The organism is Agrilactobacillus fermenti (assembly GCF_021030645.1).
Lineage (GTDB): Bacteria > Bacillota > Bacilli > Lactobacillales > Lactobacillaceae > Agrilactobacillus > Agrilactobacillus fermenti.
The window spans coordinates 1-104,088 of record NZ_JACGCJ010000006.1; the positions used below are offsets into that span (position 1 = coordinate 1).

Below are 104,088 nucleotides of genomic sequence, written 5' to 3' on the forward strand. Positions count from 1 at the left end.
GCACCCTTGTTGCTTCTGACTTTAAGGTAAGCTTGATTCAAATTATCTCGGGACAAAACTAAATCTTGAAATGAAACGCCATTCCACATCTTATCTTCACCGGAAATCACACTACGCGCCCCGGGTTGCTCTTGACCTTCCAGGTCTACCATCCGCCGGTGACCAGAACATGGTTCTGTTTTCTGCGATTGTTGCATGATTTCTACCTCCAATTTTGACGAGAATTGTTAAAGTTCGGCCCTTCGTTGTCCAAAGGACAACTATTATGGCCTCGGCTGACTTCTGTATCATTCAGCTAGACATCACTGCCTAGTTTGTACCTGTGAAACTTTCCGTTTCTCTTGTCGGGAACGTATGATACAGACCTCCCCGGGTAAGAACGCTAACTTTCGTGCCATGTAACCATTGGCTTTACTGCGTACAGTTTCGAGTAGTATGGGACTTCAGTTTGTTTAGCAACCTTATCCACTGCAAACAGCCTTATAGCCACTTCTTGTTCATTGGTTCAGCACTTTGCTTTAGACTTCCTTCAGATTCCACCTCACGGTGGACACCCTTGTCCTCAACTAATAGTTCCGACTACTACGGTCTATAGTGGACTTTCACCACCAAGTTAGCGCCCATGCCGGGCGCACTACCAAAAAGATCCTGCTAATTTTTACAACTAGCAGGATCTTGTATGAGAATAATTTCATATTCTAAATACATAAAAACCGCATAGTTGAATTTTTAACTTCATCTATGCGGTACCGTGAGTCAATTAAATGAACAACTCCAATTTAGCCGGCATAGATATGTCCCGAAGGCCATATCTATCTTGATAAGACCTTACTGGGTAAACCCGCTAAATTGATAGTATCGATTCAAAATATTGATTGCTTGTTTCATTTAAGATCGACTCCTTAATTTATTGTATCTAAATATACACGGCTAAATTTGAAAAGTCAAATCTTTTATTAATCATTATTTAATTTATTCTTAACCAATTCAATTGGCATCGCTTGGCTGGTCCAAATCTCAAAGGCAGCGGCGCCTTGCTGAATCAACATTGGTAACCCATTAAAACTCTGCTGCACCCCAGCTTGTCGCGCTTGTTGTAAAAATTTAGATTCTGCAGGCGCATAAATCATCTCGAAGGCAATCATTTGCGCTGTAAAATAACTTTTATCTGGGACCGGACTTTCGCCTAAATGGGCGCCCATCCCTAAGCCAGTTGCATTGACAACGATATCTGCGGTAGCCATCGCTGCTTTTAGTCGGCTTAAGTCGGCTAAAGCCAATAGTTCAACCGCCACACCTGAGACCTGCTGCAAAGTTGTAACCAATTGTTGCCCTCGACTGTTCGGTCCAGTATGTCGATTCACAATCGTAATTTGCCTTACCCCATTCAAGGCAGCTTCAACGGCAGCTGCTTTAGCCGCACCACCAGCACCAAATATTAGGAGTTGTTTTCCTTCGAGCCCACTCGTCTGCGGCAACGCCTGCAGCAGGCCTAAGCCATCGGTATTATAGCCTCTTAAAAAACCATGATCATTTTTGATCGTATTCACGGCACCAATTAATTGGGCATTCTCAGCAACCCAGTCCAACTGTGGCAGCACGCGTTCTTTTAAGGGCATTGACAAATTGACTCCGCCAAGATCAAGTGTCCGAATAGCGCTAAGCGCAGCGGTTACAGCCTCAGGCGCCACGTCAAATGCCATATATCGAGCATCGATGCCATGATATTTAAAAGCTAAGTTATGCATCATTGGTGATAAACTATGCTGAGCCGGATGTGCAAATAAGCCATATAACTTGGTTTTACCTGTAATCATTACTTTTCTCCTGCTTGGTTATCCTGGTCGCGTGAGCGTATTTGACTAAATATGTTAAACCCAATCAAGAAAATCAGCAAGCCTAAAATTGAACTCACGAACAGGGCGTGATAAGACGTACGTTCAATGATCTGTGCCCCGATCAACGGCCCAACCGCACGGCCAAAAGAAGCGCCGGCGTTGACGATGCCTTGATATTTACCACGTTGATCTTCTAACACGGCACTGTCCACATAGGTGGAAACCCCTGGAAAAGCTAAGATTTCACCTAACGTTAAAATACCCATGGCTAATAAGAACTGCCAATAATCATGGGCAAAAATTAGAACAACAAAGGACAAACCGAATAACAAAAATCCAGCGTTTAATCGGGTGCGAATGTGCTGAAATAACCAATTATCAAAAATAGTCAATACCGGTTGGAAGACCACGATCACGATGGCATTAAAAGTCCAAACAAAGGTATAATCCTGTACCGTCATCCCATGATGAACCATGAAAGTAGAAATATTACTCTGCCACTGCTCATAAGCAATCCAAGAAACGATAAACACGGCTAGTAACGACAAAATTCGATTTCGTGTCGCCGCATTTAACCGGGTCACGTTTTGCTTGTTCTTTCGCCGTTTCTTATCGGTTGCCACATTAAAGCGGAAGAAAGCCACGAACCAAAAAATAACAAATAATAAACTGGCAAAAGCAAAAATATATTCAATCCCAAATGGGAGAATCACCCCAACGACTAAAGTCCCAATGACCAAACCTAGGTTACTCATAAAATAAAGCACATTAAATACAAAACTAGTGCGCCGACTGGTTACTAAAGTTGCAAAGGCATTAATGCTAGTCCCCACGATCCCATTTCCAAAACTAAGAATGATCAATAAAATAGCATAACTCGGCCACCCGTGGAAAAATGTTAAGGCAATCGCCGAAACAACGTTAATGGATATCCCCAATAAAATCGTACGATAAGGCTGCCAGCGATCGAATAACGTACCGCCAACATAATTACCAAAAATCATGACTACGGAGTTAATGAATAAAACAATCCCGGCCGCTGTCAGTGTCTCATGTAAATATTCATGCATGTAAATCGTGGTCAAAGGCCAAATAAAACTGATCCCCGTGTTGGTGATCAATGAACCAACCAATAACCAGCGTAATCCCAATCCTTGTTTTTGCACACTTCCAGCTCCCTTCATTCATTTTTTGCGCAAAAGCAAAGAGCAATTGCGTGGCTGGCACCAACGTAAATTGCCCTTTGTCTAAGTTATGATTCAATTATAGGCTATTAAGGCAAACTTTTGAACTGTTATGCCCATTGCTTTCTGAAATTCTTGTTAGTGCTCCAAAGCTGACCCGCTTCACTCACGCTCTTTTACTTAATACCAAAGTCTAGAATAGCGGCAATGATTTTTTCATTGATTGGTAAAAAGATGCGATCAAACAAGGCTGCCACGTCAGGACTCACATTTGCTTTAGGCTCTTCGGCCATCTTTTGTGAATAGTTTAAGGCGGATTGCCGCATCTGGTGCAAAAGCTGCTCTTCGCGATGCTTTAAAAACTTGGCGAGTTTCTCATGTTTCGGGGTATATTTTTGAATGTAATAATAGAGTGTCTGATAAAAAGTATTGTCCAGCACCCAGTAATAAGTTGTTCGATACCGGGCATCGTTAAAGACTTGGGCGAAAGGCTGCGCCCGTACGAGTTCAGACTTCACAAAGTCAGCGGCCGAACGCACGATATTCATCACTTCATGAGAATCACTCATATAATTGGAAAATTGACCAATTTCAGTTTTCGGCAAATCAAAACCCACTTTTTCTTGTCGTTGGTCATCGCTAAGTTCTTGCAGTCCTTGCATGAAATCGGTTTCGATCTGGTCACTATCGGCAATCAGCTTAGCTAATGTAGCCGTCATAGTCGCTTGGTTTTTTGCTAAATATTTGGCAACCACTGCCCACACTTGCTCAAATGTAGCTGCAAAGTCACTTTTCAATTCTAAAGGTGAGCTGACAAGTGTTTGTTCAGGATTTTCATCTTTTGTATGGGGAATATACTTCACCGCCAATGGCCACTGCAATTGATCGGTGTCTTGTAGATGATCGAAATCTAGGTTGGCATTCGTGTCGAATTGTTTCACAGCTTCAATATCGATCACACCCAGCGGTGCCACAACAACTTCTGACATTGTCGCCATCAATGACAGCGCAAAAAAGCTGTCTGCTTGTTCTTGTTTAAAAAAGGCCTGCAAGGTTTCAAATAATTTTTGCCGGGTATTCTGATCATTTCCCGGTGCTGCATATAAACCTGACGTTGAGATCATGACTTCATCATAATCAATTGCTAAAAACTTCTTGGCATTTACTTTTAACATGTACTGGCTCCTTAAGATTTTGGTTGTTTCCCTGCTAAAATCTGTTCAGCTTGGGTTTTAGATAACTGATAATGGTAATATTTTTGATAAAATTTTTGTGTTTCCTGCCGCATATTTAAGGTTTTAAAATCTTGGGGATGTAATAATTTACCAGCCCAGAGTACTTGCAAGGCGGCCTCAGCGGAGTAACGATCCCAAGGAAAAGTACCTTGCGGATTGCCGTAAACTTTCTTATTTCTAACAGCCTTTAAATTTGCAAAACGAGGGTCTTTTTGAAAAACAGCTAAAGCCTGCTTACTTGTAGTTTGGCCCACAATGATCACATCAGGATCACTTTTGGCGATTTCTTCAGGCGTGGTCGTGATCATGTTGCCTGACTTACGAATTGCATTAGTCCCACCAGCAATCTTGAGCCATTCATCGATCATCGAATGCGTACCATCAACTTTAAGTAGATTATTGGCAGCGACTACGTGAAGCACTTTAATTTTTTTACTGCCTTTGACCCGATCTTTGACGTAATGAATGTTATGGTTCAAATCTTTCAGATAGGTTTTGGCAATTTTAGGCGCTTGCCCACCTAAGATCTGACCCGTAACCGTGACGGATTGCTTCAAACCCGCAAAGTCTTGAAACATGATATTGGCTACCGGTAACTTAGCCGCTTTCGCCTTTTGCACCGTACCGGGGTCAGCTGCCAAAACAATATCTGGTTTTTGTTTTAACAATTCTTCCACTTGTAAATCAGTGCCATTATAAGGCGCCGTAACTTTGTTGATTTTAGGGTAAACCGTTTGATACCAGGGCATCTTTTGAATCATTGGTGTCGTTGCAACCAATTTTTTTGGGCCGCCTAACAATAAAACCACTTGATTGTTAGCATGCCATAAGTCAGCTACCCGTGTCACTTTGGTGGGCACAGCCACCTTGGCCCCAGTTAGGTCAGTTACTTGATGGGTAGCTGCTTGAACTGACTGTTTGCCAGATGCTCCTAAAACCAATCCCATCAGCAATGTAACGAACACAAAGAATTTTGTCTGCTGCTTCATTTTTTCCTCCATAAACAGTTCTCATCTAAATTTCACGCGGACATCGTACAGACAAGGCGTTGACAACTTGGCAGATAATCAACCTGCAGCGCTGTCTCGTAGATCTGCTGCAGCTTATCAGTGGTGATCATTTCGATCATTTGGCCACTGGTCAATCGCCCGCTGCCATCGATCAAAGCAACTTGATCATCTAGAAGAATCGCCTGATTTGGATCATGGGTCGTGAGAATGATCCCCAAACCTTGTTTAGCCAGCCGCTGCAATAATTGAATGATCTGGCGTTGATTTTTATAATCTAAAGCTGCGGTGGGCTCGTCTAAAAGTAAAATTTTAGGCTGCTGCATCAATGCTTTAGCAATTGTTACCAGCTGCAATTGACCGCCACTGAGCTGTTGACAATTCAAATCACACAACGCTTGACACCCAAGCTCTGTCAGTAACGCCAAGGCACGCTGACGATCAGCTGGTCGTGGTTGGCTGAATAAACCCATATTTGCGGCACAACCAAGCAATAAATAATCCAACACATTGTATGGCAATGTTTGGACACTGCCCATCTGTGGCACTAACGCAAGATAAGTCGCCCGCTGCTTTGGCGATAAATTGGTCACAGCTTGACCATCAACCAATACCTGCCCACTTTTAGGGGTTAATAGTCCTAATAGTAGCCGTAATAAAGTTGATTTGCCAATCCCATTACGCCCTAATATAGCCAAAATCTGACTCGACTGGATTTGAAGATCAACTGCCTGTAATCCCGTTTTATTTCCCGGGAAATTATAAAATAATTGTTGTGTCTTTAGGGTCGTCATGTTAAATGCCCCCTCTGCTTTGCTAAAATACCGATAAAAAATGGAGTGCCGATCAAGCCGGTTAAGATACCAATCGGAATCTCGCCCGCACTAATTGTTCGTGCTAATGTATCTACCAATAATAAAAACATTGCCCCTAGAATAGCCATTAATGGTAAAGCACGTTGATTATTTTGCTTTGTCAATAGCTTGGCAATATGTGGCATGATCAGACCAATCCAACCAATGGTCCCACTAATCGCCACTGCTGCGGCTGTCAATAGGGTTGCACATAAGATAACCAACAACCGTTCCCACTTAACATTAATCCCTGTTGTTTGGGCTTCCATATCACTTAAAGATAATACATTAAGCCTAAAACGCAGCGCTAAAAGCAAGCCCCCAGCAACTACAAAAATTGGCAGCATCATCGCTAACGTGTGGTAATTCAACTTTTCTAAACTACCTAATTGCCAATAAACAATGTCCTGTAATTGGCTCTCTGGATCAGCTATGTACTTCAGTAAACCCAAAATTGCAGTCATAAAACCACCCACGACAACACCAGCCAATACCAAAGTTAAATTGCTATGGCTGTGGATAAATCTTGGTACACTCACTGTAATCAGGACCGTCAATAATCCCGTCACAAAGGCACAGATCATGACTAGCCAAGTATTTTGATGCCAGATGATGGCACTAGCTGCGCCCACCGCTGCCCCAGTTGTGACACCTAATAAATCAGGTGAAACGAGTGGGTTTTGAAAAATGCTTTGGTAGGCACCGCCGCTCAAGCTCAAACTTGCGCCAATCAAGCAAGCGCCAAGAATACGTGGTAATCGTAATTGCCAAACAATCGTATTATTAGCAGGATTAATGGGCTGGGCTACATGTACCAAACTTTGCCAAACTGCCGTCAGTGGTAAAAAATAGCGGCCCACACAAAGTGCCGCCGCTATCATGATGACCAGTAAAGCCAAGGCGACAACAACTAGTATTCGATAGAATCTTTGTTGTGACCGATAATTCGTCATCGGGTGCCGCCTCCAATCTCATCAATATCTAATTCTAATTAAAATCCGAATTACCTGATTTAATAAAGGCCTTATATAAAACGCCCCAACAAATCAAAACGACAGTTACCAACAAGAAAAAGCCAATTTGATAACTCCCCGTCTGCTGCTTGATAACGCCCATAACTAATGGTGGAAAATAGCCGCCTAAACCGCCGATTGCGCCTACAAAGCCCGTTACAGTACCAGTATTACCTTTGGAAACAAACGGTACCATCTTAAAGACGATGCCGTTACCTAAACCAGCCAAAACAGCCACAACGATAATTCCGGTCATGAATAAGCCCAAACTATCTAAGGCAAAGGCCATCAATAAACCGGTTAGTGCCATTAAAGTAAAAAGAACTTGTAACAACTTCATCGGATTGACCTTATCTGCGATCGACCCACCGATTGGCCGTACTAACGTGGCTACCGCAGCAAAAACTGCTGCCCATAAACCAGCATTGATCTGATTCACTTGAAATTGGTCTGACAGTAAAGCTGGCAATAGATTACTCAAAGAAACAAATAAGCCGAAGGTCAAGAAATAAAATAATGACAAATACCAAGTATTGGCTTCTTTGGCGACGACAAAGGCTTGCCCTAAAGTCTTATCTTTATTCGTCGGCATTTCTTTACAAAAGATGAAGAATAATACAATCATAATGACCAACAAAACCATTAAGAAATAATAAACGGTTGATAAATTATAGCTTTGCGAAATTTTTGGTAATGTCAAAGCTGCGACGGCGTTACCAATATTACCCACACTAGCGATACCTAAAACTAGGCCTTGCTTTTCTGGTGGATACCAAACAGAAACATAAGAAATGGCCACTGCAAAAGAAGTCCCGCTCATACCCAAGAGAAAGGCTAAGAAGATCAATAGGCCAAAAGAACCACTGTTTAAAGCCATCGGGATCAAAAACAACGGGATCAATACAAAAATCATCAAAGCAATGTAAATCTTTTTGCCGCCAAAACGATCACTTAAGTAGCCCATGGGAATTCGCATAATTGATCCCAATAAAACGGGTGTCGCGATCATAAAGGTCTTTTGTGACACACTCAATGATAACATCTTAGTAATTTGGTTGGCTAACGGCGCTAATGATGACCAAGCCATAAATGAAACTAGCATGGCTAATGTTCCCATCACTAACGCCATTATAGCGGCTGTTTTGTTGCTTTTCTCCATACAATTATCCTCCAATTTGACTCATATGACGCCAAGTAGGCTTGTTATCTATAATTCGATCCGTTTGAGCTAACGCCATCTCATGATTCTCCGGCTTATTATTTAATGCCTTTTGGATCAAGGCATCGAAAGCCTGTTCATCATAGATCACGTCACGGATATTGATTTCTTCATCCCAATACAAGCAAGCTTTGATATAACCATCTGCAGTGATGCGCAAGCGATTACAGCTTTCACAAAAACGGCAACTAATTGGATGGATCAACCCAAAACTGCCAAGGGCACCCTTGATCTGATAATTTTCTGAAGGGCCATTACCTTGCAACGACTCGATCGGTGCGTAGTCATAGCCGGCCGTTTTACAAACTTCAAAAACCCGACTTAAACTCAGATATTCACTCTGCCAAGTCTTGCGGTCATTTCCGATCGGCATAAATTCAATAAATCGCACATTCACTTTATGATCCAATGTGTAATCTAAAAAATCTTTGACCTCATCATCATTTTGGCCCTTGATCACCACAACGTTCAACTTAATTGCCGTAAAGTCCAGTTCAGAAGCAACTCGGATGCCTTCTAAAACTTGTTTGATGTTACCACCGCGGGTAATGGTCTTATAGCGATCCTTATGGAAGGTATCTAAGCTGATATTTAAGCGATCTAAGCCGGCTTCTTTGAGTGCTTGTGCTTTTCTTGGCAAATAAAGGCCATTAGTCGTCATCGCAACATCATCAATACCATCAATAGCTTTGATACGGCGGATAATATCCACAATATCTGTTCTTGTCAAAGGCTCCCCACCCGTTAACCGTACGCTATGAACGCCATGACGCGCAAAATTTTTGACAACCTGAACGATCTCATCTTGGGATAAGACTCGGTCACTAGGAAAGAATGGTAACCCTTCTTTGGGCATACAATACACGCACCGAAGCGGGCAGCGGTCAGTGACAGAAATACGGATGTAGTCGTGGACACGGCCAAATTTATCTTTTAACAATTCCATGGAAAAACTTCCTTTCCCAAGTTGGGACAATCTATGTAAATTAATCATGATTTGAAGTGGCTTTACTTTAATGAATCCTTTTTATAGGCGTATATAATCTCGCTTTAGCCGCCACTGACAGGCGGTATCAATGCAAATTCATGTCTTGCGGTCAGGTCGATAGTCTGTGCATCGTTGATGAAAACTTGATCGACCGCCAAACGCGTATTGGGCAGATAACTCGCAATTTTGGGATAGGCTTGAGCAATCAGCTGTTTGATTTGCGCTGCCGTCAAGGTTTTTTCAGTTACGGCGACTGAAATCTCATCTGCTGCAAGCATCTCTTGCAAATAAGCAAATAATTTAATTTGCAGCATCTTCCAAACCTCCCCAACGCGTCTTATCGGCGTCAAATTCTTCTTTCCAAATGGGCACGGTTTGCTTTAATTCATCAATCAAAGCCTCACATTGCTGAAAAGCTGCTTTCCGATGGGGTGCGGCGACACCGATAAAGACAGCTGCTTCAGTTAGTTCCAAATGGCCTATGCGATGGACCATGACCACGCGACTACCAGTAGCTTCAACCTTTGCGGCCATTTGAGCCATTTGCTTCACGGCCATCTCTTGATAAGCCGTATAAGTGATGGACTTGGTTTGAATGGCATCCGTCCATTCGCGGACAATACCCACGAATGTGACAATACCACCAAACTTAGGATCGACTAATTTATGATAAAGCTCAGTCACGTCAATGGGTGTGTCAGTTATAGCGACATAGGCCATCTCCAAGCCTCCTTAATTATAATAGCGAATCTATTCACAATTCTTTAACCATCCTTATTATCCAAAAACCAAATGAGAATTACTATCAGTTATTTCCCTAATATTTATAGCATGCTAAAAAGTATTTAACGGCTGAACACTAAGAGGGATGCCGTTAAACACTTTATTTTCTATTTTAATTATTTGTGATTAAGTGAGGTATTTCCCTTTTGAAACACCCTGAATAAAAACGCCTATCAATCGAAAAATAGCGATATTAAAGAATAGGCCAACATCATTGACTGGGGAACTCTCGCTCGGAAATACTCAGAAAATAAGGCTGGATCGGTGAGTTCAATAAATACATGATCAACCCAACCAACATGACGCGCTTGTCCTTAAAAAGTACTAATTGACTGCGAATACTATGGGCACTGGACTGCTGCAAGTCTTTCGGCAATGCTAAAACCCGAAAAAACCCAAGAAACCAGCAAGCCCGTTTTTGTAACGGGGCAATATAATTAGCAAAAGTCAGGGTAACCGATATCGCTGTACCGGAACCCAAAGCTGTTAAAACCCGAGAAAAAGCTAAGACATCATAAGTAAGAGCCAGTGTCGTCAGTAGATTGCCCGCAACAAAGCATCAACGACTTATCCGGATGAATTTATTCACTTGCGCATTTTGGCATTAAAGAACTGAATAATGGTATTCAAACTGTTTAGGGTTGTTTGATAATCTTGATCTAGAATTTCGTGCAGTATTTGATCATCCTCAGCATAAATTTTTTTGATCTGCGGTAAAAGCTCTCGGGTTTTGGGTGTTAATATGATCCGTTTGAATCGATTATCTTTGGGCGCAGCCACTCTAACGATCAGTTCTCTTTTTTCCATCAGTTTCAGTAAAGCCGTTGCCGATGATTTTTGAATATTAAATTCCTGTTCCACATCGAGTTGAAAAATATCCCGTTGATTTTCTTCCCGAGAAATAAAATCGATGATACTCATCTGAACACCGGTTAAACCCAGTTTTTTAGCTTGATGTTCTGTGAATCGTTGCATTGAATTACTGGCACGTTTGATAGCGATACCAATTGTTCTAGGCATAACTACGACCTCATTTCAAAATTTAAGTTCTATGTTGTACTAATTTTATTTTTTGTAAATTAATTAATATAATACCAAACCTTACCCTTACATAAAAATGAATTATATGCTAGCATGACTAATAGTTCTATTTAGAACTATATAGGAGGCTTTATGCAAAAAATCAGTAACAAAAAATTATATCTCGCTATTCTTGCCACTGGACTCATGTCTTTTTGTGGTATCGTTGTCGAAACAGCTATGAACATCACATTTCCAACATTGATGAAAGAATTCGGTGTGGGCACCACTGCTGTTCAATGGACGACAACGGCTTATCTTCTCGTTGTTTCAATTTTTGTGCCGATCTCATCATTCCTTAAACGGCGCTTTAGCAACCGGACACTCTTCATCTTCGCCAATTTATGCTTTATCGTTGGTTTATTAATTGATGCTTTCGCAATGAACATTATTATGTTAATTGCTGGCCGTATCGTTCAGGGGATGGCGGCTGGTATCGCCTTACCATTAATGTTTAATATCATCATTGAGTATGCCCCTCTACAGAAAATCGGTTTCTTAATGGGCATCGGCACACTTGTCACAGCCATCGCTCCTGCTTTAGGCCCAACTTATGGTGGCCTGATCGTCAGCACATTGACTTGGCATTACATTTTTATCTTCCTATTACCTGTTATGCTGATTTCACTGATAGCTGGGCTTTATGCGATCCAAGCTGATGCTTTCAACAAGGAAACTAAGTTAGACATCATCAGCTGGCTGCTGATCGCCATCTTCTTTTTCGGTGTGATCAATGCTGCCACTAAGCTAAACAGTTTACAAACACAGCTCCCTGTTTTCTTAATTTATCTAGTGGCTGGCATTCTTGCCATAACTGCTTTTGTGATACGTAGTCGGCGCGTCACTCAACCAATCATCAATTTATCGATCACCCAGTTTAAACGGTTCGATCTCCACTTATTGAGTTACTTCTTGATGCAATTAACTAACTTAGGGATTTCATTTATTTTACCGAACTATCTACAAATCGTGAACCATCGAACGGCGTTGATTGCGGGTTTACTCATGTTACCTGGCGCCGCATTAGGTGCTGTTTTTGCACCGATTGGCGGCCGTATTATGGATCGTTTTGGAGCACGTAAACCTATTTTGACCGGTATTTTATCCCAGCTAGTGGCTTTATTTTTACTAATGCTTTTCGCACGTCACATTCAGCCAATGGCGCTTTCGATAATCTATATTCTTTTCATGTTAGGTATGGGTTTACAAGCAGGAAACATCATGACCAATGGCTTAAAACAAGTGCCCAAACAATTAAGCGCCGATGGCAACGCACTTTTCAATACGGCCATGCAATTTGCCGGTGCGCTAGGTACGTCGATTATTTCAGCAATTGTTGCCTTTTCCCAACAAGGCCACGCTGGTTCTTTTGCGAGCCGCACCGCTCTTGGCGCTCAAAACGCTTTGATTCTTTTGGTTATTTTGGCAGCCATCAATACGGTTTCACTGATTATCGCCCTGCGAACAACTAAGTCTAAAACCACTAAAGCAACGCAAAATGTTATGCAAGAATCAACGGAGCGCTCATAAGTTGGTTTCTATCTGGTTTTGACTATGTACATGATAAAAATAAAGTGCCCCATAATTGTTAGGCAAATACACTAACGATTTTGGGGTATTTTTATGCATCATGTTGCTAAACACCATTGTCTTATAGACTACAATCCGCTATCGTGGAATAATTAATTTTATCGAATATCAAAGAGATAGGGGCAATGTCATGAATCAACTAAAATCAAACAAAATCATTGGGATGCTTTATGCTATCAGCGGTGCCGTACTTTGGGGTGTTTCGGGAACGATTGCTCAATATCTGTTTGCCACGTATCATCCGTCACCTGTTTGGTTGGTGGGTATTCGGCTCCTTTTTGGCGGTTTGGTCCTGTTACTTTGGTCTTTGATTACTGAAGGGCGCGAAACATTTGCTATTTTTCGGCATAAAAAAGACACCCTTGCCCTGATCCTCTTCGGTCTACTGGGCATGATGCCTTCACAACTCTGTTATTTTAGTGCGGTCAATGCCAGCAATGCGCCCACAGCTACCGTACTGCAAAACCTAGGTCCGCTTTTCATTATTATCTTTGTCGCCCTTGCCAATCACAGTCTGCCCCGACAAATCGACACGATCTCTATCATTATCGCCCTCTTTGGTACCTTTATGTTAGCCACCAATGGGCAATTTACCCATCTTGCGCTCACGCCTAAGGGTATGTTCTGGGGCATACTTGCTGGTGTCGCAACTGCGGTCTATACTTTGATGCCACGCCGTCTTTTGCGTACTTACGATGCTAAGTTTGTCATCGGTTGGGCTATGTTGATCGGCAGCTTACCTTTCACTTATAATACTTTCACCAATAAAAGTGTGCCTTTGACACCAGCGTTATTGGGTTGGATCAGCATCGTCGTCGTGGTTGGTACAGCGTTAACTTACCTATTATATCTAAAAAGTTTACAATATTTGGCGCCGACAACGACTGGCATGCTGGGTGCTTTCGAACCTTTGACGGCTACTGTTCTAGCGGTGACTATTTTAGGTACGCCCTTAACCTTACCCAAGGCTGTCGGTGGTATCTTAATTTTATTGACTACTTTCTTACAGGCTCTGGGTACGCGGCGCAGTCGTATGCAATCGAAAAACTAATGTCTATTCCAAAAGACGTTCAGCGTCTGGATCTAGTTGAAAGCGTTGTTTTTTAACCCAAATAATCCCAGCGCTGCTAAACTACCGATACTCAAATACAGCAGCGTTGGCAAAAATAAATGCGCCTGATCAAACGGCAGCAATGGTGCTCCGTTAAGATATAGGTAGAAAAATACGACTAAGATCACTTGAAATGGCCTTTGACTCTTGGTTAAGCACCTGATTAATTGCGCTACCAGTGGCAACTGCAAAGCCCAAATCAATAATGCCAAATAGACCATAACAGTAGTTTGTTGAACGACCGGTAAAATTAAACCCAGCGCTAAAAGCCAACCGCTAATACTGGCCCACCATTTTTGCCGTCGCTGCCCGTCAGGAACGGTTTGCAACCATTGGGCAACCCCGGTTTGAACCGCTGTGGCACCTAAATTTGCAAATAGTGGGGTCGCAAGAAGGAAAAGTAAGGGTAAGGCTAGGTGCCCCATTTGGTGAGTTGTCGTTGTCCAGCTCCATAGCCAGGTTATCAATAGCAGCCATAGCCAATAGCGCGAAACATCACCAGTTAGTAAGCGAAAGGCAAGATATAGCCGAGACTGTTTGAAGCTAGTGACCCATGGTTTTGTGACCTTAATCGGGTCACGTCGCTTTGCTGGCTTAAATACCAGCGGTCGATGTTCTAAAAATAACGTCGCTAGTAAAACCAGTAAACAGCTTAAACTGAGCAGTACGCTTATATTCACCCAGTCTGTGGTAGTTAACCGGATCATTGGAAAAACGAGTGATTGCTGACCGGTATAGTGTGTGCCAGTGCTACCGATCACCCGCAGCACATGCAGTGACCCACCACCACTGGCGGTCAACGCCTGTTTGATGTTTTCAATCAAATAATGACTACCAGAAAGATTAAAAATATTTACCAATCGGCTAGGTGTCGTCTGATAATCCGTACCAGCTGCATACAAAAAAATTAAAGAAGCACTTAACAATACAGTCCCCAAACGGCCACGTAACCCGGGCAGCACCTCAATCACCAAAGTTAGCGCCGCCACAAAACATAACCCGGGTAATAATATTAAAAATACCATCAGAAATTGCCCTAAATTCACCGTTCGATACTTCATCAGCGTCGCGATTAATGTGAAAGCTACGGTTATACCCCAGAAAATCAGCATGAAACAACAATTACTCAAGAATTTCCCAAATATGTAGCGCCGACGCGTGAATGAGCTCGTCAGAAATAAAGCCATTGTTCCATTCTCTCGATCTAGCTGAATGCTATTGCTTAAAAAGATGGCACCGAGCACAGGTAAAATAAAGCCGATAATAAAACCAACACTAATGGCCGTCCAAGTCGCATTATCGGCCTGAGTATAACGGCTGGGCTCAATAATCAATGGCCGCATTACCCCCCGCCTGTTTTGGTAACATCAATGTCACTGAAAACATTAAACAAAGACATAATGCTAGAAAAGAACGGCGCCGCACTTTTTCTCGAAAAGTAGCCCGAAAACTTGTAATCATAGTGGTACCACACCCTTTAACATGCCAAGATAAGCTTCTTCTAAGGTCGGCAAAACTTGCTGGGCCTCTTTTTGCCGCGGCTTTTGCGTAATTTCACGGATTTGAATACCTTCAGGTTTTTGTACCAATGTACTTGTATCTTGGGTTAAATATTGAGACATCGCTGGAAGTTCCGATGTAACTGGATAAGCCCAGACAAATCCCTGTGCTTTTTGAATCAAGGTATTGGGCGCCCCTTGGTAAAGAAAGCGGTCTTTATGTAAAATTAAAATTTGACTGGCGATGGCTTCGACATCCAATACGATGTGGGTCGAAAGCAGCACCAAGTGATCACGAGCAAGCTCGGCCAACAAATTTCTTAATGTGACGCGCTCTTCAGGATCCAGCCCCGTGGTTGGTTCATCAGCGATCACCACGGCTGGCTCATTCAATAAAGCCGCCGCAATACCAACCCTCTGGCGCATACCACCAGAAAAATCTTGCAAGCGTTTCTGTCCCACTTGACTCAAATGAACTCGTTGTAATAATTGCGCAATTTGCTTTTGTGCTACTTGTTTGGTCATGCCTTTCATACTGGCAAGATAGGTCAGATATTCCTGAGCGGTTAAATTGGGGAAATACGGAACTTTCTGTGGCAAATAACCTAGTACGGCCTGCATCGTTTTAGGGTGCGTGATGATATTTGTACCATTCAAGTAGACGGCGCCATGAGTGGGTTTTTGTAAAGTGGTCAATATTTTTAATAATGTTGTTTTGCCCGCGCCATTTGGTCCTAAAAGGCCAATCGCCCTGCCTGAATGAAGCTCCGCTTGTAAGTCTGCAAAAATCTTTGTGCCATCGTAGTGCTTACTTAGCTGCTTTATTATTAGATCCATAAAACCCCCACCTTCCAAATAATGGCTAATTCTAAATTACCGCTATCTCGAGCAAGTGCCTATCAGACTTAAGTATTAAAATGCACACCTATTTTGGCCTTAGAAAAAGAGAGTGAAAACAAAATTAACACTTTGCTTTCACTCTCTATCTGTTTACAAACACTTCTATATTTAAACTTGTGGTTTTCGGCGATAAACCAAATAGCGCCGGTAAATATACTGCCACGGCAATGCTAAAGCATGAACCAGTCGTGTGTAAGGGAAGAACCCAAAAATCGCTAAACCACAAACAACATGGATCTTATATAACATTGGTGTTGACACCATCAATAAATAATTTGGCCGGAAATAGAACAATTGCCGCGCCCAAACGGATAACGTTTCTCGATAGTTAAAAGCTGGATGACTAGGCCCAGCGATAAATGAAGCAGCTAGACCTAAGATAATTGTCACCAACAAAGCCACATTGACGATCAAATCACTGGTAGAGCTTGCAAGATGCACCCGGGCATCACTAAAGCGCCGATAAGTCAGGATCAGCATGCCAATCAATGCTAAGCCGCCACCAACACCGCCACCGCCTAAAGCAAATAGGTGATAGATATGATCCGGGATGCCTAATGCATCTGTCCATAATTTCGGTACTAAGATACCAACCACATGACCAAAAAATACTAGGATGATGCCAATATGAAAGAGAATACTGCCGACCATTAATTTCTTTTTCTCTAGTAATTCACTGGACTTAGCGGTTACTGAAGCGGGATAAAAGGCAAACCGAATGATGGTGCCAAAGAAAAATGAAAGTAACATCAAATACGGATAGACGGTCCAAAAGAACCAATCCACTGGATGTGCCATCATTTCACCTCCTGTTGTGCGTTGATCTGGTGCTGCGCCACACATTTACCAAGTTCTTGACGAATCACACGGATCAGCTTGAAGTAAGGTTTGTCCGCATAGATCATTCCATTTTGCAATAATTGATAGGTACCGTCTTCAACTACTGAAAACAGTAATTGTAGATCTTTTAAACGTTCGGCCACTTCATTTTCCCAGTCACCGTAGGCTAAGAATTCTAACATCAATGGTAAATAATCCGTCAATTCTTGATCCACGGCGGAAACACCAAACATCTCGTAAAGCATCTTTAGTTTGGCTAAGACACCGCCGCGTTCCCGAGAATCTTCAAAGCGATAAAATGTTAAGTAGAGGGTAAAACGCTTATTCATGTCAAAAAGACTGGCATATTCTTGTTGCAGCTGGGTTAACGGTTGTTGTTGAAACGCCGAGATGATGTCACGTACTTGGGCTTTCTCAGCCGAATTGGCATCATACTCACGTTCAAAATTAGCCATAAAATCTGAACCTTGAATTTCAGCTTGTGGATAGTCGATCAAATGGGACAGCGTATAGAAATCACCCCGGCTTTGATCCAATTGGGCTAGATTAATCACGCCAAATCCCCCCATAAAAGCTCTCAGCATAGATCTCTTCTGAGGATTTACCTGCTTTAGACTGTTCAAACATACCGGCATGCATATTGGCTAAAGAACAACCTTTACATTCTTCATAACCTAAACCGCCCTGTTCCGCGCTAGCATTTTCCACTTGTTCTTTATGAGCTTTAGGAATGACAAACCGATCTTCGTATTTCGCAATGGCTAATAAGCGGTAAAGTGCTGTCGCTGAATCTTCAGTCAAGCCAACCCGATCGAGTTTATCAGTATCAAACGCTTTACCAGAAGTCCGAGCCCGCATATACAGCCGCATCATAGCGAGCTTATATAGTGCGTTCTTGATCACTTCAGTATTGCCGCCAGACAAAATACTTGCTAAATAATCTACTGGGATCCGCATTTCATCAATACCAGGGAAAATCATTTCTGGATTATGAATCGAGTCTTTACCTTCAAAGTAATTCATGATTGGTGACAGCGGTGGTACGTACCAAACCATTGGCATTGTGCGATATTCTGGATGCAATGGAAAGGCGATCCGCTCTTCAACGGCCATCTTATAGATCGGACTATTTTGGGCGGCTTCAATCATATCATCAGCGATACCAGCTGCTTGAGCAGCAGCAATGATTTCTGGATCATTAGGATCTAAGAACAAATCTAATTGACGTTCGTAAAGTTTCTTTTCATCTGGTTCTTCAGCTGCTTCTTGAACACGGTCCGCATCATATAAAATTGCGCCGATATAACGGATCCGACCCACACAAGTTTCCGCACAAACCGTTGGTAAGCCTTCTTCAATTCTTGGATAGCAGAAAGTACATTTTTCAGCTTTATTCGTTTTCCAGTTGAAATAGACTTTTTTATAAGGGCAACCAGTCATGCAAAAACGCCAGCCGCGGCACTTTTCTTGATCAACCAAAACGATACCGTCTTCATCACGTTTATACATGGCACCACTCGGACAAGAAGACACACAAGGGGCATTTAAGCAGTGTTCACATAAACGCGGTAAATACATCATAAAGGCATTTTCAAAATTAGTCTTGATCTCAGTCTGGATCTTCTTCACATTCGGATCTTCTTGCGTGTGTTGGGAACCAGCTAGATCATCATCCCAGTTGGGGCCCCATTGAAGGTCCATCGTTTGGCCAGTGATCTGTGATTTTGCCCGTGCTACCGGTTGATGTTTCTTTTCTGGGTTAAATAGCGTTTGGTAATCATAGGTCCAAGGTTCATAGTAATCATCTAACTCAGGCATATCAGGATTGTAAAAGATCTTACCTAGCGCAATCTTATTCAATTTGTTCCCGGCCACTAATTCTAACTTACCTTTTTTGTTGAGCTGCCAGCCGCCCTTATAGTGGTCTTCATCTTCCCAACCGCGAGGATAACCCACACCAGGTTTGGTTTCCACGTTGTTGAACCACATATATTCTGCCCCCGGGCGATTGGTCCAGGTGTTTTTACACGTGACCGAACAGGTATGGCAGCCAATACACTTATCCAGGTTCAAAACCATTCCGATTTGTGCTTTAATCTTCATTCCAGTTCACCTTCTTTAATTTCCGGACATTAACATATAAGTCTCTTTGATTGCCGATGGGACCATAATAGTTAAAGCCGTAGCTTAGTTGCGCATAGCCGCCGACCATTTGGGTAGGCTTAATATGGATCTGTGTTGGTGCATTATGACTCCCGCCACGATTACCCGTAATATTAGAGAGTGGTTCTTGAATATCCATATCTTGCGCATGATACATATACATGGAACCTTTTGGCATGCGGTGACTGACAACCGCTCGGGCTGTCACGACCCCATTACGGTTATAAAGCTCGACCCAATCGTTGTCTTTGATACCTAATTCAAGCGCATCTTCATTAGCTAACCAAACATTAGGTCCACCACGGAATAACGTCAGCATCTCTAAATTATCTTGATAAGTCGTATGGATATTCCACTTACCGTGCGGTGTCATATAACGCAGTGTAATTTCTTTGGCATCAGCAATCTCGGTATCTTTAGGTCCCATGACTTGTGGTGGCAAAGTTGGCTTATAAGTAGTCAATTGTTCACCATATTCTTGGAAAATCTCGTGATCAATATAAAACTGCTGCCGACCGGTCAACGTACGGAATGGCACGAGATATTCAATGTTGACCGTAAATGGTGAGTAACGTTCACCGTCATGCTTGGAGCTGGAGAAGATCGGCGTTGGAATAGCCTCCCGTGGTTGCACGGTAATACTCTTGAAGGTCATTTTATCCTCAGCGCGACCGGCCGCAATATGGTTCAAGTCTAGGCCCGTATGTTCTGATTCCACTGCCCAAGCTTTTTGCGCCACTGCGCCATTAGAAGCACTGGATAAAATCAAAATAGCGTCAGCGACTTTTTTGGCTTGGTCGATCTTAGGACAGCCCTGATTCACACCGGGTGTTAAGTAAGTATGATTGCGCGTCTTTAATTCTTCATACTGCTCAGCAACAGAATAGCTGATACCATCTGCCCCAACTTTACCGCCAGCATTTGGACCTAAAGCCACGTACTTATCATAAACTTGGGTATAGTCTCTTGGAATCAATTGCAAGATCGGCATAGTCTTACCTGGGACAGGTTCGATCTCACCTTTCTTCCAATCTTTGATCTGTCCTAGTGGCTGGGCTAATTCAGCTGGCGAATCATGGCCTAGCGGTTGCGTCTTCAAATCATATTGTGTTTCTGGTAATTCTGTTTTAGCTAATTCAGTGAACTTCTTAGCCAAATTCTTGAAAATATCCCAATCGCTCTTCGACTCCCATAGTGGTGTAATCGCCGCATTGAAAGGATGAATGAAAGGATGCATATCGGTACTAGAGAGATCTTCTTTTTCATACCAAGTAGCAGCTGGTAGGACGATATCTGAATACATTGGTGTGGAAACCATCCGGAAGTCCAAGTCGACGACTAGATCTAACTTACCTTCCACAGGATCTTCATGCCACACCATATCTTCAGGCTTAAATTGATCATTAGTCTTAGCTAACAGACCATTTTCCGCACCCAGCAAATGTTTCATAAAGTATTCTTGCCCTTTGCCAGAGGAGGTAAAGAGGTTGGAGCGCCAGACAAATAACCCTTTCGGGGCATTTTGGGGGGCATCCGGATCTTCAATGGCAAATTTCAGCGCGCCAGCTTTTAATTCTGAAACAACTTTAGCTTTGATCTCATCCAAATTATTGGTTTGATAATCCTGTGCAAAACTTAAAGAGTTGCGGTCAAATTGTGGGTAACTTGGCAGCCAACCCAAGCGGGCCGCCAATTGATTATAATCAGCGGGATGATCATAAGCGTGCTGAATTTTTTTGACCGGCGACTTCAAAGCCTTATTATCTAACTCATCATATTTCCATTGGTCACTAGCAAAGTAGAAGAAAGAAGTCCCATTTTGTTGACGTGCACCACCAGCTTGCCAATCATTGGCAAAAGCCACAGTTGCCCAGCCTTCTTGAGGCCGTAATTTTTCTTGACCAACGTAATGGGCCCAGCCACCGCCAGAAACCCCTTCACAGCCAGTTAATAAGACCAAGTTGAAAATAGCTCGGTAAGTCATATCACTATTGAACCAGTGATTGATGCCGGCACCCATGATCACCATGGATTTACCGCCACTATCAATGGCATTTTGGGCGAATTCTTCAGCAATTTGCACACAAATACTTTGTTTGACACCAGTCACCTTTTCTTGCCAAGCAGGGGTATAAGGACTGGCAGCATCCGTAGCGCCTTTAGCAGCCAAGTCATCTTCAGCCATTTGCGGCAACCCATATTGGGAAAGCATCAAATCATAAACTGTTGTGACTAAGTGACGACTGCCGTCAGCAAAAGTCACCCAGCGCGCTTTTAGATGCCGCGGTAGCACATCATTGCCTTGGGCGGAGAAGTAAGGAAAATCAGCGACTACGGTTTGGTCCGCATCGATGCCTAACTTAGGATCGATCTCGTGGCCCTCTTTGTCCTTCAAAACCAGATTCCAATCGGTATGATCTTCCCAGCGTTGGCCGATGGTCCCATTAGGTACAACGATCTCACCAGAATGACTGTCAACGACACAAGTTTTCCAATCCGCATTGGCAATCGTTTCATCAGAAATATCGCTGACCCGTAAGAACCGGCCAGAAGTGTAGTGATCACGATTGGCATCACTTTGATCCAGCAAGACTAAGAATGGCAGATCAGTGTACTGCTTCGCATAATGTACAAACTCTGGCACTTGTTTTTGTTGATAAAATTCATTCAAGATCGTATAAGTCATGCCTTGGGCTAAAGCAGCATCAGAGCCAGGGTGTGGTGCCAACCAGTTATCAGCGAACTTAACATTTTCAGCGTAATCTGGACTTACGGCAACCACCTTAGTCCCCTTATAGCGCGCTTCGGTCATAAAATGGGCATCTGGTGTCCGCGTCAAAGGTACATTTGAGCCCCACATAATAATGTATTGACTGTTATACCAGTCACTGGATTCAGGAACATCCGTTTGTTCACCCCAAACTTGTGGGGATGCAGGGGGCAGATCGGCGTACCAATCATAGAAACTCAGCATTTCGCCGCCTAGTAGCGAAAGAAAACGCGCACCAGACGCATAACTGATCATGGACATGGCTGGAATTGGGGTAAAGCCAGCTAATCGATCTGGCCCGTATTTTTTGATCGTATAGACTAACATTGCTGAGATCAGCTCTAAAGCTTCATCCCAGTGCACTCGAACTAAGCCCCCATGACCCCGGGCCGATTTATAAGTTTTTGTTTTATTAGGATCTTCGACAATACTACGCCAAGCTTGAACCAAATTATCTTGGTGCTCAGCTTTAGCTTGAACCCATAGTTGCCACAATTTGCCTCTAATATAAGGATATTTGATCCTTACCGGACTATATTCATACCATGAAAAACTGGCACCACGTGGACACCCGCGAGGTTCAAATTCTGGAAAATCTGGGCCACAAGATGGATAATCAGTGGCTTGGTGTTCCCAGGTAATAATGCCCTCTTTTACATAAACATTCCAACTGCAAGAGCCAGTACAGTTTACCCCGTGTGTCGTCCGAATCACTTTATCGTGACTCCAACGCCGCCGGTATAATTTTTCCCAGCGTCTAGAGTTCTCTTCTAATTGGGTGAAATTCCCATTGAACTTCTCCACACGCTTGAAAAAGCGGGACTGTTTCATGACCTCAACTCCTTTTCCTTCAGTAAGGTAACCAAAATGCTTGTTAGTCATTTCCCTAATACTAAGATAGCACCGACAATGCTATACTTCGATTAGGGAAAAACCTAATTCAGTTACTAGTGAGGTGAGTCACATGTCCGTCGTGAATGGTTTCACTGTTAATCGTTATGATCGCCAAGAACGTGTCCGCCAAATCGGTCCCGCTGGCCAACATCAGCTTAACCAAGCGCATGTCTTAATTGTTGGTGCTGGTGCGCTGGGCAGTTACTGTGCAGAGCTCTTAACTCGCGCCGGCGTTGGTCGCTTAGATATTTTCGATCCTGATACAGTCAGCCTAACGAATTTACAGCGCCAAACCATCTTTACGGAGCAAGATGCTCAGCAAGATACATTCAAAGTTGACGCGCTCCAAAAAAATTTGATCAAGATCAATCATCATGTGATCGTTCACGGACATCCTTATGAATTATCGGAAAGCCGCCTACGAACGCTAGATAAATTCGACTTAGCCATTGATTGTACCGATAACTTTGCGGCCCGAGAGCTGTTGAATCAATTGGCTTTAAAATACAAATTCAATTACATCTTTGGTTCTTGTGCTGGGGTCAGTGGTCAAGTGATGGCGATCGACCCCCAAACTGGACCTTGCTTAGCTTGTTTATTCCCAAACCTGCAAGCTCTAAAACAAACTGACTGTGATTTGCTAGGTGTCAATACAGCATTGATTCCGATTGTCAGCGGCTTACAGGTATCCTTGGCGATAAAGCTACTCATAGCGCCTGATCAAATGGCTTTTAACCAGCTAATCACCATTAATAATTGGACGTTAAAACAAGACACTTTTACGATTCTTAAAAATCCTCAGTGCCCTGTTTGCCAACGACCCGTTACTGAAGTGGCGGCTGATTTTAAAAATGAACTTCACGTTTTATGCGGCACTAATGTTTACGCTATTTACTTGCCTGAAACCATTAGCGTATCGGTGCTAAAACAGTATTTAACCGCACAAAAAATCCCACAACAGGCTAATCCTTTAGGCGTTCAATTTAAATGGCAGGCCTTGGCAATGACTTTTTTTAAAAATCATAAATTAATGATCTACGATGCCCCCACCAAAACCGTTGCCCAAACGGCCTATCAACAATTAACACAGGTCTTAGACCAACCTCAACTCAAACTGGAGACTCAATCATGATCAAAGCTAGTATTTTAACGATAAGTGATACCCGCAACCTCACTAGTGATCAAACCGGCCAGACCATTGCCAATTACTTAACCAAAAACGAAACCGCTGTAATTCAGCAACGACTGGTTGTTAAAGATGATATTTTAGAAATTCAACACGCTTTTACAGCTTTGGCATTGGCCGACAACGACCTGCTAATCACTAACGGCGGCACCGGCATTGCTCAACGAGATGTCACCTTTACCGCGCTAAAACCATTGTTACAAGATACGATTCCTGGTTTCGGTGAATTATTCCGACAATTGAGCTACGCCGATGTCGGCACGCATGCTATTGCCTCACGAGCTGAAGCGGGTTTTACGGTACGCAACCAATTGTGCTTTATCTTGCCTGGTTCAACTAAAGCAAATAGCTTAGCACTAGAACAAATTATTTTACCTGAACTGACACATTTATTACGTGAACGTCACAAATAAAGGAAGTTAACTTATGTTAGATAGACGTCAACCTATTACCATCACCGCTGCCCAAGCCAAAATCGCAGCGTTAACTTTAGAACCTAAGGTAGAAGCCGTAGCCACAACGGCTGCTGATCGACGCGTGTTGGCTGAGCCCGTGACTGCACCCTATGATTTTCCTAATTTCCGGCGCTCTGGTTATGATGGCTATGCCATTCGCGCTGAAGATGATCATGACTTTCCTAAAACATTTAAAGTTGTCGCTGAAGTTCAGGCAGGTGCCACTTATGATCAGCCGCTAAAAGCAAATGAAACGGTGCGGATCATGACTGGTGCTGCTGTGCCGACTAACGCCGGTAAAGTTATCATGTTGGAACAAAGCCGACCAGTTCCAGATCATAAAGACCAAGTCAAATTAATGGTAACTGCTAAAAATACCAATATTACGGAAACTGGTACTGAATTTCGACGTGGTGATGTATTGATCCCACAAAATACACGGTTAAATCCTGGTCACCTTAGCCTGCTTTCGGCTTTTGGCATCACTGAAGTTTCGGTTTATCAAACGCCCAAGGTTGGTATCATCACCACCGGCACTGAAGTAACAACACCAGGGGACCCGCTCAAGCCCGGCCGCATCTATAACAGTAATGGCCCTTTACTACAAGGCCTTGTCACTGAATGCGGCGGTGAAGTTGTGGCCTATACTCAAATTGAAGATGATTATGACTTGCTACGGCAGAAACTGAATGCACTAGTCACGACCTGTGATCTGATTTTGACCACAGGTGGTGTCTCAGTTGGCGATTTCGATTTCTTGGCTACGGTGGCTAAATCATCACAAAACCTACTTTTTAATAAATTAAAAATGCGGCCTGGGAGCGTGACCACTGCTTTCGTTTACCAAGAAACACCCATCGTCGCTTTATCTGGCAATCCTGGCGCTTGTTTTACCGGCTTTTATCTGTTTGCGGAACCCCTATTGCAGCAGTTTACTAAGCAGGCTTCACAAGTTCGCCGCGTGACAGCTATTTTAGATAAACCTTATCAAAAAACGAATGGTTATGACCGCATCCTTCGAGGCACTTTCCGCATAAGCCATGACCACTATTATGTCCAGCTAGTCGGCAGTGATAAGTCGGGTGCTTTAGGTAATTTAGGACAAACGACCTGCTTGTTCAAGATTCCTAGTAGCAATCGTCCCATTAAACCCTTTAGCGAGGTCGAAACATGGCTCTTACCTTACAGATAGTTGGCTACAAAAAAAGCGGCAAAACCACGGTGCTTAAAGACTTTTTAGCTGTTGCCCAAGCAAAAAAGTACACCGTTGCTGTTTTAAAACATGATGCCCATGAAGCCAGCTTGGATCAAGCGGCAACTGATACCGGGCAATTTCATCAGCTAGGGGCGCAGCAAATTATTTTGCAGTCCCGTTCTGAAATATTCATCCGCCAACAAAAGCCAGCACTAGTCACCCAATCCGCTGAAAGCTTGGTTCAACAATACGTTGCCCCAGACACAGATTTAATTCTCATTGAGGGCTATAAATCCGCTGCCTATCCAAAAATTGTCTTGAATAAAACGGCTATTGATTTTGAGCCCTCTGCTTTACAGCAGGTGATCGCCCAAGCTAGTATTTTCCCAGAAATTGTAGCTGCAAACCCAAAACTAAAAGATTTTAGCAATCCCCAAGCACGCCAAGCTTGGTTTCAAGCCTGGTTAAAAAAGAGTGTGACAAAAGGCGATTAACGGCCAAGCACTAACAAGGATCATGATAAATGGTGATCTTTCCATTTGAATGATCCGTGGTTAGGTGAGGACGTTGCCTTTTGGAACACGTTTAAGAAATAGCTGACAAAAGGCGGTTAACGGCCAAGCACTAACAAGGATCATGATAAATGGTGATCTTTCCGTTTGAATGATCCGTGGTTAGGCGAGGACGTTGCCTTTTGGAACACGTTTAAGAAATAGATGACAAAAGGCGGTTAACGCCTGTACACACGTTTCAATCAAAACAACTGTACTAAAATTTAAAGGAGGCTAAGTCGATGTCTGAATCCCAACCCAATGACCAATTAACCCATTTCAATGATCAAGATCGGGCAAGAATGGTTGATGTGACAGCTAAAGCCGTTACGTTTCGCCAAGCGACTGCTGTTGGTGAGATCAAGATGCAGCCCGAAACTTTACAACGTATCCAACAAGGACAAATCAAAAAGGGCGACGTTTTAGCCGTCGCTCAAGTGGCGGGAATCATGGCTGCAAAAAAGACAAGTGAATTGATTCCCATGTGTCATCTAATTCCTTTGACAGGTGTTGACATCCACTTCTCTGACAATCAGAAAGATACGATTTATGCAACCGTGCAAGTCAAAACTAAAAATGTGACTGGGGTCGAAATGGAGGCATTAATTGCTTGTCAAACCGCCCTACTTACGATCTACGATATGTGTAAGGCTATGGATCGCGGCATGATCCTAAATAATTGCCATTTACAGGAAAAATCAGGCGGTAAAAGTGGGCATTTCGTTTATGGCACCGAAGCATGAAGACCGCTCCAATTGGTCTGATCCTAGCTGGTGGCCATTCTAGACGCTTTGGCACCGATAAAGCCCTGTTTCAACCCCGAGGACAGTTACCTCAAGTTCAACAAGTCTACCAAGTCTTGGCACCACTGGTTTCTAAAGTTGTTATCAGTGCGAATGCTCAAAACGCCACCGCTTTAAGCCAACTATTTAAGTCAATGCCTGAAGTCCAAATCATTCAAGACCGGGTGCCCTATATTGACCAGGGCCCTCTAAGTGGTATCTATGCCACTGCAAAACAAAACAACCTATGGATGGATATTTTATTGGCGGCTACTGATTATCGAGCGCTGACCACTGATTTATTAAGGCATTTGAAAGCTCAGAAAAATGTCTATGCCCAAGTTTCAGGTCAAGCGCACTATACAGTTAGCCATTTTGAAACCAATGCTACTCAAGTCCACCACTTCTTACAAACGGGCAATCGGCGCTTACAGGATTTTCTAAAACAGACCTGCCACTGCCAGCCCCTGATTCTACCAGCACATTATCGATCACAGTTACAGAATAATAATCAAAGGAGTCTCCATGATGACCACAAAGAAAGCCCAAGCTGAGATGTCTTCAGGCGATTTTCAAAGGCTATTGCAAATTGCTTTAAGCGACTTGCGTATTCGCCGAACCCTACTTGAAAATCATATGGCAGATGTCCAAGCAGAACCTCGCTCCTTAGAGCAAGACGATGAAATCGACCGCACAGAACAACAAATTCAACGTATTGCTGCCGATTATCGGCACTACCAGACATTTGTAGATGAAGCCATTGCCAAAACGATCGATGTCAGTTACGAACAGCCCTGAAAAAACTTTGACAGAAAGAAGTTGAAAAGAGGTATGACCATGGCCGATTTAGCCGAACAGTCTCAATATGATTCACTTGTCCAAAAAATTTATCAAGATGCTGATTTTGACTTCGTCGGTGTGGCGATTCAAGACCGTTTGAACGGCGGTCAGATTCGCTGGCGCCATGTCATCGGTAACATTAGTCAACGCTATCGACGCATCATATTACGAACCGGCTTAGGTATTGCTGGTTTAGTCATTCGTACAGGTGAACCTTACTTTGATAATCATCTGGACCAACAGCCCCAAGAATTTATGTACACGCCCATTACCGTAGTAGAAAAACTCACTGCGGCCGCAGCCATCCCTATCGTGGACCCCACTACCCAACTGGTGACTGGTGTTTTATTAGCAGGTTACCGTGACAATCGAAACGTTACCCATGCAACAATTGCAAAATTGGGGTATTATTTAAAGCATAGCGAACACCATCAATCTTCCTAATTTAAGGAGGCTAAGTTATGCTTGAAATGTCTAATTGGGTCATGGAGAACTTTACCCGGGCCAGTGATGCCATGTTTATTTTTCAAGATGATCAAGTTTTATTAATGAACGATTTAGCTAAAGACTTAATTGATCAATCCCAAATTGATCTCGATTACCTCAAGGCAATCGTTTTAACATACATTAAGCGGGACCATTCCGAAAGTGATGACTGCTTTGGTTGCGCCATCAAAGGACAATTAAGTAACATTACGATTCCCGTCACTTTAAATAAGGACAGCGATACACCGCTATCCTTCTCTTTGGTGTATCAACAATTATCAGAAACACAAAATGTTTATACGATCACGCTGAAAAGCCTGGTTGCCAAACAACGAGTGGACCAGCTGGCGATGCAAAAATCGTTGATCCAATACATCAACCGTGCCCACGAAGATGAACGTAAACATATTTCTGAAGATCTACATGATTCGATCGCTCAGGGTATTTTTACAGCCATCATGGGTATCGGCCGCCTAGTTTCAGAACAAGCCACAACTTCTAAAGCAGAGTTTGCCAATCAAGGTGAATTGATTCAAAATCAACTACGAGAAGTGCTCAATGAAGTAAAAGGGATGGCTTTAGATCTGCGGCCTTCTGCCTTAGACGACCTTGGCTTAGTTCCAGCTCTAAAAACGTTGATTCAGCGGCTGCAGGAGAACACCGGTATTAAGATTACGTTCATCAACCGACTGCAAGCTATTACGGTCCCCAATGATATTGCCATCGTCCTCTATCGGATTGCCCAAGAAGCTATGAGTAATGCGATCAAACATGCGGACACTGATGAGATCACGCTTTTATTGTTAGCCCATGATAAACGAGTATCTTTAGAAGTTATTGACACTGGTACCGGGTTTGACACTCAAAAGATGACCCAACCCAATGGCCGTTCATTAGGTTTACTAAATATGAATGAGCGGGTAAAAGCCTTAAATGGTGTCTTTACCATTGACTCCAAAGTCGGCGAAGGAACCTCTGTCAAAGTCGAGTTCCCTGTTCGTTCCGCACATTTGGAGGCGTAAATTTGCATAAAATCTTAATCGCAGATGACCATGCCATCGTGCGTAACGGCTTGTCTTTTTTGATCAACCAACAGGCAAATTTTCAAGTGGTCGATCAAGCAGCAGATGGTAACCAGATTTACATGAAAGTCGAGCAAAATCCCATCGACATACTCGTGATGGATCTCTCCATGCCGCCAGGCGAAAGTGGGCTGATCACGGCAAAACGGATCCATGAACATTTCCCTGATGTTAAAATCGTGATCTTGTCCATGCATGAAGAAGAAGAGTATATTCGCCAAGCCTTACAAAATGGCGCCAGTGCTTATATTCTCAAGAGTTCACCCGATTCAGAATTACTTAATGCGCTGAATAAAGTCATTACAAACGAGACTTATTTAGATGCTAATATTCGACTTTCTGAAGAGTCGGCTGAAGCAATCAACGCCGGTGGTGCCAATGAATTAGACCTTAAAGAATACAATAACTTATCCAACCGTGAGAAAGAAGTCTTGCCTTTAGTTGCCTTAGGTTATAGCAATAAAGAGATTGCCCAACAGCTTTTCATCTCCGTGAAAACCGTTGAAGCTCATAAAGCCAACATCATGAAAAAATTAAAAACAAAAAATCGCGCTGAATTAATTCAGTACGCGATTCATCATCATCTGATTGAATTATGAGAACATTTGCTGCTGAAGCCAGTTAGCAATATAGGTTTCTACTTGTGTTCGGTCAGGTTGCCTTTCAAAGAATAGTTCGTGTCGTAACTCGGGCCATTCTTTTTTTGTAACTTTTTTTAACCGATTATTGGCAACCATCTGTGCCAGCCACTTTTGTTGTTTGCCAAAATCACCCACAGGATCTTTGCGACCACTGATGGCTAATAACGGAAAGTCCTTAGGCAGCTGTGCAAGCCAGTCGCCCTTTGCCTGCATTTGCAGCAGTGTAAATAATGTTAAAAAGCCATTTGTCGTAAAAGTAAAGCCTAGCAATGGATCTTGTTTGTATTTTTCAATTTCAGCTGGATCATTACTCAGCCACGAAAAAAATTCAAGGCGGTCAAAGTACCAACTATACAACCCAAAGGCCAGTATATTCAGCCCATGGTCTGGCCGCTTAGCTGTTAGTTTAGCTTTCCATCGAATCATGGGCATTACCGGTGCTAAAATCTTTGGCAAATAAACGTTGCCCATCAAAATGCCACCCGTATAATCTGCAGCGTAACGCCCTAAAACTAGGCTTGTAATGATTGAACCCATGGAATGGCCGAGAATAAATAATGGCTTTGTGGGCCAAATCTGATGTAGGCGTTGTGTCCAAAGATGACTATCCTCAATCAAGTTTTCTTGCCCATTAGGTCCAAAGTAGCCTAACTCTTGACGACTCCGGATACTTTTGCCGTGACCTAAATGATCGTGAATTGCCACTGCAAGGCCTTGTTTTGTAAAAAAACGAGCCACTGGTTCATAGCGTTCGGCGTATTCTGCCATCCCATAAACGATTTGCAGCACTGCCTTCGGTCCTTGCGCGGGCAGCCAGATAACCGTATGAATCCGATGCTGCCCATCACTAGACAAGAAAGACCCACTCTGTTTCTGCAAAGTGCAACACCCCCTAGTAATATATGTGTGATTTAGTGCTATCTTAACGGACTTCAGTTAATTTTACCAGTCCAGTGATTGCTGAAAATCTAAAAATCAACTATGATAAAATAGTTAATATTTTTTTACATCTAATTTATCATTAGGCGGCTATTATGAAAAAAATTAGTATAACTATTACACATCTCATTCGTAATATTTTTGTCTTTTTTCTGGCAATTTCATTACCCATGGCCTTTATGACACCAAACTTTAAGGCGATTCACATTGACGGCCACTATTGGCTGCGTGTCTTGGGTGTCCTCGCTAGTATTGCTCTCCTTTACTGGCTCTCCCAACTTCACACCTACCGACGCCTCAAACGATTCAAATTATCGACTCGTCCAGTAATTGGCTTACTTATTCTATTGTTTATTTGGCAGTTGATCATTTACTTACCCCTTACTCTCGAACCGGTATGGGATCCAGGGGTGATTATGCAAAACGTCACTAATCCCATCGGTTTTTTTTATTTTTCTTGGAACTACAATAATACATTGCTTTTAACAATTGAACGGCTGCTCTATCACTTACTCGTTCCTGGTCTCTTTACATCACTCCCCCATGCCCTTTTATTCGCCAATGCGATCATCATTGATCTAGCCGTATTCAATATGTATCTTATTGGTAACCGTCTCAAAGACCGGCAGCTTGGAACGATTCTATTTTCATTGGGATTGCTGTTTTTTGGCCTTTCTCCTTGGGTACTGGTTTTTTATTCTGATACATTAGGCTTGTATATGCTGACATTATTAATTTTAATCGTCTGCCAACTCCGGCGCGCCCATATGTATTGGCAGAAGTTAAGCTTACTGTTGCTATACACGATTATGGCTTTGATTGCCTACCTATTAAAGCCTACCACCCTCATTTTCTCAATTGCCGTTATTTTGAGCATGCTCATTCAAGCTGGTCGTACCAATAATCTTAAACAGAACTTCTCACGACTCTTCATCGGCCTGCTATTATTTCTAACGGTTTTTGCTGTAGGTGCAAAATATTATCACCACTATATTTACCAAGATGAAAAATTCTATGTGTCTGGTCAATGGCGTAACCTTGATCCTGAGTTGCGCTTGCCGCCCACTCATTTCATCGCTATGGGTTTAAAGGGGATTGGTGGCTTTAACGGCAGGGATGCTGCTGAAAGTTATCAAGCCAAAACTTATCAAGCACGCGATCAGCTGAATCGTCGGAAAATCAAACAGCGCCTGCAACAATACGGCATCGTTGGTTACTTTAACTTTTTGTTTGTTAAACATCATAATAACGTGGCGAATGGTAACTTTGTTTGGGACGGCGACCGGTCTTTCACCTTTAAAAATAATCCTGCCCATCAGTCAAAGTTAGCGCAGTTCAGTATGAGCTTCAATTACAGCAAAGGGCATGCCCGTCCCATTATGCGCTTTCTAAACCAAGTCACTTGGATCGTTTTATTAGTGTTAACATTGCTTAGTGCTTTTACTGGCCGAGTGAAGCATTCCCTCGTACTGCAAAGCGCGCAATTAGCTATCGTGGGACAAATGATTTATTTATTGATTTTCGAAGGGGGTACGACTCGGTACTTATTCATGTGGTTGCCTTGTTTCATTATTTGCGGCTATTATGGCGCCCTAGTCTTAAAGAATTGTGCCAAGCTCAATTTATTTCCTAAAAAAGAAAAAGTCGCCAAATTACATATATCTTCATAAGACCAATGCTAAAAAACGGATTATAGTGGCTGAAAACAAAACGTTAGTTTTGCCCCAGCTACTATAATCCGTTTTTGATTGTGCTTATTCTTCATCAGTCGAATGATTTGAAAGTTGTACTTTTGCCCGTTCAAGTTCTTTTTTAATTTCATCAAAGCCAGTGCCGCCTAAAGAATCACGGTTGGCTACGGCGGTCATTGGATCTAAAGCCGTGTAAACATCGGCTTCGATCAATGGCGAGATTTTTTGGTATTCCTCTAAAGTGAGATCCTTCAAGAATTTACCAGCTTTGATACACTTCAAGACAGTTTCACCAACGATCTCATGGGCTTGCCGAAAAGGCAGACCTTTTTTAGCCAAATAATCGGCTAACTCCGTGGCATTAGAGAAATCATGAACAGTAGCATGTTTCATCCGATCCGTTTTAACTTGTAGTGTGTCCACCATGCCTTGCATTACTTTTAAGGACATGATCACTGTATTGACCGCATCAAACATGCCTTCTTTGTCCTCTTGTAAGTCTTTATTATAGGCCAAAGGCAGCCCCTTCATGACTGTTAACAAGCCAAACAAGTCACCATAGATTCGTCCAGTCTTGCCCCGGATCAGTTCTGCCATATCGGGGTTTTTCTTTTGTGGCATAATCGAACTGCCAGTTGAGTAAGTATCAGACAATTCAATATAGCTGAATTCTTGGCTTGACCAGAGAACTAACTCTTCACACATTCGTGACAGGTGCATCATTAGGATCGCTGTATTGCTGAGAAACTCCAGAATAAAGTCCCGATCTGACACGGCATCTAAACTATTATGATAAACCGCTGGAAAATCCAGTAATTCAGCGGTCCGCTCTCGATCAATTGGGAAAGTTGTCCCCGCTAAGGCTGCCGCGCCCAGCGGTGAGATATCGGTATGTTTCAAATTAAAAGTCAAGCGTTCATAATCTCGCTGGAACATATTCTCATAGGCCAGCAAATAGTGCGCGTAGGAAATGGGTTGAGCATGTTGTAAATGGGTATACCCCGGCATGACCGTCGTCACATGACTTTCAGCTTTGGCAACCAACGTTTTTTGCAGTGCCACGATCAACGGCAGAATCTCGTGCAGACGATTACGTAAATACAAGTGCATATCTAATGCCACTTGATCATTACGACTGCGGGCCGTGTGCAACTTTCCGGCAACGGGCCCAATCAAATCGGTCAGTGCTTTTTCTAAGTTTAAATGAATGTCTTCATTCGCAATAGAAAAATGTAGTTTACCTGCTTCAAGCTGTTGTTGTAATTGCTTAAGCCCAGCTTCGATCTGCTTGGCTTCAGACACTGCAATAATGCCTTGTTCGCCCAACATTTGTACATGGGCTAAAGAACCCTGGATATCTTCTTCAGCTAATAGCTGGTCAAACTCAATGGACGCGCCAAACCGTTGCACATATTCACTTGGTTCTGCCGTAAACCGGCCACCCCACAATTTTGTTGTTGCCATTTGACAATTACCCCCTTTACTTAGAAGTGACTTCCGCGTCGCCTTTCTTTTGTACCTGTGCAGCGACTTGAGTTGGCAAGCCCCAAAGTTTGATAAAGCCTACAGAAGCCGCTTGGTCAAACGTATCTGATGCGGTATAAGTAGCTAAGTCCTTATCATACAAAGAATAAGGTGACTTCCGGCCTTCAACAACAACATTGCCTTTGAACAATTTTACCCGGATCTGTCCTGTAACGACGACTTGGGTTTGCTTAATGAAGGCAATCATGGCTTGCATCAAAGGTGAGAACCATAAGCCGTTATAAATGGTATTACTCATTTGATTGGTGATCTGTGGTTTGAAATGGGCAAGATCTCGTTCAAAAGTCAGATCTTCCAAAGCTTGATGCGCTGTCATTAAGACTTCTGCCCCAGGTACTTCATAAACTTCCCGAGATTTGATACCGACCAACCGATTTTCAATGTGGTCGATCCGGCCAATTCCATGCTTACCAGCCACTTGATTCAAATGTAAAATTAAGTCAGCTAAATTATAGTTTTGCCCGTCTAAAGCAATGGGAACGCCCTTTTCAAAATCGATCGTAACGATATCTGGTTCATCAGGCGTATCTTCTAAATTACTCGTCCATTCAAAGGCATCCGTCGGCGGTGTGACCCAAGGATCTTCCAAAACACCAGCTTCATTAGCTCGACCCCATAGATTTTGATCAATGGAATAAGGACTATCTAAGTCAATTGGCACGGGAATATTATGTTCTTTGGCATAGTTGATCTCTTCTTCCCGGGACCAGTGCCAATCTCGAACTGGTGCTAAAATCTTCATGTCTGGCGCTAGAGCATGAATGGCTACTTCAAACCGCACTTGGTCATTGCCTTTTCCGGTACAACCATGCGCGATCGCACTGGCGTTAGTTTGCTGAGCCACTTGGACCAACTTTTTGGCAATCAGCGGCCGTGACAATGCCGAGACCAATGGGTAAGTTTCTTCATATTTAGCGTTAGCTTGTAAGGCAATCAGAGCATATTCATCCGCAAACTCAGCTTTACAATCTAATGTATAGGATTCAACTGCCCCGACTTTCAGGGCTTTTTCTTTGATGAATTCTAAGTCTTTACCTTCGCCTACATCAATACAGCAAGCAATGACATCATAATCTTTGTCTTTTAACCATTGAATCGCCACAGAAGTATCTAGTCCGCCTGAATAAGCTAAAACAACTTTTTGATTTGCCATTAGAAAAACCCCTTTTGTTTTTAATGTTTCCTTAATCGTTGTAAAGAATATACACCTTAACGTAATTTAATGCAAGTAAATTCATAAATATTCACATTTAATGTAAAAAATGTGTATATTCCCAATCTCAACTACAGTTGACCAATCCCCCGACTGCCCGGTATGATAGGAGTAATCTTTTGGAAAGTAGGCACGAATTTGGCTTTTTTAACTAATAAACAGCTGATAGATACACTGCTGACGAGTGGCATTGTGCTCATTTTGATTTTGGCCTTTATCCTTTTACGCACTTTAGCCCATTATTATACGAGTTATGAAAAAAAGATTGAGCGGGCGTTGCAGCTGTTCTCACTTTTGGGCTTCTCCCAATTAGCCGTTAATCTGATTATTCTATTTTTTGGCTTTCGTTCATCTGAAGATCATCAAACTTTTCAAGCAAATGTTTGGCTTCTAATTGCCAACGCCACGCTCATAATTTCCATCGTTTATAGCCTTTATGCGCGTTATAAATTTTTCCATATCTACCAACCGCAGCCCAAGCATCGACGAAAAAAAGATTAAGCAAATGATTACCATCCTATTGATAAGTTCCTTTATACTTGCTTCGTAAACGTTTACAAAAGCAAAAGGGGGTTATCTCATGAAATTCGATTTTAAACACAAAGTTGCTTTGATAACTGGTGGCGCGTCAGGGATCGGTTTGGCTGTTGTTAGCAATTATATTGATGCAGGTGGTCAAGTGGTCGTCGCTGATCTTAATCAGCAACGGTTGGCCGAACTGACGGAAAAATATGGTACCGATACTTTTTTAGGTGTTCCCACCGACGTTAGTAATGAAGCCCAAGTCAACCATGCTGTTGAAGCCGGTGTTCAAAAATTTGGCCATTTAGATAATGCTTTTCTAGTGGCTGGGGCTAACAAATTAGGGCCACTCCTAGATCAATCTATGGCTGACTATGACTTTGTTCTAAATATCGATCTACGCGGTGTCGTCATGTTTATTAAAGCTTTTGGCCGTCAGATTCGAACACAAGCAACGCCTGGTACGATTGTCAATATTGCTTCAATCAATGCACTCGTCCCTGAACCACTTGGCTCTGCTTATTCCATTGCCAAAGCTGGCGTCCAAATGGCTACTCAAAGTGCCTCCTTAGAGCTGGCACCTTTTAATATTCGGACAAATGCCATTCTGCCAGGCCTTGTGAATACACCATTGACAGAATCGATGCGTGAGAACCCTGAAATCAACGCTGAAATGATGAAAAACATTCCCTTCAAACGCGGTGCTGATCCTAGCGAAATTGCCCAAGTGGCACTCTTCCTTTCGGATGACGCTTCTAGTTATGTTAATGGCGCCAGTATTGTAGTTGATGCTGGTGCAACGAGCGCAACTTATCCAGACTTAAGTCAGTTGTTCAAGTAATGCCCCAGTTAAAATTTTTTAACGCCATAAATATTTGATATTTTTATTGCACTTTCTTCACCATTTTGTCACAGATCAACGTTATGCTGTATTCATCAAGTAAATCATTCCTCCCCCCAAGGAAGTTACTTGATACCCAAACTTAAAATGTATTTTCTTCATTATCTTCCTCCCAAAATAAAATGAGCTATGGCTTTGGTAACCGGATATTTATCTGAAGTGGGTTCGATTCCCACTAGCTCGATTGCCTAGAGATAGGCTATTTCATCCTTCCCAATCCCAATATAAAAACTGGTTCAAGACAAAATTAGTGTTTTGTTTTGAACTGGTTTTTTATTTTGTACTCAATTCTGCTAGCACGCCAAATCTATCCAGCTTCACGCTCACTCTGATTTTTTATTTTAAAAAAGTTCGTTATAATTAAAGCAATTGAATTATGCCACTTACTTAAGGAGGGTCCATCATGAAGTTAAAACACTATGTATACTTTATTCTGTCACTACTAATCGGATTAAGTGTTAGTGGTTTATCAGTTGATCATGCCGTTCAAGCCAAGACAACACAGGTATCTAGCGGTAAAATAGCCACTTTCAACCAAGGTGCGGTAACTTACACCAATGGCCGTTTCACATTGTACAAATATACCAATTTAACCAAAAAGCAACGCCAACAATTACCCCAATCTGAATACCGACAACTCACTAGTAAAGATACGGCTTACTATTTAAAATTGAAATTTGATTTGAAAAATACGACTAATGAAACCGTCTATACTACTGGTTTTTTCAATGACGAATATGAACAACCTGACCGCAAGGACGTTGAGATCATTCCAAGCATAACAGCCGATAAAACGCGCTTACGCTTAAAGGCCAACGAAACTAAAAAGCAGCAAACAGATCTGCTCTACCTGGGTGCCACTAAAAAATCAGCTAAGAAACTAATTCAAAATGGCTTTTATGAATTTGAAATGGGTGAATTGCGTAACCAAGACAAACACGAAATTGCTGACTCGGTCAAATACAGAATCGATTTTACCCAAAAGAAAGCCAGTGCAACCTCCGTTAAAGCTGAAGCACCCGAGGCAGACGATTGAGCTATTGTATGCGTTAATGAGAAGTCTACAGTTTGTTGTCATTCTTATTAGTACTCAAGTACTGAGCCCCTTTTATCTCGACTTTTTCACTTCACAAAAAAGCTCTATAACCGTTAGCTTGTTTTGGCTAACAGTTATCGGGCTTTTTATCTTGGCTTCAATTCTACGACAGCTTATTTATCTCCAACTGTGAACCGATCTCGACTAACTTGTGGGTGTTCGATTTCATCTAAAATAGCCACGGCCATATTGCCAGTTGTCACTTGTGATTTGCCAGCAGCATTATACATGACTTTATCCGTCCCGCGAACATAGCCGCTGCGTGCCCCAGGTACAAAATCACGTTGTGGCGAAACACCCACCCAATTGACATTCTGAACAGAATTCAAAAAATTTAGCTCGTGGAATTGACTTTCAGGTACATCGATCCATTGTTCATGATTCGGTAAGGTTTGAAGTTTCTTTAACAGCCGTTGATCGCCATCTAATAGACTGGCTGCACCTAAAATAAAGACAATTCTAGGCTTGTCGGTTTCTCGCAATTCATGGATCAAATGCGTGGCTAAATCTAAATGTAAATAACCCTTTTGTGTCCCTAGAGGCACACCAAACGCATCAATGATCACGTCAAAATTCAGCAATTCTTCACGCGTCAACGTAAAGGCATCTTTTTCTAACAAAGTAACGTCAGCGCCAAAAAGATCCCGGGCTTTAGCACCATTGCGCACAATAGCTGTCACTTCATGGCCGCGTTTTTGCGCTTCTAAAAATAATTCCACGCCAGCTTTGCCGGTTGCGCCGATAATACCAATTTTCATAATCATGTACCTCCTAAACCACTATTATAAAATAAGCATAACATATAAAATTCGAAAATCGCACCCGTAAAGTTTAAAATGAATCATAATACTATCATAATTGGGGGATATCTATGACTGTTTTAGATGTGACTGCGCTCACCAAATATTATCCGACTTTTCAACTGGACAACATTTCTTTTCAGTTAGCTGCTGGAACGATCACTGGCTTTGTTGGTGCCAATGGTGCTGGTAAATCCACGACTCTAAAAGCGATTCTGGGTTTATTAAATATAGATCACGGCCAAATTACCTATTTTGGCAAGAATTTTTTTCATAACCAAACCGCGATCAAGCAAGATTTAGCCTTTGTGGATGGTGGTATCACGTACTTTCCCAGAAAAAAGCTACGTACCTTAACAGATACAACAGCCCGGTTTTATGCCAATTGGGATGCCCAACGTTATCAAACTTATCTGGAGAAATTCCAATTAGATGACCGCAAAACGCCCCATGAATTATCTACAGGGATGCGCATCAAATATGCTTTAGCTGTTGCTTTATCTCATCATGCCAAACTATTGATTCTTGACGAACCGACCAGTGGTCTAGATCCAGTTTCTCGCGATGAACTCCTGACCATCTTTTTGGATTTAAGGGCTCAAGGTGTGACGATTTTATTTTCAACGCACATCATTAATGATTTACAACAATGTGCTGATAATATTTTATACCTACACCAAGGTCAGTTATTATTTGATGCGCCGTTAACTGAATTACTGGCACGCTACCAATTGATTACCATTACTGATCCGACCGACCTATCGCAAGCTCAAAAGCAAGCCTTTCAATACGCTAAAGCCGAACAGGTCAATGGTCAAAAACTGTGGCGCGGCCTCACGCAGCAACCAGATTTATTTCTAGACAGCCAACGTTCCGCTGTAGACCTTGAAACTTTGATGGTTCATATTGAAAGAGGTGTCGCTCTTGTTAACTAATTTACGCAAAGAATTCAAACTAAGCTTACATCCTACTGTGCCCATTTTCTGGTTACTGAGTGCTTTAGTTTTAGTCCCTAATTACCCTTATTTAGTCATCTTCTTTTACACCACACTGGGACTCTTCTTTATTGAACTGAATTCTCGGGAAAACAATGACTTACGTTACAGCCTGCTATTACCACGCAGTAAAGCTGATATTGTCAAAACCCGGCTCTTCTTCATCATGATCATCGAACTGATTCAAGTTATTTTGATCCTGCCCTTTGCCTATCTACGCACACTTTGGTTGTCTGACCTCAATGTGATTCCTGGTCAAGCCAACTTAGCACTATTAGGTTTAGGTCTGACGCTATTAGGTCTGTTTAATCTCACCTTTTATCCCATTTTATTTAAAGACCCCACCCGGATCGGCCGTGCTTACATTTGGGGTACCATTGTTTTAACTATTGGCATTATTTTAGTTGAAACTTTATTCTTTATTAGTCCCTTTTTTCAAACCAATCTAAATGATCTAGCGCCGAAACACTTTATGGCTCAATTTTTAACTGGCTTTGTCGGCTTAGTACTCTTCTTTGGCTGCAGTCATTTTGCCAATTACTTCGCCACCCGCCATTTTGAACATTATGACGCCTGATTCGATTCGCCAACAGGTGTTTTTTTAATTTTAATAAACGTCGGAAATAAATTTAACTATTTAACGCCATTATAATAATGATTTAGGCATACGATTTTATTTTATAAGCCTAACTTTCGCCTAATTTTTGGGAAGCCTTTATGCTTAATAGGTAACATCAAATTCCTAGAGGAGGCCCAAATAAAGATGGCAAAAATTATTGTTCCAATGACAAATCTATTCGAAGATGTTGAATATACTGAACCAAAGAAAGCTTTAGAACAAGCAGGCCATGAGGTTACCTTAGTCGGTGAAACCGCTGGTGAAACGATCACAGGTAAGAAAGGTCTAGAAGTCACCGTAGATAAGGGTATCGATGATATTCAAGCAGCTGATTATGATGCTTTATTAATTCCTGGTGGCTTTTCCCCAGACCAGCTGCGCGCTGATCAGCGTATGGTTGATCTTGTCCAGCACTTCCTAGAAAATGACAAACCTGTCTTTGCCATTTGTCATGGCCCACAGCTCTTCATTCAAACCGGCCTCACGGAAGGTCGCAAAATGACTGCCTACCAAACCGTACAACCCGATCTGAAATATGCCGGTGCCCAAGTCAGTGACGATGCTGTCGTTATCGATAATAACTTGGTCACCAGCCGCAATCCCGATGACATCCCTCAATTTAATGAAGCCATCATAGCCCATCTGGAACACTTATAACAGAGCGCGAGTGAAGCTGGTCAGCTTCGGAGCACGAACTTAAAAACCACCTCGTATACAATGACGATCGTATACGAGGTGGTTTTTATTAGAGCAAAAAATTCAGATCGGTGTTTTTAATATAACTCAAATCCTGGTTTAAATTGCATGAGGTTGGCTTTGACATCTTTCAAGAAGCCCCCTGCAGCAACGCCGTCCAATAAACGATGATCCACAGACAGAGATAAATTGACCATATCGGCAATTTTGAAGCCTAAACCATCTGGTGTGGGTTTTAATTCCTTACGGATCGATTCAATCTGGATAATCGCTGCTTGCGGATAATTAATGATACCCATAGAAGCAACCGAACCAAAAGAACCCGTATTATTGACGGTAAAGGTTCCACCTTGCATGTCATCTGCCGTAATTTTACCCGTTCGTACAGCATTAGCTAACCGGGTAATTTCACTGGCAATGCCTTTAACAGATAAATTATCCGCATGTTTAATGACTGGCACGTATAATTCGTCACCCTTAGCTACGGCAATCGAAATATTGATCTCATGATGCGTCAAAATTTGATTATTTTGCCAAGAACTATTGATCCGTGGATGTTTGACCAGTGCTTGAGCTACCGCTTTTACAAAGAATGGGAAGTAAGTTAACTTGTATCCTTCCAACTGCTGGAATTTTGCCTTTTCAGATTGCCGTAATTTAACTAAATCTGAAACATCTTGCTCTACCATCATCCAACCATGTGGAATCTCAGCTTTACTTTGGACCATATGATCTGCAATGGCTTTACGGATGCTACTAGCTGGCTGCACGGTATCCGTCGCTAACCGCCCCATCAAACCAGACTGAACTGGTTTTGCTTGCGCCACTGTTTTAGCAGGTGTCGATTGAGGTGCTTGGGGCTGAGATCGTTGTGCCACAAAGTTTTCAACATCTTTACGTGTCAAACGACCTTGATGACCAGTGCCGGTAATTTGGTTAGGATCTAGTTGATATTTAGACAATAGTGTCGCCACAGCAGGTGAAAATCTTGGTCCAGCCGTTGTTGTTTCCGCAGCTGGCGTAGATTCTGCTGCTGTCGTGGCTGCTGTTGCCGGTGTTTGCGTCGTAGTCGGTGCGGGTGTGGTCGTTGTTTGATCATCATCTGAAGCATCGGCATCGGCATCGGCTTCAGTTTCCATCACAACGATTGGCGTGCCCACTGAAACGGTTTCGTCTACTGGCACCAAAATTTCTTTAACGGTGCCAGAGAAACTAGCTGGCACTTCAGCGACCACTTTAACCGTTTGAACTTCACAAATAGGATCGTACTCTGCAACCTGATCGCCAACTTTGACCAACCACTCCACGATCGTACCCTCAGTGACACTTTCGCCTAAGCGGGGCATGGTCATTTCTTTTTGCATTGCCATTCACTTCTTTCTGACAGACTAAAACTGTGCCAATTTTTCCATTACTGCTTGAACGTCGTCGGGTTGAACTAAGAATGCTTTTTCTAGGTTCTTCGCATAAGGCATAGCTGGTGTATCAGGACCGGCCAAGCGTTGGATCGGAGCATCTAAGTCAAACAGAGCTGATTCGTTAATAATGGCTGAAATTTCGCCTAATATACCACCTTGTTGATTATCCTCATTAACAAGCAGCACTTTACCTGTCTTTTTCGCTGCTGCAACGATGGTTGCCTTATCGAGTGGATACAAGCTGCGAATATCGACAACTTCAGTGGAAATGCCTTTTTTTGCTAAGGCTTCAGCGGCTTGTAACACGTATTGTAAGGTCATCCCATAACTCATGACCGTAAGATCGTCACCTTCACGTAACACTTGAGCCTTATCGATTGGTGTCAAAATCTCTTCATCTGGATCAATATCTGCTTTGATACTATGATATAACCGTTTATGTTCATAGAACAAAACTGGATCTTCACAGCGGATTGCACTTTTAAGTAGCCCCTTGGCATCCCGTACGGTTGAAGGCGTCACAATGCGTAACCCTGGTTGGCCCATAAATACTTTCTCAGTAGATTGAGAATGATAAAAGCCGCCACCAACGCCACCACCATAAGGTGCCCGAAAGACAACGGGTGCTGTCCAATCGCCTTGGGTGCGGTAACGCATCCGCGAAGCTTCAGAAATGATCTGATTCGTTGCCGGCAAAATATAGTCTGCAAATTGAAATTCAGCAACGGCGTGATGTCCAGTAACGCCAAGGCCAATGGCTAAACCAGCAATTTCGGCTTCACTTAGAGGCGAATTAAAGACGCGTTCATCGCCGTATTTTTGAGCCAAGCCTTGCGTGGCGTTGAAGACACCACCCTTAACACCACCGACATCTTCACCAAAAATCGTCAATGTTTCATCCCGAGCCAGTTCCTCATCCATCGCCTGGTTCAATGCCTGTAAATAATCGATCTCAGCCATAAATACCATTCCCCTTTTCTTTCGGTGCGTAGACTTGTTCTGTTAATGAAGCCACATCTGGGAGTGGTGCAGCTTCCGCTTGGTCAGTAGCGACATTGATCTGTTTTTTGATAGCTGCTTCTAAATCATCTAATTCAGCTTGTGTATAAATATCTTCGGTCAAAACTTGTTGTGTCATGGTCTTCAAAGGATCCTTAGCTTTTAAAGCAGCCAATTCAGCTTTAGAACGATAAATCCGCTGATTATCATCACTTGTATGATCCAACAAACGAATCACATTCATATTGATCAAAGTTGCGCCAGCACCAGTCCGCGCCCGGGCTACAGCATCTTTGAAAGCCAAATAAGTCGCTGTAAAATCTAAGCCATCGACATCGACACCTTTAATACCATAGGCGGCCCCACGGTCAGCCAGACTTTTGGCAGCATATTCTTCATCACTTGGAGTAGAAATCGCATAATGATTATTTTCGATAACAAAAATAGCCGGTAATTTCGCCACACCAGCAAAGTTCAAAGCTTCATGAAACTCACCCTCAGCCGTAGAACCTTCCCCGGTCGTTACCAGCGTCACCCGATCACTATGTTCTAACCGAGCACTATAAGCCACCCCCGTTGCTAGTGGAAATTGACTGGCAACCGTTGAAGCCTGTGAGACCACATTTAAATGTTTGGCACCATAATGATTCGGCATTTGGCGGCCATGAGACGAAGGCCCTTCAGCGCGGCCAAATGAGTCTAATAAAATATCTTTCATCGTAGCGCCCCACAGCATAAAAGCAGTCATATCACGATAATAAGGTAGAAAATAATCTTTTTTGATATCAAAAGCAGCGACCATAGCGGCCTGACCAATTTCTTGACCTTGGCCGGAAACATTGAAAGAGGTCTTCCCCGTACGTTGTAATTGAATCAATCGTTCATCGAGCCGTCTAGCACTTAAAATTTGCTTATAAATTGTCTGTAAAGTGGTCTTGGATAAACCACTATCCAATAATTGAGCTGTCATATTACACACTCCTTTAGACATTCTGTGCCTGGTTTTGAATCTTACTAAATATCCGTTGCCAAATCTTTCGTCATCAATGTTGCTTGCCGAACGGCTTCTGATAACGTTGGGTGGGGATGAATGGCGGCACCGATTTCTGTGGCTGAGGCATTCAAATATAAGCCCAAGCCGCCTTCCATGACCATGTCCGTTGCATGTGGGCCGATGATCATCAGTTGTAGCAGATCATCAGTGGTCGTATCCACGGTGACCTGTACTTGGCCCTCTGCTTCTCCTTCAATCAAGGCCTTGCCATTAGCTTGCAGTGGGAAAGTTCCCGTTTTGACTTGATCCTGTTTTTGTTGCGCAATCATAGTCGGCCCCACAACAGCCAATTCGGGATAAGTATAGATACATCTCGGAACTTGATCATAATCAATCGGCTCCACCGACTGCCCACTGATGAAATCAATGGCATGAATGCCCTCTGCCATAGCAACATGAGCCAGTTGAAGCGTATCAATACAATCACCAATTGCAAAGATATGGGGGAGACTCGTTTGATAATGGTTATCCACTTGAACCGTCCCTTTGGCTGTTAACTGTACTCCTGCTTCGGCAAGACCCATGCCTTCCGTTTGCGCCTGACGCCCAACGGCAACTAAAACTTGATCAGCCGTCAATTCTTGTGCCTTGCCTTGAGCATCTTCATAACCTACAACCACTTGCTCAGCAACAATTTTTGCAGACTGCACTTTGGCAGTGGTCGTGATTTTAAGCCCATGGCGTTTAAGAATTGGCAACAAGGCTCTTCCAGCAGCTACCGTCTCGGTAGGCAGAATATGGTCAGCATATTCTAAAACATTGACATCAACGCCCAAATCATTTAGTAAAGAGGCCCATTCCAAACCAATTGCACCGGCACCAATGATCACCATAGACTTAGGTAAATCCGTTTGCTCAAGCAATTCTTTAGAAGTCACAATCTTATGTCCATCAATTTCAATGCCAGGCAGTGTTTTGGGCTGAGCGCCAGTTGCTAAAATCAAGTTTTTAAAATGCAGCGTTTGGGTTGTTTTCTCGGTTGTTACCTGTATGGTCCGGCCATCTTGTAATTTACCAAAGCCAGAAATAACTGTAATTTTGTTCTTTTGCATCAAATAGGTCACCCCTTGGCGTAGCTGGGTAACCACCTTTTCCTTGCGTTGATGGATCTCATCAAACTGGAAAGATGCCTGTTCGTTATGTATACCAAAGTCGGCACTTTTTTGTACTGTACGTAATACTTCAGCACTCTTTAAGTATGTTTTTGTTGGAATACAGCCTTGATTCAAACAAACACCACCCAAAAGTTGTGCCTCGATCAAAGCAACTTTTAAGTGGTGTTTGGCCGCTTGAATGGCAGCTGTGTAGCCACCAACACCGCCGCCTAATACGACAACATCATAATTCGTATCCATAAATCTACCTTCATTTCTTAGAACTGACGGAATCTTGCCACTCGTTTTTCAATCAAGTCATCAGGTTCAAGCTCGCTTAAATCAGCTAACTTTAACATTAATTTCTTTTTCAATGTTTTAACCAAACGATCTTGATTCGTGGGCTCAGAGATAATTTGATCCACTATTTTCATGTCTAATAAGTCATTGGGGGTCAGCTTCATTAAATCAGCTGCTTCATCAGCTTTTTGGCTGTCTTTCCAAAGAATCGATGCAAACCCTTCCGGTGATAGCACCGAATAGATGGCATTTTCAAACATCCAAACTTCATCAGCACAAGCCAAGGCTAAAGCACCACCGCTACCACCTTCACCAAAGATAACCGCGATGAAGGGCACTTTTAAATCATAAGACGCCTCTAGCAGCGCAGCAATTGCTTCTCCTTGACCATGTGCTTCAGCGTCCGCACCCGGATAGGCACCTGCTGTATTGATCAACGTCACGATGGGGCGCCCAAACTTATTCGCTTGCCGCATTAAGCGTAGCGCTTTGCGATAACCTTCTGGCTCGGGATCACCATAGTGGGTGGCAATTTTATCTTCTACAGTTTCACCCTTTTGTGTCGCAATTATCGTGACGGGCCGTGCACCCAATAGACCAACACCACCAATAATTGCCGGATCATCGCCAGAACCGCGATCACCATGGAGTTCGACGAAATCTGTCAGCAGACCATCAATCAACTTCTGCGTTGTGATTTTGTCAGCGCTACGGGCAGCTTTCACAACTTCTGCTGCCGGTCGATTTTTTTGTGCCATCGTTATTTCGTCAACTCCCTTTTGTTTAGTCGCACCATTTGAGCAATAAACGCCCCTAAAGTCTCGCGCTTAATAATTGTATCCACGAAACCGTTATGTAATAGATTCTCGGCACTTTGAAAATCCTTAGGTAATTTTTTATTAATTGTTTGTTCGATCACTCGGCGTCCAGCAAAGCCGACTAATGTATGCGGTTCTGCCGCAATAATATCGCCTTGCATTGCAAAACTAGCTGTGACACCACCGGTCGTTGGATCAGTCAAAATGGTTAAATAAAACAAGCCTGCTTCATTATGCTTGGCAATTGCTTGCGAAATTTTTGCCATCTGCATTAAAGCTGGCATACCCTCTTGCATTCGTGCTCCACCAGAGGCTGTAAATAAAACCACCGGTAACTTTTGCTCAGTTGCTCGTTCAAACAGACGGGTAATCTTTTCGCCGGTAATCGTCCCTAAACTACCCATAATAAAGAATGGGTCCATGATCCCCAAAGCAATATCTGCCCCAGAAATCCGAGCACGACCTGTCCAAACCGAATCATTCAAATTCGTTTGTGCCTGAGCTTTTTGAAGTTTAGCGTCATACCCAGGAAATGCCAAAGGATCTTTTGTTTGTAGATCTTCATCCCAAGAAGCATAATCGGCAGTCAACATTTCTAAGCGTTCTAACGCCTTTAAGCGCAACCCATAACCACAGCTTGGACAAACGCGAAAGGCGCCATAGCTTTTATAATAAAACCCCTGTTTGCAGTGAGGACATTGGATAAACAAATTATCTGGCACTTTTTGCATATTTTGTTTTTCCGGCTGGCGGTGGGGATGCGTTTCAACGTACGGCTTTTTCTTGAAGAGATGCACGGCTTGGCGCCTCCTTTGCATGATCCTTGAGGTAGTTTTTGAGGAAATATTGTTCAATGTAGCTATTATTGGTCTTCCCAGCTAAGAAATTGGCATCATCCAATAACTTACGTTGAAAGTGTCGATTAGACTTAATGCCTTCAATATCCAACTCATCTAAGATTCGGCGCATCCGACCAATCGCTTCATCTCGAGTATCACCATGGGTAATAAACTTGGCGATCATCGAATCATAATAAGGCGACACTTCACCGCCAGAATAAACGCCACTATCGATCCGAACACCCATCCCGCCAGTTGGCAAATAAAGGTAATCAATATGTCCCGCAGAAGGCATAAAATTCCGTTTAGGGTCCTCCGCATTGATTCGGCATTCCAGTGCATAGCCATTGAGTTGAATATCATTTTGCGCAAATGGCAATTTTTCACCAGCGGCTACTAAAATCTGGGTTTTTACAAGATCCACTCCTGTAACCATCTCAGTGATAGGGTGTTCCACCTGAATTCGAGTATTCATTTCCATGAAATAAAAATGATGTTCTTGGTCCATCAAAAACTCAACTGTTCCAGTATTGATATAGTCAATGACCGTCGCCGCTTGTAATGCGACCTCACCTAAATGCTGCCGTTCTTCAGCGGATAATACAGGACACGGTGTTTCTTCCAAAACCTTTTGATGATTCCGTTGCAATGAACAATCGCGCTCTGGAAAATAAACCCCTTGCCCATGCTGATCACGAAAAATTTGAACTTCGACATGTTTCGCTGGTGAAATAATTTTTTCCAGATACATCGCACTATCGTTAAACGCACCTTTCGCTTCTCGCCGGGCATCTTGAAAGGCAGCTGCAAGTTCATCAGCGGAATTGACGCGCCGAATCCCCTTACCGCCACCACCAGCAGCTGCTTTGAGTAAAACTGGATAGCCCACAGAATCAGCTATTTTCCGAGCTTCAGCTAAGGAATCAACGGTACCAATACTACCAGGAATCACTGGTATGCCGTGGGTATGCATTGTGTGTCGTGCTTTAGCTTTATCGCCCATCAAATCGATTGTTTCAGGACGTGGTCCAATAAAGTCGATCTGACATTCAGCACACATTTGGGCAAATTCACTGCTTTCGGATAAAAAACCAAATCCAGGGTGAATGGCCTCTGAACCCGTTAAGATTGCGGCTGAGAGAATGTTTCGTTCATTTAAGTAAGAGGATACCGGCATGGCACCCCCCACACAAATAGCTTCATCCGCTAACTTGACATGCAAACTATTCACGTCTGCTTCTGAATAAATTGCTACGGAACGAATATTCAATTCTTTCAAAACCCTAATAATACGAACGGCAATTTCACCACGGTTTGCCACCAAGACCTTGTGATACATATAATTGCTCCTTTAAGAAACTAAGAAAGTTAGCGTTGCGGTACAAATTTCCTTACCAGCAACCATAACCCTACCTTCACCAATACCTGCATTTTGCTTAAGCTTTGTTAACTCAACCGCTAATTCCAACGTATCCCCTGGATAAGCCCAACCGTTAAAACTAGCCTTTTCAATGCCACCAAAAAAGGCAATTCGCCCTTTAAATTCTGGCAAAGACAATAAAGCCACTGCCCCTGCCTGTGCCATGGATTCCACCATTAACATCTGTGGATAACGCGCAATCCCATCAGCGTAGTCTTGTACCACAGCCTCATTATTAGTGATGTTCTTAATGGCTTGACAACTTTTGCCAGGCTGCACGTCAATTACTTTATCAATTAGCAGCATGGGGTAACGATGAGGCAAGATTTTTTTAATATCAAGTTCTACTTCAGCCATAAAAAGCTCCTTAATCTGGTTGGATCGTCATGAGTGGTTGATCATAATCAACCATTTCTTCATTATTCACATCAATGCTGACGATTGTGCCACTATAATCACTTTTCACTTCTGTTAACATCTTCATAGCCTCAACAACACAAACGGTTTGCCCTTTTTTAACGTGATCACCAACATGAACATAATTATCCTTATCTGGTGCGGGTTGTAGATATACCACTCCGACCAACTGTGCCTTGAGCACTTTAAAATTAGCCGAATCGTCTTTTTTTGAGGCTGGGGCCGCCGCAGCTGTGGCATTACCTTGCGTTTCAGAACTAGCCGCTGCTGTTGCTACTGGTACTGCTGCCGAGGTTGGAGCGGCCGCACGGGTTGCAACTTCATTTTTATTCAAATAAATATGTGCCCCGTCAAAATTTAAGTCCATCTCACGAACAGAAGAATCATCAAATGTTTTTAGTAGTTTAAATAATGTCTCTTGGTCCATCTTTTACACCCCACGCCATTTCTTCATTGCTAACACGGCATCATGACCGCCAAAACCAAAGGAATTGCTGATGGCGTAATCCACATCTTGTGTTTGATTTGCTTCCGTTACAAGATTAACTGGGCACGCTTCATCTTGCGTTTCTAAGCCAACATTCACTGGCAGCTTGCCCTTTTGTAAAGCAGCCAAAGTCGCAATTGCTTCAATTGCACCCGCTGCCCCTAACAAATGGCCCGTCATACTTTTAGTGGAGCTAACCAAGGCCTGTGATTTTTCACCAAATAACTGATGGATTGCTTGCGCTTCCATCGAGTCATTGGCTTTGGTGCTGGTCCCATGGGCATTAATGTAGCCAATTTGATCTGGTAAAATATCGGCTTCATCGATTGCTTGCTTCATCGCATTGATCGCACTTTGGCCACTTGGATCTGGCGAAGTCATATGATATGCATCGCACATACTGCCGTAACCAACGATCTCACCATAGATTTTGGCATGGCGTGCTAGCGCATGTTCTAAGTCTTCCAGAACTAAAGTCCCAGAACCCTCAGATAATAAGAAGCCAGCTCGATCTTTATCAAATGGAATCGACGCACGTTTTGGATCGGTTGCTTTGGTAATTGCCGTTAATGCTGCAAATCCAGCAACACCCATCACGTTGTTAGCCGCTTCAGCACCGCCAGAAATCATCATATCTGCTCGTCCTGATTGGATATGGTGAAATGCCTGACCAATTGCATCTGTGGAAGAAGAACAAGCAGTCACGATACACTGACACATATTTTTGGCATTAAAACGCATCGCAATATTGCCAGCTGCCATGTTGGCAATCGCTTCTGGAATAAACATTGGCGATACGCGATCAGCACCCTTATTGTTCATCTTAACAACTTGCTCAGTCATGGTTGTAATACCACCAATACCCGAACCAAAAATAACCCCTAGTCGTTCATCTGCCACTGTATTCTCGTCAAAGTCAGCATCTGTCATCGCTTCAATTGCTGAATAAACGGCATATTGGGAAAATAGATCCATTCGTTTTGTATCTTTTTTATGTAATCGGACGACTGGATCAAAATCCTTTACTTCTCCTGTCAAAGTGACATTCAAATCTGAGGCATCAAATTTCGTGATTGGTCCGGCACCAACTTTTTCGGCAAAAATATTATCAATAAAAGTCGGCGCGTCGTTTCCGATCGGTGTCACAGCACCAACGCCAGTAACAACAACTCTACGCAAAGTAACTCCTCCGCTTCTTTATCTTAAAAACAATGGCTGCGACTAGCATCAACCTTGCTGTCTGATTTCTAGCCACTTGCTTGTTACAAATCATTCGGTTCAAACGTGTTCCAAAAGGCAACGCCCTCTCCTAACGTCGAATTGCTCAACTGGCAAGCCCACCATTTTTCGCAATTCTCGTTAGTGCTCGGTCGCTGACCGCTTTTTGTCTTCTGCTCCTTAAACGTGTTCCAAAAAGCAACGCCCTCTCCTAACGTCGAATTGCTTAAATGGCAAGCCCACCATTTTTCGCAATTCTCGTTAGTGCTCGGTCGCTGACCGCTTTTTGTCACACTCTATTTTATTGCATGACCATACCGCCATCAACGGTAATCGTCTGACCAGTGATGTATTCATTTTCAGCTAAGAAAATAGCGGTGTGTGCGATTTCTTCAGGCTTTGCTGCTCGTTTCAATGGTATTTTAGCGACTAATTCTGCTTGGACTTTTTCGCTAAGGGCATCTGTCATATCGGTGGCCACCATACCCGGAGCAATAGCATTACAGCGAATACCGCGTAAAGCCCCTTCTAAAGCCGTTGTTTTAGTTAAACCCAAAATACCAGCTTTAGCGGCAGCATAGTTTGCTTGGCCAATATTGCCCGTCAAACCGACAACGCTGGCAATATTAATGATTGTCCCTGCTTTTTGCTTATACATTAGTTTCAAAGCTGGTTGCAAAACATTAAACGTGCCTACCAGATTGGTTTGTAATACTTGTTCAAAATCAGCACTTGTCATCCGCAACAACATTTTGTCATTGGTAATGCCAGCATTATTGATCAAAACATCTAATTGTCCATAGGTTTGTTTGATCGTTTTGATCATATTTTGGGCTTGTTCTGGGTCACTGATATCCCCAAGTACCTGTCCTGGCTGATGCGTTGCTTTTTCAAACAACTGCAATACCTCTGGTTTGAGCTCGTGACGACTATTTAGGATAACTTGCGCATCTTTTTGAGCAAAAGCTTGCGCCATCGCTAACCCGATGCCTCGAGAACTACCAGTAATAAATACAATTTTATCTGTCAAATTCACGTTTACATCGCTCCTTGGATCGCCGTGATCGTCTGCTCTAAACTTGCCTGGTTTTCAACATGATAAGTTTTAACACCTTTCAACGTCTTTTTGGTAAAACCAGTCAACGTGTGCCCCGGACCGACTTCAACTAGTGTATCAATACCCAACGCCCCTAATTGCACTAAACATTGGGCAAAGTGTGTCGGGTTGGTGATCTGGTCAATCAATGTCTCAGCCAAGTTCACATGATCAAACGGTTTTACTGTCGTATTACTGATTGTTGGTACCTGTGGGTCTTGAAAAGCCGTTTGCCGTAAATCGGCTGCTAAATTGGCTGCCGCATAAGTCATCAAAGGTGTATGAAATGCACCAGCCACCTTTAATGGAATTGTTTTGAATCCGTCAGCATCCAATAGACCTTGAGCTAGGTCAACAGCTTCAGCATCTCCACCAATTACAACTTGTTTCGCTGTATTATAATTGGCGATACTTACAAACCCATGATCGGTAATGCCCGCACAGATCGACGCCACGCGCTCATGATCTTTGGTCATTACGGCAACCATTTTGCCAGCTGTTTTTTCACTGGCTGCTTGCATCAATTGACCACGCTTCGTAACTAGCTGAATGCCAGACTGTAACGTCATCGCGTCGGCTGCGATCAAGGCACTATATTCCCCTAAACTCAAGCCTAAGTGCGCTTGTGCTACAGGTAACTGTGGTGCCAGTAATTGATGAACGCCTAGACTCATTGCTACAACCATCGGCTGTAACGTCGCCGTATTGGCTAAAGCTGCCGGATCTTGCACTTTAGCTTGAATGTCAAACCCACAAGCTTGACTAGCAGCATCGATCACCGTTCGATATTCGGGATAGTTATCATAAAGATCTTGGCCCATACCTTCATATTGAGACCCTTGACCTGAAAAAAGATAAGCTAATTTCATGATTAAACAAATCTCCCTGCATCAGATAAAAGTTGATCTGCTTGACCAACTACTTCTTGAATGATTTCTGCAGCTGGTTGTACTTTTTTGACCATACCGGCAATTTCACCAGCCATAAATGAGCCGGTTTCTTTGTCGCCTTCTTGGACAGCACGGCGCAAACTACCATTGCCTAATTCGTCTAATTTAGCAAAATCAGGTTCCGGTTTTTGAGCTTCTGCTTTTTCTAACTTCAGGAATTTCTTACTCATTTTATTCTTCAAAACGCGTACCGGTGAGCCTGCAAAACGTCCAGTTACTTGCGTATCAATATCTTTAGCCTTGATGACAGCTTTTTTATAATTCTCATGAATATTGGTTTCGCTGGCTGCTAAAAAGCGTGTGCCCATTTGAACACCAGCTGCACCTAGCATAAAGGCAGCAGCCACACCACGACCGTCGCCAATCCCACCAGCAGCAAAAACTGGAATGTCCACAGCGTCAACAACTTGTGGTACTAACGGCAATGTCGCCAATTGACCAATATGACCACCAGACTCGCCGCCTTCAGCGACAACGCCGTCCACACCGATGCGAGCCATCATTCGGGCTAAAGCAACAGAGGGCACAACTGGGACAACTTTACTGCCTGCCGCCTTAAAATCATCTATGTATTTCCCCGGATTACCAGCACCCGTCGTCACAACTGGGACATGAGCTTTGAGAACAACTTCAATAACTTCTTCAACAAAGGGCGACATGAGCATGACATTGACACCAAACGGCTTGTCCGTTAATGAACGTGCCACTTTGATCTGTTCAGCCACAACGGCTCCTGGTGCATTTCCAGCGCCGATAATGCCTAACCCACCGCCATTTGAAACAGCAGCAGCTAATTGACCATCAGCGACCCAGGCCATGCCACCTTGGATGATAGGATACTTAATGCCAAGTTCTTGAAAAAATGGCGTAGCTTTCATTACTTCAGGCTCCTTAATTAAGCTTGTTTTTCGACAAATTCAACGAGATCTTTAACCGTATCGATGCCCTCTTCAGCTTCGATTTTAACGTCAAATTCATCTTCGATTTCGTTGATAATTTCAAAGATATCTAAGCTGTCAGCATCAAAGTCGTTTTTAAAATTAGATTCCATCTTAACTTCTTCAGGTTCTTTATCTAATTGATCTGCAATGATTTCTTGAATTTTTTTGAATGTTTCTTCGTTGTTAGCCATGTTTAATTACCATCCTTAATTTAATTTGTTTGTTAAAATTTAATAATTTCAGTACCCAATGTTAGGCCACCACCAAAGCCACTTAAAGCAATGGTGTCACCGCGTTTGATCTTACCAGCAGCATTTAATTCATCTAATAAGATTGGCACACTGGCAGCAGATGTATTCCCATAATTAGCAATATTCATAGGAAACTTCTCGATTGGTTGTCCTAATCGTTTGGCGATACTCTCAACAATTCGATAGTTGGCTTGATGCAAGACGAATAAGTCAATCTGATCTAAAGTTAAATCCGCTTGTGCTAAAGCACGTTCGATTGACTTCGGAACATTACGTGTTGCAAAGGCATAGACGGCACGACCATCCATCGTGACCCATTTTCCAGGATTATCAGCGGTTGCCCCATCATTAAATGGCGACTCGTTAGTCGTTCCGGCCATAGTGATCTTATCACCAAGGTCACCCATACTTAACAGATCTTCACCTAGGAACATATTGCCAGCGGCAGCATCCTTTTCTACCAAAACACCACCAGCGCCATCGCCAAACAGCACAGCAGTCGTCCGATCAGACCAGTCTGTATATTTGGATAATACCTCAGCGCCAATTAAAATGCCCTTCTTATATGTAGGATTTGTAAATAGGCCACGCAATACGCTCATCCCATAAATAAAGCCGGAACAAGCGGCATTAAGGTCAAATACAAAAGCTTTACTGGCACCAATTGCCTTTTGTACTTCAGCAGCAGCGGTTGGCACAGCTTCAGAAGCACTGGCAGTCGCAACGATAATAAAATCAATATCTGCACCAGAAATGCCACCTTTTTGGATCAATTCATTGGCAACATTGACTACCAAATCCGTGGTATCTTCATCAGTGACAACGTGGCGCTGCCGAATACCGGTTCTCGTTCGGATCCATTCATCGTTTGTATCCATCATTTTAGACAAGTCATCATTCGTGACGACTTTGCTTGGTACATAATGTGCTGTTTGGGTGATTTTTAGCAAGATTGTCCCTTCCTTTATCTGCAATGTTTAGTTGGCAACTAAGCGCCGATCACGCTCTAAAAACTCGATCAAATTATCAACTGCTCGCTCGATCAAACTGACTTCTGAAGTTGAGAAACCGTTTAAAAACGAAGTAACCATTTTATTGTGAAACTCAGCGTGTAGGCGGTAAACACAGCGGCCCTTACGCGTCAAACCAAGACGAACGATGCGCCGATCTGTACTGCCTTGTGCACGTTGTACATAACCTTTACGGACCAAATTATGAATCGTAGCCGTCAGTGTTCCCGGACGTACGGATAATTCTCGGGAAACTTCTGAGCTGGTCTTATGCTGATGCAAAGAAATCGCATTGATCGTATGGATTTCCTTGATTGACAGGTCACTAAAGGGCCCCGTTTTTAGTGCTTGTTCCTCAATCGTCAAAATATCTCGATAAGCTTTTACCAGTTTATCGTTGATCCGCTTCTCAATTTCATTGGACACTAGGGTGACCACCTTTGACTGCAAAAATAATCTTTGCTTGACATGCTTTTTGATCTGCCAAAAAGACAATGCCTTTGAAAGTCAATGTCTGTGTCGTACGCTCGACCAACTGCACATCATAGGTAAGTTCACTTCCGGGCGCAACCGTTTTGCGGAATTTCACTCGACTCAAAGCCTGCAGTGTGACATCTAAATCAGGTGCCTCGAGTTTTAAAAATAACCGCGTTGACTGCTGTAGGCCTTCGACCAGTAACACACCTGGCACAACTGGCTCACTAGGAAAATGGCCTTGAAAATAAGGCGCATCTTCTGAAATGAATTGATGTGCCACAATATGTTGTGCATCCGTCTCCAGAACCTGATCTACCATCAACTGCTCATGTTGCTCTGGAATCAGCTTCGTGATCTCCGTTGTTGAGAGTTTAGCCACAGATAAACCTCCTAAAATTATTTCAATCATCAAAATAATTGACTAGCAAATAGTACCCTTATCAATAAAAGTTGTCAAATTTCACTGTATTCAAACGATCATTTTCACGGCCATTTCCAAAGCTGGTTCATTCTTTCGATGGGGAAAAATAACGCGGTAGCCTTGTGACTTAATAACTTGTGCGCTGCGGTGATTTAAGGTGACAAAGATGGCAGTAATATCTGGTTCCAGAGCAATAATTTTTTCAAAAGCCGGCAGATCAGATATCAAAATATGTGTGTAGTGCTTGGTTCGCAACAGACGTCTTAAATTCGTACTCGTTTCATAACTTATATGATAGAAATAAGTTGTTAAGGCTTGCCAGTTCGGCTTATTTAAATTCAGCGGGTGATATTTCCTTGAAATATCTGACCGCAACCATAAAACGGCCTCATCCGCAAACATGCGAGCGCGCAACATAGTCGCTAATGAATCTTGTTGCTCACTGCGGCTTAAGATCACTGTATTGAATCCTTGTTTACGTGCAAAGGTTTCAATTATTGGACTGGTGGTCGCGATCTTAGGTTTGACCGACCGTTTTTGAAAAAATGGCGCAACCGCTTCTAAAGCATAACGGTTCGTGACTGCCAACATGTCTGCTTGGTAAAGTTGATTGATAGCCTTCTGGTGTAAATGCACCGGCTTTAATTCATGTAAATTCACAAAATCTGCCTGTGCTAATAACAGCTCTGTCAGCAATTTTGGCGGCAGACTCATTTGGGGACGCGTCACTAGAATTCTTGGTGCCATATCTACTCCTTAATTATCAAACCAGATTTCAAACCGAATATCATAGGAATAATAATAGCATAATTTTCATGTAAACACCGCAAAGCCGAGGTATATTTGACTTTAAATGCAAATGGGCGGACAATATCACTTTAATTGTTCGTATGCGAACCATTTGAAAAAGGAGGCCGTATGACTCAAAAACAAATTGAATTGCTTCAAAAAGTGCTATCACAAAATCGCCAGCTTCGCCGCGTGACCCGTCAGCTATCAGCTCAAGTTGCTAATAAGCGGCAAGTCACTTACACCCAGCTATTGACCTTAGAGATTCTCAAGACACATCCCGGCTTAAATTTGAATGAATTAGCCGCCCAGCTGCATCTGTCAAAAAGTTCGGTTTCCGGAATTGTTGATCGACTGCTGAAAAATAAGCTGATTTATAAGCAAAAAAAAATTGCCGATCAACGACAACTGACCTTGCATCTAACCCAAACAGGCTCCAAACTCGCCATTTCAGCTTACGCCGAATTTTATGAGCAATTAACAGCTTTATTAGACTTAGATACGGAAGAATTAGAACAGTACTTAACGATTCAATTAAAAATTATAAAAAAACTGGAGGCGGTTTATCAATGAACATCACACGTCGTGACCGCAACATTTTGTTGATCGTCATGATCGGAAACTTCTTAGGTTTCTTGAACCAAACTTTAATGAACGTCGCACTACCTAGTATTATGCGCGAATTTAGCATCTCTGCCAGCCAAGGTCAGTGGTTAGCTAACGGTTATATGTTGATCAATGGGGTCATGATCCCTTTGACAGCTTTTCTAATGAATCGCTTCAAAACTAAGCATCTTTATTTGACCGCTATGACTATGTTTACTGTGGGTACTATTTTAGGCGGCCTAGCACCTCAATTCTGGATTTTAATTATGGGGCGCATGTTCCAAGCAGCTGGTACAGGCATTTTAATTCCTTTAATGAATGTTATTACGATGCGTATCTTTCCAATTGACCGTCGCGGTCGCGCCATGGGCTTTATCGGGTTAGCCATGAACTTTGCGCCCGCCATTGGCCCTACCTTATCAGGCTATATTGTCACAAATTTCTCTTGGCGGTACTTGTTCTACATGGTCACACCTTTAGCTATTCTCGACGTGATTTTAGCCGCCTTTCTGTTACAAAACTACGGTGAAACTACTAAGCAACGGTTCGATATAGTTAGTATCAGCTTGTCTATTCTTGGTATGGGAAGCTTATTAGCCGGACTGAGCAACGCTGGTGATGGCGACTGGCTCACTTGGTCGGTCATCGGCTTGATCTTCATTGGTGCAGCAATTATCTTTGCTTTCATCCGTTTGCAGTTGAAGCGGCCAGTGCCATTATTAAACTTCGACGTTTTCAAATATCGAAATTTCACACTAGGTGTGGTCACCAATATTTTTGTCATGATGGCATTATATGGCGGCACTTTATTATTACCATTATTTATTCAAAATGTTCAGAATCAGTCGGCTCAGATTTCTGGGCTCGTGCTTTTACCAGGTGCCATTATTACGGCAATCATGTCGCCGATTTCTGGTAATCTCTATGATCGGTATGGCGCCAAATATCTTAGTTTTAGTGGTTTGCTTGTCTTAGCAGTCAGTACTTTCCTATTCGCAAACTTAAAACAAAATACCAGTATTCCTTATATCATTATCAGTCAATCGGTGCGCAGTTTAGCAATTGGTTTGGTCACAATGCCACTGCAAACTGAAGCACTTAATGCCTTACCTCGAGAACTGATTCCCCACGGATCAGCGATGTACACCACGATCCGCCAAGTTTCTGGTTCGGTTGGCACAGCTAGTTTGATTACGGTGATGAGTCTTGTTGCGCGCACAAACACCACGCGTCTAGGTGCTCGCTTAGCCCAACTGCATGGGATCAATATCGCGTATGCCGTTTGCGGCGTATTAGCGATTGTCGGCGCGTTTTGTGCTTTGAAGTTGACCCCACGCAATAAACAGCCCCGCTTTCCGGACACCGTTGAGCACAAAGATCTTCATGCGTCCACACCCGTTGACTAATTGGATTGCTTCCACTTATTAAATTGAGTAAATTAGTAGTAACCAAATAATTTAACAAAGGATGCGACCACTGTGGCTGATAAAAAAACTTTAGCTGATTACGAAATTGATATTCCAAAAGTTTCTCAACTTTTACAAGAGGATGCCGATGTCCAAGCCTTTTTTGATAGCCTAACTACCGGTTATCAGCGTGAATGGGCGCGTTATATCTTTGGCGCTAAAGCAGAGGCAACCAAACAGCGCCATATTACCGATATGAAGATGATCTTAAAAGCAGGCTATAAGTCTAAACGGGCTTATGGCTCTCATCCCAAAGCCTAGGAGGGCCAAATATGAAAATTGTGATCACCGTTATTGGTCAAGATCAAATTGGTATTGTTGCCAAAGTCAGTCGTAAGCTGGCTGACTTAAAGGTCAATATTTTAGATATTTCCCAAACATTGATGCAAACGAACTTCACGATGATTTTGATGGGTGAAATAAAAACAGATACGCCGAATCTAGCTCAGATCCAGACTGAATTGAAAGCGTTGGGCACTGAAATTGGCGTGGTGATCCGCGTGCAACGTTCAGAAGTCTTCGATGCGATTCAAAAGTTATAGGGGGGCATTCACATGGAGGAGAAACAAATCCTAGAGACCATCCAAATGGTCTCAGAAGAAAACCTAGATATTCGTACGATCACGATGGGCATCTCTTTACTAGATTGTATTGATCCTAATGCTGAAGCAGCCGCTAGGAAAATCTACGATAAAATCACTCATTATGCCAAAAATTTAGTGCCTGTCGCTAAAGCGATTGAAATGGAATATGGGATTCCCATTGTCAACAAGCGTATCTCTGTTACGCCCATAGCTATTGTCGCCGGTGCTAGTGATGTCACAGACGACACCATCTTTGCTAAAACTTTAGATCGAGCAGCTACAGAGCTCGGAGTAGATATCATCGGTGGTTTTTCTGCCTTGGTGCACAAAGGTTATACCAAAGGTGACCATCGCTTGATCCAATCTATCCCCCAAGCATTAAACGAAACGAGTCGTGTCTGCAGCTCTGTAAATATTGGCGCTACGCGTTCGGGCATCAATATGGATGCTGTTCAAGAGATGGGCCGTGTCATCAAGCAGCTAGCTGAAATTGACCCAGTTAAGTGTATGAATTTAGTCGTCTTTGCCAATGCTGTTGAAGACAATCCCTTTATGGCGGGGGCATTTCATGGAGTTGGTGAGGCTGATTGTGTGATCAATATGGGCGTTAGCGGTCCTGGTGTCGTTAAACATGCCCTGACGAAAATTAAGGGTGCTCCTTTTGATGTCGTTTCCGAAACCATCAAGAAGACAGCTTTTAAAGTCACCCGCATGGGTCAATTTGTCGGCACCCTTGCGGCCCAGCGTTTACATGTTCCTTTTGGGATTGTGGACCTCTCCTTAGCACCCACGCCAGCTAGAGGTGATTCTGTCGCTGAGATCTTAGAAGCGATGGGTTTGGAGAGTGTCGGTGCGGCTGGTACTACTGCTGCCTTGGCCCTGTTAAATGATGCCGTTAAAAAGGGCGGTGTCATGGCCTGTGAGCATGTGGGTGGGTTATCGGGCGCCTTCATTCCTGTTTCTGAAGATAGTGGGATGATTCAAGCCGTAACGAACCAACACCTCAACATTGAAAAGCTAGAAGCCATGACGGCCGTTTGTTCGGTGGGTCTGGATATGATTGCTGTTCCTGGCAATACACCTGCCGCAGTGATCAGCGGGATGATCGCTGATGAAGCTGCTATCGGTGTGATCAATAATAAACCGACTGCTGTCCGTGTGATCCCAGCAACGGGTAAAGACGTTGGTGATGATATTAACTTCGGCGGTATCTTTGGCCATGCCCCTGTCATGGCGGTTAATACAAGTAGCCCCGCTGAGTTTATTGCCCGCGGCGGCCGCATACCCGCACCAATCCACTCGTTTAAGAATTAAGCGATCGAATAATATAAAAATGCGTCAACTTCAAACATATTATTGTCTGAAGTTGGCGCATTTTTATATTACAAATAATTTAATTCTAAACGTGTTCCAAAAAGCAACGGCCTCTCCTAACATCGAATTACTCAAATGGCAAAACCACCATTTGTCGCAATTCTTGTTAGTGCTCGGCCGCTGAACGCTTTTTGTCACACTCTGCATTTTTATGAGTTATATTTGAAAACCAAACGTTTTAAGAAGCAGTCACGTTGGCTTGTTCACGTAAATAGTTTTTGATCTGATCAATTGTGATCATTGGCATATTCCAAGTTTTAGAGAATTCTGCTAAATCATCCCGGCGTGCCATTGTCCCATCTTCTTTAATGATCTCAATGATCGCGCCAACTGGTGCTTTACCACAAATTTTTGCTAAATCAACGGCAGCTTCTGTATGACCATCACGTTCTAGCACACCCTTTGGCTTGGCGATCAAAGGAAAGATGTGTCCTGGGTGATTAAAATGTGTTGGTTTGGCATCAGCATCAGCTAAGTGACTGATCGTTGCTGCCCGGTCTGGTGCAGAAACACCTGTGGTTACCCCTGTCGCTTCGAATTCGCCATCTGTGGAAACGGTAAATGGCGTCAAGTTAGGGTCAGTGCTGTTATCTACCATCATCTTAAAACCAAGTTTTTCAGCAAGTTCAGCACTCACTGGTGCACATAACAATCCTTTTGCATGCGTGATCATGAAGTTGATTGTTTCAGCTGTAATTCCTTCACCTAAAGCGACAATATCGCCTTCATTTTCACGATCTTCATTGTCTGCCAAAATAATCATCCCGCCATTTTTTAATGTTTCAAGTGCTACGTTGATATCTGCAAAAATATTTGCCAATGTGATCCACACTCCTGAATGTTTTGGTAAACTAGATGGCCATCGTTCGTTTACTCATTAAAAATAACTGATTTTCAGAAAAATGTCAACATATTATTCGAAATTAAACGAATATTATTTTATTTATTCTATTCGTTTGTTTGTAAATAAACAGAGATAAGCGTGAGACAAAAAGCGCTCAGCACCCGAGCACTAATAAGAATTGCGAAAAATGGTGGGTTTTCCATTTGAGCCATCAGCGGTTAGGTGAGGACGTTGCTTTGTGGAACACATTTAAAACTTAATTATTCGCAAACAAAAAGTGACTGAAAACAAAACGTTAGTTCTATCCCAGTCACACCACTATTTATTATTTAACCATGTGCCAAAAAGGTAATGCCCTTTATCTCATTCTCACAAATTATCCGAATCAATGAATTTGGTGTTTGGTTAATGCTTCGTGTACTTGTGTCTCTAAGTAATGCATCAGCTTTGGTGCATCGCGTCTGAAAGCCGATTGGAAAGAGTTGCATGTGCCTGGTGCTGAAATCGTTGTTTCCACTTCATCCGTAGCATCATCCGTAATGGTTAATTCTTCATCGGCATAATGTACTCTGACATAGCTACCCTCAAGGCCTTCATCGCAAATCGATTGGGTAAAATTGACTACCGCATCTTCGATAACTTGGTTTAGACCAATATCTATACCCTTACGTTGCATTGATCGTAATAACCGAGTTGCGCCCTCATAGGTCGTTGGAATTTGTACGTCCATAATTAGCCTCCTAAATAGCAAATGTTTTTATACCAATATCGTGCTTGCTTATAGTGTAACCGCTTCAACTAAAAAAAGAAAGAATTTTAACAAAAAGTTTGCTTAATTTTTAAGTTTTGCTCGATAAATATTGCGCCCATTGACAGCCCTTTCTTATAGTTTTAGATTGGAAGAGCAATAAATAAATAACATTGGAGTGTTTTTCATGGAAATCATTGACGGACAACAAGGTCCTTTAGTACACGAACATGTTTATAATAAAGGCCATCAACGTATTGGCCATCGCATCTTACCGAAAGGCCTAGCAAACGATAAGATTACGTTACATCCCGCACCTGCGCACGGTGTCGTGATTCCGGTCAAAGGTAGAATTGAATTTGGGACAGCTGATGGTCCTAAGGAGCTCTATCCTGGCCGCATCGCTGTTATGGAAAAAGGCGATCCTCATTATATGAAAGCAATCGAAGATAGTGAAGTTTTCGTCGTATTGGACCTAGAAAAATAAACGGTCAGTACCAAATAAAAGCCACCAAAGTTAGACTGAAAGAATCTAATTTTGGTGGCTTTATTTTCAAATTTTATACCTTAGAGTCCAAAACAGATAACGTTTTGTTTCCAATTACTGTCTAATTCGTAGACGGATCTGTTGCTAATTCAGTTGCCGCCGATTCGTCTGCCGTAACCAACGTATGCTGCCGCCACCAACTTGATAAAATCGATCCGGAAATATTATGCCAAATCGAAAAGATCGTTGATGGGATTGCTGCAGCTGGCAAAAAATACTTCATCGCTAAGGTGGCGCCTAAGCTTGAATCCTGCATACCGACTTCAAAAGTAATCGCTTTTTGCTGTGGCTGTTTCAAGCGGATCAACTTGCTGAACAAGAAGCCCAAACCATAGCCGCTTAAATTATGTAACATAACGACTGGGATAACTAAGGCTGTTTGCGCAGAGAAAAGTTCATTATGGTTCGCCGCAAAAACAGCACCGATGATGGCTAAAATAGCTAGTTGTGAAACCAGGGGTAGGACTTGCGTTACCTTTTCAACCTGTTTGGCAAATAAAGTATGAACCACGACACCCAAAATAATTGGGATCACTACAATTTTAAGTGTGCTTAAAAATAATTGGGTCGTTGGAATAGCGACATACTTGCCCGCATAGATCTTCAGCAGTAGTGGTAACATGACAGGCGCCAATAAAGTAGATAGTGCTTCAATAGAAACATCTAAGGCAACGTCGCCCTTTGCCAAGAAGGCCATAACACTAGACGAAGTTCCACTTGGACATGAACCAACTAGGATAACGCCCACAGCAGTCATGCCCTTAAGCTGAAAGATCAAGCAAAGAACCCAGGCAATGGCTGGCATGATTAGATAATGTGCGACAGTTCCTAAAACAACAGGTACTGGTCGTTTTAAAATCCTGGCAAAATCATCTTTCTTTAAGGTTAGCCCCATGCCGAACAAAATTATCCCTAACAGGATAGAAGTTTTGGGTGCGATCCACAAACTCATTTGAGGTACAAAATAGTTGATTGCGGCCCAAATAATAACTAATAAGGTAAACCATTTACTTAGCCAATTACCAACTGCAGTTACTTTATGCATTGCTTAACCCCCTCACAGATTAAAAAGTTCATTAACATCACGCATGACCCCGCCTGTACTTGCAGACGTCACTAATGCTTGGTAACGAGCGAGATAGCCACTTTTTACTTTAGGTACGAATTTCTTCAGAGACTGACGCCGTTGGGCTAATTCTTCATCAGAAACATGAACATTCAATGTTCGGTTTACCAAGTCAATAGTGATCTCATCACCATCTTTGATCAGCGCAATTTCGCCGCCCTCAGCTGCTTCTGGTGAAATATGACCGACAGCGATGCCCCGGGTAGCCCCAGAAAAACGGCCATCTGTAATCAGGCCCACTTCGCGGCCAAGACCTCGGCCAACAATACTAGAAGTTGGATTAAGCATCTCAGGCATGCCTGGTCCCCCCTTTGGTCCTTCATAGCGAATGACGACTACGTGTCCTGATTGTACTTTGCCACTATCGATACCTTCGACAGCTTCATCATGGGAATTGAAGCAAATGGCTTTACCAGTGAATTGATGAATATCTTTATCTACACCACCAACTTTGATAACAGCGCCATCTTTGGCAATATTGCCGTGCAAGATCGACAACCCACCTTGATTAGAATAAGGGTTAGAAATTGGGTGAATCACTGCTTCGTTCTTAGTGTGACATCCCGCCACATTCTCACGCAACGTTTTTTGTGTCACTGTTAGCCGATCTGGATGCAAAATACCACCTTTTTCGATCAACTCGTTCAAGATGGCCGGAATGCCCCCTGCGGCATGAACATCTTGCATGGTCCAATGTGAAGATGGTGCAATTTTAGCTAAATACGGCACCCGCTTAGCAATTTCATTAATATCATCTTCCGAATAATCAATCCCCGCTTCATGCGCAATTGCTAGTCCATGTAGGACGGTATTGGTCGAGCCACCCATAGCCATATCCAAAGCAAAAGCATCATCAAAAGCTTCTTTTGTCATGATGTCTCGTGGCTTGACATTATCTTTGACTAGATTCATTAATTGTTTAGCAGCTTGACGCACTAATTCTCGACGTTCTTCAGTGTCTGCCAAAGCTGTGCCATTATAAGGTAAAGCAACCCCCAAAGCTTCCATTAGTGAATTCATAGAATTGGCGGTAAACATACCCGCACAAGAACCACAGCCAGGACAGGCGTTTTGTTCATATTTGAGTAGGTCGTCTTTAGACAATTTACCACTCTTAAAAGCCCCAACTGCTTCAAACATACTAGATAACGTGGTTGCTTTCCCATTTGGGTCGACACCAGCACGCATCGGGCCGCCAGATACAAAAACTGCTGGGACGTTGGTTCGCGCTGCGGCCATTAACATCCCTGGTGTGATCTTGTCACAATTTGGCATATACAATACGCCATCGAACCAATGAGCATTGATCACTGTTTCGGCTGAATCAGCAATGATTTCTCGACTTGGTAATGAGTAGCGCATACCCACATGACCCATGGCAATCCCGTCATCGACGCCAATCGTATTGAATTCAAAGGGAATGCCACCGGCTGCCTTAATGGCTTCTTTAGCCACTTCTGCTAATTCACGTAAATGAATGTGCCCTGGCACGATCTCGACGTACGAATTGCAAATTGCAATGAAAGGCTTCTTCATCTCGTCTTCATTATGCACGCGGCCCGTCGCATATAATAAGCTGCGGCCAGGTGCTTGATCCACACCTACCTTGATTTTGTCACTTCTTTTTTTAATATCAGCACCAGTTAAACTAAAGCCTAAAGTATCTGGCATGCAAATCCCTCCAATTCATTTAAAAAAGATAATGATTAGAATTCTATCATCTTTGTATAATTTGTAAACCCCTTTAAAATAATATTTCTGCCGAATTAGGTTTAAAATATTAGAAAAAGCATCACACAATTATTAAATATGGATAACAATAATGACTTTTTATCTAATTTTAAAGCTGTCCGGCTTGGTTTTATGCTATTCTTAAGGTTCTATATTATGCTGGAGGTAAATTTAATGAAAATTGTTGTCTTAGCTGGAGGTCGTAGCACTGAACGCAATGTGTCACTGTCCTCTGGTGCCAAAGTTGCTAATGCGCTGCGACGCAAGGGACATAATGTTGCTCTGGTTGATCTGTTTCTAGGTGTTGATGCCCAGACACCCGCTGAAATTGACGCCCTATTCACAGAAGCCCAAACTGAAGCAAGTTATAAGATCAGCGATGCAATTTTGACAGATGATGATATCAATGCATTAAGAACGGATGGCACTAAGGGGTTGTTCGGCAAGAATGTTTTACCAGTTTTACAATCAGCCGACATTGTTTATTTAGGCTTACATGGTGAAGATGGTGAAAACGGTAAAGTCCAAGCTGTCTTAGATTTATTTGAAATTCGTTATACTGGTAGCGGCCCACTGGCATCTGGCATGGCAATGAACAAGAAAGTCAGCAAGGAAATCATGTTATATAACAATATCCAAACGGCTGATTTCATCGTTGTCCGCGCGACTGATCCACGCCCAACAAGTTTGCCGTTTGACTTTCCGGTTGTTGTCAAACCCAGCAATGGCGGCTCAAGTATTGGGACACATATTGTGCGGCAGCAAGCTGATTTGTCAGGGGCACTCGACGATGCCTTTCGCTTTGATGACGAATTGCTAATTGAGGCCTTTGTTACGGGTCGTGAATTCTCCTTAGGTCTTGTGAACGGTCAAGCTATGCCCGCTATTGAGATTAAAGTCAATGATGGTTGGTATGACTTTGAACACAAATTCCAGGATAACAAAACGACTTTTGTTACCCCACCAGATATTCCAGAAGCTATTCACGAAGATATGAAAGCTATTGCTGCTGAAACTTTCCAAGCTTTAGGTATGGCAAACTACGGCCGCATCGACTTTCTTTGGAATGAGGCTGATGGCTTATATGTTATCGAGGCTAATTCATTGCCTGGCATGACACCACTCTCGTTGCTACCACAAGAAGCTGCGGCAGTGGGTATCAGTTATGAAGATCTCTGCGATTCGATCGTTCAAGGTAAAATGAAACTATACGAAGCTCAAAATAATTAGCCCAATAAAAAATACGGTACGTTCTTAGCACTCTGCTAGAACATACCGTATTTTTTTACATATTAGTGATCGTTGCGATACTGGATCTGTTTAACCATCCGTATTACAATGGCCATATTTTCTAATTCCTGATCAATCTCATCTAATTGAATATCTTTATGAAACTCATAATCTGGATCCATTTCAACTCCGGTCTGATTCAACACCTCAGTTAACAACTGCTTTTGTGTCTCATCAAACATTGAATACTCAAATGAACTTAACGTATAGCCTGCGTCCGTCAAACTTGCCCGCCGACCACTTAACGACAAATAAATTGTTTGATGACTACGCAACGTGCAAATGGCAGTATCTACGTCAAATGCAAACATTTGTGGATCAACTTTTTGATATTCATGTTGTAAACGACCTAGGGAGTTTCGTCGATTAGTCACAGTCTTCATAAGCTCGCCTCTAATTATCTTATCTGATTCATATTCTATTATAGATGATAATGATGACTTTTTAGAAATTATTTTTTGCTTTTTTAAAAAATAATTTCTGGTAACGATAGCACCCCCATCAAATCAACTTTTTATACAATTATTATTTTCTATTTAGGCCCCAATTTAAAAACCATGGTTATCTAAAATTCACAGAAAATTCTAATTCTATTTAATCTTCATAGATTCATTCAATTTTATAAATACTCTATTCACTTCTTTAGCGTATTGTTTTGACTATTAACTAATTGTGAGGTGATAATCCAAGCCTGAAGTTACCATGAATGGCTCACCACCTTTTTTCGCCACTCTTGTTAGTGCTCAGGTGCTGAGCGCCTTTGGTCTAACTCTCTCTTGTGGAATCATATTATTTATAAAAATTGCCAAAATAGTTTATGATAAGCATACTAACTAGCTGGAGGTCTTAGTAATGCCGACAAATCAAGCACTTCATCTTGCCATCGATCAAATTAAGACGTTTGCCCCCTGGAAAGTATTTTGGCCATCTGACCCACTTGCCTTAGCAAATGCACACACTAATTTATTTGCGGTAGTACAGTTCATAAGTCCACAATATTGGCGTATCACTTATACCGATCAAGGCTTACGGTACTTACGAATTCAAACGGAAACTGGCTTCGAGGTTTGGGAGCCCAGTCAACTCTACCAGGACTATTTAGCAATCGATTTACGGTCTGAGCCGGCTTTTACCAAAAAGGTTGCTGGTATCACAGAACCCTTGCATGCTGAAGACCAAGCTACGATTGAAACTGTTATATTACAGTTAGTTGACTTATTACAACAATTGCCCAGTCATAAACGTATCACGACGCAACTAGATCAGCATAAAGTGCCTTTTTTACAATTTACAGAAACAACCAACCATTTAAGTTTTAAACAATTTAAACTGCCACGGCAGTCTGCCTTATTTTCTAGTATTAAAACGACCGGTTTAAGCCGCTTACAAAACGCCCCATTACAACCGCTTAGTGTTGAATTCGCCGTCACTTATCTACCACAGCAGGTCACCAACACACAGGAAAAAGCATTCTACCCTCAATTACTTTTAGCAATGGATCACACCAGTGGGCAAGTGATCAGTCAAGATGTGCTTGATCCTAAACTGACTGAAGCTGAAAATATTCGGCAGTGGCTGCTCGACTTATTACAGCGCTTTGGCAAACCTAGTAATATTTATACTCATTTTGGCGAGGGTCAGCAGCTTAAAAAAATAGCCACCAAATTAGGTATCGATTTGGTGACTGATGTGCCTTTGAAATATGTGGGCCAATTATATCAAGCACTGACAAGTGAATTGGCTCAAGTATAACTCGTGGGTACGACAAAAGGTAAGAACTACCAGGTTTCATGGTTCCAGGTGCGCCCATCGATTTCAGCCTCAGCTTGTTCGATTCGACGAGTTTGTGCCTTTAATAAAATAATTGTTTCTTGATAAAGTGCCCGTGTTTCATAAGCAGGTGCTTTTTTTTGTAACATTTTTAATTGTTGGATCAAGGCTTCATTATTCATATGGTTCACCTTTTAACATCTGCAGTGTCTCTGTTAAATCAGTTAGATGCTCTTGATTTGCCTCTAAAGCTGCAATAATACCAGTTAATTGTGACTCAGCTTCAGTATTTTTCACCAAAGTTTGCAAGCGTTGAATCAACCACGTTTGCCGTTGGGCAAAATGATCTGTTTTCAATGTGAGATATTGTTGATAGGTGATTAATAAGTGCATCTTTTGTTGCTCTGACAAATAGCTAAATTGCGAAATGATAAGCGGTGCGCGATACTGTAAATTCACTTTACGGGCAATACCCTCAAAGGGACGTAAATATTCCGATAAGGTAAACTGTTCTTGCCGCCCAGCAGCGAATTGTTTTTGATCCGTGCCCGTAGAAACCACCAGCCCCAATATTTTCCCAGAGAAATCTGGCAAGGTTTCTTCATGTTTGGTTTGTAATACCTGATCTAACCAAGCATACAAACTGGCCGGTGCACTATACCAATAAAGTGGAAATTGAAATATAATTTGATCTGCCTGTTGTATTAATTGCCGTTCAGCAATAATATCCATATGCAAATCAGGATATACCTGATCCAATATATGCCAGGTCACTTGTGATAAGGACTGCGCGCTTGCCTGTAGAAAAGCCTGCGTTCCAGAATTGTCATAATCAGGATGCGCAATCACAACCAATGTTCGCATCTTTTGCCTACCTCCTTGAATTAAGTTTCTGGTAATAACACCTTCGTATGACTGCGACCTTGACCGTCAGCTACTACTTGGATTTGGTAAGGAATTTGATCTTTCAGCGCTTGAACATGGGAAATGATGCCGATCATACGATGATCGCCTTCGATGTTTTCCAAGGCGGCTAGAGCCATTTGCAAAGCATCTTGGTCTAGCGAGCCAAACCCTTCATCTACAAATAATGTATCGATCACAATGCCACCAGACCGATTTTGGATCACTTCACCCAACGCTAGCGCCAAACTCAAGGCGGCGATGAAACTTTCCCCACCAGATAAGGTATGCACACTACGCGATTTACCAACATTATCATCGTAGACATCAATTTCTAACCCGGTATTTTTTTGATATGTTCCTGTTTCTTGATGTAGTTGCAATTGATAACGTCCTGAACTCAGCTGCTGTAGATGTGTATTGGCAACATTTAGGATCTCCAATAAATGTTCCCGCAAGACATAACGTTCCAGACTAAGCTTAGCCTCGCCACTACCGGTGATGGTTTCCACTAATAATTGCAATTGATTCAGTGTCTCGGCTTGAGCTTGGATTTGCTGATAGCTCGTTTGAATTTCTGCCAAAGTCTGCGTGTTTAAAATATGTGTTTCCGATTGAGTCTCGTACGTTTGATCCACAGTTTGTTTTTGCGTCATCAATGCTTGAATCGTTTCCTGATCAGCCGCTAAGTCATAAGGACTTTGACCAGCGACCAACGTTTCATAAGTCTTGATCTGGGTCTGGAGTTTAGCCTGTGTGGCTTCAAAATCGGTGACCTGCTTAGTTTTACGATCCATCGTTTCCACTTGACCTAACAAGTGTTCAAATTCAGACCAATCAACCATACCAAAGTGTGCCTCAATTGCTTGCTCTAAATGCTGTTTTAGCTGGGCCTGTTTACTTTGCGTATCTTGCAGCTGTGCTTGATAAACTTTGATCTGAGACTGACCACTAGCCAATTGTTCTTGCTGAGCCTGCAATGCGGTATTTTTTTGTTTTAGTTCGGTATTAAAATCTGTAATTTGCCGGGTCAACGTTGTTAAATGTTGATCCAAAGCTGCTAGATCAGTAAAAGCATCTGGTACTTGAGCTTGAGCATCTTCTAATTGTGTTTGCGCTTTAGCCAAAGCTTGCTGCGCTGCTTGTACCCGTGCTTGGGTTTGCTGTTGGGCTGTCGTCAATGTCTGAATCTGACTTTGTGCCTGTTGTAATGTTGTTTGTTGCGTTGTTAATTGCTGTTTTTGCGTTTGCAGTGCTGTCTGACGTTGTTGATTCAGTCTAATTGCTTGTTGTAAAGCAGTGATTGCAGCATCATAGGTCGCTGTTTCAGGTTGGATCGCTAATGTCGCTAATTCGGCCTCAAATTCAGCTTGCGCTTGGTGTATCTGCTGTTGTACTGTCAGAAACTGTTCTTCTAAACTGGCCACTTTACTTTTCTGCGCCGCCAAATTTGACACTTGCGCATTGGCCTGCGCATTGGCTTGTTTATACTCCGCTTCAGTCACAACGGTTGTCGCTACAGCCACCGCTGGCTGCGGGTGCGCCGTACTGCCGCATACTGGGCAAGGCTGTCCTGGCGTTAATTCTTGAGCCAAGTTATAAATCTGACTGCGAATCCAATTTTGACGCACTGTCTGGGCAGCTTGTTTGGCATCTGCAACTTGACTTGTCAACGCTGTGGCCTGTGCTTGCTGTGTTTGAACGGCTCGCTGCAATCGATTGGCAGCCTTGACCTGTGTATCGATACTGGCAGCTTGCTTTGACAAACTTTTAAGCTGCAAAGCACGATTCGTCTGTTGATTCAATTGTTCTGGTACTTGAGCTAAATCTGCAATCGTTTGCTCTAATTTAGCAATGTTCGCTTGCTGCCGCTGCAACTCATCTTGTTGTGCTGCCGCTTGAGCTTGAATCACTGTAGCGTTTTTTTGGGCCACCTGCATTTGACCTTGTAAAGTCTGGACGCGTTCAAAGGCTGGCCGCTGTTGTTTTAAAACGGCCGCTTGGGCTTGCCGCGCATCTTGTTCAGGCTGCTGCTGGGCTAAATGAGCGACCTGTTGCTGTAAAAGCGCTGTACTCTTGGTCAACTCTGCCACATGCTGTGTTGCTTTATCTTTCTGTCCCTGCAAATTCAATTGTTGCGCTTGATAAGCTTGCAGCTGTTTGTAATCAGCTGCTTGCGTTTGCGCCCATTTAAGTGCTTTAAGCTCAACTTTTATTTGTTCGATTTCAGTCGCTTGTTGCGCTAATGTCTGGATCTGTTGCCGCAGATCCTGTAACTGTTTAAGCTGTTGATTTACTTGTTCATGTTGTTTTTGTTGTTGCCGCTGTTGCTCTATTTGCTGCTGTAAAGCTGTCTGCTGCTGTTTCAGTTTTGTCACTTGTGCTTGCAAAGTCTGGGCTTGGGTCTTTGCTAACTGCAATTTATCATTAAAAGATAAGTCATTAAAATTTTCTGGCCGCTCTAGCCAGTGGATCTTTGCCACATTCGTATCAACGACTTGTTGCAACCCCTGGCTCTTTTGCTTAACCGCCTTTAACTGATTACGCAAAGCCTCCCCCCAGCGCTGATAGAGTTGGGTACGAAAAAGCTTACGCAGCACTTTTTCTTTGTCATCACTGCTAGCCGTTAAAAAGCGCCGAAACTCGCCTTGAGGTAATAAGATAATTTGTGAAAATTGAGCCCGATTGATCTGCAGTAGATCTTCAATTTTCAAATTAACATCGACAACCTTAGTAATCTCCGCCGTCACTTGCTCCGCTTGATAGGTCCGTAAACGGCACTCCGCATTATAGACTTTTTCACCATTGCCCCGTTTCTTAGCCAGAACCTGCTTGGGCCGTCGCCAGATCTCATAGACTGTTTGCTGATGTTCAAACCGAAAAGTGACTTCCGTAGGTGTATCATTGTCAGCAAAATCAGAACGCAAGCTCGGTGCTGGACGATCTTCAGTCGCACTTTCACCATAGAGGGCAAAAGTCATGGCATCAAATATCGTTGATTTACCGCTGCCCGTTTGGCCTGAGATCAGAAATAATGGTACCTGATCCAAACCTGTAAAATCAATGGTCTCCTGCTCATAAGGGCCGAAGTTCTTTAGTTGTAATTTTAAGGGTTTCACGATTGCTGCACCTCATTTGCTTGTTTCAAAGCTGCTGCCGCCCATTGTTTTTGCTGTTCTGTCAAATCTTCTTTAGCTACATGCTCGTAGAAATCATTCAGCAAATCTAAGGGTGATTTATGGGCTAAGTCCAAAGTTTGCATAGCCACCTGAGTGGTATAACCTTGGGCACGTTCCAAACTAATGATATTCGGATAAATTTCCCGTAAACGCGCTAGTACGTTCACAATTGGCTTGGTATCCGTCAGTGTGATGCCCAAATAGTCGTCACATTTTAATTGCCCGTAATAATCGGGATCGGTCAAATGTGCAAAACTATCTGTCAATTGCACGACATCATTGATTGGCGTTAGTGGTTTGAAAGTACGAGACATATCTGCCGTATCAATTAGCCAGACCCCCTTTTGCTGATGTGCTTCAGATAATGAGAACTTCACTGGCGATCCACTGTAACGCGCATTGTCAGCATGTAAAGCATCTTTACCATGCAGATGCCCCAATGCCACATAATCAAAATCTTGTAGTAAATTGACCGGGATAGCACCTAAACCGCCGACTTTTAACTGCGTCTCTGAGTCCGTGGTGGCACTGCCATCCGCAAAGAAATGAGCGACCAAAATCTGGCGCTTATCGGCATCAAATTTGGTTTTCATTCGCGTTACGATTCGTGCCATTGCCGCAGCTACGTTCTTGATTGCTGGATCATTGAAATATTGCTGTGCTTGAAATGTCTCAAAATAAGGCAAGAGAAAAATTTGGATATCAGTTAATTCAATCGGCTCAAAAGCTTGTGCCAGCTCCGTCGCTAAATAATAATTTGTTGCTTGATACCAAGGCGCCCCCGTTGCTAATCGGATGGCACTATCATGATTGCCTGAAATGGCGTAAATCGGTAACTGGTCATGTAAATTCAACCGCTGAATCATGTCATTTAATAACGCCACTGCTTGTTCAGAAGGCAAACTACGATCATATAGATCACCGGCAATAATGACGCCATCAACTTTTGCTTCCAAGGCAATCGCTTCAATTTGTTTAAACGCATGCTCTTGTTCAGCTGTTAAATCAAAGCCGTGTAAACGCCGACCAATATGCCAATCCGCTGTATGTAATAAGCGCACTTCAATCACTCCTCTATTGTGTGCGAACAGATTTATTTTAAACGTGTTCCAAAAGGCAACACCTTTTGTCTCACTCTCTCCTCTATCGTGTGCTTTAATCAAAACAAAAAATCTGACAAAAAACAAGTGTTCGCCAGATTTTAGCTTTAATTTATTTACTTACGCTTAATTTCATCTGCTTCATGTCGATGGTTCAAAAAAGGGATACGATACTCGCTAAACTGCAAGGCAATCAGCGTTAAAACCAATAGGAAAATCGATACGGATAATATCAAGGTCTGTACGGCATCATCATGGATCACCATTTCCTGCCGTAGAATCGCCGTGATCGCAATATATACTAAGTAACGAATCGGTATATGGTGATCTTCATCGATATATTTACGAATCATCATGGTAAACTCAAAATACATAAAGAACGACAAACTTCCTCGAATGGTCGTCGCAAATGATAATTCATGATTGGCGCTTAACACGTGACCGCCTAAAACAAATAATTGACGGATCATGGAAATGACCATTAATAGCGCTAGAATGCCTAAAATAATATCCATCGTAACCGTGATCAGCTGTTTCATGTGTAACTTAAGATAAGCCAGCATCTTGCCCACCCCCAAAGTTTGCTTGTATTTGTGCCTGGGTCAAAATAAAATCATGTCGTAACTTTATTTGCTGCTGATAGTCGCTCGTGACACTATCGGCCACAAACTGTAAGACTTTAGCACGGTGACGAAAAGCTTGTAGCTGGGCATCTTGAATATCAGCGGTCAAATGTTGCCGAGCAGCTAATTGACGCCGATTATGGTCAATTTCATTCTGTAAGGCACGCAACGTTTTTTCTGACTGTACCAGGCGATGATTCAAGGGCATAATTCGCTGATTTAAAGTCACAAATAAATCATAGGGCATGTCACCTTTCAACCGATTACACTCTTTGCAGGCTAACGTTAAGTTATCAATGTGATTATCCTGACTCAAAAAAGCTGGATTCTTGTGATCCACACTATCTGCATAGCGGCCGCAATACTGACAAGTATAATGGTATTTTTCGCGAACCATTTGCCGTGTCGTATAGTCTAACTTGTTCTGATGAAAATATTGTTTCACGTGAAACTTTAAGTGTTCCAAATCATCTAACAACACCCCTGTTAAAGGTAATGATCCTGATTGGTCTTCCAAAGCAAGCACACTTTTGGCAAATTGAGCCAACGGCACGAGTTCTTGCAGCCGCTTTGGCCCAGTTAAATAATCCGTGATCAACTTCGTCAAAGCTCGGCGTTTTTGTTTGGACAAAGCTAGCTTCGTTGGTGCTGCCACTGCGGTAGTTGCCCCCACATAGGTCTGTTCTCGTGCCTGTGCATAATAGAAAACATAAGGATTATAGAAAGTTTCATTCGTTAGACCCCTCTGACGGCAAAAATAACACAAACTAAAATATGTCTGATCAACGTGAAACAAACTTGCTGGTAAAGTTAACCCACAGTAAACGCAACGCAAATGAACTCCTGTGGTCATTATCGAACCAACTCATCATAAACCAATTCGATGGTATCCTTACGAGTCGCAAAATTAATGCTGGAGATCTCTTGGGTCAAGATTTTTTCGTATTCTTCTAAAACATCATCTGGTAGCGGCGTACTATTATGTAAAACATCGATCACATCACTAGCATCAGCCATATCCTTCAAGTTCACAAACAATCGAGTCTTTGTTAACACATCACGCAATAAATCTGTCAAAACGCCACTAGGCTTACCCGTAGTGTCAGTCATTACGACTTGCTGCGTTGGAATCTCCCCATGATTGACCGTGACTAATTTCAAAACATCAAATACTCGCAACGACCTCATCCTTTCGATGATACATTTATTTATCATTATAGCCTGTTTTGCGACATTTTCACACTATAAGCTAATACCGGCATTGTCATGATTCTAAGTAACAGGTATGCTTAGAAAAATAATAATTTGTGAGGTGTGCCTATGTCTCATGCGAATCAAAAATCTTGGGAAAAAGAAGCAGCCGTTGGCATGCAAGGTTGGGACTTTCAGCATTTAGCCGGTCGCTGGTCTAATGCCACGCTGCCTTGGGATTACACTGCCACTGTATTGCAGTACCTAAAAACAACAGACCGATTATTAGATATGTCCACTGGCGGCGGTGAATTACTGCAAAGTTTTCATCATCCAAATCAATTAACGACTGTGACTGAATCTTGGCTGCCAAATATTCAGTTATTACAAAAAAAGCTGGCTTCAACCGGCGTTCATGTCTTTTCAACAGTCCATGAAGCTGATCTCCCTAAAATGAAGCACCCGTTTAATGTGATCACTAACAGTCATGGGACTTTTGAAGCCCAATCACTTTTTCAGGCGTTGACACCTGGCGGTTATTTCATCACCGAACAGGTCGGTGCTACCAATAACTTTTCCCTGTCACGCTACCTAAGCCCTGCCTATACACCCGCTTATCCAGACAATACGCTCTTGGTAGCGCAAACCGCCTTGCAAAACGCTGGTTTTCATATTTTAACAGCACAGCAAGCCTATCCTGAGCTTAAATTCTTCGACGTCGGCGCCATTGTCTATTATGCCACCGTTATTCCTTGGGAATTCCCCGATTTTTCTGTGACACATTGTCTCGAGCAACTTGAAACACTACAGGACTTGATTCAAAGCCAAGGCTACATCGCGACCAATGAAGACCGCTTTTTGATTGTTGCAAAAAAGCTAGATCATTAAGATCTGACTTTTTTATAAATCAATTTTCCTTTCTTTCTGTTGTAAAAATAAAACTAAGCCACCTAAAATAATCAGTACCATTGAAAAAATCACCAGCATTTGGACTTGTCCGTGGTCCAGTAACGCGCCTGCTAGAAGCGATCCAACTGGACCACCAATCGAATAAAACGTTTTGAAAGTGGTCATGACTCGGCCTAAAAAATCACTCTGTGTTCGAATTTGAATTAATGTTTCCGATAGAATATTTTGAATGCTTGAAGTGAAGCCAAACAAAAAAATAGCCAAAACAATTAAAACCCCGTTGGTACGTGCACCAAGTATAAGCAAAAGCGGCAAACTGCTTAACAACCAATAGAGACTGATTGTTTTGACTAGTGGTTTAAGTCTACCAGCTAAAAGTGCCCCCACCATAAAGCCCAGAAAAAAAGCAATATAAAACCCACTATAATAAATGGCTGATCCCATTTTTTTAGCAATAAATGGCAGAAAAACGATCAACATGGGCGTTACAAAAGAATACAATGTCGAAGCGAATAGATAGCGAAACAAAAAATGATCTTGTTTGATATATGTATAGCCAGTCAGCACTTCTTGCCAGTAGTGATCCGATTGCTGTTTTTCTTTATGTGGTTCAACTAATTTATGGATGGCGAACATCAAATAAAGCGTGCCAGCAAAACTGAGCACTGTGACCAAAGCCATCACGTGAGCAACGACTAAAAATCCCAATAATGCCCCCGCTAAGGCAACCCCCATGAAATTTGTGGATTGATCGATCAAGCTGATACGTGAATTCAGTTGCGTTAATTCACGTTCTGCTTTAACTACACTTTTTATAATCGCACGGTCAGCAGGTATAAAAAATTCATCACAAACTGAGGCAAGCGTAGCCAAAATCAAAATCGGATATATCATTTGTTTGGCCTTAAAGATGCATAGTGTTAATAGAAGAAAAATGAATGTTTGCATACATAAAGCGCCGACACTAACAACTTTCAAAGCATGACGATCAATAAAAGGGCCATAAATTACTGCTAAACTGGCTGTAATCGAAAATAAAGCATTCATGATGCCTACTGTGGAAGAACGATCAGTCTCGGTTTGAAACCACCAAATCACAGTAAACATAAATAGGCTGTTTGATAGGGTCCCTAAGGTACGTGAAGCAAGATAGCTCTTTTGACGTAACATCGCATCACCTTTTTCTAGCAGACAGATAAACGCATTAATTTTTTCTAATTTTTAACTAATGATATACTAATCAGATATGATGTCAAACACTTATTTCAGCAAAAAAGCCCCCAGAGATTAGATTTTTGGTCTAACTTCTGGGAACTCAATTATTTTGTACTACGGTCAGCTTAAGTGTTAACCCTGACTATTTTCAAGCCTGCTATTGCCACACTTCTATTTAATAACTTCTTGGCCATTCATGTAAGGCACCAAGACATCAGGAACACGTACAGTACCGTCTGGTTGTTGATAGTTCTCAATAATGGCAGCAACTGTCCGGCCAACTGCCAAACCAGAACCATTCAAGGTATGCAAGTAGTCCACAGAGCCATCTTCCTTACGATAACGAATCATGGCGCGGCGTGCTTGGAAGTCTAAGCAGTTAGAGCAAGAACTGATTTCACGATAAACACCCTGCTCAGGCATCCAAACTTCAATATCATAAGTCTTAGCAGAACTAAAGCCAGTGTCACCCGTAGATAATACGATCACGTGGTGCGCTAAGTTTAATTGTTTCAAGACTTCTTGAGCGTCTAAAGTCAATTTTTCCAATTCGTCAAAAGAATCTTCTGGTTTACAGAACTTAACCATTTCAACTTTATGGAATTGATGCATCCGAATCAACCCACGAGTATCACGACCAGCACTCCCTGCTTCAGAACGGAAGCAAGGTGTGAAGGCTGTAAAGTAAGTTGGCAGATCCTTTTCATCTAAAATTTCGCCGGCATAATAGTTGGTCAAAGGCACTTCAGCCGTTGGGATCAACGTCTCACCAGTAGATTCAACGGTGTAAACATCTTCAGTGAATTTTGGAAATTGTCCCGTGCCAAACATCGTTTTGGAATTAACCAAATATGGTGGAATAATTTCATGATAGCCTTGTTTTTGCGTATGTAGATCTAACATGAAATTATAAACGGCACGTTCTAACCGAGCACCAGCATCTTTATAATAAACAAAGCGGGCGCCAGAAACCTTAGCAGCGCGTTCAAAATCTAAGATACCTAAGTTTTCACCAATTTCCCAATGGGCTTTTGGTTCGAAACCAAATTCAGGAATTTCGCCCCACTTGCGGATCTCAACGTTACTGTCTTCATCTGGGCCAACTGGAATACTATCATCTGGTAAGTTAGGCAAACGTACAGCGATATAGTTTAAACGTTCAGCACCTTCTTGCTGCTCAGCTTCAACTGCTTTGGTTTCTTCATTGATCGACTTAACTTGTGCAATCAATTTTTGACCAGCTTCAGACTTAGGATCAGCTGCTTTGACTTGTTTGCTTAATTCGTTCTTTTGTCGTTTTAAGTCGTCGACCTTAGCAATGGCGGCCCGATTTTGTTTATCAAGTTGAATATATTCGTCGATTTCTTTTGGATCAACGCCTCTTGTCTTCAACTTCTCTTTAACCATATCTGGATCTTGACGGATAATTTTTGGATTGATCATAATCTTTTCCTCCTATAATTAGGCTACGCAGTCGTTCCTTGCTTCATAGTTACCGCTGCTTTCTTAACAAACAATTAATGGGATTAAAAAAAGCCCCTTGGCAAAAAGCCAAGGGACGTTATCAGCGTGGTACCACCCAAATTTATGCTAAAAAAGCAATCTCGAAAGGATATCGGCCTTTACCGGAGTACCTTCAATTGGTATCTACTAAGCAATGGATTCGACAGTTGCCCCTAATCAGCTCACACCGACCGCTGACTCTCTTTTTAGTGGCATCTATCTACTAGTTGCTATCTTCGTGTCTGTTTCTTGTTTAATTCTTGTTTACGTTTCAAATATAACAATCCCCTACCCGGTTGTCAACAACAATTTGAAAAAATATTACTATCATTGATAATAAATTATCAGTCATCTAATTCTTTCTCTTTTGCCTTTAGCTTACGCTGAAGTAACTTATTAATGCCGCGATAATCGATCAAATTGAAACGGAACAACAACAGGGAAACACCCAATCGCAAAACCACCAGACCAACAATAATAACCACAAATAAAATAGCCATTTGTTGATACCGGGTACTGGTAAAGCCACCAACAACGGCGCCCAGGGCAAAGGCAATGACGATCGTGCCATATTGGAAGGCACGTTTAAGGGCTTGTTTATCCTTAGTAAATAAGTACTGGGCAAAGTTTTGATTCAAACTGGTCAAATTACCAGTGGTCATCATAGAACTATAAGTTGATTCGCCGAAACGGTTAAAACTCGTTGTCTGCAAAGCTGCCACAAAGGACATCGTTAACGCCACCGTGATTTTCAAACTGTTGGGATCTTCATATGCTGGCATATTTGCCAACCATACCAACGCAACGATTTCAATCAATAATACTAAAAGACGCCAGTATTGCTTCAACATCGGTAATAGGCGTCGGTCTAAATACTTCACAATAAAAATACCCACAGTATAAGCAAGTAGCGGTAATAGTTTAAAGCGCAAGCCAGAAAAATTACCATTGGCTAAATCTAAACTTAATAAAATGACGTTACCCGTTTGTGCCGTTGCAAAAAAGCCAAAATTTAAATAAGTATAGGCATCGGCAAAGCCACCCGCAAACGTCAATAATAAAGCGGTCGAGAACAGTCGGTCAATTTGGTGCTCTTTAACTGGCCACATGTTGATCTTCCTTTTCTTGGAAACGTACCTAAGTCCTAACAAAAAGCGTTTAAGTTCATTATACCAAAGTCACTTCTTCCGCCGCCAACGTGACAATCGGTGCCACATACTGCTCGCTAAAAAAGTTACAATGAAAATTGCAGCCACAATATAGCCAGCAATGCCCAGTTGTGAGATCCAAGTATGACTATCCTTTTCTTGGACTAACAGTGAAGAACCTACGATCAAGGCGGCTAAAATCAAACCGATCACGATCCGATTGACCATAGACTCAATTCGGTCTAAAACCTGATCTCGGTGTCCAAAATCGACCCCCACCTTCAAACGCCCCCGTTCAAGTGCATCTAAGGCCGCCTTTAACCGACTGGTCACTTGGGGAATATCTTTGGTCAATTGGTAAGCATCCAACAGTCGATCTTCTAATTCATTACGGAAATTAACATTTTTTAAGACGTAGGCCCGCGTAAATGGCCGTGCAACTTCTAGCATAGAAATATCTGGATCTAACTGCTGCACCACACCTTCTAAAGTACCAAAAGCTTTCATAAGCAGTGAAACATCAGGATTCATCTGCAAATGATTGCGCCGACAGAGATCTACGATTTTCAAAGCCATCTCTTCTAAATCGATGGAACCTAGACCAGTATTATAATAAGGCTCGATAAAAGCGCCCAGTTCTTCATAAAATTTTGCTTTATCCATAGGGCCCACGACTTTGCTGATATTTAACAGCCCCGACCCAATTTTATACGGATCTCTAGAATTCACTGCCACGACCACGTCAGCTAAATTATGTATTAAGGTTTTGTCTAGGGTGCCCATCATCCCAAAATCTAAATAAACGAGTTGATAATTGGCGTGTTGATTGGTGCGATTCAACGGTTGCGGCAAACTATCCGCCCCAAAGTCAGAAAAATCAGTTTCAGTTGGTTGGATCAAAATATTACCTGGATGTGGATCCGCATGGAAAAAGCCATCTTCAAAGACTTGTTTCATAAAGTTAGCCACAATGTCATTAGCAATATTTTGGCGTTGTTTGGTAACTGGACCCTCATCAGCCTGCTGCAAAAATTTATTCAGACTTTGACCGGACATATATTCCGTTGTAATCACCCGCGCGGAGCAATAATCTAAAAATACGCGGGGGACTCGAAAAACGCCTTCACCATTGTTTAATTCATAAAATTTCTGAGTATTCTTAGCCTCTAACTCACTATCCAATTCCATCTCTAAAGCTTTTTTGAATTGTTGAAAAATTTCTTTAGGATCGATCACACCACTGCTGGGCAGCCAATTGATCATTCGCACCAAACGCCCTAAAATCTTCAGATCGGTCAAAATCGTAGTCTTGATACCCGGATGTTGAATCTTTACAGCAACGCGAATCCCACTTTTGAGCCGTGCCAAATGGACTTGGCCCATTGAAGCTGACGCAATGGGCTGCACCTCGAAGTCCGTAAAGTGTGTCATGATGTCTGGCCCCAGATCCTGAGTCAGCGTTTTTTGAACCACTTTAAAGGGATCTTCAGTCACATTATCTTGGAGTTTTGCTAACTCATCCGCAAATGGCTGAGACACAATATCCGGCCGCGTTGAGAGCATCTGTCCAATCTTAATAAATGTTGGACCTAGCGTTTCAAAGGCTCGCCGTACTTGGGCCCCATTGATTTGATTACTTAAAGACTTCAGCACATCATATTGGCGAAAAACACTGATGATTTCGCGGACGCGTTGTGCTGTTTTTTGTTTTGGTTTTGTTTCTGCTGCCATTGAGGTTAGCCCCTATCTGATCACCAAAGCTATTGATTGTGTGCAAGTTTGCGGCTAACTTTTGCCGCTGTGGAATTAGGATAGCTTGCTTGAATCAATTTGACAAGTGTTTCTAATTTTTCAATTGTTTGGTCCAGGTCTAAGTAATAAACATTTTGGTGCCCTTCCCGAATACAAAACAATAAATGTCCAGCCTGAAGTTTATTGATATGGTAGACAACTTTGGCACGATCACCACCAACAAAAGCGACGATCTCTTCAGTAGAAAATCCAGAATCCAGATGCGCCCAGAAAAACATCACAATTTTACGTCGGATATCATTACCAAATAAATTAAAATATTCTAGATTATTCTTGAACAGCTTTAATGCAGCTTCTTGTGCTGAAGATAGCTTTTGTTGTCTCATATACCTTATCCCCCAAAATAAGTATTCAATTACTATATTATATAGTACAACAACTCATAGACCAATTCTGATTTATTTGTGGCATTTTGGGGACAAAAAAAGAGCCTGGTAACAAAACAATTGTTTTGAGCCAGACACCTATCGTTCAATTCGCTTATAGTCGTAATTACTATCGAGATAGTTTGCTTTGCCTTCAGCCTGAAATCCCTATTATCTTTCTACGAAAATTAAAAAGTATGTTACTTCAATTTTTTATAAAGGACATACACTGCTAGCGATATCATCAGTTGCGCACCTATCGCTAGTAAAGGTGTCAGCTGATGTGGCAGCATTCTACTGCCGAATATCATTAGTAAGTCAAGAATAGTACCAATTACAAGCATTAATAATGCTATTAATACTAGGTTCTCAGATTTATTTTTCATAATATATTTCTTTTTTAGTTAAGCTAGACTTGCTATTCTTTCAATGCTATTGGGATCGTTATACCCTAAATATTCATCGGCACTCATTAACAAAAAATATAAAAATTAGGTGTCAGTAGATTAACGTCCACCAACACCAAAAATATAGAACCTTATTTTTTTTCAGCTTCTGCGCGCTTAGCTAAAAATTCAACTACTTGTTCAGTTTCTTTACGGCGTAATTTAACCTTTTTTTGGTTAACCGGACGACGGTTCTCGGATACACCAGTATGGGTGTTTTGTGACATGCTTCGGACCTCCTTAATAATATACATCATATCATTCTATATGGAATTACAAAAATATTCAAGTTTAATTATCTTTATTTGGTAAAAACGGGGCAACGAGACTCGCCAAGGCTTCAATGCTTCGGGTTTGAATCAGAATTTTACCACGACCACTAAAATGATTTACCAAGCCCTCGCCAGTTTTAAAGCCAATAAAACCAGAAGCTGGCTCAATATTATAGTTCAGAGATTCTTGCCAAGCAACAACGTGACTATTGTCCACCACATACTCTTGCTGACCATCTAACTCAACTTCTAAAATATCGCCATAGGCACTGACCAACATTGTCCCATACCCTTTTGTCTCCATGACAAATAAGCCACCGGTCCCGCCAAAGAAAGCGCCACTGATATTTTGTCGAACCATGGTATAGCTTGTTGTTGCATCGCCAGCTAAGTAAGCACTTGTGTTCAAACGCCATTGTTGACCTGGTTCTAATTCTAAGGCACGGATCACGCCAGGGTTCCCTGGTGCAATACCTAAAGTGGCTTGATCGGTCTGCCCAGTAGCAGTTGTAATAAAGAAGCTTTCCCCACTGGTCACGGATCGGCCTAAGGCACTCAATAGCCCGCCCATACCTTTTTTGCCATTGCTATTCATGTGTCCCTCTAAGGCCACCTGTCCATTATGATAAATCATCGAACCCGATTCGATCTGAATGGATTCATTTTGAGTTAAATAAATCTCAACAACAGGAAAAGTCTGATTTGCTGTAATTTGATAATGCATCATTAAATACCTCCGTTTTTATTGATATCGCAATGATTACGTCAAGTTCAACAACTGAGTCTTGAAAAATTGCTTTTATTTTTTGATCAAAAATAAAGCCTAAAATTAAATTTCAATTAGAATAAAGCTGTTTTTGTGCCACTTTGTTTCATCGAGTTATAATAGAAATTGTAGTAAGAAATAAGGAGGTCTTCATTTATGACAGCAGCAGAAGTTGAAAAAACAGCATTGCTTGATAGAAAAATGAAGGAGGTCTTTGACTGGAGTCAAGACGACACACCCGTACGGGATGCCTTATGGGACTACTTCATGGAAGAAAATAAACATGATACCATGAAAACTGAAGACGATATGCAAAAATACGCCGACACCTCAGATGACAAAGTCAAAGCTTTCGTAGAAGAACACTTAAAGAAGTAAATTACCGCGTTTTAGTAATGGATACCGAAAAAGCGCCGTAGCTCATGTAGTTACAGCGTTTTTTATTTTAAAGTTTTTTAGTAACTTCTCTTAGTACTTAATAGTCTAAAGACCTGTTTAACATGACGCCTTGAGAAGCATAGAAGTCATCCACTTGCTTAAAAAGTGTATCGCTGATAAGCCAGTCCAATTCTGGATCGCCTTGAATAGCTAGAACTAATGGTAACAAAATTTGGACCCAGCTACGTGCCCGCATAGTCTGCAAGGGACTGCTCTTAGGTTGATAAAAAACAGGGTCCGCGACTGAACCGATTATTTTTATAAATTCAGCATTCGTGAGTTGAGGACTCTCCTCGAGCTCTAATAACATGTTCAAAATGGTCTCTGATTCGGTCCCGTAGAACGGCGTGTGCATATTGTTGAAAACCGAAATTAATGTCGGCGCTAATTCTGTTAATCGCTGTTTAGGATAATGATCGTTGTTAACTGCCGTTCCTAAAAGCGTTAACGCTGCACTCAATGGCGGCAGATCGTCGTTCCATCCTACTGGTAACATGACCCGTTCTTTACGTGCATATTGTGTGGCTACGTCAAAAATCTGACGTCGCTGTTGCACTGTCAAAATAGCATTGGAAACCATCTCTGAAATCTCATCACGGTTCAACATGTTTTCTAGAAGCCCTGCCGCATGTGTCCGCGTCGCAATCCAGTGTTCCGCTTCATCTGTAACATGCGACAGCACTAATTCGTTATCAAGAATGGTTTGCACCACATGTTTGACCTGTTCCTCCGTCAACCGAGCTGCTTGAATTATTTGATAGGCCTCATGCTGTGCTTTAGGCGCTTTTGCACTGATTTCCGTCAACCGCTGGGTCAAGTCGGCATCTGTTATCGGAGTTGTGTGAGATTCATCTTGATTGATTGCTTGTTTGATCATGAACTGTCCCAATTTGTCCTGATTTTCTTTCGACAATGGCCGATGATTTAAAATAGATTGTACTATCTCAGGATTATCTTTTAGAAAGTTATCCACTTCTTGATGGTCTGGGTCCAAATCTAATTCTAGTGCGGCCTCTTCTTCTTGATCTTGCTTTGGAAACAACACAACTTTTTGACTTTGTTTCGTTTGCTGCTGGTTAGCGTTAAACTGGGCTGTCAGCCGACTATTGATTCGATCCTTATTAAACGGTGCACCCTCGCCATCTTCCTCGCCGCGCGAATCTTCCAGACGACTTGCCCCGCGACCGGTCACACAGTAAGGCCCTGTTATTTGCTGAGACCCCGACATCGTCAAAACATCTTCTAGGTGAATTAAATGCCGCCAATCATCACCAAAATCGTAGGTATAGATTAAATTACTCTGGGTTATGATCGATTGCACTGAAATTTTGTCTTCAGAAACTTGATTAGCTAGATCTGAATCTGATGCCGGGCCATAATGCCGTTTGAGTGCACGCGTCTCATGAAAATCATGCAAGTGAGCATCATCCCAATCAAAAGCGATTTGAATAACTGTGTGTAAGTCAGCCAAAGTCATATTACCCGGGACAATAATTCGGCGCCATACTGGGGGATGGAAACCTTCTAACGTGATTTTTAATTGTAAATTTTCGTCATTTCTAGCCACAGCAATCCAGCTCCTTTACGTGTCTAACTATTTAAATTTAGTCATCGATATCTCCTCTCATTATAACTGACTTTACGTGTAATCTTTAAAAATTACTGGAAATAACTTAGATTTAACACTCGGCTGCTGACCGCTTTTTGTCGCACTCTGTTTAAAATCGTTCTCTTTGAAACTGGAAATCAAAACAGCCTTCTACGTGGTACAGCTCGCTTGATGTTAAGCCTTCGCCTGTTTCATCATAGTTGGCCATTTGGATTAAGGTAATGTGAAATACGATCTCAAGCTGGTCCAGCAATAAATCATTACTCTCATCATCACTCTCCATGACGATTTGATGGACAATGCGCCGCTGTCTGCGTTTACGCAAAAAAATAGGTAAGAAAGCTAATGGTATGCCAATCACCGCGATAATGAAGGGCAGAGCTGGCACCTGTAAATTAGCCAATACTACGACACCGACGCTGAGCAGTAAGCCACCAATCGTCAGCATATAATCATGTTCTTGAGGTACAGTCATTATTCGTTCTCCTTTGCTGATTTAATTACAGATATTCGTTGTTTAAACGTGTTCCAAAAGGCAACGCCCTCACCTAACGAAGAATGACTTAAATGGAAAAACCACCATTTATCGTCATTCTTGTTAGTGCTTAGGCGCTGATCACCTTTTGTCTCACTCTCTAAATATATTACTTAAAGTTTACGCCCTAACGACTATCCTTGGAAATTATTTATTTTAACGTCCAGATTCTGTAATTAACGTCGTTTTTTGCATCATTAAGGTTGTGTATTCTACGTTAAACACAGATTAGCGACTTTCAAAACAAAACGACCGCTCGACTAAATATCCGATTTATACTTAATTTAGATTTCAAGCGAAGCTGAAAGGAATGAGCTTAAATGAGAAAAATAAATTATATGGGCGCTAGCATGATCGCAGCATTGTTTATCTGGGTAAGTTTCAGTAACATTCTAAAGCCAGTTCATGGCTTGAAGTTGCTGGCAAATGTCGTTAGTTTAGTTATTTTTGCAGGATTATTGATTACTTTCCTTATCAAATCTCATCGTCAGTCTGCCTATAATTAAAGGAGTTGTGCGCGTATGAAAGCATTATACAAAGGTCACCCCGCAGATGTCTGGCAAATCAGTCGAACCAATGTACGTCCAGATTGGGTCAAACTGGCTTTCGCAGAACATTATCTTTATTGGCTTGATAATCATTTATGTATTTTGATCAGTGGCTTGAAACCTTCGATGACTAAGAATTTAAAACTTGGTGCTGTGGGCACAATTGGCGGCGGCTTTGCTGGTTATGATATGTATACTGTGGGATATTTAGGCGATTTCCTAGATGCCACAAATCATCGCGTCATCTCCAAAAAAACTTTCTCCAAGAAATATCAGTTGCTAAAAGATACGTCTGCCAGTCAAACTGAAATATGAATGCTTAATTTTAAACCCTCTGAAGTTAAATTCAGGGGGTTTTTTAAGCTGTCTAAAAGATATTAAAACAACGTTGATGACAACTAAAACAATTGACATTTTTTATCCAACCTTGCATCAATACAGCAAAACATTAAGTAATCATAATATTCCTAAAGATTGAATATTTTTTATTATATAATATAATTAGCTTATGAAAAAAGTAACTTTTGAAAGCTATCGGCGACCCAATGGTCATGATGAATTCGTGGAGTGGCTATCAAAAATACCTACCAAGGATAGTGCTAAATTATTGCGCGTAATTCATGAAACTGAGGAAAATGGTTTATTAGTTACCCAGCGATTACAGTGGATAAAAAAATTAGATACTAACCTGTACGAATTACGAAGTAAAGTCAGTTCAAATATTCAACGTGCACTTTATTTCCATGTTGACGGTACACGATATATCATTACACATGGTTTTACAAAAAAGCAGAACAAAACGCCACTTAGTCAAATCCAACACGGCAAAACACTTAGAAAGGAATGGTTCGATAATGAAAATAGATGATCTAATTGCGGAAAAACGTCAAGATCCTGAATTTGATCAAACCTATAAAGAGGCAGGCGAAAAACTAGCAACGGCTGTGGCACTTTATCACGCTCGAGAGAATGCTGGTTTGACGCAAGCAGAATTAGCTGAACGCGCCCATACAACTCAAGCTACCATTGCCAAAATTGAACGTGGTGATAATGTCTCATTTGAGAAGTTACAGGCCATTGCTCATGCACTAGGCAAAACATTAATAGTCAGTTTCGTGTAATTATAAAATAGTGAATTTTAAACCCTCTGAAGTTAAATTCGGAGGGTTTTTAAGTTAGTCAGAGATTTCAATGATTACTTTTTTCACGATTGGTGATCATTAGGCCGCTTAATCTGGACTGAGGCATAGACCAATTGCATTGCTGCGACAATAACCAATAATATGGTACTGATCAAGTTATGTCTAAAAAGTGCATTCAGAACCAGTAAAAACAATATTAATGAAACATAAAAACTGATATCTTTGTAAAAATATCTATTCAACTTTATCATCTATAATCCCCCTTAATTGTCCCTAATACAACACACTTCTTAATTATAGATGCTCATTGAGATAGTAGTTTATATAATTTTAAACGTCGCTATATTGTGTTTAGCGTCTTAAGGACAGACTAAAAGCACGGTCAAAATTTGCTCTGGCTGTGTTTTAATTTGATCTATTTCACTTTTCAAGTACCTAGTTTTTGTTTGACCTTTAATAAATATCCCATGGCAACTATCCCAACGCCAATAAAACTTAACCCAATGAACGTGAATAGCTGCTGCCGCGGCGTTGATGGCATGTGCTTAGGTATCGCTTGCGCAGGCGCCAGGATATGCACCGACAAATACTGTTGGCCCAACTTACCTTGAGCACTCGCTGCTTCAACTTTTAAGCGGTAGTGCCCTGGCTTCAGATAAGGCAATTGTGGCACAAACGTAAAAGTTTCATTAGCTGCCACTGCCTGCCCTGCTTGAGTTGTTCGTGCCTTAACTTTACCTGACTGATAAAAAGTATAACGAAACTGCGGGGCTTGAATGTTGACTGGATTATGGTTTGTGGCCACAAAACGCAAGCCATGAACATTGGCCGCCTGCAAAAAGCCGTCATCATAATGAAAGTTGGGTGTCAAAACGTGCTGGATTCGGATAGGATTAAGGTGCTTGGATTGCCCATGATTGATAATCACGGTTACAGGAATTTTTTGTGACAAATCAGCTTCACTCAAGACACCAATTTTCTTGGCATCTTTGGAAGTGATGATGATATTTCCCGTAAAGGTGCCTGATACTTGCGTCTTGGGCACTTTGACGCGCAAGCGAACAGTTTTAGGCCGTTCAGATGCGGTTATTAATCGCTTTTTTTGAGGAAAGAATGACGTAAAATTTGGTTGTGCCTGTTTATTCTGCAGCAAAATCGCTTTTCGATCATCCATAGACAAATTTGGCAGGGTCGTTTCACCTCTAACACTAATTTGAATCGCATTAGCTCCACCGAACTCAAAATTAGAATAGTCACTTTCGGTCGATTCTTGACGCACAACAAGTTGCAATTGCAAACTTTGCCCTGAATTTAGCCGTAATTGGTAACCATCATTTAAGATACACGTTTGGGGACCGATTGGTTTGACCGTCAGTCCACTAATGACCTGTGGCGTCTCTTCCCCGGAAATTTGATCACTAAAGCTGGTCCAAGGCTGACTCTGATCGTCATCGCTATCGGCATAACTTAATGACTGCCCTAGCAATTCAAAGATTACTGCCAGTGCCGCGACCACGAAAAAATTCACAATACGTTTCATGACAGCCCCTCCTCATCTCAATGGCGCCTTCAAGCTTTCTTGATTGCTAAGTGCGTGCGCCAGCGCAATCCAACAATGACTATAAGCAAGGTTAATAAAATTACCAGTTGCTGCATACCCCAAAGCGGCTCATAGCCAGATAGCGCTATTAAGTACCGGTTGGCAAGGCTAGCCTAAGGAAAGAACTGCTGGAATGTACCAGTGCCAATAAATAAACTGCTCATCAAAGGTACTGCAAAAATAACGCCGCCAAAGACGATACTGCTTTGTTTGAATCGTAAGGCCAGCCAAGTCACCAGCTGGCTGAGTACGCATATCCATAAAATCAAAAGAAGCAACAGGCTAACTAAGTTCAGCCCTAAAGTCACCGACAGCGTCTGGCCAAACAAGCGCGTCTCCCCAAGTGGGTACCCAAACATAACTAATGGCTGACCCATAACGGCTGGGAAACCAATCAGACCTAGGCATAAAATCAACAATAGGCCTAATAATACCCTCACTTGCAACTGTTGTTTGATGCGAAAGAAGCGTTGACGCGAGACCGGTAAAGTATATAAGAAACGAATATTATCTCGTTCAAAATCACGTGTGATCAAATCAAAAATCGCAAAAATGCCTAAGATCAAAAATAACAAGGCCCCGTAGTTACTAAAGAAATAATTGCTGAAGCCATTCATAGTTGTCGCCAGACTAAAGTCCAAACAAGGCGCATTTTTCTGGGCTAATAAGTGGTATTTGCGCACAGAAGCCGCGACTGTTGCCGCCGAGAGACCGGCTATACGGAGCTTTTTATTATGCCGCGTCAAACTTTGATAGCTCTGCCAAAAGACTAAATACTGCTGGGTCAAACCTTGTTCATCTGGATTTGCGGAACTGAGATTTGTAACTAAGGTGTCTAGGTGTTGTAATAAATTTTCCGAGTTTGTTTGTTCACTAAGACTTAGTTGCTTTTGCTTCTGCAATAACCGCGCTTGATTACGCAACTGCGTCTGCCAAGAAATCAATTGACTGATCTCCTGCTGCTTGGCCTGCTTATCATGCTGTTGTGCAGATAAATAAAAGCCAAAAACCAGACCCAATAAGACCAACACCAGGAGCAGCCAACGACCATTTTTAAGATAGCGTGTCCATTCAAAGCGTCTCATGAGCATCTTCTCCAAATATGCGGAAATACAACTCATCTGTTGTTTCCGTAGTGCGTTCTTCATCTAATAGTTCAATACCATTGGCTTTGGTCCAAGTGACAAGTTGCTGGTGCTGACTAGCTGATAGATCAACGCTTAATTTATGTGGCTGTTTCAAACTTGCCGCTAAGTCTTGCGCTGCCAAATATTGCTGGACTGGGTGAACATCGGTAAAAACCAAATCATAATGCTGTTTGTCTTGCCGTAATGTACTGGCAGCCACCAACTGACCCTCGTGTAGAAAAATCACTTGGTCCGTTAATTGATCAATTTGGGCTAAATTATGCGATGAAAAAAGAATCGTCGTCCCTTGCTGATAAAGTTCCTGTAAAATCTGTTGGACTGTTCGAACCGCTACTGGATCTAGCCCATTGAGCGGCTCGTCTAAGAGTAATAATTTGGGCTTGGGCAAAATCGCCAGCAAGAATAGTAAATGTTGTTTCATCCCTAAGGAATAGGCCGCAACTTTCTTGTGTATATAGGCCGTCATATCTAACCGTGCCAACAATTGGTCCACTTCCGATTGGGGTAGACCATAGACATCTTGGACCAGTCGTACATGAGCTGCACCAGATAAATCATTGAACAACACTCGATTATCCTGCAAGTAAGTCATTTGCTTAAAAATCGCCGCATCTGTGTTGCTGTGATCAAATACTTTGACCGAGCCACTATCAGGTTTCAATAAATTTGTAATAATATTGAGCAATGTTGATTTCCCTGAACCATTGGGCGCGACCAAGGCCAATATTTTGGGTGTCTGAATTTGTAGATCAATTGCTTGCAAAACCTGATGGGTGCCAAATCTTTTCGTCACTTGTTGTAAATCTAAAATCGTCATATTATCACTCGCCTATCTTCTTACGCCAAATCACTAAATACCCACCGCTGATCAATCCTAGTCCGACTAGACTACTACCGAGTATCGTTGCCCAGTTCTGAGTCACATTCATGCTTGATGTCATCGACTGACCCAATTTCCCACCGGTTGGTATTTTAACGGTAAGCCGCTGCGTCTCCAGCTGGCCACTGAGGCTTTGAGTATCGATCCGTAACTGATAGCTGCCTGGATTTAAATATGGTACTAACGGCACAAAACTAAAAGTTTCGTTAGCTGCCAGCGCATCTCCAGTTTGGATAGATTGTGCCACCAACTTCCCCCGCTGATAAAAACGATAATGCAGTTTGGGCTTAGAAATTGCGATTGGATTCGGATTCATGGCAATTAGCCGTAACCCATGCACATTAGTCGCTTGTAAAAAGCCATCATTATAATTATGTGTGTCCGTCAAAGCCCGTTTAAATTGCAGTGGTTTCAGTTTTTGAGGCTGACCGCTATTAATCATAATTGTCACTGGTATCCGTTGATCGCGACCATTTGAAGTCAGCACGCCCATTTCATGCATATCTCTGAAATGAAAAATCAAATTTCCCGTGAAAGTACCGGTCTTAACATTTCGCGGTACCCGTACTGGTAGCTCGACCTGCTGGGGTTCAGCCGTAACCTCAAGATTCTGGGCATCTTTAGGAAAAAACATGTCAAAGTTTGGCTGCTTTCTATTATTTTGATAATAAGCATCCTTTTGATCACTGACTGCTAAATTGGGCGTTGTGGTCACGCTGCGTGTGCTTAATTGCACGTATGTTTCATCTGGCATATCATCAGTATTACTTGAAACTGCTTCTTGAGCAATGGTAAATACTAAACGGGTTTGCTGACCCGGTTTTAACTGCAGTTGGTAACCTTGTGTTGTTCCCGACTGTACAATGCCACTTTTGGGTCGAAGTAGTTTGATTCTCGCATGATCAACAACAACTTGACCACTGGACGACTGGCTTTGAGCACTGGACCAAGGCGTTGCTGCCGCATCTCCGAGTGCTGCTTGGGCCGGTTGTACCGGACCGTAAGTTGATCCTAAAAAAGTTAGGCCTACTAAAATTAAGCACATTAAAGCAAGTTTAATTTTCCGCATGTCCCCACCTCAATTCAGCCGTTGCCGATAAAGCTTATTTGCGGCTAAATAACTGAGCCCAGCTGCGATGGTATTGACAACTAACCCCAATTCAATCGTTATATGCGGATTTTGCTGCAATCGAGCCACCGTTTGATTCAAGAAATAATTCACATTTTCATATGGTATTGAGAAAAAGTTGGTCGCCCCCAATGTGAAAAAGACCGTATTGCCATTTAACCAAGATTGGGCCTGATAACTATTCGCAAACAATACCTGACTACTTTGTAGATACGAGCTCGGTAAAAATGCGCCCATGGTACGACTAACAATATTGGGCGTTTGGGCCAGGATTAATAGACCACCTAGCATTAAGCCGCAAACAACAAACGCCAAGGACAGCCGCTGCCGAATGGGTTTGATTAAAGCAATGACAAGTCGCAGCAACAAATAAACCAATAATAGGTTGATCCAAAATAAAAGTAAGCTTAGACCGATCACTTGAATTGCTGGCTTTAATTGCGTGGTTCCTGCCCAATAGGTCAAAATAGGATAATTCAAAGTCGTAAAGCCGCCTAATATCCCGCCATAAAGGTATAAAACAATACTCAAAATCATGATAAAACCTAACGTATTGCTGGCAAAAACTAATAATTGCGCATTAAAACTCGCGCGACGCTGAATCGGTAATGTATCTAGCCAGCCTAATTTTTCCGTCGTTAACGCCTGCAACTGGGGTAAAGCAAAAATCAACAGCAACACAATAATACCCAGCACACTGGTCAAAATAGGCAACATACTGATCAGCAACATCACTGAATTCGCCCCATAGCGGACACTGTGATAAGCCATTTTTTGTTTAACCAAGTAATTCACCAGCTGTTGCCGGTGTAACACATATTGGTCTAAACTCTGTTGCGGTAACAGTTCATTACCACCGACATCGGTGACATAGCTTCCCGTGGTGAAATACCGCTGTAAATCCTGTTGTTGGTACTTCAATAATTGCCGGTCAGATTGTTTTGCCTGTCTTATAGCCCGATAGCGCTGGCTTAAATCTTGCTGTAATTGCGAATGTGACTGATTTTGACTCCCCTGAATCAGATTTAATGTGTTCTGTAATTGATAATTCGTATCCACCCGTTCTCCGTCATTGGTTTGCTTGAACCCGAAGCCAATAATCAAACAGGCAATCACGAAAATGCCGCTAAGAATCCAAATGCGTGGCTGCTGGAATAATCGCTTTTGTTCAAATTTGAATAATTGCCACATAGCTAGCCTCCGAAAAAATAAGTCTTATTCCTTACAGCTTAAGAATAACATTTCCACATCTATTTAGGTAAAAAAAGCGTCTAACCATAGAATTGATTTTCTACAACTAGGCGCTTACTTAACTATAATCATTTTTTAGCTCACTTTACAATTCACTTAAATTATTACTCGCCAACAAAAAGACAATGACAAGTACCAGCAAGACAGAAACGATGTAAATCAGCCATTTTAGATCCCGTATCTTACGCTTAAAATAAATTACCAAAAGATAACCAAGTAACCCTATTGGCACCCCAATCCGCAGAAAAACGCTTCCTGGAAATGAAAGCCACTGTGTAAATAATACAGACATAATTGTCCCACTAGCCAACCAAAACGTCGCAAAAGACATAATGAGCATGGCATTTTTCTTGAATGATCTGACACTACGCATGTTGATTACCCCTTATATCAGAGTGCGACAAAAAGCGTTCAGCGACCGAGCACTAACAAGAATTGCGACAAATGGTGGTTTTTCCATTTGAGCTATTCACAGTTAGGTGAGGCCGTTGCTTTTTGGAGCACGTTTAAGAAATAGCTGACAAAAAGCGCTCAGCGGCCGAGCACTGGCAAGGCTCACGGTAAAATATATAAAAATAAATTAGGCACCCAAGCACTATTATCTAAAAATCGGTCAATAAACGACTTTGACTTCATCTTGGTAAATGGCAAGAGCGCCCAGATAATCTGTAAAAGCGTTACTGCCAACGTTGCCATGAACCAGACTGAAAACATAATAAGTAGGATCATCAAAATATTTTTTATCATTACCAGGCCCTCCTAAATCACATACTCACCTAGGCTGCGTGCTTAATTACCAAATGCGGTTTGTCAATCTTGTACCTTTCGATACAGCTTTCGCCACTGCAAATACATACTAAAGGCACTTGAGGCAGCAATGAACACGGTAAAATAAGATAACTGCCACAAAGTCAGCAGCAAGCCCAAGAATAAACATACCATATTGCCAGCAAAGATTTTCTCCGCTGAACGTTTGCTGTCCAATTTTATAATTGAACCCACAAAACCTATGATTCCTAAAATGCCGATACCAGTGATGAAACCTGCATTCAAGTATTTGATTATCAAGTTAGCACACCTCGCTAATCATGCAAAATTATTCAAAATTCTTTGTGCCCACTATTGTACTTGTCCTGTACCAAAAAAGTTCACCTTGTTTTTTTCGTGGCTATTTCGTGATGAGCGTTGCTTACGAACAATTTTAGCTAAAAAAAGGCAACACCCTTTATCTCCGCTCACCGCTTGGTGTTTTTAGCTGTTTTGCCCCAGGACCTTATCCTTATAGTAATTAAAGAACGTCTTCTCACCGGTAATTACGCTAGCAGTGCCATTCAGACCGTAGCGCAGATTGCGCCGTTGGGCTAGTGATGGATCAATGCGTGCCGTGACTTGAAAGTAATTGCCTTTATTTATCGTGGTCGGGGCGACATCGATCTTAGTTACCGTCCCATTCAGGACTAACGGCCGCGGAACTTTCTGGGCGATACGCAGCCGTAATTTCTGGCCTTGTTTTAACCCGACGATTTGATCAGCCGGAATCATCGTCACTACTTTTAATTTAGTCTGGACTTCAATCAATGGATAGATCTGGGCTAAAGCTGTCCCAGCACCCAAATATTGTTTGCCGATATTGCGGGTGTCCACGTGGAGAATCCCGGTCTTTTTAGCACGGATTGTATAGTTTTGGCGATTTTTGGTCAAAACAGTCAGCTTGTCTTTAAGCTGTGTTTGTTGGGTTTTAAGCTGTGCTTGTTCCTTAGCCACACTGGCTAGTTGTTGATTTTGCAATGCCGTTAGCTTTTGCTGCGCCTGGGCATCCGTAATGCCTGCTGTTTGTGGGGCGGCTAATTGGGCTTGCTGGACTTGGATGCTATCGATACTAGACTGGATTTGGCTGATCTGACTATTGGCATTGGCTAAATAGCTCTCTTTTAACTGGGCTAGGTCATCCCCCGAGAGAGCCTTACTTTTAGCTTGAAAACTATTCCAGAGATAAGTTAGATTTGAATTTTTACCCAGCACATTTTTGTTCTGATCAATGCTATCGCGTAACGCTTGATAGTCTTGTAATTGCGCCTTTAAAGTCGTCAAATTATTGGTTAATAACTGGGCCACTTTATCTGATTTATGGTTATTATCTTGTTGGGTCTTATCCGCCAAACTGGCCTCTGATTGATAAATCGCCCGTTGTGCTAAGTAATTAGCGAGTTGATCAGAATAACCGAAAGCATCCGCCTGGGTAAAAGTCGTTTTGTTCTGCTGAACGCCCGTCTTGAATTGATCTAAGCCTTGTAAGCGTTTCTGTGTTTCATCAATTTGTTGCTTAAGCAACGTTGCTTGGCCTTTATCGGTCACATCTTGGTAGACCAATAAGGGGTCACCTTGATGAACGACTTTATTTTCTCGGAGGTGATTGACCAAAATTCGACTGCTAGCTGTGCCTTGAATGGTCACCGGGGTGGCTTGTGGCTCGATCTGTCCCACGGATTTGACGGTCACTTCCCGCTTACCAAAGAAAGAAAATAGGAGTAGGCCCAAACACAGGAGGGCAACCGGTAATATAATCAGCGTTGAAAAATTCTGGTAGCGGCGCTGATAAAACTCAGTACTCTCCAAAAACCTTAGATCATGATTCATACCTAACCCCTCCTATTGGTTGACCAAATCGGCATAATAACCCGCTTGATCTAATAATGACTGATGTGTGCCTTTTTCTACCAGTTTGCCATGATCCAAAACCACAATGTTGTTCGCCAATTTAGCGATATTTAAGCGATGAGCGATAAAAATCACGGTCTTATCCTTTAACGCCAATAATTTCTGCACGATTTTTTGTTCCGTGATCGCGTCCAAGTTACTAGTGGATTCATCAAATATCAGAACTTGAGCACTGGTTAATAGGGCGCGGGCAATGGTCAAGCGCTGTTTCTGGCCGCCGGATAAAGTGGCGCCGTTTTCGGATAATTCTGTCTTGTAGCCTAAGGGTAAAGCTTCAATATCTGCTTGAATCTCCGCAAAAGCACACGCAGCCGTAATGTCTTCGGTGGTCACATCGGGTCGACTGCCTAAAGTTAAGTTTTCTAAGACGGTGCCATTAAAGACATAGGGTTCTTGCGGCACGTAGTTCACATATTGCCGTAACGTATGCTTATCGATATCCGTGGTCTGATGGCCGTTCACTAGAATCTGACCAGCCGTTGGTTCAAAGAAACCCACCAGCAGTTTGACTAAGGTCGTCTTTCCCGAACCACTCATCCCCACAATCGCCAGTTTGCTATTCGCCTCAATTTTCAAGTTGATTGCTGTCAATGTATTGCGCCCAAAGCCATACTTAAAATCAACCTTGGCAAATTCAAGTGCACCTTTGAGCTTAGTCACATCTTTGATCGGCCGCGCCTGCTTAAATTCGGACTCGACTAGATACACTTCATTCAACCGATTATTTGCCACCCGAGCCATTTGTAACTTTGTCTGCAAGTTAATGATATTTTGAATGGGATTGGTGAAATACGACAGTAAAGCATTATAGGTGATCAGCTGGCCTAAGCTCAATTTGTTTTGCATGACTAAATTAGCACCCAACCAAAGGACCAAGGTATTGACCACTAGTTGAATCCCTGCTTTCAGCGCCTGTTGTAAGAGGTCCAGTTTTTGGTAGGTAAATGACTTGCGTAAATAAGCTACAAATTCTCTATCCACTTTTTGGTAACTATTATCTTCAGCATTCAAGGATTTGACGGTCTCAATGCCATTGATATCTTCAATGATTGAAGAACTCAACATAGCATTACTTTGCATGGTATCTTGATTGTACTTCTCAAAGGGCTTGACGAAAGCATAGATCACTACGATATATAGGGGGATCGCAATTAAGGTGATCCAGAACAGCTGCGTGCTCTGCACTGCCAGCACAATGGCTAAAATCAAAGCGATCCAAACATCTAAGAACATAGAAATGATCGTTCTGGCTAAGGCATCAATGATTTTATTAGCATCTGTAAACCGAGAAATGATCTCCCCCGTCCGCCGGGTCGCAAAAAATGACATGGGTAGTTCAAAAATATGCCGAATATAAGCGAGAATCACATCAATCGAAAGCCGCTGCCCTAGAACAGCTAATAAGTAATTTTGACCAAATGTTAAAACCTGCTGCAATATGTAAGTACATAATAAACCCACGGAAATGATACCTAGCGTATTGACCATCTGGCTCGGTATGAAAGTATCAATGATTCCCTGTAAATAATAAGAACCGAGGATACTGATCAGGGTAACTAAAATCGACGCCACAATAATATTTGTGATCAAATGATGTTGTTTGAACATCATCGGGACGTAGCTAAATAGCGAATTCTTAGACTCTTGGGCACTTTGATAACCAGGTTTCGGGGCAAAAAAAATAGCCACCCCAGACCACTCTTTTAAAAAGTCCGCCTTGGCCATTTTATGTAAGCCTACGGTAGGGTCCGGGTCGCCAATCAATAATTTGTCCCCCCGTTGCCCAAAAACCACATAATAATGTAATAGCCTGCCTTGTTTCAAGACATGGGCGATAAATGGAAAAGGCAAATCAGGCACGTCAAATAAGGTAGCGTCCGCACGGATCGGTTTCGTCTCTAAATCTAATGTTTCCGCGGCTTCAACGATCCCTAGAGCTGTGGTCCCAGCCATATCCGTTTTCGCTAGATCACGCAGGTGTGCCAAGGAATATTGCGACCCAAAATGACGTAAGATCATAGCTAGCGCGGCCACCCCGCAATCCCGTTCGTCTACTTGAGGGACATAATCTCGCCGGTTTTTAAAATACTTCATTTTTCGCTACACCCCCTGCTTGATCTCAGCTATGCCCTTTAAGTAGCGCCGCAACATTGCCGCTTTACGAGCACTGACCTTACAGCTAACCTTGCGTTGCTCATCAAAATAAACCACACGTTGTTCAAAATCAAAAATGACCACATTTTGTGGATTGATCAAAATACTCCGATCACAACGGATCAGATTGGGATTATCCTTTTCAACCTGCCGTAATTCACCTCTGAACTCTGCACGCACATCACGTCCCCGCAATAACAATTTACGGGGGGCATCCTTCAAGGACTCAACATAATACAAGTCACTGAACTTCAATTCACGAAATCGATCTCTCGCTACCTCATAGCTAAACATGACTTCTGAATTCCGTGTATCTTTTTGATACCGTTCATAAGCTGTATCCACATCTTCGCGAATGAACTGAGTCACGTTTTCTGACCCCGCTTCTTTATAAATAAAATCCAGCGGTTCCACTTTTCGGGACAAGGTCAGCTTCAGCATTTCATCATGAGTCGTAATAAATGCAATGGCTGCAAAGGGTTGCTGTGTCCGGATTTTTTCGGCCACATTAATGCCATTCAAGTTACTACGATCGATTTGAATATCTAATAAAGCAAACACTCGAGCATTACGGTGTTCATTCAAATAGTTCAAGATATCCTTGGGTTCAGGGGTACAGACAGCAATTTCCATGTCATAGGCTTTCGGCGTGTCATTGATTTCGATGCGCCGCTGAATAATTTGGTGATACATTTGCCGCTGCAGGTCGTTATCTTCCAATATCAATACTTCAAGCATGTGTCGCTCCTTTCTCGGCGGTAGTGATCAACAAACTAAACCGCACATAGCGGTCATGCTTACTGACCTCGAATAACAATTCATCCGACACTGCCGTCAATTGTTGTACCGTCGCTAAGCCAAGGCCACTGTGCGCTGCTTTAGAAGAATAACCGCGTTCAAATAAATGATCGATATCTAATTCAGGATCAGTGACTGTATTTTCAATGATAAATTCATAGGTCGTTGGCGTATATGAAACCAAGGCCAAATGAAGTGCCCCATTCTTTTGCGCTTGAACAGCTTCAATCGCATTATCTATTAAGATACCGATGATCCGCACCACGTCCACGATTGCCTGGGGCGTCGCGGTAATCGGCTGCTCTACTTCAAAAGTCACCTGAATTTTGGCCTGAACCATTTGCTTTAATTTAGCAAACAATAACCCCCGAATACTGGGGACTTGAATCTTAGACAAGTCAGCAAAGATTCGTTGATCCAAATGGGTACTGGCGTTGGTCTCATTAAGCAATTGCTGGACGTAAGCTTCACCATCCTTGCTGTGACTGCCCTGTAAGTAGCTTTGAACCGACAACAACTGATTTTGATAATCGTGCCGTGCTTGACGCAGGGCTTCATAATTCTCTTCAACTTTTTTCAAATAGTCTTGCTGCTGCTGAAAGTCCTTTAGTTTAGTCTTAGCATCTATTGACCGCCGATAACTGGCAACGAAATACCACATCATAACAAATGTTGCAATAATGAAAACCGTGAAGCTGAAGATAATTAGGGACTGGAAAATCCCCTCTAAATTGAGCTGTACTGCAACTAATGATATGCCCAACTCAAGCAAGAAAAGCGCAGTTAAGAACGTGGTGATTGCCTGAAGAATCTTCCTATCTTGATTTAAGAAGTGAATTAATTCGTTTATCCTTATTGCATAGTGATAAATTATCCACATAGATATAACCACTAAAATCGATAATATTATAGGCGCTAGCCAATTTAAAAGTGGTGACTGTTCAGATAGTAATATTTTTAATAGGGAAACACTCTTGATAATCATATTACCAACAGGAAATACTACGATTGCTATGGCTAACAGTGCAATGCTTTGATCCGAAATCAAAGGTACTTTGTATTTAATTCTCTGGATCAAAATTTTTATTAAAATTGCAATCAATATTCCTGTATCTCTTAGGAAATAACTCAAAATTGCAAGTGTTGCTGCAATCATAAAGTTAAAAGAAATAGATTTAACTTTTAAACGCCCAAAAACTTGATCTGCAGGTAATAATACAGCAAGCACAACACAAACATCCCAAGTAAATCCCTCATACATTTCTAAAATAAATTGCTGAGGAAATGTGCGAGTTTCTTACCGACTGTATTAGTATTATAGTCGCCAACTACAAAAGCTGAAAACCCTTGACCTCCAGATATTTGACTCAACTTATTTGTATTCAATATTTCAAACTGGCTCATGGCACCTAACTTCTGAGAAACTTGATTATGGTTAATTTGAATTTTCACGTTTTCCTCCTACGTAAGTAGTTATTTCTCTTTTACAATAATAATATTACTAAATCATTTTCATTTAAAGCTAAATATGTTTTTAACGTAGTAGTTTTTGTGATAAACGTAATATATCGTCAATTTTCTAACGTTAATCACAGTATGGTCACGTTTAATACTGTACGAACACATCCGATTAACCATCGGCTATACTAAAGACATCAGTTAGGAATCACCAAGAATAAACAAAGGGAGACTCATTAGATATGAACAAAAGAAAATCAATTTTTATTATCTCATTAATCGTTATTATCTTTACTCTCAATTTAGGATCCGTATCTCGCACCTCGGCTGCTACGAGTGGTGAGTCAGATGTAACAAAAGTCACACAAGAACAGTATGCAGATAATTTACATGGTATCTATTCTTTAAACGGAAATGAACTAAATAATCTCATATCATCAAATACGGACTATTTCCTATTTATTGGTTATAAGGAATGTCCTTACTGCCGCGAGTTCTCAACAACCTTAAATCAGTTCAAATACCAATCAAAACTTCCGATTTATTATGTCAATCTTGATGATCAAATACTAAATGGCGTAACTCCTGACACTGCTCAAAAAATTGAAAAGTTTATTTACGGACAGGTCAAGCTTGATTCGACGCCGACAATTGTAAAAGTATCAAACGGCCAAGCTACCAATATCCTAGTCGGATCAGATACCTCCATTCAAGATCTTGAAAATATAAATCAAGGAAGCCAAAGTTATTTATATTGGAATTATAAATTTGGATTACTATAACTTAATTTTGCCTTTTTACTCAATAAAGGGGGTGATTACCAGGAAAATAACTATTTGATAACTCTAATGAAAGGAGAGAGCCATGTCGAAAAATAAGTCAAAGTATCTATATATGAATGGACTATTAGTTCTTATAGTCTTGTACGACTTGTATTTCTTTTTACAAGGTTCCCGCAGCCTCTTTCACCTGCTTCTGCTAGTTATTGGATTTACACTCTTGGGTAAAGCTTATATTCTAAACATTCACGTTTCAAGAAAGGAAAGATACAATTATGAAAAAAAATAAAAACTGTGAAATTATACTTACTGATCAGGAACTACTCTCTATCATTGGTGGAAAATATTATGGCAATGGTGTTCATTGTAACTCAAAGACTTGTTGGTTAGACCAAAGTCAGGCTTGGGGAGCAGTTGGGCGCATCGCCGTCAATGGTTGGGTAGAACATGGTCCCTGGGCTCAAGGATAAAAGTGTGATTTTCTTTAAGAAAACTTGTTCTAAACAAATTTCACTTTATCTTTCGATAGGTACTAATATAATATACTTGTAATTTATTCTGCAAAGAAGTGAGTAAGTATGTCCCATATGCCAAAAGAACCACTTAATACACTAATAAATAAGACACTGTTGAACGATGATGTATCGCGTAATACCGAGTTGAAAGCACTTCTAACTAGTGCCCAATCCCAATTAAATGAGGGAACTGCTGATAATATTGTAGCAACCAAACTAGAGCACTCAATTAGTACTTATTTGTTAAAGCATCATCTTCAAGCACCGAAAGCCCTATTAGACCTATCAAATAGGCTTCAAAAAAAAGCTAATTGGTATAGAGGTATAATGTCGTCCATAACTTGGTTTACAAATTAACAGAATTTTACCATTAATGATAGTGAAACATGTATAAGTTATTCAAATAAAATAATCGTGGTTTTCAAATCAAATATAAATTTGAAAGCTATGATTATTTTATTTATTATGAGTCCTCCCGTAACCGCTAAACTAATTAAGTTAATTTTGAGCAATTAATTGGATTTGAGTCAATATCTTGGACACGATTTGAGAGATTTTTTTCGATATTCCGATGGGCGATTATTTCATCACTTCGATCGAATATCAAACCCACACCGTTTGACATCTGATCGAAGTGATGAAGAAGCCCGTTATGGAATATGCGTC

At 42.1% G+C, this 104,088-nt stretch carries 111 protein-coding genes and 1 pseudogene; 35 read left to right on the top strand and 77 right to left on the bottom strand.

The window, feature by feature from the left end; all coding sequences use genetic code 11:
• The 13 genes and pseudogenes from FHQ08_RS02870 to FHQ08_RS02930 all read right to left on the bottom strand — a co-directional run.
• Positions 1-197 (bottom strand): annotated as a pseudogene (locus FHQ08_RS02870) (group II intron reverse transcriptase/maturase); the annotation flags it as partial.
• A 759-nt stretch (positions 198-956) separates the two neighbouring features.
• Positions 957-1,817, bottom strand: a complete 861-nt coding sequence (aroE, locus tag FHQ08_RS02875) for a shikimate dehydrogenase (RefSeq protein WP_230912886.1) — start codon at positions 1,815-1,817, stop codon at positions 957-959.
• The gene (locus FHQ08_RS02880; protein WP_230912887.1) at positions 1,817-3,004 is read right to left on the bottom strand and encodes an MDR family MFS transporter; all 1,188 of its coding nucleotides are present in this window, start codon (positions 3,002-3,004) and stop codon (positions 1,817-1,819) included. The genes aroE and FHQ08_RS02880 overlap by 1 nt, the downstream gene beginning before the upstream one ends.
• A 194-nt stretch (positions 3,005-3,198) precedes the next feature.
• Positions 3,199-4,197: a hypothetical protein gene (locus FHQ08_RS02885; RefSeq protein ID WP_230912888.1), complete on the bottom strand. Its 999-nt coding sequence runs from the start codon at positions 4,195-4,197 to the stop codon at positions 3,199-3,201.
• An 11-nt stretch (positions 4,198-4,208) separates the two neighbouring features.
• Entirely contained in the window at positions 4,209-5,246 is a 1,038-nt protein-coding gene (locus tag FHQ08_RS02890; RefSeq protein ID WP_230912889.1) for an ABC transporter substrate-binding protein, read from the bottom strand.
• Between the two features lie 32 nt (positions 5,247-5,278).
• Entirely contained in the window at positions 5,279-6,058 is a 780-nt protein-coding gene (locus FHQ08_RS02895; protein ID WP_230912890.1) for an ABC transporter ATP-binding protein, read from the bottom strand.
• Positions 6,055-7,071, bottom strand: coding sequence for a FecCD family ABC transporter permease (locus FHQ08_RS02900; RefSeq protein WP_230912891.1), 1,017 nt, complete (start codon positions 7,069-7,071; stop codon positions 6,055-6,057). The genes FHQ08_RS02895 and FHQ08_RS02900 overlap by 4 nt, the downstream gene beginning before the upstream one ends.
• Before the next feature lie 34 nt (positions 7,072-7,105).
• Entirely contained in the window at positions 7,106-8,290 is a 1,185-nt protein-coding gene (locus tag FHQ08_RS02905) for a nitrate/nitrite transporter (protein ID WP_230912892.1), read from the bottom strand.
• 4 nt (positions 8,291-8,294) lie between these two features.
• Positions 8,295-9,296, bottom strand: coding sequence for a GTP 3',8-cyclase MoaA (gene moaA / locus FHQ08_RS02910; RefSeq protein ID WP_230912893.1), 1,002 nt, complete (start codon positions 9,294-9,296; stop codon positions 8,295-8,297).
• A 104-nt stretch (positions 9,297-9,400) separates the two neighbouring features.
• The gene (locus FHQ08_RS02915) at positions 9,401-9,652 is read right to left on the bottom strand and encodes a MoaD/ThiS family protein (protein WP_230912894.1); all 252 of its coding nucleotides are present in this window, start codon (positions 9,650-9,652) and stop codon (positions 9,401-9,403) included.
• Positions 9,639-10,058 carry a molybdenum cofactor biosynthesis protein MoaE gene (locus FHQ08_RS02920; RefSeq protein ID WP_230912895.1) on the bottom strand — a complete coding sequence of 140 codons (420 nt, stop codon included), beginning with the start codon at positions 10,056-10,058 and terminating at the stop codon, positions 9,639-9,641. The genes FHQ08_RS02915 and FHQ08_RS02920 overlap by 14 nt, the downstream gene beginning before the upstream one ends.
• A 274-nt stretch (positions 10,059-10,332) precedes the next feature.
• Positions 10,333-10,602: a hypothetical protein gene (locus tag FHQ08_RS02925; protein ID WP_230912896.1), complete on the bottom strand. Its 270-nt coding sequence runs from the start codon at positions 10,600-10,602 to the stop codon at positions 10,333-10,335.
• A 104-nt stretch (positions 10,603-10,706) separates the two neighbouring features.
• A complete protein-coding gene (locus FHQ08_RS02930) occupies positions 10,707-11,141 on the bottom strand; it encodes a MarR family winged helix-turn-helix transcriptional regulator (RefSeq protein ID WP_230912897.1) in 435 nt (144 codons plus the stop codon).
• A gap of 153 nt (positions 11,142-11,294) precedes the next feature.
• Here FHQ08_RS02930 and FHQ08_RS02935 point away from each other — a divergent pair, with 153 nt between their 5' ends.
• Together FHQ08_RS02935 and FHQ08_RS02940 are read left to right on the top strand one after the other, a co-directional pair.
• Complete coding sequence (locus FHQ08_RS02935; protein WP_230912898.1) at positions 11,295-12,731, top strand: DHA2 family efflux MFS transporter permease subunit; 1,437 nt, start codon at positions 11,295-11,297, stop codon at positions 12,729-12,731.
• 190 nt (positions 12,732-12,921) lie between these two features.
• Positions 12,922-13,842, top strand: coding sequence for a DMT family transporter (locus FHQ08_RS02940; protein ID WP_230912899.1), 921 nt, complete (start codon positions 12,922-12,924; stop codon positions 13,840-13,842).
• Between the two features lie 32 nt (positions 13,843-13,874).
• Here FHQ08_RS02940 and FHQ08_RS02945 read toward each other — a convergent pair whose 3' ends face one another.
• The 7 genes from FHQ08_RS02945 to FHQ08_RS02975 all read right to left on the bottom strand — a co-directional run bounded on the left by FHQ08_RS02945 (position 13,875) and on the right by FHQ08_RS02975 (position 22,905).
• A complete protein-coding gene (locus FHQ08_RS02945; protein ID WP_230912900.1) occupies positions 13,875-15,245 on the bottom strand; it encodes an ABC transporter permease subunit in 1,371 nt (456 codons plus the stop codon).
• Positions 15,226-15,363 (bottom strand): hypothetical protein, encoded by a 138-nt coding sequence (locus FHQ08_RS02950; protein WP_230912901.1) that lies wholly within the window; start codon positions 15,361-15,363, stop codon positions 15,226-15,228. Before FHQ08_RS02950 ends, FHQ08_RS02945 begins: the two co-directional genes overlap by 20 nt.
• The gene (locus FHQ08_RS02955; protein WP_230912902.1) at positions 15,360-16,238 is read right to left on the bottom strand and encodes an ATP-binding cassette domain-containing protein; all 879 of its coding nucleotides are present in this window, start codon (positions 16,236-16,238) and stop codon (positions 15,360-15,362) included. The genes FHQ08_RS02950 and FHQ08_RS02955 overlap by 4 nt, the downstream gene beginning before the upstream one ends.
• Before the next feature lie 171 nt (positions 16,239-16,409).
• Entirely contained in the window at positions 16,410-17,099 is a 690-nt protein-coding gene (narI, locus tag FHQ08_RS02960) for a respiratory nitrate reductase subunit gamma (RefSeq protein ID WP_230912903.1), read from the bottom strand.
• Positions 17,099-17,695, bottom strand: a complete 597-nt coding sequence (gene narJ / locus FHQ08_RS02965) for a nitrate reductase molybdenum cofactor assembly chaperone (protein WP_230912904.1) — start codon at positions 17,693-17,695, stop codon at positions 17,099-17,101. The genes narI and narJ overlap by 1 nt, the downstream gene beginning before the upstream one ends.
• Entirely contained in the window at positions 17,688-19,244 is a 1,557-nt protein-coding gene (gene narH / locus FHQ08_RS02970; RefSeq protein WP_230912905.1) for a nitrate reductase subunit beta, read from the bottom strand. Before narH ends, narJ begins: the two co-directional genes overlap by 8 nt.
• Positions 19,234-22,905 carry a nitrate reductase subunit alpha gene (locus tag FHQ08_RS02975; RefSeq protein WP_230912906.1) on the bottom strand — a complete coding sequence of 1,224 codons (3,672 nt, stop codon included), beginning with the start codon at positions 22,903-22,905 and terminating at the stop codon, positions 19,234-19,236. Before FHQ08_RS02975 ends, narH begins: the two co-directional genes overlap by 11 nt.
• A gap of 133 nt (positions 22,906-23,038) precedes the next feature.
• Here FHQ08_RS02975 and FHQ08_RS02980 point away from each other — a divergent pair, with 133 nt between their 5' ends.
• The 10 genes from FHQ08_RS02980 (at position 23,039) to FHQ08_RS03025 (ending at position 30,144) form a co-directional block, all read left to right on the top strand.
• Positions 23,039-24,100, top strand: coding sequence for a HesA/MoeB/ThiF family protein (locus FHQ08_RS02980; protein ID WP_230912907.1), 1,062 nt, complete (start codon positions 23,039-23,041; stop codon positions 24,098-24,100).
• Positions 24,097-24,567, top strand: coding sequence for a MogA/MoaB family molybdenum cofactor biosynthesis protein (locus FHQ08_RS02985; protein WP_230912908.1), 471 nt, complete (start codon positions 24,097-24,099; stop codon positions 24,565-24,567). The genes FHQ08_RS02980 and FHQ08_RS02985 overlap by 4 nt, the downstream gene beginning before the upstream one ends.
• 13 nt (positions 24,568-24,580) lie before the next feature.
• Positions 24,581-25,801 (top strand): molybdopterin molybdotransferase MoeA, encoded by a 1,221-nt coding sequence (locus FHQ08_RS02990; RefSeq protein WP_230912909.1) that lies wholly within the window; start codon positions 24,581-24,583, stop codon positions 25,799-25,801.
• Positions 25,780-26,298 (top strand): molybdopterin-guanine dinucleotide biosynthesis protein B, encoded by a 519-nt coding sequence (gene mobB / locus FHQ08_RS02995; protein ID WP_230912910.1) that lies wholly within the window; start codon positions 25,780-25,782, stop codon positions 26,296-26,298. The genes FHQ08_RS02990 and mobB overlap by 22 nt, the downstream gene beginning before the upstream one ends.
• Positions 26,299-26,597: 299 nt before the next feature.
• On the top strand, positions 26,598-27,098 hold the full coding sequence (gene moaC / locus FHQ08_RS03000; RefSeq protein ID WP_230912911.1) for a cyclic pyranopterin monophosphate synthase MoaC: 501 nt from the start codon (positions 26,598-26,600) through the stop codon (positions 27,096-27,098).
• Complete coding sequence (mobA, locus tag FHQ08_RS03005) at positions 27,095-27,691, top strand: molybdenum cofactor guanylyltransferase (protein WP_230912912.1); 597 nt, start codon at positions 27,095-27,097, stop codon at positions 27,689-27,691. Before moaC ends, mobA begins: the two co-directional genes overlap by 4 nt.
• On the top strand, positions 27,666-27,935 hold the full coding sequence (locus FHQ08_RS03010; RefSeq protein ID WP_230912913.1) for a hypothetical protein: 270 nt from the start codon (positions 27,666-27,668) through the stop codon (positions 27,933-27,935). Before mobA ends, FHQ08_RS03010 begins: the two co-directional genes overlap by 26 nt.
• 39 nt (positions 27,936-27,974) lie before the next feature.
• Complete coding sequence (locus FHQ08_RS03015; RefSeq protein ID WP_230912914.1) at positions 27,975-28,421, top strand: GAF domain-containing protein; 447 nt, start codon at positions 27,975-27,977, stop codon at positions 28,419-28,421.
• A gap of 17 nt (positions 28,422-28,438) precedes the next feature.
• On the top strand, positions 28,439-29,485 hold the full coding sequence (locus tag FHQ08_RS03020; RefSeq protein ID WP_230912915.1) for a sensor histidine kinase: 1,047 nt from the start codon (positions 28,439-28,441) through the stop codon (positions 29,483-29,485).
• A gap of 2 nt (positions 29,486-29,487) precedes the next feature.
• On the top strand, positions 29,488-30,144 hold the full coding sequence (locus FHQ08_RS03025; protein ID WP_230912916.1) for a response regulator: 657 nt from the start codon (positions 29,488-29,490) through the stop codon (positions 30,142-30,144).
• Here the strand turns inward: FHQ08_RS03025 and FHQ08_RS03030 are convergent.
• Positions 30,139-31,065, bottom strand: coding sequence for an alpha/beta fold hydrolase (locus FHQ08_RS03030; protein WP_230912917.1), 927 nt, complete (start codon positions 31,063-31,065; stop codon positions 30,139-30,141). The genes FHQ08_RS03025 and FHQ08_RS03030 overlap by 6 nt on opposite strands.
• A gap of 155 nt (positions 31,066-31,220) precedes the next feature.
• Here FHQ08_RS03030 and FHQ08_RS03035 point away from each other — a divergent pair, with 155 nt between their 5' ends.
• A complete protein-coding gene (locus tag FHQ08_RS03035; protein WP_230912918.1) occupies positions 31,221-32,795 on the top strand; it encodes a glycosyltransferase family protein in 1,575 nt (524 codons plus the stop codon).
• 84 nt (positions 32,796-32,879) lie between these two features.
• On the opposite strand, the gene argH is transcribed toward FHQ08_RS03035, so the two are convergent.
• The gene (argH, locus tag FHQ08_RS03040; RefSeq protein WP_230912919.1) at positions 32,880-34,280 is read right to left on the bottom strand and encodes an argininosuccinate lyase; all 1,401 of its coding nucleotides are present in this window, start codon (positions 34,278-34,280) and stop codon (positions 32,880-32,882) included.
• A 16-nt stretch (positions 34,281-34,296) separates the two neighbouring features.
• Positions 34,297-35,514, bottom strand: coding sequence for an argininosuccinate synthase (locus tag FHQ08_RS03045; protein WP_230912920.1), 1,218 nt, complete (start codon positions 35,512-35,514; stop codon positions 34,297-34,299).
• A 198-nt stretch (positions 35,515-35,712) separates the two neighbouring features.
• Here FHQ08_RS03045 and FHQ08_RS03050 point away from each other — a divergent pair, with 198 nt between their 5' ends.
• The 3 genes from FHQ08_RS03050 to FHQ08_RS03060 all read left to right on the top strand — a co-directional run bounded on the left by FHQ08_RS03050 (position 35,713) and on the right by FHQ08_RS03060 (position 38,033).
• On the top strand, positions 35,713-36,075 hold the full coding sequence (locus FHQ08_RS03050) for a hypothetical protein (protein WP_230912921.1): 363 nt from the start codon (positions 35,713-35,715) through the stop codon (positions 36,073-36,075).
• A gap of 79 nt (positions 36,076-36,154) precedes the next feature.
• Positions 36,155-36,937: an SDR family NAD(P)-dependent oxidoreductase gene (locus FHQ08_RS03055; RefSeq protein ID WP_230912922.1), complete on the top strand. Its 783-nt coding sequence runs from the start codon at positions 36,155-36,157 to the stop codon at positions 36,935-36,937.
• Between the two features lie 463 nt (positions 36,938-37,400).
• Positions 37,401-38,033: a hypothetical protein gene (locus FHQ08_RS03060; RefSeq protein WP_230912923.1), complete on the top strand. Its 633-nt coding sequence runs from the start codon at positions 37,401-37,403 to the stop codon at positions 38,031-38,033.
• A 173-nt stretch (positions 38,034-38,206) separates the two neighbouring features.
• Here FHQ08_RS03060 and FHQ08_RS03065 read toward each other — a convergent pair whose 3' ends face one another.
• Complete coding sequence (locus FHQ08_RS03065) at positions 38,207-38,851, bottom strand: NAD(P)H-binding protein (protein WP_230912924.1); 645 nt, start codon at positions 38,849-38,851, stop codon at positions 38,207-38,209.
• Positions 38,852-38,964: 113 nt separating this feature from the next.
• Between FHQ08_RS03065 and FHQ08_RS03070 the strand changes: the two genes are divergently transcribed.
• The 3 genes from FHQ08_RS03070 to FHQ08_RS03080 all read left to right on the top strand — a co-directional run bounded on the left by FHQ08_RS03070 (position 38,965) and on the right by FHQ08_RS03080 (position 41,164).
• The gene (locus FHQ08_RS03070; protein WP_230912925.1) at positions 38,965-39,828 is read left to right on the top strand and encodes an ABC transporter ATP-binding protein; all 864 of its coding nucleotides are present in this window, start codon (positions 38,965-38,967) and stop codon (positions 39,826-39,828) included.
• Positions 39,818-40,465, top strand: coding sequence for an ABC-2 transporter permease (locus tag FHQ08_RS03075; RefSeq protein WP_230912926.1), 648 nt, complete (start codon positions 39,818-39,820; stop codon positions 40,463-40,465). The genes FHQ08_RS03070 and FHQ08_RS03075 overlap by 11 nt, the downstream gene beginning before the upstream one ends.
• Before the next feature lie 186 nt (positions 40,466-40,651).
• Complete coding sequence (locus tag FHQ08_RS03080; RefSeq protein ID WP_230912927.1) at positions 40,652-41,164, top strand: type 1 glutamine amidotransferase domain-containing protein; 513 nt, start codon at positions 40,652-40,654, stop codon at positions 41,162-41,164.
• A gap of 116 nt (positions 41,165-41,280) precedes the next feature.
• Here FHQ08_RS03080 and FHQ08_RS03085 read toward each other — a convergent pair whose 3' ends face one another.
• From FHQ08_RS03085 to FHQ08_RS03170, 18 genes are all read right to left on the bottom strand, one after another.
• Complete coding sequence (locus FHQ08_RS03085) at positions 41,281-42,573, bottom strand: dihydrolipoamide acetyltransferase family protein (protein WP_230912928.1); 1,293 nt, start codon at positions 42,571-42,573, stop codon at positions 41,281-41,283.
• Positions 42,574-42,591: 18 nt separating this feature from the next.
• Complete coding sequence (locus FHQ08_RS03090; protein WP_230912929.1) at positions 42,592-43,581, bottom strand: alpha-ketoacid dehydrogenase subunit beta; 990 nt, start codon at positions 43,579-43,581, stop codon at positions 42,592-42,594.
• On the bottom strand, positions 43,574-44,590 hold the full coding sequence (locus tag FHQ08_RS03095) for a thiamine pyrophosphate-dependent dehydrogenase E1 component subunit alpha (RefSeq protein ID WP_230912930.1): 1,017 nt from the start codon (positions 44,588-44,590) through the stop codon (positions 43,574-43,576). Before FHQ08_RS03095 ends, FHQ08_RS03090 begins: the two co-directional genes overlap by 8 nt.
• A gap of 44 nt (positions 44,591-44,634) precedes the next feature.
• A complete protein-coding gene (lpdA, locus tag FHQ08_RS03100) occupies positions 44,635-46,029 on the bottom strand; it encodes a dihydrolipoyl dehydrogenase (protein WP_230912931.1) in 1,395 nt (464 codons plus the stop codon).
• Positions 46,030-46,046: 17 nt separating this feature from the next.
• Positions 46,047-46,826: a carboxyltransferase subunit alpha gene (accA, locus tag FHQ08_RS03105; protein ID WP_230912932.1), complete on the bottom strand. Its 780-nt coding sequence runs from the start codon at positions 46,824-46,826 to the stop codon at positions 46,047-46,049.
• A 2-nt stretch (positions 46,827-46,828) separates the two neighbouring features.
• Positions 46,829-47,683 (bottom strand): acetyl-CoA carboxylase carboxyltransferase subunit beta, encoded by an 855-nt coding sequence (locus tag FHQ08_RS03110; protein WP_230912933.1) that lies wholly within the window; start codon positions 47,681-47,683, stop codon positions 46,829-46,831.
• Positions 47,652-49,064 carry an acetyl-CoA carboxylase biotin carboxylase subunit gene (gene accC / locus FHQ08_RS03115; protein WP_230912934.1) on the bottom strand — a complete coding sequence of 471 codons (1,413 nt, stop codon included), beginning with the start codon at positions 49,062-49,064 and terminating at the stop codon, positions 47,652-47,654. The genes FHQ08_RS03110 and accC overlap by 32 nt, the downstream gene beginning before the upstream one ends.
• Positions 49,065-49,076: 12 nt before the next feature.
• Positions 49,077-49,502 (bottom strand): 3-hydroxyacyl-ACP dehydratase FabZ, encoded by a 426-nt coding sequence (gene fabZ / locus FHQ08_RS03120; protein ID WP_230912935.1) that lies wholly within the window; start codon positions 49,500-49,502, stop codon positions 49,077-49,079.
• Positions 49,503-49,512: 10 nt separating this feature from the next.
• Positions 49,513-49,989 carry an acetyl-CoA carboxylase biotin carboxyl carrier protein gene (gene accB, locus FHQ08_RS03125; RefSeq protein WP_230912936.1) on the bottom strand — a complete coding sequence of 159 codons (477 nt, stop codon included), beginning with the start codon at positions 49,987-49,989 and terminating at the stop codon, positions 49,513-49,515.
• 3 nt (positions 49,990-49,992) lie between these two features.
• Positions 49,993-51,228, bottom strand: coding sequence for a beta-ketoacyl-ACP synthase II (fabF, locus tag FHQ08_RS03130; protein WP_230912937.1), 1,236 nt, complete (start codon positions 51,226-51,228; stop codon positions 49,993-49,995).
• Positions 51,229-51,568: 340 nt separating this feature from the next.
• Positions 51,569-52,303, bottom strand: coding sequence for a 3-oxoacyl-ACP reductase family protein (locus tag FHQ08_RS03135; RefSeq protein ID WP_230912938.1), 735 nt, complete (start codon positions 52,301-52,303; stop codon positions 51,569-51,571).
• Positions 52,304-52,305: 2 nt separating this feature from the next.
• Positions 52,306-53,232, bottom strand: coding sequence for an ACP S-malonyltransferase (locus FHQ08_RS03140; protein ID WP_230912939.1), 927 nt, complete (start codon positions 53,230-53,232; stop codon positions 52,306-52,308).
• A gap of 2 nt (positions 53,233-53,234) precedes the next feature.
• Complete coding sequence (fabK, locus tag FHQ08_RS03145) at positions 53,235-54,191, bottom strand: enoyl-[acyl-carrier-protein] reductase FabK (RefSeq protein WP_230912940.1); 957 nt, start codon at positions 54,189-54,191, stop codon at positions 53,235-53,237.
• Between the two features lie 17 nt (positions 54,192-54,208).
• A complete protein-coding gene (locus FHQ08_RS03150) occupies positions 54,209-54,445 on the bottom strand; it encodes an acyl carrier protein (RefSeq protein ID WP_230912941.1) in 237 nt (78 codons plus the stop codon).
• 32 nt (positions 54,446-54,477) lie between these two features.
• Positions 54,478-55,458, bottom strand: coding sequence for a beta-ketoacyl-ACP synthase III (locus FHQ08_RS03155; protein WP_230912993.1), 981 nt, complete (start codon positions 55,456-55,458; stop codon positions 54,478-54,480).
• Between the two features lie 24 nt (positions 55,459-55,482).
• Entirely contained in the window at positions 55,483-55,941 is a 459-nt protein-coding gene (locus FHQ08_RS03160; protein WP_230912942.1) for a MarR family winged helix-turn-helix transcriptional regulator, read from the bottom strand.
• Positions 55,931-56,371, bottom strand: coding sequence for a 3-hydroxyacyl-ACP dehydratase FabZ family protein (locus FHQ08_RS03165; RefSeq protein ID WP_230912943.1), 441 nt, complete (start codon positions 56,369-56,371; stop codon positions 55,931-55,933). The genes FHQ08_RS03160 and FHQ08_RS03165 overlap by 11 nt, the downstream gene beginning before the upstream one ends.
• Positions 56,372-56,461: 90 nt before the next feature.
• Positions 56,462-57,160 carry a uroporphyrinogen-III synthase gene (locus tag FHQ08_RS03170; protein ID WP_230912944.1) on the bottom strand — a complete coding sequence of 233 codons (699 nt, stop codon included), beginning with the start codon at positions 57,158-57,160 and terminating at the stop codon, positions 56,462-56,464.
• Positions 57,161-57,331: 171 nt separating this feature from the next.
• Between FHQ08_RS03170 and FHQ08_RS03175 the strand changes: the two genes are divergently transcribed.
• From FHQ08_RS03175 to FHQ08_RS03195, 5 genes are all read left to right on the top strand, one after another.
• Positions 57,332-57,775, top strand: coding sequence for a MarR family winged helix-turn-helix transcriptional regulator (locus tag FHQ08_RS03175; RefSeq protein WP_230912945.1), 444 nt, complete (start codon positions 57,332-57,334; stop codon positions 57,773-57,775).
• Positions 57,772-59,214 carry an MDR family MFS transporter gene (locus FHQ08_RS03180; RefSeq protein ID WP_230912946.1) on the top strand — a complete coding sequence of 481 codons (1,443 nt, stop codon included), beginning with the start codon at positions 57,772-57,774 and terminating at the stop codon, positions 59,212-59,214. The genes FHQ08_RS03175 and FHQ08_RS03180 overlap by 4 nt, the downstream gene beginning before the upstream one ends.
• A 72-nt stretch (positions 59,215-59,286) precedes the next feature.
• The gene (locus tag FHQ08_RS03185; protein WP_230912947.1) at positions 59,287-59,535 is read left to right on the top strand and encodes a YdeI/OmpD-associated family protein; all 249 of its coding nucleotides are present in this window, start codon (positions 59,287-59,289) and stop codon (positions 59,533-59,535) included.
• 11 nt (positions 59,536-59,546) lie between these two features.
• Complete coding sequence (locus FHQ08_RS03190) at positions 59,547-59,816, top strand: ACT domain-containing protein (protein WP_230912948.1); 270 nt, start codon at positions 59,547-59,549, stop codon at positions 59,814-59,816.
• A gap of 12 nt (positions 59,817-59,828) precedes the next feature.
• A complete protein-coding gene (locus FHQ08_RS03195) occupies positions 59,829-61,172 on the top strand; it encodes a PFL family protein (RefSeq protein ID WP_230912949.1) in 1,344 nt (447 codons plus the stop codon).
• A gap of 238 nt (positions 61,173-61,410) precedes the next feature.
• Here the strand turns inward: FHQ08_RS03195 and ribB are convergent, their stop codons facing one another.
• Positions 61,411-62,052 (bottom strand): 3,4-dihydroxy-2-butanone-4-phosphate synthase, encoded by a 642-nt coding sequence (gene ribB / locus FHQ08_RS03200; RefSeq protein ID WP_230912950.1) that lies wholly within the window; start codon positions 62,050-62,052, stop codon positions 61,411-61,413.
• Between the two features lie 409 nt (positions 62,053-62,461).
• Positions 62,462-62,806, bottom strand: a complete 345-nt coding sequence (locus FHQ08_RS03205) for a hypothetical protein (protein ID WP_230912951.1) — start codon at positions 62,804-62,806, stop codon at positions 62,462-62,464.
• A 205-nt stretch (positions 62,807-63,011) separates the two neighbouring features.
• Here FHQ08_RS03205 and FHQ08_RS03210 point away from each other — a divergent pair, with 205 nt between their 5' ends.
• Positions 63,012-63,311, top strand: a complete 300-nt coding sequence (locus FHQ08_RS03210; protein WP_230912952.1) for a cupin domain-containing protein — start codon at positions 63,012-63,014, stop codon at positions 63,309-63,311.
• A gap of 121 nt (positions 63,312-63,432) precedes the next feature.
• Here the strand turns inward: FHQ08_RS03210 and FHQ08_RS03215 are convergent, their stop codons facing one another.
• The gene (locus tag FHQ08_RS03215) at positions 63,433-64,416 is read right to left on the bottom strand and encodes a bile acid:sodium symporter family protein (RefSeq protein ID WP_230912953.1); all 984 of its coding nucleotides are present in this window, start codon (positions 64,414-64,416) and stop codon (positions 63,433-63,435) included.
• 12 nt (positions 64,417-64,428) lie between these two features.
• A complete protein-coding gene (ilvD, locus tag FHQ08_RS03220; RefSeq protein ID WP_230912954.1) occupies positions 64,429-66,168 on the bottom strand; it encodes a dihydroxy-acid dehydratase in 1,740 nt (579 codons plus the stop codon).
• Positions 66,169-66,402: 234 nt separating this feature from the next.
• Here ilvD and FHQ08_RS03225 point away from each other — a divergent pair, with 234 nt between their 5' ends.
• Positions 66,403-67,458, top strand: a complete 1,056-nt coding sequence (locus FHQ08_RS03225; protein ID WP_230912955.1) for a D-alanine--D-alanine ligase family protein — start codon at positions 66,403-66,405, stop codon at positions 67,456-67,458.
• 62 nt (positions 67,459-67,520) lie between these two features.
• Here FHQ08_RS03225 and FHQ08_RS03230 read toward each other — a convergent pair whose 3' ends face one another.
• Entirely contained in the window at positions 67,521-67,901 is a 381-nt protein-coding gene (locus FHQ08_RS03230) for a DUF1828 domain-containing protein (protein WP_230912956.1), read from the bottom strand.
• A gap of 469 nt (positions 67,902-68,370) precedes the next feature.
• Here FHQ08_RS03230 and FHQ08_RS03235 point away from each other — a divergent pair, with 469 nt between their 5' ends.
• On the top strand, positions 68,371-69,270 hold the full coding sequence (locus FHQ08_RS03235; RefSeq protein WP_230912957.1) for a DUF6930 domain-containing protein: 900 nt from the start codon (positions 68,371-68,373) through the stop codon (positions 69,268-69,270).
• Positions 69,271-69,296: 26 nt separating this feature from the next.
• Here the strand turns inward: FHQ08_RS03235 and FHQ08_RS03240 are convergent, their stop codons facing one another.
• From FHQ08_RS03240 to FHQ08_RS03270, 7 genes are all read right to left on the bottom strand, one after another.
• On the bottom strand, positions 69,297-69,470 hold the full coding sequence (locus tag FHQ08_RS03240) for a hypothetical protein (protein ID WP_230912958.1): 174 nt from the start codon (positions 69,468-69,470) through the stop codon (positions 69,297-69,299).
• Entirely contained in the window at positions 69,463-70,152 is a 690-nt protein-coding gene (locus FHQ08_RS03245; protein ID WP_230912959.1) for an NAD(P)H-dependent oxidoreductase, read from the bottom strand. The genes FHQ08_RS03240 and FHQ08_RS03245 overlap by 8 nt, the downstream gene beginning before the upstream one ends.
• A 20-nt stretch (positions 70,153-70,172) precedes the next feature.
• Positions 70,173-73,310: an AAA family ATPase gene (locus FHQ08_RS13150; RefSeq protein WP_230912960.1), complete on the bottom strand. Its 3,138-nt coding sequence runs from the start codon at positions 73,308-73,310 to the stop codon at positions 70,173-70,175.
• The gene (locus FHQ08_RS03255; RefSeq protein ID WP_230912961.1) at positions 73,307-74,431 is read right to left on the bottom strand and encodes an exonuclease SbcCD subunit D; all 1,125 of its coding nucleotides are present in this window, start codon (positions 74,429-74,431) and stop codon (positions 73,307-73,309) included. Before FHQ08_RS03255 ends, FHQ08_RS13150 begins: the two co-directional genes overlap by 4 nt.
• 155 nt (positions 74,432-74,586) lie before the next feature.
• Positions 74,587-75,033, bottom strand: a complete 447-nt coding sequence (locus tag FHQ08_RS03260) for a phosphate-starvation-inducible protein PsiE (RefSeq protein WP_230912962.1) — start codon at positions 75,031-75,033, stop codon at positions 74,587-74,589.
• Complete coding sequence (locus FHQ08_RS03265; RefSeq protein ID WP_230912963.1) at positions 75,017-75,946, bottom strand: HNH endonuclease; 930 nt, start codon at positions 75,944-75,946, stop codon at positions 75,017-75,019. Before FHQ08_RS03265 ends, FHQ08_RS03260 begins: the two co-directional genes overlap by 17 nt.
• Positions 75,946-76,272, bottom strand: coding sequence for a hypothetical protein (locus FHQ08_RS03270; RefSeq protein ID WP_407929168.1), 327 nt, complete (start codon positions 76,270-76,272; stop codon positions 75,946-75,948). The genes FHQ08_RS03265 and FHQ08_RS03270 overlap by 1 nt, the downstream gene beginning before the upstream one ends.
• A 141-nt stretch (positions 76,273-76,413) precedes the next feature.
• Here FHQ08_RS03270 and FHQ08_RS03275 point away from each other — a divergent pair, with 141 nt between their 5' ends.
• The gene (locus tag FHQ08_RS03275; protein ID WP_230912965.1) at positions 76,414-77,172 is read left to right on the top strand and encodes a class I SAM-dependent methyltransferase; all 759 of its coding nucleotides are present in this window, start codon (positions 76,414-76,416) and stop codon (positions 77,170-77,172) included.
• 12 nt (positions 77,173-77,184) lie between these two features.
• Here FHQ08_RS03275 and FHQ08_RS03280 read toward each other — a convergent pair whose 3' ends face one another.
• The 7 genes from FHQ08_RS03280 to FHQ08_RS03305 form a co-directional block, all read right to left on the bottom strand.
• A complete protein-coding gene (locus tag FHQ08_RS03280) occupies positions 77,185-78,363 on the bottom strand; it encodes an MFS transporter (protein ID WP_230912966.1) in 1,179 nt (392 codons plus the stop codon).
• Between the two features lie 216 nt (positions 78,364-78,579).
• Positions 78,580-79,851 (bottom strand): serine--tRNA ligase, encoded by a 1,272-nt coding sequence (gene serS, locus FHQ08_RS03285; RefSeq protein ID WP_230912967.1) that lies wholly within the window; start codon positions 79,849-79,851, stop codon positions 78,580-78,582.
• A 404-nt stretch (positions 79,852-80,255) separates the two neighbouring features.
• Positions 80,256-81,020 (bottom strand): YoaK family protein, encoded by a 765-nt coding sequence (locus tag FHQ08_RS03290; protein ID WP_230912968.1) that lies wholly within the window; start codon positions 81,018-81,020, stop codon positions 80,256-80,258.
• A 69-nt stretch (positions 81,021-81,089) separates the two neighbouring features.
• Positions 81,090-82,790: an ABC1 kinase family protein gene (locus tag FHQ08_RS03295; RefSeq protein ID WP_230912969.1), complete on the bottom strand. Its 1,701-nt coding sequence runs from the start codon at positions 82,788-82,790 to the stop codon at positions 81,090-81,092.
• Between the two features lie 29 nt (positions 82,791-82,819).
• Positions 82,820-83,197: a winged helix-turn-helix domain-containing protein gene (locus FHQ08_RS03300; RefSeq protein WP_230912970.1), complete on the bottom strand. Its 378-nt coding sequence runs from the start codon at positions 83,195-83,197 to the stop codon at positions 82,820-82,822.
• Between the two features lie 577 nt (positions 83,198-83,774).
• Positions 83,775-83,909, bottom strand: coding sequence for a hypothetical protein (locus tag FHQ08_RS12945; RefSeq protein WP_269073847.1), 135 nt, complete (start codon positions 83,907-83,909; stop codon positions 83,775-83,777).
• A 64-nt stretch (positions 83,910-83,973) separates the two neighbouring features.
• Complete coding sequence (locus FHQ08_RS03305) at positions 83,974-84,678, bottom strand: TIGR00266 family protein (RefSeq protein ID WP_230912994.1); 705 nt, start codon at positions 84,676-84,678, stop codon at positions 83,974-83,976.
• A gap of 198 nt (positions 84,679-84,876) precedes the next feature.
• On the opposite strand from FHQ08_RS03305, the gene FHQ08_RS03310 reads away from it, so the two are divergent.
• The gene (locus FHQ08_RS03310) at positions 84,877-85,098 is read left to right on the top strand and encodes a P8 family protein (RefSeq protein WP_230912971.1); all 222 of its coding nucleotides are present in this window, start codon (positions 84,877-84,879) and stop codon (positions 85,096-85,098) included.
• 97 nt (positions 85,099-85,195) lie between these two features.
• Here FHQ08_RS03310 and FHQ08_RS03315 read toward each other — a convergent pair whose 3' ends face one another.
• Positions 85,196-86,725 (bottom strand): plasmid pRiA4b ORF-3 family protein, encoded by a 1,530-nt coding sequence (locus FHQ08_RS03315; RefSeq protein WP_230912972.1) that lies wholly within the window; start codon positions 86,723-86,725, stop codon positions 85,196-85,198.
• 151 nt (positions 86,726-86,876) lie between these two features.
• On the bottom strand, positions 86,877-87,242 hold the full coding sequence (locus FHQ08_RS03320; RefSeq protein WP_230912973.1) for a hypothetical protein: 366 nt from the start codon (positions 87,240-87,242) through the stop codon (positions 86,877-86,879).
• Positions 87,243-87,823: 581 nt separating this feature from the next.
• Between FHQ08_RS03320 and FHQ08_RS03325 the strand changes: the two genes are divergently transcribed.
• From FHQ08_RS03325 to FHQ08_RS03335, 3 genes are all read left to right on the top strand, one after another.
• Positions 87,824-88,165 carry a role in replication gene (locus tag FHQ08_RS03325; RefSeq protein WP_230912974.1) on the top strand — a complete coding sequence of 114 codons (342 nt, stop codon included), beginning with the start codon at positions 87,824-87,826 and terminating at the stop codon, positions 88,163-88,165.
• Positions 88,166-88,358: 193 nt separating this feature from the next.
• On the top strand, positions 88,359-88,718 hold the full coding sequence (locus tag FHQ08_RS03330; protein ID WP_230912975.1) for a type II toxin-antitoxin system RelE/ParE family toxin: 360 nt from the start codon (positions 88,359-88,361) through the stop codon (positions 88,716-88,718).
• Positions 88,705-88,971, top strand: coding sequence for a helix-turn-helix domain-containing protein (locus FHQ08_RS03335; RefSeq protein ID WP_230912976.1), 267 nt, complete (start codon positions 88,705-88,707; stop codon positions 88,969-88,971). The genes FHQ08_RS03330 and FHQ08_RS03335 overlap by 14 nt, the downstream gene beginning before the upstream one ends.
• A gap of 83 nt (positions 88,972-89,054) precedes the next feature.
• On the opposite strand, the gene FHQ08_RS03340 is transcribed toward FHQ08_RS03335, so the two are convergent.
• The 14 genes from FHQ08_RS03340 to FHQ08_RS03405 form a co-directional block, all read right to left on the bottom strand.
• Positions 89,055-89,243 (bottom strand): hypothetical protein, encoded by a 189-nt coding sequence (locus FHQ08_RS03340; RefSeq protein WP_230912977.1) that lies wholly within the window; start codon positions 89,241-89,243, stop codon positions 89,055-89,057.
• 176 nt (positions 89,244-89,419) lie between these two features.
• On the bottom strand, positions 89,420-90,532 hold the full coding sequence (locus FHQ08_RS03345) for a hypothetical protein (protein ID WP_230912978.1): 1,113 nt from the start codon (positions 90,530-90,532) through the stop codon (positions 89,420-89,422).
• 173 nt (positions 90,533-90,705) lie between these two features.
• The gene (locus FHQ08_RS03350) at positions 90,706-91,677 is read right to left on the bottom strand and encodes an ABC transporter permease subunit (protein ID WP_230912979.1); all 972 of its coding nucleotides are present in this window, start codon (positions 91,675-91,677) and stop codon (positions 90,706-90,708) included.
• Positions 91,664-92,557, bottom strand: coding sequence for an ABC transporter ATP-binding protein (locus FHQ08_RS03355; protein ID WP_230912980.1), 894 nt, complete (start codon positions 92,555-92,557; stop codon positions 91,664-91,666). The genes FHQ08_RS03350 and FHQ08_RS03355 overlap by 14 nt, the downstream gene beginning before the upstream one ends.
• 4 nt (positions 92,558-92,561) lie before the next feature.
• Entirely contained in the window at positions 92,562-93,689 is a 1,128-nt protein-coding gene (locus FHQ08_RS03360; protein ID WP_230912981.1) for a hypothetical protein, read from the bottom strand.
• A gap of 9 nt (positions 93,690-93,698) precedes the next feature.
• Positions 93,699-94,940: a hypothetical protein gene (locus tag FHQ08_RS03365; RefSeq protein ID WP_230912982.1), complete on the bottom strand. Its 1,242-nt coding sequence runs from the start codon at positions 94,938-94,940 to the stop codon at positions 93,699-93,701.
• Between the two features lie 145 nt (positions 94,941-95,085).
• Complete coding sequence (locus tag FHQ08_RS03370) at positions 95,086-95,373, bottom strand: hypothetical protein (RefSeq protein WP_230912983.1); 288 nt, start codon at positions 95,371-95,373, stop codon at positions 95,086-95,088.
• Between the two features lie 182 nt (positions 95,374-95,555).
• Positions 95,556-95,747, bottom strand: coding sequence for a hypothetical protein (locus FHQ08_RS03375; protein WP_230912984.1), 192 nt, complete (start codon positions 95,745-95,747; stop codon positions 95,556-95,558).
• Positions 95,748-95,810: 63 nt separating this feature from the next.
• A complete protein-coding gene (locus FHQ08_RS03380) occupies positions 95,811-96,068 on the bottom strand; it encodes a hypothetical protein (RefSeq protein WP_230912985.1) in 258 nt (85 codons plus the stop codon).
• A gap of 183 nt (positions 96,069-96,251) precedes the next feature.
• Entirely contained in the window at positions 96,252-97,637 is a 1,386-nt protein-coding gene (locus tag FHQ08_RS03385; protein WP_230912986.1) for a bacteriocin secretion accessory protein, read from the bottom strand.
• Between the two features lie 12 nt (positions 97,638-97,649).
• Positions 97,650-99,812 carry a peptide cleavage/export ABC transporter gene (locus FHQ08_RS03390; RefSeq protein WP_230912987.1) on the bottom strand — a complete coding sequence of 721 codons (2,163 nt, stop codon included), beginning with the start codon at positions 99,810-99,812 and terminating at the stop codon, positions 97,650-97,652.
• Between the two features lie 6 nt (positions 99,813-99,818).
• The gene (locus FHQ08_RS03395) at positions 99,819-100,610 is read right to left on the bottom strand and encodes a response regulator transcription factor (RefSeq protein WP_230912988.1); all 792 of its coding nucleotides are present in this window, start codon (positions 100,608-100,610) and stop codon (positions 99,819-99,821) included.
• Positions 100,603-101,898, bottom strand: a complete 1,296-nt coding sequence (locus FHQ08_RS13155; RefSeq protein WP_230912989.1) for a sensor histidine kinase — start codon at positions 101,896-101,898, stop codon at positions 100,603-100,605. The genes FHQ08_RS03395 and FHQ08_RS13155 overlap by 8 nt, the downstream gene beginning before the upstream one ends.
• A 35-nt stretch (positions 101,899-101,933) precedes the next feature.
• Complete coding sequence (locus FHQ08_RS03405; protein WP_230912990.1) at positions 101,934-102,122, bottom strand: bacteriocin; 189 nt, start codon at positions 102,120-102,122, stop codon at positions 101,934-101,936.
• A 248-nt stretch (positions 102,123-102,370) separates the two neighbouring features.
• Between FHQ08_RS03405 and FHQ08_RS03410 the strand changes: the two genes are divergently transcribed.
• From FHQ08_RS03410 to FHQ08_RS13285, 3 genes are all read left to right on the top strand, one after another.
• Positions 102,371-102,910 (top strand): PedC/BrcD family bacteriocin maturation disulfide isomerase, encoded by a 540-nt coding sequence (locus FHQ08_RS03410; RefSeq protein WP_230912991.1) that lies wholly within the window; start codon positions 102,371-102,373, stop codon positions 102,908-102,910.
• A gap of 272 nt (positions 102,911-103,182) precedes the next feature.
• Positions 103,183-103,377: a leucocin A/sakacin P family class II bacteriocin gene (locus tag FHQ08_RS03415; RefSeq protein ID WP_230912992.1), complete on the top strand. Its 195-nt coding sequence runs from the start codon at positions 103,183-103,185 to the stop codon at positions 103,375-103,377.
• Positions 103,378-103,494: 117 nt separating this feature from the next.
• Positions 103,495-103,779: a bacteriocin immunity protein gene (locus FHQ08_RS13285; RefSeq protein ID WP_407929176.1), complete on the top strand. Its 285-nt coding sequence runs from the start codon at positions 103,495-103,497 to the stop codon at positions 103,777-103,779.
• Positions 103,780-104,088: the final 309 nt, after the last annotated feature.

What these genes read in the sequence shown, in the direction of transcription:
- aroE (WP_230912886.1), bottom strand. Translation starts at nt 1,817, where the DNA reads ATGATTACAGGTAAAACCAAGTTATATGGCTTATTTGCACATCCGGCT.
- FHQ08_RS02885 (WP_230912888.1), bottom strand. Translation starts at nt 4,197, where the DNA reads ATGTTAAAAGTAAATGCCAAGAAGTTTTTAGCAATTGATTATGATGAA.
- FHQ08_RS02890 (WP_230912889.1), bottom strand. Translation starts at nt 5,246, where the DNA reads ATGAAGCAGCAGACAAAATTCTTTGTGTTCGTTACATTGCTGATGGGA.
- FHQ08_RS02895 (WP_230912890.1), bottom strand. Translation starts at nt 6,058, where the DNA reads ATGACGACCCTAAAGACACAACAATTATTTTATAATTTCCCGGGAAAT.
- FHQ08_RS02900 (WP_230912891.1), bottom strand. Translation starts at nt 7,071, where the DNA reads ATGACGAATTATCGGTCACAACAAAGATTCTATCGAATACTAGTTGTT.
- FHQ08_RS02905 (WP_230912892.1), bottom strand. Translation starts at nt 8,290, where the DNA reads ATGGAGAAAAGCAACAAAACAGCCGCTATAATGGCGTTAGTGATGGGA.
- moaA (WP_230912893.1), bottom strand. Translation starts at nt 9,296, where the DNA reads ATGGAATTGTTAAAAGATAAATTTGGCCGTGTCCACGACTACATCCGT.
- FHQ08_RS02915 (WP_230912894.1), bottom strand. Translation starts at nt 9,652, where the DNA reads ATGCTGCAAATTAAATTATTTGCTTATTTGCAAGAGATGCTTGCAGCA.
- FHQ08_RS02920 (WP_230912895.1), bottom strand. Translation starts at nt 10,058, where the DNA reads ATGGCCTATGTCGCTATAACTGACACACCCATTGACGTGACTGAGCTT.
- FHQ08_RS02930 (WP_230912897.1), bottom strand. Translation starts at nt 11,141, where the DNA reads ATGCCTAGAACAATTGGTATCGCTATCAAACGTGCCAGTAATTCAATG.
- FHQ08_RS02935 (WP_230912898.1), top strand. Translation starts at nt 11,295, where the DNA reads ATGCAAAAAATCAGTAACAAAAAATTATATCTCGCTATTCTTGCCACT.
- FHQ08_RS02940 (WP_230912899.1), top strand. Translation starts at nt 12,922, where the DNA reads ATGAATCAACTAAAATCAAACAAAATCATTGGGATGCTTTATGCTATC.
- FHQ08_RS02945 (WP_230912900.1), bottom strand. Translation starts at nt 15,245, where the DNA reads ATGCGGCCATTGATTATTGAGCCCAGCCGTTATACTCAGGCCGATAAT.
- FHQ08_RS02950 (WP_230912901.1), bottom strand. Translation starts at nt 15,363, where the DNA reads ATGATTACAAGTTTTCGGGCTACTTTTCGAGAAAAAGTGCGGCGCCGT.
- FHQ08_RS02955 (WP_230912902.1), bottom strand. Translation starts at nt 16,238, where the DNA reads ATGGATCTAATAATAAAGCAGCTAAGTAAGCACTACGATGGCACAAAG.
- narI (WP_230912903.1), bottom strand. Translation starts at nt 17,099, where the DNA reads ATGGCACATCCAGTGGATTGGTTCTTTTGGACCGTCTATCCGTATTTG.
- narH (WP_230912905.1), bottom strand. Translation starts at nt 19,244, where the DNA reads ATGAAGATTAAAGCACAAATCGGAATGGTTTTGAACCTGGATAAGTGT.
- FHQ08_RS02975 (WP_230912906.1), bottom strand. Translation starts at nt 22,905, where the DNA reads ATGAAACAGTCCCGCTTTTTCAAGCGTGTGGAGAAGTTCAATGGGAAT.
- FHQ08_RS02980 (WP_230912907.1), top strand. Translation starts at nt 23,039, where the DNA reads ATGTCCGTCGTGAATGGTTTCACTGTTAATCGTTATGATCGCCAAGAA.
- FHQ08_RS02985 (WP_230912908.1), top strand. Translation starts at nt 24,097, where the DNA reads ATGATCAAAGCTAGTATTTTAACGATAAGTGATACCCGCAACCTCACT.
- FHQ08_RS02990 (WP_230912909.1), top strand. Translation starts at nt 24,581, where the DNA reads ATGTTAGATAGACGTCAACCTATTACCATCACCGCTGCCCAAGCCAAA.
- mobB (WP_230912910.1), top strand. Translation starts at nt 25,780, where the DNA reads ATGGCTCTTACCTTACAGATAGTTGGCTACAAAAAAAGCGGCAAAACC.
- moaC (WP_230912911.1), top strand. Translation starts at nt 26,598, where the DNA reads ATGTCTGAATCCCAACCCAATGACCAATTAACCCATTTCAATGATCAA.
- mobA (WP_230912912.1), top strand. Translation starts at nt 27,095, where the DNA reads ATGAAGACCGCTCCAATTGGTCTGATCCTAGCTGGTGGCCATTCTAGA.
- FHQ08_RS03010 (WP_230912913.1), top strand. Translation starts at nt 27,666, where the DNA reads ATGACCACAAAGAAAGCCCAAGCTGAGATGTCTTCAGGCGATTTTCAA.
- FHQ08_RS03015 (WP_230912914.1), top strand. Translation starts at nt 27,975, where the DNA reads ATGGCCGATTTAGCCGAACAGTCTCAATATGATTCACTTGTCCAAAAA.
- FHQ08_RS03020 (WP_230912915.1), top strand. Translation starts at nt 28,439, where the DNA reads ATGCTTGAAATGTCTAATTGGGTCATGGAGAACTTTACCCGGGCCAGT.
- FHQ08_RS03035 (WP_230912918.1), top strand. Translation starts at nt 31,221, where the DNA reads ATGAAAAAAATTAGTATAACTATTACACATCTCATTCGTAATATTTTT.
- argH (WP_230912919.1), bottom strand. Translation starts at nt 34,280, where the DNA reads ATGGCAACAACAAAATTGTGGGGTGGCCGGTTTACGGCAGAACCAAGT.
- FHQ08_RS03045 (WP_230912920.1), bottom strand. Translation starts at nt 35,514, where the DNA reads ATGGCAAATCAAAAAGTTGTTTTAGCTTATTCAGGCGGACTAGATACT.
- FHQ08_RS03055 (WP_230912922.1), top strand. Translation starts at nt 36,155, where the DNA reads ATGAAATTCGATTTTAAACACAAAGTTGCTTTGATAACTGGTGGCGCG.
- FHQ08_RS03060 (WP_230912923.1), top strand. Translation starts at nt 37,401, where the DNA reads ATGAAGTTAAAACACTATGTATACTTTATTCTGTCACTACTAATCGGA.
- FHQ08_RS03065 (WP_230912924.1), bottom strand. Translation starts at nt 38,851, where the DNA reads ATGAAAATTGGTATTATCGGCGCAACCGGCAAAGCTGGCGTGGAATTA.
- FHQ08_RS03070 (WP_230912925.1), top strand. Translation starts at nt 38,965, where the DNA reads ATGACTGTTTTAGATGTGACTGCGCTCACCAAATATTATCCGACTTTT.
- FHQ08_RS03080 (WP_230912927.1), top strand. Translation starts at nt 40,652, where the DNA reads ATGGCAAAAATTATTGTTCCAATGACAAATCTATTCGAAGATGTTGAA.
- FHQ08_RS03085 (WP_230912928.1), bottom strand. Translation starts at nt 42,573, where the DNA reads ATGGCAATGCAAAAAGAAATGACCATGCCCCGCTTAGGCGAAAGTGTC.
- FHQ08_RS03090 (WP_230912929.1), bottom strand. Translation starts at nt 43,581, where the DNA reads ATGGCTGAGATCGATTATTTACAGGCATTGAACCAGGCGATGGATGAG.
- FHQ08_RS03095 (WP_230912930.1), bottom strand. Translation starts at nt 44,590, where the DNA reads ATGACAGCTCAATTATTGGATAGTGGTTTATCCAAGACCACTTTACAG.
- lpdA (WP_230912931.1), bottom strand. Translation starts at nt 46,029, where the DNA reads ATGGATACGAATTATGATGTTGTCGTATTAGGCGGCGGTGTTGGTGGC.
- accA (WP_230912932.1), bottom strand. Translation starts at nt 46,826, where the DNA reads ATGGCACAAAAAAATCGACCGGCAGCAGAAGTTGTGAAAGCTGCCCGT.
- accC (WP_230912934.1), bottom strand. Translation starts at nt 49,064, where the DNA reads ATGTATCACAAGGTCTTGGTGGCAAACCGTGGTGAAATTGCCGTTCGT.
- fabZ (WP_230912935.1), bottom strand. Translation starts at nt 49,502, where the DNA reads ATGGCTGAAGTAGAACTTGATATTAAAAAAATCTTGCCTCATCGTTAC.
- accB (WP_230912936.1), bottom strand. Translation starts at nt 49,989, where the DNA reads ATGGACCAAGAGACATTATTTAAACTACTAAAAACATTTGATGATTCT.
- FHQ08_RS03140 (WP_230912939.1), bottom strand. Translation starts at nt 53,232, where the DNA reads ATGAAATTAGCTTATCTTTTTTCAGGTCAAGGGTCTCAATATGAAGGT.
- fabK (WP_230912940.1), bottom strand. Translation starts at nt 54,191, where the DNA reads ATGAAAGCTACGCCATTTTTTCAAGAACTTGGCATTAAGTATCCTATC.
- FHQ08_RS03150 (WP_230912941.1), bottom strand. Translation starts at nt 54,445, where the DNA reads ATGGCTAACAACGAAGAAACATTCAAAAAAATTCAAGAAATCATTGCA.
- FHQ08_RS03170 (WP_230912944.1), bottom strand. Translation starts at nt 57,160, where the DNA reads ATGGCACCAAGAATTCTAGTGACGCGTCCCCAAATGAGTCTGCCGCCA.
- FHQ08_RS03175 (WP_230912945.1), top strand. Translation starts at nt 57,332, where the DNA reads ATGACTCAAAAACAAATTGAATTGCTTCAAAAAGTGCTATCACAAAAT.
- FHQ08_RS03180 (WP_230912946.1), top strand. Translation starts at nt 57,772, where the DNA reads ATGAACATCACACGTCGTGACCGCAACATTTTGTTGATCGTCATGATC.
- FHQ08_RS03190 (WP_230912948.1), top strand. Translation starts at nt 59,547, where the DNA reads ATGAAAATTGTGATCACCGTTATTGGTCAAGATCAAATTGGTATTGTT.
- FHQ08_RS03195 (WP_230912949.1), top strand. Translation starts at nt 59,829, where the DNA reads ATGGAGGAGAAACAAATCCTAGAGACCATCCAAATGGTCTCAGAAGAA.
- FHQ08_RS03205 (WP_230912951.1), bottom strand. Translation starts at nt 62,806, where the DNA reads ATGGACGTACAAATTCCAACGACCTATGAGGGCGCAACTCGGTTATTA.
- FHQ08_RS03210 (WP_230912952.1), top strand. Translation starts at nt 63,012, where the DNA reads ATGGAAATCATTGACGGACAACAAGGTCCTTTAGTACACGAACATGTT.
- FHQ08_RS03215 (WP_230912953.1), bottom strand. Translation starts at nt 64,416, where the DNA reads ATGCATAAAGTAACTGCAGTTGGTAATTGGCTAAGTAAATGGTTTACC.
- ilvD (WP_230912954.1), bottom strand. Translation starts at nt 66,168, where the DNA reads ATGCCAGATACTTTAGGCTTTAGTTTAACTGGTGCTGATATTAAAAAA.
- FHQ08_RS03225 (WP_230912955.1), top strand. Translation starts at nt 66,403, where the DNA reads ATGAAAATTGTTGTCTTAGCTGGAGGTCGTAGCACTGAACGCAATGTG.
- FHQ08_RS03230 (WP_230912956.1), bottom strand. Translation starts at nt 67,901, where the DNA reads ATGAAGACTGTGACTAATCGACGAAACTCCCTAGGTCGTTTACAACAT.
- FHQ08_RS03235 (WP_230912957.1), top strand. Translation starts at nt 68,371, where the DNA reads ATGCCGACAAATCAAGCACTTCATCTTGCCATCGATCAAATTAAGACG.
- FHQ08_RS03240 (WP_230912958.1), bottom strand. Translation starts at nt 69,470, where the DNA reads ATGAATAATGAAGCCTTGATCCAACAATTAAAAATGTTACAAAAAAAA.
- FHQ08_RS03245 (WP_230912959.1), bottom strand. Translation starts at nt 70,152, where the DNA reads ATGCGAACATTGGTTGTGATTGCGCATCCTGATTATGACAATTCTGGA.
- FHQ08_RS03260 (WP_230912962.1), bottom strand. Translation starts at nt 75,033, where the DNA reads ATGCTGGCTTATCTTAAGTTACACATGAAACAGCTGATCACGGTTACG.
- FHQ08_RS03265 (WP_230912963.1), bottom strand. Translation starts at nt 75,946, where the DNA reads ATGACCACAGGAGTTCATTTGCGTTGCGTTTACTGTGGGTTAACTTTA.
- FHQ08_RS03275 (WP_230912965.1), top strand. Translation starts at nt 76,414, where the DNA reads ATGTCTCATGCGAATCAAAAATCTTGGGAAAAAGAAGCAGCCGTTGGC.
- FHQ08_RS03280 (WP_230912966.1), bottom strand. Translation starts at nt 78,363, where the DNA reads ATGTTACGTCAAAAGAGCTATCTTGCTTCACGTACCTTAGGGACCCTA.
- serS (WP_230912967.1), bottom strand. Translation starts at nt 79,851, where the DNA reads ATGATCAATCCAAAAATTATCCGTCAAGATCCAGATATGGTTAAAGAG.
- FHQ08_RS03290 (WP_230912968.1), bottom strand. Translation starts at nt 81,020, where the DNA reads ATGTGGCCAGTTAAAGAGCACCAAATTGACCGACTGTTCTCGACCGCT.
- FHQ08_RS03295 (WP_230912969.1), bottom strand. Translation starts at nt 82,790, where the DNA reads ATGGCAGCAGAAACAAAACCAAAACAAAAAACAGCACAACGCGTCCGC.
- FHQ08_RS03300 (WP_230912970.1), bottom strand. Translation starts at nt 83,197, where the DNA reads ATGAGACAACAAAAGCTATCTTCAGCACAAGAAGCTGCATTAAAGCTG.
- FHQ08_RS12945 (WP_269073847.1), bottom strand. Translation starts at nt 83,909, where the DNA reads ATGTCACAAAACACCCATACTGGTGTATCCGAGAACCGTCGTCCGGTT.
- FHQ08_RS03305 (WP_230912994.1), bottom strand. Translation starts at nt 84,678, where the DNA reads ATGCATTATCAAATTACAGCAAATCAGACTTTTCCTGTTGTTGAGATT.
- FHQ08_RS03310 (WP_230912971.1), top strand. Translation starts at nt 84,877, where the DNA reads ATGACAGCAGCAGAAGTTGAAAAAACAGCATTGCTTGATAGAAAAATG.
- FHQ08_RS03320 (WP_230912973.1), bottom strand. Translation starts at nt 87,242, where the DNA reads ATGACTGTACCTCAAGAACATGATTATATGCTGACGATTGGTGGCTTA.
- FHQ08_RS03325 (WP_230912974.1), top strand. Translation starts at nt 87,824, where the DNA reads ATGAAAGCATTATACAAAGGTCACCCCGCAGATGTCTGGCAAATCAGT.
- FHQ08_RS03330 (WP_230912975.1), top strand. Translation starts at nt 88,359, where the DNA reads ATGAAAAAAGTAACTTTTGAAAGCTATCGGCGACCCAATGGTCATGAT.
- FHQ08_RS03335 (WP_230912976.1), top strand. Translation starts at nt 88,705, where the DNA reads ATGAAAATAGATGATCTAATTGCGGAAAAACGTCAAGATCCTGAATTT.
- FHQ08_RS03340 (WP_230912977.1), bottom strand. Translation starts at nt 89,243, where the DNA reads ATGATAAAGTTGAATAGATATTTTTACAAAGATATCAGTTTTTATGTT.
- FHQ08_RS03345 (WP_230912978.1), bottom strand. Translation starts at nt 90,532, where the DNA reads ATGAAACGTATTGTGAATTTTTTCGTGGTCGCGGCACTGGCAGTAATC.
- FHQ08_RS03350 (WP_230912979.1), bottom strand. Translation starts at nt 91,677, where the DNA reads ATGAGACGCTTTGAATGGACACGCTATCTTAAAAATGGTCGTTGGCTG.
- FHQ08_RS03355 (WP_230912980.1), bottom strand. Translation starts at nt 92,557, where the DNA reads ATGACGATTTTAGATTTACAACAAGTGACGAAAAGATTTGGCACCCAT.
- FHQ08_RS03360 (WP_230912981.1), bottom strand. Translation starts at nt 93,689, where the DNA reads ATGCGGAAAATTAAACTTGCTTTAATGTGCTTAATTTTAGTAGGCCTA.
- FHQ08_RS03365 (WP_230912982.1), bottom strand. Translation starts at nt 94,940, where the DNA reads ATGTGGCAATTATTCAAATTTGAACAAAAGCGATTATTCCAGCAGCCA.
- FHQ08_RS03370 (WP_230912983.1), bottom strand. Translation starts at nt 95,373, where the DNA reads ATGCGTAGTGTCAGATCATTCAAGAAAAATGCCATGCTCATTATGTCT.
- FHQ08_RS03375 (WP_230912984.1), bottom strand. Translation starts at nt 95,747, where the DNA reads ATGATAAAAAATATTTTGATGATCCTACTTATTATGTTTTCAGTCTGG.
- FHQ08_RS03385 (WP_230912986.1), bottom strand. Translation starts at nt 97,637, where the DNA reads ATGAATCATGATCTAAGGTTTTTGGAGAGTACTGAGTTTTATCAGCGC.
- FHQ08_RS03390 (WP_230912987.1), bottom strand. Translation starts at nt 99,812, where the DNA reads ATGAAGTATTTTAAAAACCGGCGAGATTATGTCCCTCAAGTAGACGAA.
- FHQ08_RS03395 (WP_230912988.1), bottom strand. Translation starts at nt 100,610, where the DNA reads ATGCTTGAAGTATTGATATTGGAAGATAACGACCTGCAGCGGCAAATG.
- FHQ08_RS03410 (WP_230912991.1), top strand. Translation starts at nt 102,371, where the DNA reads ATGAACAAAAGAAAATCAATTTTTATTATCTCATTAATCGTTATTATC.
- FHQ08_RS03415 (WP_230912992.1), top strand. Translation starts at nt 103,183, where the DNA reads ATGAAAAAAAATAAAAACTGTGAAATTATACTTACTGATCAGGAACTA.
- FHQ08_RS13285 (WP_407929176.1), top strand. Translation starts at nt 103,495, where the DNA reads ATGCCAAAAGAACCACTTAATACACTAATAAATAAGACACTGTTGAAC.